At 38.9% G+C, this 86,069-nt stretch carries 70 protein-coding genes and 1 pseudogene; 14 read left to right on the forward strand and 57 right to left on the reverse strand.

Annotation, left to right across the window (positions count from 1 at the left end):
• The 4 genes from H5087_RS02300 to H5087_RS02315 all read left to right on the forward strand — a co-directional run.
• A partial coding sequence (locus tag H5087_RS02300; protein ID WP_182671018.1) for a cadherin domain-containing protein occupies nt 1-2,881 on the forward strand: 2,881 nt, incomplete at its 5' end.
• Between the two features lie 9 nt (nt 2,882-2,890).
• A complete protein-coding gene (locus H5087_RS02305) occupies nt 2,891-3,724 on the forward strand; it encodes an MBL fold metallo-hydrolase (RefSeq protein WP_182671019.1) in 834 nt (277 codons plus the stop codon).
• A gap of 20 nt (nt 3,725-3,744) precedes the next feature.
• Nucleotides 3,745-5,964 (forward strand): adenylate/guanylate cyclase domain-containing protein, encoded by a 2,220-nt coding sequence (locus H5087_RS20275; RefSeq protein WP_310736459.1) that lies wholly within the window; start codon nt 3,745-3,747, stop codon nt 5,962-5,964.
• On the forward strand, nt 5,936-7,597 hold the full coding sequence (locus tag H5087_RS02315; protein WP_182671020.1) for an HD family phosphohydrolase: 1,662 nt from the start codon (nt 5,936-5,938) through the stop codon (nt 7,595-7,597). The genes H5087_RS20275 and H5087_RS02315 overlap by 29 nt, the downstream gene beginning before the upstream one ends.
• A 289-nt stretch (nt 7,598-7,886) precedes the next feature.
• Here the strand turns inward: H5087_RS02315 and H5087_RS02320 are convergent, their stop codons facing one another.
• The 13 genes from H5087_RS02320 to H5087_RS02380 form a co-directional block, all read right to left on the reverse strand.
• The gene (locus tag H5087_RS02320; protein WP_182671021.1) at nt 7,887-9,314 is read right to left on the reverse strand and encodes an NAD-dependent succinate-semialdehyde dehydrogenase; all 1,428 of its coding nucleotides are present in this window, start codon (nt 9,312-9,314) and stop codon (nt 7,887-7,889) included.
• Between the two features lie 253 nt (nt 9,315-9,567).
• Nucleotides 9,568-9,906, reverse strand: a complete 339-nt coding sequence (gene fdx / locus H5087_RS02325) for an ISC system 2Fe-2S type ferredoxin (protein ID WP_002958430.1) — start codon at nt 9,904-9,906, stop codon at nt 9,568-9,570.
• Nucleotides 9,907-9,917: 11 nt separating this feature from the next.
• Complete coding sequence (gene hscA, locus H5087_RS02330) at nt 9,918-11,780, reverse strand: Fe-S protein assembly chaperone HscA (RefSeq protein WP_182671022.1); 1,863 nt, start codon at nt 11,778-11,780, stop codon at nt 9,918-9,920.
• 41 nt (nt 11,781-11,821) lie between these two features.
• Nucleotides 11,822-12,349, reverse strand: a complete 528-nt coding sequence (hscB, locus tag H5087_RS02335) for a co-chaperone HscB (protein WP_002958428.1) — start codon at nt 12,347-12,349, stop codon at nt 11,822-11,824.
• An 82-nt stretch (nt 12,350-12,431) separates the two neighbouring features.
• A complete protein-coding gene (gene iscA / locus H5087_RS02340; RefSeq protein WP_002958427.1) occupies nt 12,432-12,755 on the reverse strand; it encodes an iron-sulfur cluster assembly protein IscA in 324 nt (107 codons plus the stop codon).
• 12 nt (nt 12,756-12,767) lie between these two features.
• Complete coding sequence (iscU, locus tag H5087_RS02345; protein WP_002958426.1) at nt 12,768-13,151, reverse strand: Fe-S cluster assembly scaffold IscU; 384 nt, start codon at nt 13,149-13,151, stop codon at nt 12,768-12,770.
• Between the two features lie 41 nt (nt 13,152-13,192).
• Nucleotides 13,193-14,410, reverse strand: coding sequence for an IscS subfamily cysteine desulfurase (locus H5087_RS02350; protein ID WP_002958425.1), 1,218 nt, complete (start codon nt 14,408-14,410; stop codon nt 13,193-13,195).
• 24 nt (nt 14,411-14,434) lie between these two features.
• Nucleotides 14,435-14,926 (reverse strand): Fe-S cluster assembly transcriptional regulator IscR, encoded by a 492-nt coding sequence (gene iscR, locus H5087_RS02355; RefSeq protein WP_002958424.1) that lies wholly within the window; start codon nt 14,924-14,926, stop codon nt 14,435-14,437.
• A gap of 237 nt (nt 14,927-15,163) precedes the next feature.
• Nucleotides 15,164-15,889 (reverse strand): tRNA (cytosine(32)/uridine(32)-2'-O)-methyltransferase TrmJ, encoded by a 726-nt coding sequence (trmJ, locus tag H5087_RS02360; protein WP_002958423.1) that lies wholly within the window; start codon nt 15,887-15,889, stop codon nt 15,164-15,166.
• Between the two features lie 157 nt (nt 15,890-16,046).
• Nucleotides 16,047-16,802: a class I SAM-dependent methyltransferase gene (locus H5087_RS02365; protein WP_182671023.1), complete on the reverse strand. Its 756-nt coding sequence runs from the start codon at nt 16,800-16,802 to the stop codon at nt 16,047-16,049.
• 57 nt (nt 16,803-16,859) lie between these two features.
• The gene (locus tag H5087_RS02370; RefSeq protein WP_182671024.1) at nt 16,860-18,038 is read right to left on the reverse strand and encodes a response regulator transcription factor; all 1,179 of its coding nucleotides are present in this window, start codon (nt 18,036-18,038) and stop codon (nt 16,860-16,862) included.
• 140 nt (nt 18,039-18,178) lie between these two features.
• Complete coding sequence (prlC, locus tag H5087_RS02375) at nt 18,179-20,218, reverse strand: oligopeptidase A (RefSeq protein ID WP_182671025.1); 2,040 nt, start codon at nt 20,216-20,218, stop codon at nt 18,179-18,181.
• Nucleotides 20,219-20,308: 90 nt separating this feature from the next.
• Nucleotides 20,309-20,437 carry a DUF2461 family protein gene (locus H5087_RS02380; RefSeq protein WP_404936090.1) on the reverse strand — a complete coding sequence of 43 codons (129 nt, stop codon included), beginning with the start codon at nt 20,435-20,437 and terminating at the stop codon, nt 20,309-20,311.
• Between the two features lie 78 nt (nt 20,438-20,515).
• On the opposite strand from H5087_RS02380, the gene gorA reads away from it, so the two are divergent.
• The 3 genes from gorA to H5087_RS02395 all read left to right on the forward strand — a co-directional run bounded on the left by gorA (nt 20,516) and on the right by H5087_RS02395 (nt 23,719).
• A complete protein-coding gene (gorA, locus tag H5087_RS02385; RefSeq protein WP_182671026.1) occupies nt 20,516-21,877 on the forward strand; it encodes a glutathione-disulfide reductase in 1,362 nt (453 codons plus the stop codon).
• 264 nt (nt 21,878-22,141) lie between these two features.
• Nucleotides 22,142-22,774: a hypothetical protein gene (locus H5087_RS02390; protein ID WP_165742883.1), complete on the forward strand. Its 633-nt coding sequence runs from the start codon at nt 22,142-22,144 to the stop codon at nt 22,772-22,774.
• Nucleotides 22,775-22,882: 108 nt separating this feature from the next.
• Nucleotides 22,883-23,719 (forward strand): mechanosensitive ion channel family protein, encoded by an 837-nt coding sequence (locus tag H5087_RS02395; RefSeq protein WP_182671027.1) that lies wholly within the window; start codon nt 22,883-22,885, stop codon nt 23,717-23,719.
• A gap of 153 nt (nt 23,720-23,872) precedes the next feature.
• On the opposite strand, the gene tldD is transcribed toward H5087_RS02395, so the two are convergent.
• From tldD to H5087_RS02520, 25 genes are all read right to left on the reverse strand, one after another.
• Nucleotides 23,873-25,312, reverse strand: coding sequence for a metalloprotease TldD (gene tldD / locus H5087_RS02400; protein ID WP_024597409.1), 1,440 nt, complete (start codon nt 25,310-25,312; stop codon nt 23,873-23,875).
• The gene (locus H5087_RS02405; RefSeq protein ID WP_182671028.1) at nt 25,309-26,148 is read right to left on the reverse strand and encodes a carbon-nitrogen hydrolase family protein; all 840 of its coding nucleotides are present in this window, start codon (nt 26,146-26,148) and stop codon (nt 25,309-25,311) included. The genes tldD and H5087_RS02405 overlap by 4 nt, the downstream gene beginning before the upstream one ends.
• Complete coding sequence (locus tag H5087_RS02410) at nt 26,145-30,002, reverse strand: YhdP family protein (RefSeq protein WP_182671029.1); 3,858 nt, start codon at nt 30,000-30,002, stop codon at nt 26,145-26,147. The genes H5087_RS02405 and H5087_RS02410 overlap by 4 nt, the downstream gene beginning before the upstream one ends.
• Nucleotides 30,002-31,474 carry a ribonuclease G gene (gene rng, locus H5087_RS02415; protein WP_002958405.1) on the reverse strand — a complete coding sequence of 491 codons (1,473 nt, stop codon included), beginning with the start codon at nt 31,472-31,474 and terminating at the stop codon, nt 30,002-30,004. Before rng ends, H5087_RS02410 begins: the two co-directional genes overlap by 1 nt.
• Before the next feature lies 1 nt (nt 31,475).
• Nucleotides 31,476-32,045, reverse strand: coding sequence for a nucleoside triphosphate pyrophosphatase (locus H5087_RS02420; RefSeq protein WP_154904155.1), 570 nt, complete (start codon nt 32,043-32,045; stop codon nt 31,476-31,478).
• A complete protein-coding gene (gene mreD, locus H5087_RS02425; RefSeq protein ID WP_002958403.1) occupies nt 32,045-32,524 on the reverse strand; it encodes a rod shape-determining protein MreD in 480 nt (159 codons plus the stop codon). Before mreD ends, H5087_RS02420 begins: the two co-directional genes overlap by 1 nt.
• Nucleotides 32,517-33,359 (reverse strand): rod shape-determining protein MreC, encoded by an 843-nt coding sequence (gene mreC / locus H5087_RS02430; protein ID WP_173400216.1) that lies wholly within the window; start codon nt 33,357-33,359, stop codon nt 32,517-32,519. The genes mreD and mreC overlap by 8 nt, the downstream gene beginning before the upstream one ends.
• Nucleotides 33,359-34,402, reverse strand: coding sequence for a rod shape-determining protein (locus H5087_RS02435; RefSeq protein ID WP_002958401.1), 1,044 nt, complete (start codon nt 34,400-34,402; stop codon nt 33,359-33,361). Before H5087_RS02435 ends, mreC begins: the two co-directional genes overlap by 1 nt.
• Nucleotides 34,403-34,535: 133 nt before the next feature.
• Entirely contained in the window at nt 34,536-36,584 is a 2,049-nt protein-coding gene (locus tag H5087_RS02440; RefSeq protein ID WP_182671030.1) for a formylglycine-generating enzyme family protein, read from the reverse strand.
• A gap of 122 nt (nt 36,585-36,706) precedes the next feature.
• Nucleotides 36,707-40,447 carry an H-type lectin domain-containing protein gene (locus tag H5087_RS02445; RefSeq protein WP_182671031.1) on the reverse strand — a complete coding sequence of 1,247 codons (3,741 nt, stop codon included), beginning with the start codon at nt 40,445-40,447 and terminating at the stop codon, nt 36,707-36,709.
• Nucleotides 40,444-40,935: an agglutinin biogenesis protein MshP gene (locus tag H5087_RS02450; RefSeq protein WP_182671032.1), complete on the reverse strand. Its 492-nt coding sequence runs from the start codon at nt 40,933-40,935 to the stop codon at nt 40,444-40,446. The genes H5087_RS02445 and H5087_RS02450 overlap by 4 nt, the downstream gene beginning before the upstream one ends.
• The gene (locus H5087_RS02455) at nt 40,925-41,767 is read right to left on the reverse strand and encodes a type II secretion system protein J (protein ID WP_182671033.1); all 843 of its coding nucleotides are present in this window, start codon (nt 41,765-41,767) and stop codon (nt 40,925-40,927) included. Before H5087_RS02455 ends, H5087_RS02450 begins: the two co-directional genes overlap by 11 nt.
• The gene (locus tag H5087_RS02460) at nt 41,767-42,306 is read right to left on the reverse strand and encodes a prepilin-type N-terminal cleavage/methylation domain-containing protein (RefSeq protein ID WP_182671034.1); all 540 of its coding nucleotides are present in this window, start codon (nt 42,304-42,306) and stop codon (nt 41,767-41,769) included. The genes H5087_RS02455 and H5087_RS02460 overlap by 1 nt, the downstream gene beginning before the upstream one ends.
• Nucleotides 42,293-42,760: a type II secretion system protein gene (locus tag H5087_RS02465; RefSeq protein WP_223231635.1), complete on the reverse strand. Its 468-nt coding sequence runs from the start codon at nt 42,758-42,760 to the stop codon at nt 42,293-42,295. The genes H5087_RS02460 and H5087_RS02465 overlap by 14 nt, the downstream gene beginning before the upstream one ends.
• Nucleotides 42,761-42,790: 30 nt before the next feature.
• Nucleotides 42,791-43,321 (reverse strand): prepilin-type N-terminal cleavage/methylation domain-containing protein, encoded by a 531-nt coding sequence (locus tag H5087_RS20280; protein ID WP_182671036.1) that lies wholly within the window; start codon nt 43,319-43,321, stop codon nt 42,791-42,793.
• A gap of 22 nt (nt 43,322-43,343) precedes the next feature.
• Nucleotides 43,344-43,928 carry a Tfp pilus assembly protein FimT/FimU gene (locus H5087_RS02475; RefSeq protein ID WP_039485772.1) on the reverse strand — a complete coding sequence of 195 codons (585 nt, stop codon included), beginning with the start codon at nt 43,926-43,928 and terminating at the stop codon, nt 43,344-43,346.
• Nucleotide 43,929: 1 nt separating this feature from the next.
• Complete coding sequence (locus H5087_RS02480; protein ID WP_182671037.1) at nt 43,930-45,150, reverse strand: type II secretion system F family protein; 1,221 nt, start codon at nt 45,148-45,150, stop codon at nt 43,930-43,932.
• Entirely contained in the window at nt 45,137-46,864 is a 1,728-nt protein-coding gene (locus H5087_RS02485; protein ID WP_182671038.1) for a GspE/PulE family protein, read from the reverse strand. Before H5087_RS02485 ends, H5087_RS02480 begins: the two co-directional genes overlap by 14 nt.
• Nucleotides 46,861-48,003: a tetratricopeptide repeat protein gene (locus H5087_RS02490; RefSeq protein ID WP_182671039.1), complete on the reverse strand. Its 1,143-nt coding sequence runs from the start codon at nt 48,001-48,003 to the stop codon at nt 46,861-46,863. The genes H5087_RS02485 and H5087_RS02490 overlap by 4 nt, the downstream gene beginning before the upstream one ends.
• Entirely contained in the window at nt 48,000-48,902 is a 903-nt protein-coding gene (locus H5087_RS02495) for an ExeA family protein (protein ID WP_154904144.1), read from the reverse strand. Before H5087_RS02495 ends, H5087_RS02490 begins: the two co-directional genes overlap by 4 nt.
• Nucleotides 48,903-48,904: 2 nt before the next feature.
• Complete coding sequence (mshL, locus tag H5087_RS02500) at nt 48,905-50,563, reverse strand: pilus (MSHA type) biogenesis protein MshL (RefSeq protein WP_182671061.1); 1,659 nt, start codon at nt 50,561-50,563, stop codon at nt 48,905-48,907.
• Nucleotides 50,547-50,870: an agglutinin biogenesis protein MshK gene (locus H5087_RS02505; RefSeq protein ID WP_182671040.1), complete on the reverse strand. Its 324-nt coding sequence runs from the start codon at nt 50,868-50,870 to the stop codon at nt 50,547-50,549. Before H5087_RS02505 ends, mshL begins: the two co-directional genes overlap by 17 nt.
• Nucleotides 50,848-51,543 (reverse strand): agglutinin biogenesis protein MshJ, encoded by a 696-nt coding sequence (locus H5087_RS02510; RefSeq protein WP_154904142.1) that lies wholly within the window; start codon nt 51,541-51,543, stop codon nt 50,848-50,850. Before H5087_RS02510 ends, H5087_RS02505 begins: the two co-directional genes overlap by 23 nt.
• On the reverse strand, nt 51,540-52,139 hold the full coding sequence (locus H5087_RS02515; protein WP_223231636.1) for a PilN domain-containing protein: 600 nt from the start codon (nt 52,137-52,139) through the stop codon (nt 51,540-51,542). Before H5087_RS02515 ends, H5087_RS02510 begins: the two co-directional genes overlap by 4 nt.
• The gene (locus H5087_RS02520) at nt 52,136-53,059 is read right to left on the reverse strand and encodes an MSHA biogenesis protein MshI (RefSeq protein ID WP_101163202.1); all 924 of its coding nucleotides are present in this window, start codon (nt 53,057-53,059) and stop codon (nt 52,136-52,138) included. The genes H5087_RS02515 and H5087_RS02520 overlap by 4 nt, the downstream gene beginning before the upstream one ends.
• Nucleotides 53,060-53,136: 77 nt before the next feature.
• Here H5087_RS02520 and H5087_RS02525 point away from each other — a divergent pair, with 77 nt between their 5' ends.
• A complete protein-coding gene (locus H5087_RS02525) occupies nt 53,137-54,045 on the forward strand; it encodes a 1-aminocyclopropane-1-carboxylate deaminase/D-cysteine desulfhydrase (protein WP_182671041.1) in 909 nt (302 codons plus the stop codon).
• A 3-nt stretch (nt 54,046-54,048) separates the two neighbouring features.
• Here H5087_RS02525 and H5087_RS02530 read toward each other — a convergent pair whose 3' ends face one another.
• From H5087_RS02530 to H5087_RS02550, 5 genes and pseudogenes are all read right to left on the reverse strand, one after another.
• Entirely contained in the window at nt 54,049-55,737 is a 1,689-nt protein-coding gene (locus H5087_RS02530; protein WP_182671042.1) for an EAL domain-containing protein, read from the reverse strand.
• A gap of 180 nt (nt 55,738-55,917) precedes the next feature.
• Nucleotides 55,918-56,199 (reverse strand): annotated as a pseudogene (locus H5087_RS02535) (NADPH-dependent FMN reductase); the annotation flags it as partial.
• 182 nt (nt 56,200-56,381) lie between these two features.
• Complete coding sequence (locus H5087_RS02540) at nt 56,382-59,111, reverse strand: response regulator (protein ID WP_182671043.1); 2,730 nt, start codon at nt 59,109-59,111, stop codon at nt 56,382-56,384.
• A gap of 263 nt (nt 59,112-59,374) precedes the next feature.
• Entirely contained in the window at nt 59,375-60,100 is a 726-nt protein-coding gene (gene ssb, locus H5087_RS02545; protein ID WP_039485810.1) for a single-stranded DNA-binding protein, read from the reverse strand.
• Nucleotides 60,101-60,120: 20 nt separating this feature from the next.
• Nucleotides 60,121-61,488, reverse strand: coding sequence for an MFS transporter (locus H5087_RS02550; RefSeq protein WP_182671044.1), 1,368 nt, complete (start codon nt 61,486-61,488; stop codon nt 60,121-60,123).
• Nucleotides 61,489-61,650: 162 nt separating this feature from the next.
• Here H5087_RS02550 and uvrA point away from each other — a divergent pair, with 162 nt between their 5' ends.
• Nucleotides 61,651-64,476 carry an excinuclease ABC subunit UvrA gene (gene uvrA, locus H5087_RS02555; RefSeq protein WP_182671045.1) on the forward strand — a complete coding sequence of 942 codons (2,826 nt, stop codon included), beginning with the start codon at nt 61,651-61,653 and terminating at the stop codon, nt 64,474-64,476.
• Nucleotides 64,477-64,881: 405 nt separating this feature from the next.
• On the opposite strand, the gene H5087_RS02560 is transcribed toward uvrA, so the two are convergent.
• Nucleotides 64,882-67,023 (reverse strand): transcriptional regulator, encoded by a 2,142-nt coding sequence (locus H5087_RS02560; RefSeq protein ID WP_182671046.1) that lies wholly within the window; start codon nt 67,021-67,023, stop codon nt 64,882-64,884.
• Between the two features lie 282 nt (nt 67,024-67,305).
• On the opposite strand from H5087_RS02560, the gene H5087_RS02565 reads away from it, so the two are divergent.
• Both H5087_RS02565 and H5087_RS02570 read left to right on the forward strand, forming a co-directional pair.
• A complete protein-coding gene (locus H5087_RS02565) occupies nt 67,306-67,671 on the forward strand; it encodes a hypothetical protein (protein ID WP_182671047.1) in 366 nt (121 codons plus the stop codon).
• Nucleotides 67,672-67,707: 36 nt separating this feature from the next.
• Nucleotides 67,708-68,628, forward strand: coding sequence for a TraB/GumN family protein (locus H5087_RS02570; RefSeq protein WP_182671048.1), 921 nt, complete (start codon nt 67,708-67,710; stop codon nt 68,626-68,628).
• 115 nt (nt 68,629-68,743) lie between these two features.
• Here H5087_RS02570 and trpS read toward each other — a convergent pair whose 3' ends face one another.
• Genes trpS through rpe form a run of 3 tightly spaced genes read right to left on the reverse strand, consistent with a single transcriptional unit; the run spans nt 68,744 to nt 71,129 of the window.
• On the reverse strand, nt 68,744-69,748 hold the full coding sequence (gene trpS, locus H5087_RS02575) for a tryptophan--tRNA ligase (RefSeq protein WP_182671049.1): 1,005 nt from the start codon (nt 69,746-69,748) through the stop codon (nt 68,744-68,746).
• Nucleotides 69,749-69,780: 32 nt separating this feature from the next.
• The gene (locus tag H5087_RS02580) at nt 69,781-70,446 is read right to left on the reverse strand and encodes a phosphoglycolate phosphatase (protein WP_182671050.1); all 666 of its coding nucleotides are present in this window, start codon (nt 70,444-70,446) and stop codon (nt 69,781-69,783) included.
• The gene (gene rpe, locus H5087_RS02585) at nt 70,446-71,129 is read right to left on the reverse strand and encodes a ribulose-phosphate 3-epimerase (RefSeq protein WP_002958386.1); all 684 of its coding nucleotides are present in this window, start codon (nt 71,127-71,129) and stop codon (nt 70,446-70,448) included. Before rpe ends, H5087_RS02580 begins: the two co-directional genes overlap by 1 nt.
• A 161-nt stretch (nt 71,130-71,290) precedes the next feature.
• On the opposite strand from rpe, the gene H5087_RS02590 reads away from it, so the two are divergent.
• Both H5087_RS02590 and H5087_RS02595 read left to right on the forward strand, forming a co-directional pair.
• Nucleotides 71,291-71,587 (forward strand): hypothetical protein, encoded by a 297-nt coding sequence (locus H5087_RS02590; protein ID WP_182671051.1) that lies wholly within the window; start codon nt 71,291-71,293, stop codon nt 71,585-71,587.
• 3 nt (nt 71,588-71,590) lie between these two features.
• Nucleotides 71,591-71,776: a DUF2970 domain-containing protein gene (locus H5087_RS02595; RefSeq protein WP_002958384.1), complete on the forward strand. Its 186-nt coding sequence runs from the start codon at nt 71,591-71,593 to the stop codon at nt 71,774-71,776.
• Here the strand turns inward: H5087_RS02595 and H5087_RS02600 are convergent.
• From H5087_RS02600 to H5087_RS02640, 9 genes are all read right to left on the reverse strand, one after another.
• On the reverse strand, nt 71,733-72,590 hold the full coding sequence (locus tag H5087_RS02600) for a Dam family site-specific DNA-(adenine-N6)-methyltransferase (RefSeq protein ID WP_002958383.1): 858 nt from the start codon (nt 72,588-72,590) through the stop codon (nt 71,733-71,735). The two genes, H5087_RS02595 and H5087_RS02600, sit on opposite strands and share 44 nt — an antisense overlap.
• A gap of 53 nt (nt 72,591-72,643) precedes the next feature.
• Nucleotides 72,644-73,996 carry an SPOR domain-containing protein gene (locus tag H5087_RS02605; protein WP_182671052.1) on the reverse strand — a complete coding sequence of 451 codons (1,353 nt, stop codon included), beginning with the start codon at nt 73,994-73,996 and terminating at the stop codon, nt 72,644-72,646.
• Complete coding sequence (aroB, locus tag H5087_RS02610; RefSeq protein ID WP_024596026.1) at nt 73,997-75,067, reverse strand: 3-dehydroquinate synthase; 1,071 nt, start codon at nt 75,065-75,067, stop codon at nt 73,997-73,999.
• Nucleotides 75,068-75,094: 27 nt separating this feature from the next.
• Nucleotides 75,095-75,613, reverse strand: coding sequence for a shikimate kinase AroK (gene aroK, locus H5087_RS02615; protein WP_004589350.1), 519 nt, complete (start codon nt 75,611-75,613; stop codon nt 75,095-75,097).
• A gap of 184 nt (nt 75,614-75,797) precedes the next feature.
• The gene (locus tag H5087_RS02620) at nt 75,798-77,903 is read right to left on the reverse strand and encodes a type IV pilus secretin PilQ (RefSeq protein ID WP_039485840.1); all 2,106 of its coding nucleotides are present in this window, start codon (nt 77,901-77,903) and stop codon (nt 75,798-75,800) included.
• Nucleotides 77,890-78,429 (reverse strand): pilus assembly protein PilP, encoded by a 540-nt coding sequence (locus H5087_RS02625; RefSeq protein ID WP_182671053.1) that lies wholly within the window; start codon nt 78,427-78,429, stop codon nt 77,890-77,892. Before H5087_RS02625 ends, H5087_RS02620 begins: the two co-directional genes overlap by 14 nt.
• Nucleotides 78,426-79,031 (reverse strand): type 4a pilus biogenesis protein PilO, encoded by a 606-nt coding sequence (locus H5087_RS02630; RefSeq protein ID WP_024596028.1) that lies wholly within the window; start codon nt 79,029-79,031, stop codon nt 78,426-78,428. The genes H5087_RS02625 and H5087_RS02630 overlap by 4 nt, the downstream gene beginning before the upstream one ends.
• Nucleotides 79,021-79,593 (reverse strand): PilN domain-containing protein, encoded by a 573-nt coding sequence (locus H5087_RS02635; protein ID WP_002958376.1) that lies wholly within the window; start codon nt 79,591-79,593, stop codon nt 79,021-79,023. Before H5087_RS02635 ends, H5087_RS02630 begins: the two co-directional genes overlap by 11 nt.
• Complete coding sequence (locus tag H5087_RS02640; RefSeq protein WP_024596029.1) at nt 79,581-80,660, reverse strand: pilus assembly protein PilM; 1,080 nt, start codon at nt 80,658-80,660, stop codon at nt 79,581-79,583. The genes H5087_RS02635 and H5087_RS02640 overlap by 13 nt, the downstream gene beginning before the upstream one ends.
• 130 nt (nt 80,661-80,790) lie before the next feature.
• Here H5087_RS02640 and H5087_RS02645 point away from each other — a divergent pair, with 130 nt between their 5' ends.
• The gene (locus H5087_RS02645; protein ID WP_182671054.1) at nt 80,791-83,283 is read left to right on the forward strand and encodes a penicillin-binding protein 1A; all 2,493 of its coding nucleotides are present in this window, start codon (nt 80,791-80,793) and stop codon (nt 83,281-83,283) included.
• A gap of 63 nt (nt 83,284-83,346) precedes the next feature.
• Here H5087_RS02645 and metL read toward each other — a convergent pair whose 3' ends face one another.
• Nucleotides 83,347-85,692: a bifunctional aspartate kinase/homoserine dehydrogenase II gene (metL, locus tag H5087_RS02650; RefSeq protein WP_182671055.1), complete on the reverse strand. Its 2,346-nt coding sequence runs from the start codon at nt 85,690-85,692 to the stop codon at nt 83,347-83,349.
• Nucleotides 85,693-86,069 lie beyond the last annotated feature (377 nt).

The raw sequence follows: 86,069 nt of genomic DNA on the forward strand, positions 1-86,069 counted from the left end.
CAATCAAATTCAATATACCCCAGCTGCGAATACCAATGGACTTGCCACGGTAACTTATACTGTAAGTGATAATAATGGTGGAACCAATACAGCTACTGTCGCCGTTACGATAACTGCCGTGAATGATGCACCTGTAGCATCGGTTCAAAGTTTTAGTATTAGTGAAAATGCTACAGATGGCGACATCATTGGGACTGTTAGCGCGTCAGATATTGAAAACCAGACCTTAACTTATAGTTTAACTGGCGGTGACACTGCTTCATTTGAAATTAATAGTAGCTCTGGTGTTTTATCAACCGTAGGTGAAAGCCCATTTGATTTTGAAACAACTAATCAATATATCTTAAATGTCACTATAACTGATGATGGCACACCTAATGAAAGTTCAAACGTTAACATAACCGTTAATATTACTGATGAAGTTGAACTTCTTATTCCAACTGAAGATGTGACATTTGGCCGCCCAATTACAGGAGAGCTTGATCTTTCGAACATTTTTTCTGGTGGTGAGTTTAAAGACAGTATTGAGCTTAATGGCAACCTATATTTTGTTGGTTTTACCAACAATGCTGATAAAGACCTTCTTATTGTCTCTTACTCAAATAATGGTGATATGAATACTGCCTTTAATAACACCGGCACTAAAATACTCGATTTAGATCAAGATGAAGAAGCCACAGCTATTATTTCTGACGGTATAGATCTTTTCATTGCCTATTCGAGTTTTGATGGCACCCATAATGAAGCTTGTATACTTAAAATGGATCTCGCTGGCACGTTAAGCACTGGTTCGGATGACGATGATGATGACGACGACGGTGAAAGTGGCGCAGGTATTCAGTGTACAACGCTTAATAGTACTACCGTTATTAATGACCTTGAAATTGATGACAATAAAATACTGGCTGTAGGTAAATACTTTGACGGGACTCAAAACGATAGCCTATGGATACATTACAAAAAATCAGATCTAGATTTTGAGAACTCTACTCCAGCTATTGTCGATGTTAGCGGCGCTAATCGAGATGATGAAGGCTTTGCAATTAAGAACTTTGATAAATCCGACTACTTAGTTGTAGGGACTGTTACCAGTGCAGAGGGAACAAAAGACTCTCTAATTCGTTATTTAAAGTCTGATGGCGATAATGACAATAACTTTAATGGTGGCTCAGCACTAATAATTGATATATCAGATAATAATAAAGACGACGAACTTTTTGCTGTAGGCGGAGTTGTTGATTCTGAATTTACTGCCTTCGCAGGTGGTTACATAACTCGTAACAGTGGTGAAAAAGAAGCCGTGGTTTTGGCTATTGATAAAACAGGTACTCTTATAACGAGTTTTGGTGATGCAGGTACTGCTATTTACGATATTGATGGTAACGGTGGAAATGGTAATGGCGGCGCTAAAATTACAGGTATTAAACACGAGTCTAGTAACAATAGCATTAGTTTGTCAGGGACGACTGGCGTATCAGCCTCAGAAAAATTATTTTCAGCACGGATTAATAATGAAGGTACTTTAGATAGTGCTTATGGCACCTCTGGCATTAATATAATTGATGGTATAAGTGGTAAGCAATTTGCCAACAGTTTAGCTATCGACCTTAATGACACTATTTGGGTAGCTGGTGTTAATGATGATTCAAATACAAAACCGTTTATTGCTGCAATAGACAGTCAAGCCACATTATTTAGTAACTTTGAAACCAATGGTTACTTTACCCTTAATAATTTAGTAGATGCGACTAACGATGAGTCAATGCACGTTTTACAACTTAGCAATGGCCCTAATGTTGGTAAGTACATTCTTGCATCAACGGCTAAATCGGACTCAGTTACTAAGTTAGTATTAACACGCTTTACGAGTGCGGGTGATATCGATACTAGCTTTAGCGAAAGTGGCCATAAAGAAATCGCCATAGATTTGAGTAACTCGCGTGTTGCTTTAACCGAGCAAAGCGACGGCAATTTAGTTATTACAGGCTCTAAAAATAGTGAAAATGGTGAAGCGGGCTTTGTAGCTAAAGTTGATCAGTCTGGTAATTTAGACTCTTCATTTGCAACAGATGGTGTATATACAACTTCTGTCAGTGGCGCAGAATTGGTAAATCTGACAGATATTGCACTTGATAACAGCGGTAACATTATTACTGTTGGGTCAATAGTAACAAGTGGTACCCCTAACCCAATCGTTGTAATGTTGACGCCAGAAGGTACTCTAGAGCCTAACTTTGGCACTGGCGGAAGCATCATAGGCTCAGCTTTTGAGTACTATAACCGCGTACATACCGACAATGCAGATATTTTCATTGGTGGTAAGTCAGTATTAAGTGGCACTTCAAAGCTAATCGCATTGAAGTTAAGCTCAAACGGTACTGAAATATTTAAATATGTAGGTGAAGAAACTACAGATACCGACAATAAAATAGTGCAGATTTTAACTGACACAACGGGTAAGCTATATTTAATAGCAAACCTTATTGATTCGCCAAATAAAGCCAATGTTATTAGGTTGCTTGTTACGGGTACGCTTGATACAAGCTTTGCCGTAAACGGTGTCGGTGAATATACTTTGGCCTCAACCGGTAACACTGAGCTAAGTGGTGCAGCGCTAGATAGCAGCAATCAACTTATTTTAGCAGGCAAGGCTAACAATAAAGGAATGTTAGCGCGCATTTTAACTGATGGTACTTTAGATAATACGTTTGGAGCCAGTGGTGCCGGATTTTATGAAGCAAGCCAATGTGTCAGTACACATGTATTTACTTCAATTATCCTGCAAAATGATACCCAAGTTGTTGTAAGTAGCACTTGTAATGACACTAACTCTAACAATGTTAGTATTTCTAAATTCAATTTTGAAGCAGATGGAGTTTAGCCTTAAATTATGAAAGTTGAATTTTTTGGTGTTAGAGGCTCGATGCCTTCAGCTGGAAGTAATACAAACATTTTTGGGGGAAATACCTCATGTGTGTACATTGAACAAAATAACGGTAAAGATCTTATTTTAGACTCTGGTACCGGTATTGTAGAACTCGGTACACGCTTACTAGAAACACAAAGTCCTATCAATATTTTGCTAACGCATAATCATTGGGATCATATTCAAGGGTTTCCTTTTTTTAAACCTATCTACCAACCCAACCGCAATATAACCATTGTAGCTGGCAACGTTGATGATAAAAAAAGCCAAGATGCCATATTAAAGCAAATGAGTGGTTCGTACTTTCCTGTGTGTTATCAGGATTTACCTGCCAGCATTAAGCTTAATACTGATTTATCGTCTCAAAAGCAATTTACACTTAACGGTTTTTTAGTTTCGACTGCTCCACTGAATCACCCTGGTGGCGGTACTGCTTATTGCATTAAAGCAGATGAAAAAAAGATAGCCTACGTTACCGACAATGAGCTAAACCCACCAGACAAGCTAAACACAAGTATTTGCGAATGGGTCAATTTTATTGAAGGCGCTGATTTACTAATTCATGATGCTCAATTTATAGATGCAGACTTGCCTCTTAAACATGGTTGGGGCCATAGCACCATAGATCAGGTTGCTGAGCTTGCTATAAAAGCGAGTATTAAAAATGTAATTATTATTAGCCACGATCCATCAAGAACCGATGAACAGTTGTTGGCTATAGAAAAATATTTACACACGCAGTACGCTCAACAGGTAAAAATAGAATGCGGCCGAGAAGGACGAGTTTTTGATTTTTAGTCTATCAAGGAGCGTTACTCATTAGCTTCTTAAAACCCATTACCTCAAAGCACTTTTTTATTGGCGCTGTTATTACATTATTAATCGCATCAATAGAGTTATTTTCAACTGGGTCGCTTGCAAAGTTAGTTAACCGTGTAGAAGGTATAATATACGACTCTCGATTATTACTGACGCTTTCAGAGACGCCTAGACGCATCGATGAAACCGTTGTAATAATTGATATCGATGAAAAGAGCATGCAAGAACAAGGACGCTTTCCTTGGAGTCGCTCAAAATTAGCAGACCTTGTTACAAAGCTTAGTGATGCAGGTGTTATTGTTATTGCATTCGATATATTTTTTTCTGAACAGGAAGAAAACCCTGTTACAAAAATTATGTCTGAAATTCCTGATTTATCAAAAAAGTACACCATCCCCTTTGCTGAAATTACTAAACAAGTCGATGCAGACACAAAACTAGCAAGCGCATTATCTAAAAATGATACTGTTCTTGGTTTTTTACTAATTGATGAACAACTGACTAATCAAAACTTGCCAGCTAAAAACAGTGTTGTATGGGCAAGCGAAGAGCACACTAATTCACAAATAAACCAGTTTCCTGGTGCTATTGTAAATATTCCACAGTTACAAAATGCTGCAACGGGCACCGGCTTTATTAATGCACATAGTGACGAAGATGGTTTTATACGTAAAGCAGCTCTTATAAATCGGGTTGGCGATAAGCTTTATCCTTCTTTAGCACTTGAAGTTGCTCGACTTTATACCCTTGCTGAAAACATAGAAACCCGTTCCAATAGGTTAGATGGTATAACCTTATTCGAAGGTATAAAGTTTCAAGATAAGTGGATTCAAACTGATGAGTATGGGCAAATATTAATTCCTTACAAAGGGCGTGCGCATAGCTTCCCCTATTATTCGGCTACCGATATTTTGACAAAAAAAATTGGTTTAGAGGAATTAGAAGGCACAGTAGCCTTTATTGGTACTTCCGCCGTAGGGCTTGCTGATTTAAGATCAACACCTGTTGGTTTGCAATACCCTGGTGTGGAGGTTCATGCCAATATATTTGAAGGTTTAATGCACCCAGAGCTACTTCCCTCTAAACCTAATTGGTCACAGGGAGCAAGCTTACTCATCATTGCATTAACGGGTTGCGTACTGTCGTTTTTTAGCCACGCTAAGAGCGCACGTTCTATTATTGTTTTGTCTCTTACAGTCACAAGTGTCGTTATATTTTTAAACGTTTATTTATGGTCAGTACAAAAAATTAGTTTACCTTTATTAATGCCTCTTTTACTCATCATTATATTAGCGGGTTATTACATCATTGTAGGCTCTATCGCTGAAATGAAACACAGCCGAAAAATAAAATCTATGTTTGACCAATACGTTCCTCCTGAGCGTATAAATCAAATGATACTGCAAGGTAAAAGTTTATCTCAAAAAAGTGAGCGAAAAAATATGACGGTGTTGTTTGCCGACATTCGTAGTTTCACTTCACTATCAGAAAGTATGTCGCCTCATCAGTTAAGTGAATATTTAAACGAATATCTTACAGCTATTACCAAAATCATATTTGATCATCACGGAACTATTGATAAGTACGTAGGCGATATGGTGATGGCATTTTGGAATGCCCCACTGAAAGATGAAAACCACGCTCGCCATGGTGTTGAAGCCGCAATGTCTATGATCAACGGGTTAACGAAAATAAATCAGTTATTTGCAGAAAACAACCAGCCTGCAATAAAAATAGGTATCGGTTTAAGTACTGGCGACATGAATGTAGGTGATATGGGTTCGGTTTATCGTAAAGCCTATACAGTTCTTGGTGATACTGTTAATTTAGGTGCTAGAGTAGAAAGCTTGACCAAATTTTATGGCGTAGCTATTCTTGTTACAGAAGAGACGATGAAAAAATGCCCTCATATTTCATTTCGTTTAATAGATAAAGTGCAAGTTGTTGGTAAAACAGCCGCTGTACAGTTGTTTGAACCTATAAACTTTACAGATAAGCTCGATGAAGAGCAGTTAAATGAAGTTAAAAAGTCGCAGCAGGCCATGACGCTTTTTTATAATAAAAACTGGCCACAAGCACTTAGCTTATTTAAAGAACTACGCAGTACAACCGTATTTAGCCCCAACATTTATGCCATTTTTATTGAACGTATTAAGGGCACTGATTTGCAAACACTAGCTAAGGATTGGAATGGTGCCTTCAAACATACTAAAAAGTAGTAAACATATGCGACAGCACATTAAAGACAAAACAAACCTTCAGCATTTTATCGATATTAGTATTAGGCTAACAACAGAAAAAGACTCGTCTAAATTACTTGATGAAATACTGCAAGTTGTAATGTCGATAGCAAATTCTGATGCTGGCAGCATTTACTCTATTACCCCAAACAAACAACTCAAGTTTGAAACGGTAATAAACAAGTCATTAAATCTTTATTTAGGTGGCACGTTAGGTGGTCCTGTTGATTTTCCTAATATAGATCTTTTTATTGATGGCAAACCAAATGACACTGCTATTGTTGCGCATTCTGTTAATACAGGGGAAGTGATTAACATTCCTGACGTGTATGATGCCTTGCCTTTTGATATGAGCGCTGCACGCAAAATGGATGCACGCACGGGTTATCGTTCTGAGTCCATGCTAACAATTCCTTTAAAAGATCATGAAGATGACATTATTGGTGTTATCCAGCTTATAAATGTAAAAGATGCGCAAAATAAAAACATTCCTTTTAGTGAAGAGCTCGTCACTCTAATTCGATCTTTTGCCTCTTTAGGCGCTATTTCGCTAACTAACTCAACACTAATTAAGGGAATGGAAGATCTCTTTTCGACCTTTGCTGAAACAATTGCGATGGCAATAGATGAAAAGTCTCCTCATACCGGTGGCCATTGTAAACGAGTGCCAGCACTCACGTTAATGCTAGCTGATGCCGTTAATGATATAAATAAAGGTCCTTTGGCTTCATTTTCGATGACTGAAGCTGACCGACATGAGCTTGATATAGCTGGCTGGTTACACGACTGTGGGAAAATCGCGACCCCCGATCACATTATGGAAAAGTCGACAAAACTAGAAACGATTTTTGATCGAATAAAATATATAGATGCTAAGTTTGAAATAATTAGCCGAGATTTAAAAATAGCGTATCAGCAAAAGATCATCTGTGCGATGAAGCTGCAAAAGCCTATCGAAGTTCAACAATTTGAACGCCTACTTGATACCGAGCTTAAACAGTTGGCATTAGACCGTGCATTATTACAGCGTGTTAATGTAGGGGGCGAGTTTTTAGGTGATGCAGAACTTGAGCACATTGAACGCATTGCAAACAAATACCAACTCGTTATTAATGATATTAATACACCATTGCTCTCAGCTGATGAAGTTGAAAACTTAACAATACGAAGAGGCACGCTAACCGAAGCCGAACGTGAAGTAATGAAGCGTCATATGGATGTAACTAAAAATATTTTAGATGCCCTGCCGTTTCCTAAACACTTAAGCAATGTTACTGAATATGCTTTAGGTCATCATGAAAAACTTGATGGTACTGGTTACCCAAGAGGTTTAACCAAAGAGCAAATGTCGGTGCCTGCAAGGTTAATGGCTATTACAGATATTTTTGAAGCGCTATCTGCAGTAGACAGACCCTACAAAAAAGCAAAACCGGTCAGTGAGTGTTTATTTATTTTAGGGTCAATGGTTGCTAAAAACCATCTTGATGGTGATATTTTTGCTATTTTTATTGAGTCAGAGGTTTATAAAAATTATATCAACGAGTATGCAGATCCAGAGCAGTTAGATGAGATAGATTTTGATAATTTACCCGGTTACACACCTATAAGTTAGCACCTATAAGCCATGCCTTTATTCAAAATGCGCTTATTACAGTCTATAACTATTCAAACAAAAAAATGCCACCATACGGTGGCATTTACACACGGGGTTATTTCTACTTATAGAAATCCTTTTACTTTTTATTTGTTTTTTTATTTTGTTTTATTAACAAAAAATATGGCTACCAAAGGTAGCATTTAGTGCTTTATGTAGCAACAGTAAAAGATAAAGTTCATATATCAGCCATATTAACGTCATAAAAAAGCGCGAAGTAAATTCGCGCTCATAAACTTAACGGGCGTTATATTTTAATACACACGTACTTTTCTTCTAAGTACTCATCAAGCCCTTGGTGGCCGCCTTCTCGGCCTAAACCAGATTGCTTAACACCACCAAATGGCGCTACTGGGTTTGATATAACACCTTCATTAACGCCGACCATACCAAATTCAAGTCCTTCACTGATACGGTAAACTTGTTTTAAATTTTGGCTATAAAAATAGGCGGCTAAGCCATAGGGTACGTCGTTAGCAAGTGCAAGCACCTCTGCCTCTTCGTCAAAGGGTATTACTGTTAATACAGGGCCAAAGACCTCTTCGTGGTATATATCCATTTCTGTGGTGACATTGTTTACTATTAATGGATTTTGAAAGCTGCCACCTAAGTCACTATTATCGCCAATCAGCGTCGCGCCTTTATCGAGTGCGTCTTGTACTAACTGTTGTACTTTCTCTTTGGCTTTAGGGTAAATAAGCGGACCAATATCAACCCCGTCTTCAAAACCATTTGCCACTTTTAACGCTGCAACCTTAGGCGTGATTTTTGACAGTACTTTGTCGAGAATATTACGTTGTATAAAAATACGGTTTGCAGCAACACATGCCTGCCCACTATTTCTAAATTTAGCCGCCATTAGCCCTTCAATAGCTTCATCTAAGTCGGCATTATCAAAAATAACAAAAGGTGCATTACCGCCAAGCTCCATCGAGGTGCGTTTAATTGTGTCAGCACATTGCGATAGCAACTGCTTACCAACACCGGTAGAACCGGTAAATGTAAACTTACGCACGACTTCTGAGTCAGTCAGCATTTTACCTACTGTTTTGGCATCTTGAGAAACCAGTACATTAAATGCACCTTTAACAAAACCAGCTTGATCAGCTAAGTAAGCAAGTGCGATAGCACAAAGTGGCGTGTGTTCAGAAGGTTTAAGTATAAAGCTACAGCCCGCAGCGTAAGCTGGCGCTACTTTACGAGTAACCATAGCAATAGGAAAGTTCCACGGCGTTATACCAGCTACAACACCGACAGGCTGCTTAAAGCTAGTTAAACGATGCGAGTCATCTGTTGGCGGAATTACATCTCCGTAACTACGTTTGGCTTCTTCTGCAAACCATTTGATAAAACCTGCACCGTAATCAAGCTCACCAAGAGATTCTTTGAGTGGCTTGCCTTGCTCTTTGGTCATTAGCTCTGCAAGTGTTTGCTTGTGTTTTATTACTAGCTCATACCAGCGCATCAAGGTTTCGCTTCGCTCAGTGGCATTTGTCGTTTTTAACTTAACAAAAGCCCCTTGAGCTGCGGTTATTGCGCTATTTACACCCTGCTCGTCAATATCGCTTACTTCAACAATACTTTTTTCGGTAGCGGGATCGTTAACGCTAAAGCGCGTATCAGTTTTATAAAATTCGCCGTTAATAAATGAGTCAGAAAAAATAAGATTACTCAAAATAAACCTCCAAAATTACGTTTTAAGGTGTTAGCTTCTAATGCGTGACATAGAGCCAAGGCTAACATTTTAGGATCTTTGCTCACGTGAGAAGCCAGCTTCTATATTTATAACCTAGAGTTAAAACACATAACGCCAGCAAGCTTTGCTTGCCTGCAAAATAACTTACGAGTTTTGCTTGTCACGCCTACAATTCACAAACAAAAAAGCCGCTGTATCAAACAGCGGCTTTTAATATATACATCGTTAAAAACTAGTGCTCTTCATTAACGATATTGAGATTGTACTTAGGTATTTCAACCACTAGGTCTTCATCTCTTATAATTGCTTGGCAACCAAGGCGTGACTCAGGCTCTAAGCCCCATGCTTTATCTAGCATGTCGTCTTCTAGCTCATCACTTTCTTCAAGTGAGTCAAATCCTTCACGAATCACTAAGTGACACGTAGTACATGCACAAGACTTTTCACAAGCATGCGCAATGCTAATACCATTTTTAAGCGCAGCGTCGAGTACCGTTTGACCTGTAGGAGCTTCAATTGCAGCGCCGTCAGGACATAATTCAGGATGTGGAAGAAAAACAATTTGTGGCATTCTAATCTCTCTTAAATGTTGTCTACTGACTGCCCTGTAAGGGCCTTTTTAATTGATGCATCCATTCTACGCGATGCAAAGTCGCTACTCGCATTATCGACTTTTTCGATAGCTGCTTTAATTTCGCCAGGCTCTTGTGCATTTTCGCGCACTTTTACCAGTTCTGCAATTTCAGCGCGTAAGTTAGCTAGTTGCATATCGTCAAGTAATGCACCATCGGCTTCAAGTGATGCGTTAAGCGCTTCTATTACGCGCAACGCTTCTACTTGTTGCTCTTTAAGCATACGCGCTTGCATGTCGCCTTTAGCGTTGCTCATTGATTCTTTTAGCATGTTAGCTACTTGGTCATCAGATAAACCAAACGAAGGCTTAACCTGAATTTCAGCTTGTACACCTGTTGATTTTTCCATAGCTGAAACACTTAATAGGCCATCAGCATCAACTTTAAAGGTTACACGAATATGCGCAGCGCCTGCCGCCATTGGTGGAATACCTTTTAAGCTAAATTTAGCAAGTGAACGACAATCGTCAACCAGCTCACGCTCACCTTGTAATACATGCAAAGACATCGCCGTTTGGCCATCTTTAAACGTTGTAAATTCTTGAGCGCGCGCTACCGGAATGGTGGTGTTACGCGGAATAATTTTTTCAACCAAACCGCCCATGGTTTCAAGTCCAAGCGACAGTGGCAGTACATCTAGCAATAACATGTCTGAGTCTGGCTTATTGCCAATGAGCACATCGGCTTGAAGCGCTGCACCCAATGCAACAACCCGATCTGGGTCAATTGAAGTGAGCGGTTCTTTATCAAAAAAGCTATGTACTTGGCTACGTACCAGTGGCATACGCGTTGAACCGCCGACCATAATAACTTGTAAAACTTCTTCGTTTTCAATGCCAGCATCTTTTACAGCACGACGACACGAACGCAGCGTTTTTTTAACCAGCGGCATAGCCATTTCGTCAAATGTTTCGCGCGTTACTTCTACCGTGTGGTTTTGCCCGTCAAACTCAAGCCCTACATTTACTTTTGCGTACTGACTTAACGCTTCCTTACAGGCTTTTGCTTTATTAATAAATAAACGTAAAACTGAAGGTGATAAGGCCGACACACCCGTTTGCTGCTTAAAGTAATCAACCAGTAGTGAATCAAAATCATCACCCCCTAAGCTTGAATCGCCGCCCGTTGCCATTACTTCAAAAACACCCTGGTGTAAACGAAGAACAGAAATATCAAATGTACCACCGCCTAAGTCGTAAACTGCAATGATCCCTTCTTGGCCCGAGTCTAAGCCATAGGCAACAGCCGCCGCGGTTGGCTCATTTAACAAACGCAATACGTTAATACCAGCAAGTTCTGCTGCATCTTTGGTACTTTGACGCTGAGCGTCATCAAAGTACGCAGGTACTGTGATTACAGCCCCTAAAATTTCTTGGTTGCCAAAACTTTGCTCAGCTCGCGCTTTTAATGCAGCTAAAATATGGCTTGATGCTTTAATTGGACTAATTTTACCTGCCGCAGTTTCTATTGCTAGCGCACCGTTGTGCTCACAAAATTCATACGGTAGTTGCCCATAACTTTGCTCTATTTCAGCCTGAGTTTTACCTAAAAAACGCTTAACCGAAATAAGTGTGTTAGCAGGGTCTTGCGTTGCTGCTTGTGCAGCTTCTGCGCCAACAGTAATACCGCCAGCTTGATAACGAACAACCGACGGTAGCATAGCCGCGCCAAGATCATCAGTTAACGTGCGGGCTTCGCCGCTTTGCACTGTTGCAACTAATGAATTAGTTGTACCAAGGTCAATACCAATTGCTAGTTTATGTTCGTGTGGTGCCGCGCTTTGCCCCGGCTCAGCAATTTGCAATAATGCCATAATGCTCTTTAAACTCGTGTTGCTCGCTTTGCAGCAAGTAATTAATCGTCAAATAAACTGTCTTCGATACGCTCTAGTTCTTCACGTAACTTATAAACAAACTTCAGTTTACGAATATTATCTGCGGCAAGTTGATATTGCTGCTCATCATTACTTGCTAATTGCTCAGCAAGTTGTGCACTGTATTGCGCGTTTAATTGCTTAATTTGTTTTTCAAAATTTGCAATGGCGGTATCAGGATCGCTAGCTGATGTTAGCTCTTCAAGTTCTTCGCGAAGTTCCATTTGCTGCATTAAAAACATTGGATCTTGCAAGGTTTGCTGCTCTGCACGAATATCAACGCCTAGCTCGCTCAACATATATTCAGCACGTTTTACTGGGTGCTTTAATGTTTGTAGCGCATCGTTAATTTCGGCGGTGCTTTGCACAGCCATTAACTTATCGCGGCTGCTCGCATTCGCGTGGCGATCGGGATGTACAGTACGCTGTAATTCCAAGTAGTGCTTGTTAACCGTTGCTAAATCAATATTGTAATCAACGGGGACTGCAAATAATTCAAAGTAACGCATAACTTCAACCAATAATATTCAGAAATAACAAAGCCCTACATTAACTGGCAGGGCTTATTTATACTACAAAGATATTTAAAGCTTAAACGGTAAAGCTTTCGCCACAACCACACTCATCTGCTTGATTCGGGTTATTAAATTTAAACCCTTCATTTAAGCCTTCTTTAGTGTAGTCGAGCTCTGTGCCATCAATGTAAACTAAGCTTTTAGCGTCAACAATTAAGGTGACACCCTTAGCCGCAAAAGTTTCATCGTCTTCGTTTAAATCGTCAACAAACTCAAGTACATAAGCAAGACCTGAACAGCCCGTCGTTTTAATGCCAACGCGCAGGCCTAAACCTTTACCGCGGTTTGCTAAAAATGATTGTACGCGGTTTGCTGCCGCATCTGTCAATGTCACTGCCATGAGTTTCTCTTCTTACTTCGCTTGTTTGCTTTTGTAGTCTGCAATTGCTGCTTGAATTGCGTCTTCGGCTAAAATTGAACAGTGAATTTTCACTGGTGGCAACTCAAGCTCTGCACTGATATCAGTGTTTTTAATTGTCGCTGCTTCGTCTAGCGTTTTGCCTTTAACCCACTCTGTTACAAGTGAAGAAGAAGCAATTGCGCTACCACAACCGTAGGTTTTGAATTTTGCATCTTCAATAACGCCAGTGGCAGATACTTTAATTTGCAGTTTCATTACGTCACCACATGCTGGTGCGCCTACCATACCCGTTGCCACTGACGGATCGTTCTTATCTAGAGTACCTACGTTACGTGGGTTTTCTACGTGGTCGATTACTTTATCACTATAAGCCATTATTCTATCCTCATTACCTGCTAGGGTATGTGCTCACACTATTAGTGGTGAGCCCATTCAACTGAATCTAAATCAATACCTTCTTGATGCATCTCCCAAAGTGGAGACATCTCACGTAGGCGACCGATAGAGTTTTTCATTAATTCGACGGTGTAATCAATCTCTTCTTCGGTAGTAAAGCGACCAATACTAAAACGAATTGAGCTATGTGCTAATTCGTCGTTACGGCCAAGTGCACGTAATACATAAGAAGGCTCTAAGCTTGCAGATGTACAGGCTGAACCTGACGATACTGCAATGTCTTTTACTGCCATAAGTAACGACTCACCTTCAACAAAGTTAAAGCTGATGTTTACAATACCCGGTACTGATTGGTCTTGTGTGCCGTTAAAGTATACTTCGTCCATATCAGCCATAATGCCGTCGATTAAACGATTACGTAAGGCGCTGATGTGTGCGTGATCTTTTTCGAAATCTTGCTTAGCAATTTTAAACGCAGTACCCATACCCACTAATTGGTGAGTTGCTAGTGTACCAGAGCGCATACCGCGTTCATGTCCGCCACCGTGCATTTGCGCTTCAAGGCGAGCACGTGGTTTACGACGAACGTAAAGTGCACCAACACCTTTAGGGCCATACACTTTATGTGCAGAGAACGACATAAAATCAACTTTAAGCTGTTGCACGTCGATTAATACTTTGCCCGCGCTTTGCGCTGCATCTACGTGGAACATAATTTTACGTTCGCGACACATTTCGCCAATAGTCGCGATATCTTGAATTACACCTAGCTCGTTATTAACGTGCATGATGCTTACAAGTACTGTGTCGTCACGCATTGTGTCGGCAAGTTTTTGTAAATCAAGTAGGCCGTTTTCTTCAACGTCCATGTAAGTTACTTCAAAACCTTGGCGCTCAAGCTCACGACATGTGTCGATTACAGCTTTATGCTCAGTTTTAGCGGTAATAACGTGCTTACCTTTTTTCTTGTAAAACTGTGCTGCACCTTTAATAGCAAGGTTATTTGATTCTGTTGCACCCGATGTGAAAACAATTTCACGTGGGTCTGCATTAATTAAATCAGCAATATCTGTACGCGCTTGGTCAACAGCTTCTTCTGCTTGCCAACCAAAACGGTGTGAGCGTGACGCAGGATTACCAAACTTACCGTCCATTGTCAGGCACTGCATCATTTCTTTAGCAACACGTTCATCAACAGGCGTGGTCGCTGCGTAATCTAAATAAATCGGTAACTTCATTTCTCTCTCCGCTGCAGGTCAACCTTAAAGTTGACAGCTTACTTGAATGTTTTCCAACTGCTTAATTGCATTATTGATACTGTTATCTTGGCGCGATGCTATTTCTTTCACATCTGATTTTTCCACCAATTCAGCAAGGGTAATATTATTCAAAAATTCTTCTATGCGTGCGCTTAAGTCTGACCACAAATTATGTGTTAAACAACGCATACCACTCTGACAGCCGGTATCGGCACCTTGGCAACGTGTTGCATCGACCGATTCGTCTACGGCGCTAATAATATCGCCAACAGAGATAACGCCCGCTTCACGCCCTAGTAAATAACCACCACCAGGTCCACGAACAGAACTTACTAGGCCATTTTTACGTAAACGAGCAAATAATTGTTCAAGGTAAGACAAAGAAATTTCTTGTCTTTGTGAAATATCAGCAAGGGCTACAGGACCTACACCTGTGTGTAGTGCAACATCCAGCATAGCTGTAACGGCATATCTGCCTTTTGATGTTAACTTCATAACGCCCCCTGCACAAAAGAGTGCAAATTTTAATTACCAGAGTAAATTAGTCAAGTATTATCACTTGATAAAAATTTGATTTATAAACTCTTACTTTTTAAATTGTAGAGTTAACAAACTTTCAATACTTGACCTCTTTGGTCAAGTATTACAGCCATTGTAATTACCTGAGTATTTTAGTCAAGTATTAGCTAGTTATTTACCCATTGGTTTTTATAACTAATAGCTATACCTAAGTTACTTAGGGATAGACTTATTAATTGAGGTGAGAATACCGCGTAAAATATTCATTTCGGCATCTTCAGGGTGAGCTCGGTTAAATAAACGACGTAATTTAGTCATAACTAAACCAGGGTGCTGTTTGATAATAAAGCCTGTTTTGAAAAGCGTCTCTTCAAGGTGCTCATAAAACAGCTCTGTTTGTTTTGAGCTTGGGTAAACAGCATCGTCTTCTTCAACCTTTTTAGGTTGTTGATTTAAAAACGCCATACGTGTTTCGTAACTAAGTGTTTGTACGGCCATAGCTAAATTAAGCGAGCTGTACTCTGGATTAGCAGGAATACATACGTGGTAATTACAAAGCTGTAATTCTTCATTAGTTAAACCGCTGTTTTCACGACCAAATACTAGGGCTACAGGACCATTTACAGCTTCAGCAACGAGTTTTTCACCACATTCACGTGGTTCAACCATTGGCCACGAAAGCGTACGAGAACGCGCACTTGTGCCAATTGTTAATGTACAGTCAGCGATAGCTTCTTCAACAGTACCTACAATAACTGCATTACCTAAAACATCAGTTGCGCCTGCAGCTAAAGCACTTGCTTGGCTGTCTATTTCACAAGCAGGATCAACTAAATAAAGCTTTGATAAACCCATGGTTTTCATGGCGCGAGCCGCCGAACCAATATTGCCCGAATGTGACGTGTTAACTAAAACAATGCGAATATCATCTAAGATCATTACTGTGCTACTTTGCTATGCCAAAAAATTGCGCAAATTCTAACATGAAAATGTAATAAGATCCTAGATTCAAAAGGCTAGATCCTAAGATCCAAGCCAATATAACGATTCTTACATGGGTAAATTCTAGGGATATACCACCAATTTGTTTTGATGTTTAAACCATTGCCGCCTTTACATAAACATCAAAACGGTTCTTTTTGGTTTTAATTTGCATACTTGGGGTTTTTTCGTTTAAGAATGGCGCATAATCGGGGCGTTTTACAACGACACGCTTACTGGCAAGTGGATAGGCAAAATCAAGTAGGTCGTCTGCGTCGTTGTCTGCACCAACTAGCTCTTGAAATACGCGCATTTCTTTTTTAACTAATGCTGATTTTTCGCGATGCGGAAACATAGGATCTAAATAAACAACATCGGGCATGCTTTCGCACTGAGAGAGCAAGGTATGGCTTGAGCCAAATATTAGGCTCATGTTTTCTTTCATCCACACACCAATTTCAATATCGCTATAGGCTCGCTTTAACCCATCGTATAAAAGGGCTGCAACAACCGGATGACGTTCATGTAATATGACTTTGCACCCTAGCGAGGCAAGTACAAAGCCGTCTCGCCCAAGGCCTGCGGTAGCATCAAGCACAACAGGCGTTGCACCTTTATTTAAGCCAACTGCTTTGGCAATTGCTTGCCCTTTACCACCGCCAAACTTACGCCTATGGGCAGCAGCACCGGTTACAAAATCAACATTAATTGCACCTAGTTTAGGCTCGTCGGTTTTAAATAGGCTTAACCCTTTATCGTCATAATGTAAGCTAAAGCCACTGCAATTTTGCGCCCATTGGGCTAAACCAAAGCGTGTTTCTAATTCATTTAAATAAGGACGTAACTCTTTAAAAGCACACTGAATAACCACAATAAACTCCGACGTTAAAATACGCCTGTAGTATATCAACCGCTTTACTTTAAAGCACTAAAATAGCTCTATATCACTGTGATGATTAGTATTGACCTTTGCGGCTTCCGCTTTAGTGCGTAAATTAGATATAAGTTCATTGCGGCTTTCGGCAACTTGTTTAAGCTGATATTTGATAAAGGCTAAATCGCTATTAGCCGATACAAATAACTGCATTGTTTGATCTAATTGAGATATATATAAGGTGAGATCGGCAGGATTTGCTTGTGTTTGTTGTAGCTTAATGGCGCAGTCCAACTCATGTAGCTGCTCTATAAACACTTTAGTACTTTTGTTTTGCTCTATATTTTGTGTAGTTAACTGCTTAACAATATCTTGAAGGGCTGTACTTATTTGAGCTGCCTGCTCATAACTGCTTTCGCTTCTTTCCATGGTAATAACCTTCTCGTTAGTTACTTCTAATATATGCGGGAACAGATCTTTATAGCGCCCGTACAAAGCATCGTTATCAACTGGCATATTTTTTATTAAAAGGGATACTTTGGGGTAATTAATTATAGTACTACTACCAATATCAACAAATCGTTGAGCTTGTCTGTGTTGCTCCAGCAGCTCTTGCTCTAACGGGCAAACACCGCTTTGCTGGCTGTAAAAAACACCTGTTCCTTGATACCAAAACACAACCACAACATCTAAATTTAAAGGAGCAAAAAAGGTAAAAAAGTGTTCACTCAACGATTGAAAGTTATTAGCATGATAACTTTGTCCAACGTAGCGCATTATACGGCCCATATCGCCCGACTCTGTCATCGCTATTTCCGCTGTTTTATTCGCTTTTGCTATATCCAGTTTTAGTTTTGTGCATTTTTGCCTATATTCGTAAAGTACCTTTATCCGCGCTATTAACTCTTCTGCATTAAAAGGTTTTGTAATGTAATCAGATGCGCCAACGCTATAACCTTTTACACGATCGCTTAGCTCTATTTTAGATGAGAGAAACATAACGGGAATATCTTGAGTGCTTTCACTGTGCTTTATCGTTTTACATACGTCATAGCCTGACATACCTGGCATTTCAATATCGAGTAAAATAATATCAGGGTTATATTTATTGGTTAGCCTTAATCCTTCATCGCCATCTTTTGCATGAATTATTTTACAAAACCCTGCTAAAGACTCTTCAATTATATGATGAACATACTTGTCGTCATCAATTGCTAATACCAACTTTGCCATGCCTTAATCCATTTTAATAGGTGTGCTAAAAGCATAGTACGACAGGATGAAATTACTAAAAATTATTAGATAATAATTTACAAACAATAAAAAAGCGCCATTTAGGCGCTTTAATTTGGTTTGTGCTAAATATTAGCTTTTTAAGCTGCAATACCGCTGTGGCGTAATAACGCGTCAACGTTAGGCTCACGACCACGGAACTTTTTAAATAATTCCATTGGCTCTTCACTGCCGCCTTTTTCTAAAATATTTTGCATGAAGGCTTGTCCAGTTTGCGGGTTAAAAATACCTTCTTCTTCAAATTTAGAATAAGCATCAGCAGAGAGAACTTCAGCCCATTTATATGAGTAATAACCAGCGCTGTAACCGCCTGCAAAAATGTGGCTAAAGCCATGCTGAAAACGGTTAAATTCAGGTGGATTAACGACTGAGGTACGGCTGCGCACGTCGTTTAGTACGGCTTGAATTTGACACTCTTCACCCGCTTTATAATCATTGTGGATTTTAAAGTCGAATAACGAGAACTCAATTTGACGTAGCATTTGCATGCCTGAGTTATAGTTTTTAGCCGCTAGTAGCTTATCAAGTAGCTCTTTAGGTAACGGCTCGCCCGTTTCATAATGACCTGAAATAAAGCTCAATGCTTCTTCTTCATAACACCAGTTTTCTAAAAACTGACTAGGAAGCTCTACCGCATCCCACGCTACACCATTAATACCCGCAACAGGAGCAGCATCAACTTGTGTAAGCATATGGTGAATACCATGACCAAACTCGTGGAATAAGGTTGTCACCTCGTCATGAGTAAACAATGCAGGTTTATCGCCAACCGCTTTATTAAAGTTACACACTAAATAAGCCACTGGAGTTTGTAGTTCGCCGTTAGCACGTACTTTACGACCCATACAGTCGTCCATCCACGCCCCGCCGCGTTTACGGTCGCGTGCATATAAATCGAGATAAAAACGTCCGCGTAGAGTATTGCTACTATCTACAATTTCAAAAAAACGTACATCTTTGTGATAAGTATCAAAGTCAGTAACTTCTTTTACGCTAATACCAAATAAGCGGTTAACGGTTTCGAATAAGCCACTTAATACTTTATTTGCTGGGAAGTAAGGACGCAGTACTTCATCTGAAATAGCGTACTTTTCTTGCTTAAGTTTTTCGCTGTAGTAACCAAAATCCCATGCCTGTAATTCAGAAATACCATGTTTTTGCTCAGCATAGGCTTTTAACTCTGCCACTTCTTGCTCTGCTTGTGGTTTTGATTTAGCCGCTAAATCTTCTAAAAACGAGAATACTTGTGCCGGTGTTTCGGCCATTTTAGTTGCCAGTGACTTTTCAGCGTAGCTATTGAATCCTAGTAATTGTGCAAGTTCATGACGAAGCGCAAGCTCCTCACTCATAATGCCAGAGTTATCAAATTCACCAGCGTTAGGGCCTTGATCTGATGCGCGCGTAGAAAACGCGGTGTAAGTTTCTCTGCGCAATTCGCGGTTATCTGCATAAGTCATAATTGGTAAATACGATGGGAAATCAAGGGTAAATACCCAACCGTCTAACTCTTTACTTTTTGCAGTATCTGCTGCAAGCGCTAAAGCAGATTCTGGCAAGCCAGCTAAGTCGCTTTTATCAGTAATATGTTTGTGCCAAGCAAGTGTGGCATCCATTACATTGTTGCCAAATTTTGAGGCAAGTTCTGATAAACGCGCGCTAATCTCACCGTAGCGTTTTTGATCTTCTGCTGATAATGCAATACCCGATAATTTAAAGTCACGAAGCGCATTAGTAATTGTTTTTTGCTGTGCTGTAGTCAGCGTTTTAAATTCGTCACTGTTATAAAGCGTATTATACGCATTGTATAAACCTTGATGCTGACCTACAAATGTTGAATATTCAGATATTAACGGTAAGCACTGCTCGTAAGCTTCGCGTAATTCGTCGTTATTCATTACTGAATTTAAATGCGATACAGGGGAGAACATGCGCGATAATTTATCGTCAGCTTCTTCAAGGGGTAATACTAAGTCATCCCACGTATACAAGCCTTTAGCTAGCACGTCATCAATGGCTTTACGACAAAGCTCGATACCGTCTTTTAATGCTGGTACTACGTACTCAGGCTTTATTTTTGAAAATGGTGGTAAGCCTTCAAGGCCAATTAGTGGGTTGCTCATAAATACTCTCTTTGCGTTAATGCATTACGTTTTAAATTGGGTCTAAAAGTAAAAAAACAACTCTTATCTAATCGGTAAATGGCGCTTACTTTACCTAATGAAATCTAAAGCGGGCTCTCTTACGTATTCCTCATACTGTGATTTATGGTCGTTAAACCAGTCTCTATTATTGTTTTTATCAAGCTGAGCAAGAAATTCGAATGTTTTTTTACTAAACATAGGTCACCTAAACACTCTTTATTTTTAAAACTTAATGTTATGCTAATGCGCATAAAACTCAACGCCTAAGGACATAAAATGACACAACACTTTGATTATATTGCAATCGGTGGTGGCAGTGGTGGTATTGCCTCTGCAAATAGAGCGGCAATGCGTGGCGCTAAAGTAGCACTTATAGAAGCAAAACACATGGGCGGCACGTGTGTAAACGTGGGCTGTGTACCTAAAAAAGTAATGTGGCACGGTGCTCAGGTTGCTGAAGCAATTAATTTATATGCCCCAGATTACGGCTTTAATGTTGAAGTTAAAGGCTTTGATTGGAGCAAGTTAGTAGAAAGCCGTGAAGCCTACATAGGTCGAATTCATAAAGGTTATGACAGTGGCCTTGCTAGCAATGGCGTTACTGTAATTAAAGGCTTTGCTAAATTTGTAGATAATAAAACAGTTGAAGTAAACGGCAAGCACTACACAGCCGACCATATATTAATTGCAGTAGGTGGACGCCCAAGCATTCCGCATATTGAAGGTGCTGAACACGGTATCGATTCAAATGGCTTTTTTGAGCTAAAAGAGCAACCTAAGCGCGTTGCAGTAATAGGCGCAGGCTACATAGCCGTTGAGCTTGCTGGTGTATTACATGGTTTAGGTACTGAAACACATTTATTTGTTCGTAAGCATTCTCCACTTCGTAACTTTGACCCATACATAGTTGAAACACTTGTTGATGTTATGGCTGCTGAAGGCCCTACTCTTCATACAGAATCTGTACCTCATAAATTAGTTAAAGAAGATGATGGCTCTGTAACGCTACATTTAGATAATGGCAAAACTCATAACGTTGACCAAGTAATTTGGGCCATTGGCCGCCAGCCAACAACAGATGCAATTAATGTAGCCGCTGCCGGCGTAGAAGTTAACAGCGATGGTTTTGTTAAAGTTGATGAGTTTCAAAATACCACAGCTAAAAACGTTTATGCGGTTGGCGATATTATCGAAAACGGTATTGAACTTACGCCTGTAGCAGTTAAAGCAGGGCGTACTTTATCAGAACGCTTATTTAATAAAGAACTACCTGATGATTTAAAAATGGATTACAGCCTAGTTCCTACTGTTGTATTTAGTCACCCACCAATTGGTACTATTGGCCTTACTGAGCAAGAAGCTATCTCTCAGTATGGCGAAGAAAACGTTAAGATTTACCAATCTGGCTTTACGGCTATGTACACAGCGGTAACTAAACATCGCCAGCCTTGTAAAATGAAGCTTGTATGTGCCGGCCCAGACGAAAAAGTAGTTGGCCTACATGGTATTGGTTTTGCGGTTGATGAAATGATTCAAGGTTTTGCAGTTGCCATGAAAATGGGCGCTACTAAAGCTGATTTTGATGCCGTTGTTGCGATTCACCCAACAGGTTCTGAAGAGTTTGTTACTATGCGCTAGGCGCTAAACTCTAAGCGCTCAATTATAAAAAGCCCTTGTTAAGTAATTAGTAAGGGCTTTTTAATGCTTGTTATATTTTGCACAATAAACCACTTAAAACGTCACATTACAAACATCCATTCAACATTAAAAAAACAACTAAGCCATTATTTTAACAGCAAAAATTTTAGACCGATAAAAAGATTAAAAGTTTAAATTTTGTTTTGGCTTTAAAGCATTTTAACGATTAGAATCCCGCGCATTTATAGTTTCTCTTGGTTATTTATGTTTTTACTGCGATCTTTTATTTATTTATTATGCCTAGCGGGTGTTGCTCATTTAATTCAACTTGAAGGGTTTGAATTAAAACAGGATGCACTTTACAGTGAAGAAACTCTTACCGAACATATGCAAGATGTTTTAACTTTTTTAAGCTGTATTTTATTTTTTTACGCTTCGCGAATTAACTTTCAACTCAAAATACCGGCTGTATTACTAGCTGCATTATCGGCAATGATGTTTGTAAGAGAGTTTGATACCTACCTCGACTTATACTTTTTTGATGGCGCTTGGCAAAGTATCGTCTATTCAATTTTAGCTGGCGTGTTTGTTTATTTAATAACAAACAGAGGAAGTATTTTTAACGCTTTAAAAGCCTATAGCCTCACTCCTAGTTATGGAATTTGCTTATCAGGCATGGTTACTTTACTCGCATTTTCGCGAATGATGGGCAAAGGCGCATTTTGGCATTCAGTAATGGGTGATGACTATGTACGTGCGGTAAAAAACATTGTTGAAGAAGGTATAGAAACGCTTGGCTATACTTTGATTTTTATTTCAGCCATTGAGCTTGTACTCATATGCCGAAAAAGAATGGCTAAAAATCACAAGCATTGCACTGATCAAGTAACTCAATAACGTAGCTACATTTTTTATTGGTTACTTTTTTTACACTAAATTTGCTAATTGGTTTAATAAATCAATATACTGAGCCTGTTTTTATCAACTCACATTTAATTGGATACCATGACTAAAGATATATTGCTGCATCCGTTTCTTCTTTCAATTGTAATGATCACAATTGCATTTGTACTAAAAGTGCTTGTTGATAAGCTTGCTAAAAGTCGCGCAGAAAAAAAAGAAAAAGACATCCGTTACATCGCACACAATATTAAGCACTTTGTTAATTTTGTAATGATGATATCGCTGCTATTTGTGTGGTCTACTGAAATTCAAAACTTTGCACTTTCTATTGCTGCTTTTGCCGTGGCGATTGTACTTGCAACGCGTGAGTTTATTCAGTGTGTAATAGGCTTTTTTTACCTCGTAACAACTCGCCCGTTTAGAGTGGGTGATTGGATACAAGTAGGTGATTACTTTGGTGAAGTAGCTGAAACGGATTGGATAAAAACAACCATGCATGAAATTGATATACATACTTATCAATTTTCTAGAAAAACCATATACATACCTAATAATAAGCTGATTACCAGTTCTATTAAAAACTTAAACTTTGTAAAACGCTTTGTTACACATCATTTTATTATTGTCCGAAGAGAGAGCTTTAACCCGTACCCTATTCACGACACACTCACTGAGCAAGCTAAATTGTACTGCGAAGAGTTTCAAGAAGTAGCAAGCCGTTATAATTCGATGATTGAGCGTAAACTTGATGCAAAAATATCTGGCCCAGAACCAGTAATTCACTTTGGTACAACCGATTTAGGTGAATTTAAAGCAAGCTTTACCTTGTTTTGCCCGACAGAAAAAGCGCTTGAGATAGAGCACAAATTAACAGAGTGCTTTTTTGCGTTATGGTACAAAGAGGCTGAAAAAAATAAAGAAGGTGAAGGAGAGGCATAAACCTCGCCTACACAAAGTAAAAATACAAATCGTAGGTGCGAATTTATTTCGCGCTCTATTTCTCAGTCTGTATTTAAAAAGCGAGGTATAAAACCTCACCTACAATAAACATCAAGCATATAAGTGCGAATTCACTTCGCGCTTGAGTAATATTTAAGCTGTACCACCGACCGTTAACTGATCAATTTTAAGGCTTGGTTGGCCTACGCCTACCGGTACGCTTTGACCATCTTTACCACAAACACCAACACCTTTATCAAGTGCTAAGTCGTTACCAACCATAGATATTTGCTGCATTACTTCTGGTCCATTACCAATAAGCGTTGCGCCTTTAATTGGTTGGGTAATTTTACCATTTTCGATTAAATACGCTTCTGATGCGCTAAATACAAACTTACCTGAGGTTATATCGACTTGTCCGCCGCCAAAGTTAGGCGCGAATACCCCTTTTTTAACTGAGCTTATAATATCGGCTTGGCTGTGCTCACCACCTAACATGTAGGTATTAGTCATGCGAGGCATTGGTAAATGTGCATACGACTCACGACGTGCGTTACCGGTAGGATTTACACCCATTAAACGCGCGTTTAGCTTATCTTGCATATAGCCTTTTAAAATACCGTTTTCGATAAGTACGTTGTAAGCGGCTGGTGTGCCTTCATCATCAACATTAAGTGACCCACGGCGATCAGCCATGGTGCCATCATCAACAACAGTACACAGCTCAGATGCTACTTTTTGGCCCACTTTACCACTAAACGCAGACGCGCCTTTGCGGTTAAAGTCGCCTTCAAGTCCATGCCCTACTGCTTCGTGTAAAAGCACGCCAGGCCAACCATTACCAAGTACAACTTCCATCGTGCCTGCAGGTGCATCAATAGCTTCAAGGTTTACTTTAGCTTGGCGTACAGCTTCTTCAGCAAATTCCATCCAACGTGGTTTACCATCAACAAGCTCTTTAAAGTAACCATAATCTAAACGTGCACCACCACCTGCGCCACCGCGTTCACGGCGGCCATTTTTTTCAAGCAGCACTGAGCAGTTTAAACGAATAAGCGGGCGAATATCGGTGGCAAACGTACCATCACTTGCTGCGATTAATACTTCTTCGTATACCGCTGACATTGAGCTAATTACTTGCTCTGCATCGGGTGCTAGTTCACGAATATAGTTTTCAAGTTCGCGTAATAAACTCACCTTGTCGGTATCGCTCATACTCGAAATTGGCTGATGCGCTGCAAACTGCTCTTTAGCTTTAACATCACTAAATACTTTAATCGCTCTATCTTCGCCAGCATCTGCAATGCTACGAGCCGCTGTAGCCGCTTTATTAAGTGCTTCAAGATTTATTGCATCAGAGTAAGAAAAACCTGTTTTTTCGCCGCTTACAGCACGTACACCAACGCCACGTTCAACGTTATAAGAGCCTTCTTTAACTAAGCCGTCTTCAAGCACCCATGATTCGTGGTGGCTTGATTGAAAATATAAATCGGCGTAATCCACTTTATGCTGATGTATGTAAGCGAGCGTTTTTTCGAGCTCTTCTCTATTTAGCTGGCTGTCTTGTAGTAAATGCTGTTCAACCGAATTCATAATAAATGCTCTCTAAATCGTTGATGAGATTGCACGGGCATATCTCGTCTAATTTTTTGTAACTGGTCTAAATCTGCGTTGCAGCTTATAAAACCGGTGCCTGCTGGCAATTCACTCAGGGTATTGCCCCAAGGCGAAATAATAATACTGTGGCCATATGTTTGTCGGCCATTTTCATGTGTACCGTACTGAGCTGCTGCAACTACATAACATTGTGTTTCTATTGCGCGAGCTGCTAATAGCGGTTGCCAATGCGCTTGCCCTGTAGGGACTGTAAATGCACTGGGTACTAAAATAATATCGGCGCCTTGGCGTACTAGTTCGTTAAATAAGCCACTAAAGCGCAGATCATAACATACTGTTAAGCCAATTTTACCAAAGGGAGAATCAACAACCACTACATCGCGACCTGCTTGGGTAAAATCTGACTCTCGATAGCTACCTGTTTTATCATCTACGGTTACATCAAATAAATGTATTTTGTTATACGTTGCAACCAGCTCGCCTTGATTATTATATAAATGCGATGCTGCGTAATACTTATGTTCGTTAAATGGCTCAGGCATTGTGCCTGCATTTAACCAAATATTATGGTGTTGGCACAATTCACTAAGTTGTAATTTGTATTGCTCAACTTGCTTAGCAACACGTAACGTATCGTTACCTCTTTTACTAAACACTAAAAAAGCTTCTGGCAAGCAAACAAGTAATGGCCTTGTTGCTGGCAGAGTTTTAAGTGCGCGCTTTAAGCTTGCTATGTTGTCATCAGGGCTTAGCCCTGAACACATTTGTAGGGCAACTATTGTGGGTGTGCTTATATTTGCTGTTTTGTTCATTGCGTTACTGTTACTTGAGCATCTTTAAGTTTTAAATCGACTGATGCTTGTGGCTGATTTTGCGCAGCTTGAGGTAGTGTAACTTCACGACTTTTTCTGTCTAGTTCTTGAACAATAGGATCGTTCATTTTACCCGTTACTTTAAAATTGATCTCTGAGATGACGCGCGCAGAATGAATAACTTTATCAAGTGCTAAAGCAGCAAGTCCTGTTACTGGATTAACCATCCATGCCACTATAACCGGAATGCTTGAGGTTACTTGTGGCGCTACAGCAAGGTCGTAATCTATATCTAGCGTATTTAAATTTGCGTAGCCTTTAATAGTTAAATCGGCAGGCACACCATCCATTTTAGTATCTTTAGTGTAAGCGATACCGTTTTCTAACTGCATAGAGCCTTGCATGCTGTTATAAAAAAAGCCCTTTGAGAATACATCTCTAAAATCAAGTTTCAGTTTGCGTACGAGTGAATCAAGGCTCAACAGCGAAAATACGCGTGCACCACCATCACTTATTTCAGTTAAGTGACCTTCCCCTAAATCCCAAGTAACCTCACCACTTAAAGTTTTCACATCAAAATCATAAGGTGCTGCTTGCCAAGTAAGATCATAATTTAGATCAGCTTTAGAATCCTTAATTGCAGAGGTAATATCAAACTCGCCAAACAATGCGCCTATATCATCACTTTTAAGCTCACCACTTAGCGTTGTTAAACCATTTTGCCACTGCCCTTTAGTGCGCAGTACATGATCTCCTTTATCGATTACAAGTTCTGATATCGATAAGCGCTCGCCATCACCTAATAATGACGCACTCACTTTATCAAGCTGGTAGCGATCAATTTTGCAGTCACTACATTCAAACTCAATGGCAGGTATTTTAGTAAGCCAGCTCAAGTCTTCCTCAGGAAGTACATCTGTTATTTCAATTAATTGCTCGCTAGGCTGTGCAAAATTAAGCCTTAAGTAATCGGCATTAATTCGTATAGGCTGGCTAGGCTGTGATGTAGGAATAAAAACCCCAGCTCTAAGTTCTTTAGCATTTAGCTTTAGGTATAAATCGTCTTTTGATGGTGCTAAACGCATTTCAAAATCATTAAAGATGATGTTACTCGCATCAAGCATACCTATATTTGCGACCACCTCATTAAGCGGTGGCATAATCCCTTTTGATTTTTTATCTGGGTTTGATTTACCTGCTTTAATTATTTGATCTATCAGATCAAACCAAGGCACTAATTCACTCTGCTCAAGATTTATATTTACGCTTAAGTCTTTTTGGTTTAATCCTAAGTCTTGTTTTCCGAGCACAAAATGGACATTACTAAACTGTGATTTTCCATTTTCTAAAATAGCATTAAAGTAAAACTGTTGATTAGCGTTTGCTGTAATGAGATTAGAAATATCATCACCTTGAACTACTGCATCAAGCGCCCACATTTGTTCGCTATTTTTATTATAAGGTGCGGGTAAGTTACTCGTTAAGCCAAGTAGTTCTGAGTTTACCTGTGCACGGTAATTAAAGCCTTGTTCGGTAAAATTAAGTACTAAACCAATATCAACATCGCTTTGCCCGCTTAAATAATTTTTTAATATACCTTGTCCACTGTCAATTAATGTATCAGCGTCAATTTTGGCGTTTATATCTATGTTTGCTTGGTAATTTTTAGCATCACTTTTGCTGCTGTAATTAATATTTAGCGGCATGCCCAACCACTTCGCAGTCGCATTTTTAAGTGTGATGTTGTCGTTTTTAAAATTAAGCTCGCCAGTTAAGTTTTTAAGCTCAATACCTGGCGTTGCTATAAATACTGGCAAGTCATTTAAATTAACTTTGCCGCTAACACTGGCTCCGCCTTTAAACTTAGAGCCTACTAAAAGCTCAATACTGGCATCGGCTTCGCCTTTGCCCTGTACAACTTTAAAAATTTCAGCAAGAGGTTTGGCAATAGGTGTCGCTGCAAAAAAGTCATGTAACTTTTCCATCTCTGCTTTTTTATCAATTTGCACAATAAGTTCATCAGCATTCATTAAATCTGCAATGCTCACCTGTACACTATTACCAATATCTAAATTAACCAACTTGCCTTGCTGGCTATATATGTCCATCCGCTCATTAGCAAAATGTAGCTGTACATCAGCATTAGTGACCGCAGGCCAATCAGGGTCAAACTCATAGGTTGCATTGTCTATTTGTGCTAATACATCAAACTGACCACTACCATCAGTAAATGGGAAACCAGACAAAGGCCCTGCAAATAAGACCTGTGCTTTAGATACTTCTCCGCCTTTAATTGCACCATTTAAATAGCTAACAAGTTCAGGGCTCATCGCTTTTAATGGGAAGTAATGACCTGCAATATTGGCATCTGGAGCGAATGCTTCAGCGTAAAGATCTAATCGAGGATCATCTGTTAGGCTAATTTGTAATTCTGCAGCAAGAGTGACTTCATCATTATCAAACCAGATATTGTCACTACTTATATGCCAGCCATCATCTCGCTTAGCTAAATCTAGCTCTACATTTAGCTGATTATAATTTATGTCGTTACTAAAGCTTTCGCCTGTAACTAATGTGCCATTTTCACCAAATAAATTTATTCGACCACTACTTTGGGTAAGTAAACCATTTACTCTAAGTCCTTGCGCTGCTGGTACCGATCTTAATTCTTGCCAGCCAATATTGTTAGCCTCAAACCATAATTGCCATTGCTGTGCATTAGAAAAACTTAAATAAGCTTGATCTATTTGCCCACTAGGTTGGCGTTCTAAAAATGGTTCAAGTGCATTAAAATTACTTAGCCCGGCTAGGTTACTCAGTAATTCAAAATCAACTTGATGCAGCCACACTTTATTTTGCAGCCCTAGTTGGGCTTCAAACTCTAAACTTGGCCATGCTTTATCGTTACTATTAAATGTTAAACCGGTGCTTTTTAAGTGCCAGCTATTTTGTTCTGGATATAGATGGAATCCACCTTCACTCAAACTAACTTGGTGGCTTTGCTCTTCTCGCTGCCAGCGTACAAAGCTTGGTAACCACTGCATTTTCACATCGCTTACAAAACCTTTATCTAGTTTTAGCCATGCTTGTAAATTAATATCGCTATGCAGTTGTTGTTTTTGCGTATTTATATATTGCGCTAACCAGTTAGATACATCGACCTTATTAGCCTGTACATAAATGTCGCCCGCAACCTGCTCTAGAATATCCCCGGTAAGTGCTATGCGCGCGTCAAAGTCTCCGACCGAAATACCCGGCAGTGCCAGGCTTCCACTACCAAGGTGCTGCTCATCTTCATTTTGCCAAACAATGTTTTGAAGTAGTAATTTACGTTCTTTACCATCTTCTAAAATAAAGTTAATACTGGAATTTTCTATTGCAAAATGACCCGTTTTACCCAAAAACAGTTCTTCAATTAGCTCTTTTTGCTCAAAAGAAACTTCGTCGTTGTCACCGGTTTTAAATAAGTTGGTGATATTTACACTGGTATGAAAACCATTAATAACAAAATAATTAGATCTAAGTTGCAGTGCTTTTAAGCTTTCCCATAGGTTTAGCTCTAAGCTGGTTTTAGCAATGGTGAGTGATATTGGTGCGGTTTCGTTATCTTTAAACGATAAATTTTCTAGCACTAATGCAGGACCACTGCCCTGCCAACTAGCTGATATTTCACCGATAGATAAGCTTATTTCAAACTTTTCGTGTAAATAGCTTTCTATGTCACCTTTGTATTCGTTTGCATACGGGAGGGTATATTTTAAAATTGAAACAATAACGGCCAGTAATACCAAAATTATGGCGCAGGTCTGCCATAACTTTCTAAAACAAAAAAAACAGACCGCTTTTGCTTTCATTACATCATTACCACATCAAACTGTTCTTGGCTGTATAAGCTCTCTGTTTGAATATTGACTTGCTTACCAATAAATAGTTCAAGCTCAGCAAGGTTATGGTACTCATCGTTTAGTAGGGCCTCACTTACAGCAGGCGCTGCATACACCATAAACTTGTCCGCTGCGTATGCTCGGTTAACACGCACTATTTCACGTAGTATTTCGTAGCAAACCGTTTCAACTGTTTTTTGTGAACCACGACCGGAACATGCTGGGCATACATCACATAAAATATGCTCTAAGCTTTCGCGTGTACGTTTACGCGTCATTTCAACAAGGCCAAGCGCTGAAAGCCCATTAATATTCGTTTTAGTGCGATCTTTTGCAAGGGCTGATTCAAGTGAATGAAGCACCCGCCTTTTATGATCCTCACTTACCATATCGATAAAGTCGATAATGATAATACCGCCTAAGTTACGCAGCCTGAGCTGGCGGGCAATTGCAGAGGTTGCTTCTACGTTGGTATTAAAAATCGTTTCTTCTAAATTACGATGTCCTACAAATGCACCTGTATTAACATCAACAGTCGTCATTGCTTCTGTTTGGTCAATAATTATATAACCACCCGATTTTAGCGTAACTTTACGATGTAGTGCTTTTTGAATTTCGTTTTCAACATCAAACAAATCAAATATAGGTCGCTCGCCTGGGTAGTATTCAAGTACTTGAGAAAGCTGTGGAACAAATTCTTCTGTAAATAGCTTTAGTTCTTCATAGCTGAGTTTAGAGTCAACGCGAATGCGCTCCATATCTTCGCCTACGTAGTCACGCAGGGTTCTAAAGGCAAGCGTTAAATCTTCGTGTAGGATACTGGCTTTACTCGTTTTTCTACGACGTGATGTTATTTTTTCCCATAATTTTCTTAAAAAGCCAGCATCGTGTCGTAATTCAGCTTCGCTAGCACCTTCAGCAGCTGTACGTACGATAAAGCTGCCATTTTCATCGCCATATTCTGCGACTATTTTTTTAAGACGTGAGCGCTCTTCTTCAGTTTCTATACGCTGACTAACCCCTACATGGGTCGCATCAGGCATAAACACTAAATAGCGAGAAGGAATAGTTATATCAGTGGTGAGCCTTGCGCCTTTAGTGCCTAGCGGATCTTTTACCACTTGCACCATAATGTATTGGCCTTGACGAACTAACTCCCTAATATCTTGTACTTTTTTTATTGGTACGTCGTCTACGCCTTCAACAATAGAGGCACTATTTACAATATCGGATGCATGCAAAAATGCAGCCTTTTCAAGGCCGATATCAACAAAAGCAGCCTGCATACCAGGAAGTACGCGGCTTATTTTTCCTAAGTAAATATTGCCTACAATACCTAGGTTACCAATTCGCTCTAGCTGTATTTCTTGCAGTACACCGTTTTCTATTAGGGCAACACGGCTTTCGCTCGGTGTGACATTGATCAGTAATTCTGTACTCATGTTACCTTCTTAAGAATGTTTTTAATAATTGTTCGGTTTCATATAAAGGTAAGCCTACAACAGAAAAATAGCTACCTGCAATGTGTGTTACAAAGCGGCCGCCTAAACCTTGGATACCGTAGCCACCGGCTTTATCTTGTGGCTCACCTGACTCCCAATAAGCATTAATTTCTTCATCTGTTAAAGTTTTAAAAGTAACATCTGTGCTTACAACACAGCTAAGTACATCACTTTGCGTCGCAAATGCAACTGCTGTGAGCACTTGATGCGTGTTACCCGATAGGCGTTTTAACGTATGTGTAAAATCGTTTTTATCGCGAGGTTTACCCAATGATTCGTTATCGATAACAACCACAGTATCACTACCAAGTACAGGGCGATCGGTATATCCAAGCTCTACACCGCTTTGGGCTTTTAAGCGCGCTAAACGCTCAACAAGTGCTCTAGGTTGCTCGTTTGGAAGTGGGCTTTCATCTGCATCAACACTAAATTGTGTAAATTCGACACCTAATTGGCTTAATAACTCTTTACGACGGGGAGAGGCTGATGCCAAATATACTGCGGTAGTCATTACCTGATCCTAAAATGTCTGCGATATTTACGAAGTAGTAAAAAGACCCAAAACCAGCTAACCATTCCGGTTGCTACTGGCCATAAATACTGTGGATTAAAATAAACCCCTAACAAAAAGTGATTTAGCCAAAACTGCATTAAGTGATACAGCGTTAAAAATAAACCAATTAGTAGGCTTTGTTGCCAAAGCGAAAAGTTACGAATTTTTTGAAAGTTACTCGCGGTTACAAAAATACATACCGAGAATGTAAGCGAGTTCACGCCCAGCGGTGAGCCAGACGCTAAATCTATTAATAAACCAACAACCCAAGCAGTACCAATATTTAAACGATGCGGTACTGCTAGCGACCAATACATAAGTACAAGTAAAACCCAGTCAGGTCTAAATGGTTCAAACGAAAATGGAAGTGGCATTAGTGCCATTATTAACGCAAAAAAGATGCTTAGCGCAATTAACAATGAATAACGGTTAATCATCGCTGATTTGCTCCTGTTGATTACGCCATAAAATAACCAGTAAGCGAATGCGATCTAGTTGCGCAATAGGTTCTGCAAAAACTTGTGCAAACGGTCGCCCTTCATCACGATTTATTTCGGTTACTACTGCCACCGGGTACCCTTCAGGAAATGTCCCCCCTAAACCCGATGTAACAAGTACATCGCCAATTCGCACATCTAAACTGTGTGGAACGTGAGAGAGCTTAACGACGTTAATTTTACCTATGCCTTCAACAACCGTTCGTACATCGTTACGAAGTATACGTACAGGTGTGGCATGTGTGGTGTCGGTCATTAGTAGCACGCGTGAAGTTGTTGAACCAACCTTTGTAAGCTGCCCTACTACACCCATTTCATCAATTACAGCTTGGCCTTCACTAAGCCCGTCAGTTGTACCACGGTTAATAACAACCTGATGACTATACGGGTTTGAATGTACAGAAAGTACCTGAGCAATAATTTTACGATTTGATTGCTTTGCAGATGAGCCTAATAAGGCGCGCAGTTTTTGATTTTCTCTGGCTAGAAATTGATACTGCTGAAGTTGCTCGCTTTGTAGCATTTGCTTTTTTTTCAGCGCTTCGTTTTCAGTAAGAAGTTGATCCCGCGTATGCAGGCTTTTAGCACTTAAGCTAAATAATTCGTAGGGTAAATTAGCTACATAGATTAGTGGGCTAACTAGAGTATTAAGGCTGGTACGAACAACGGTACCACCTTGCGTATATCTGTCTCCAACTATGAGTACGATACTCAAAAGCACTGCGACAAAAAGTCGCAGTTGCAAAGAGACTGTGCGTCCAAACATTAATTTCATTAGTCGTAACTAAAAACGTCACCACCATGAACATCGATCATTTCTAATGCTTTACCACCACCACGCGCAACACACGTAAGTGGATCATCAGCTACAACAACCGGAATACCCGTTTCTTCCATTAATAAACGGTCTAAATCTTTTAACAATGCACCACCGCCAGTAAGTACCATGCCGTGCGCAGAGATATCTGATGCCAGCTCAGGTGGTGATTGCTCAAGTGCAACCATTACTGCACTCACAATACCCATTAACGGCTCTTGTAGAGCTTCTAGGATTTCGTGTGAGTTAAGCGTGAATGAACGCGGAACACCTTCGGCAAGGTTACGACCGCGCACTTCAATTTCGATTGGCTCATCAGTTTTGAACGCAGAGCCAATTTGATGCTTAATATTTTCAGCTGTCGCTTCACCAATTAAGCTACCAAAGTTACGACGTACATAATTAATAATAGCTTCGTCAAACTTATCGCCACCAATACGAACAGATGATGAGTAAACAACACCGTTAAGTGAAATAATAGCCACTTCAGTTGTACCACCACCAATATCAACAACCATAGAACCTGTTGCTTCTGATACTGGTAAACCTGCGCCAATAGCTGCTGCCATTGGTTCTTCAATTAAGTAAACTTCACGAGCACCAGCACCCATTGCAGATTCACGTATTGCACGTTTTTCTACTTGAGTAGCACCACACGGCACACAAATTAGTACACGCGGACTTGGGCGCATAAAGTTATTGTTATGCACTTGCTTAATGAAGTGTTGTAACATTTTTTCAGTTACATAAAAATCAGCAATTACACCGTCTTTCATTGGACGGATTGCTTTAATATTTCCCGGTGTACGGCCTAGCATTTGTTTTGCTTCTGTACCTACAGATGCAACACTTTTAGGTCCACCAGCGCGTTCTTGGCGAATAGCAACAACAGAAGGTTCGTTTAATACAATACCTTCTTCTTTTACATAAATTAGGGTATTGGCTGTACCCAAGTCGATCGATAGATCGTTAGAAAAAATACCACGGAGTTTTTTAAACATGAGGCTGGATGACCTTTGAAATACGTTCTTATATTAGCTGCCTCACTTTAACATGCTCAACTATATGAGCAATATAAAGCGCAGCGCCTTTGTGAATTTGTGAAAAAAGGAAGCAAAGCTTCCTTAATTGAGTTTATCGTTCGCGAACTAAGCGAAAACCAATGTAGTTAGATCTAAAATCAGGCGCTAAAATTAAACGCGTAGATGCACGAGCAAGGCTTGGTGCAAAGTTCCACGCTCCGCCTCTTACTGCTACATCAGACTCACCTGATTCTTTATCGGTCCATTCCCATACATTGCCTACGGTATCGTATAATCCAAATGCATTTGGAGAAAAAGAACCTACTGGTGATGCACGTCTATTTGACCATTCACTACCACACCAACCACAGTTAGCTAGGTTTTTACCAATTTCGTTACCCCAAGGGTATTCTGTTTCGGTTCCTGCACGTGCTGCGTATTCCCACTCAACTTCGTTAGGTAAACGAAATTGCTGTCCTGTTTGACCCGATAACCACTCAGCGTAAGCTTTTGCATCGTTATAAGTTAAACATACAGCAGGAAAGTCACTGCCTTGCTCAAAACCAGGATTACGCCAATTTAAATTTGCTTCCCATACTGGTTCGCCATTTAAATAATACGCACATCCTTTATTTTTTTCCGCTTGAGTTTTATAACCTGTATTTGCTACAAACTTTTCGTAGGCACCCACGGTTACTTCTTTACTTTGCATAGCGAAAGAATTTGCTATTACTTTTTCAATTACTGGACGTTCATTAGCTAAACCATTGCCATTGATATCGCCCATTTTAAATTTGCCTGCAGGAATAACGACAACCGGCGTTTCAACGTTTGCATTTAATACATTAACGTTTTCACTAACCTGGCGTGTTGTTACTTCTGGTTGCTCTCGAGTATAGGTCGGTGCAGCAATCGACTTAGGCTTTTTTACCAAATTTGCATTAATTGTTTGTGCTTTATTCAAATCAACACGAACTTGATAAGGCTTATAACCAAGTTTACGTATTTCAATGTTGTGAATACCCGGCGGTAAACGTGTGATCAAGCGTGTTGAGCCAAAGCTTACACCATCGATAAACACTTCATCGTCGTATACGTTTGATCGTAATGTCAGCTCTATTGATTGATCCTTCTTCTTATTAAGGATAGAAGGGTAATCTTTTTTCGCCGATGCAGGTTTAACTGAATAATCACGTACTGGCTGCTTTTCTAAACGAGAAACCGACACCGTGTTGCTATTATCCGCGCTATTACTGAATGTTAACTGACTATCAGTAAATGTATTGTTATACGCGGGTTGATAAGCAGCAGTAAGTGGCGTGCCGTACTCAGAACAATAACGGTTATCAATGCTTAATAAGCTACATAAACGGCTACTGTTTACTTCACCGCGCATGGTTACGCTTAAGTTGACGTTGTAGTTACCTTGGCCGCTAAATGCACTGTTAACTACATGGCTACTTAATATTTGTACTTGAGCGCCCGCCAAATTACGTTTTGGCTCAACAATACGCTCTTCTGTTAAGTTTGCAAATATTTGATCTACAAAGCGTTTAGTTGCTTTTTGTAGCCCCATTTGCTGACCGCGTTGCTCACACGCTGCTAGCGTTTCTGTTCGCTTACAGTTAATCGTATGGTTAACTTCAAGCGTGCCTTCACGTGTAAACTCGTTACGTAAACGCTCTACTCTGGCTGTAGTTAACTGCTCTTTTAAGCTCTCTAAAGTATTTAAAAGCGTATGTTTAGCAACACGAATTTGCTCTATATCTTTACGGTGGGATGCAATTGCCGCCAACTGCATAGAAATATCATCTTTGTTTTGCTTATGATCAATCACCGCTTTTTGATAGCGTGATTGAGCCGCACTAATATTAATAGTGGGATCGTCAATTAAACGACGGTACATTTCGTTCATCGCATCGAGCGCTTGGTTTTTTTCTTTATCTAGCTCTGTAGAACGAGAACGAAGTAGCTCTAGTTGATTTTGTAACTGACTTTCTTCTTTAAGATGTTTTTCAAGTATTCTTGTCGAGTTATCGTATTCTGTCTGTTTAACACTAATCTCTGACTCAATTCCAGTTACTGTAGCTGTGTCTTGTGCAAATGCACTACTAGCTAACAAACTAGCTGAAATTAACAGAGATAAAGGAGTAATTCGCATATATTCCAGTCCCAAAAAGCGGCAATTATTTGGTCGTTATTATTTTTTTATAATTAAAGCCTTATGCTATGTACTTGCAGCACAAAACACAAGCTTTGTTCAATTATTATCTTAGTTTACAACTATTCGCGTGTTTCACGCCAGTAAATAACCCGATCATTTCCTCTAAAGCGTCCAAATTGTAAAATAGTACGAGGATTAAGCTGTGTTTCATCCCCCTGCCAATCCCACTTTAACCAATCATAAGTATTATATTCTAAGGTAAATTCACCCAAACCATTTGGCTGTGCATAAATACCATTGTTTGCCGGATACACTCCCGCCTCTAACTGGCCAGATACACCCGCTCCATATTCGTAGGCTAATTGCGGGCTGTTAGGTGATATTTGAGTGATTTGGGTATGATCAAATACACTACAGTTATCTTCTGCGTTATTTACAAATCCACTGCCGTTGTAATACTGAGCCTGCATAGGAATAAGTAAAGGGTCGAGATCGGAGCCTGCGTTATTACCAAGTACTAAACGTCCAAATCTAAACTCTATTGGTAATGTATTTAGTCGTACACTATTACAGCTACCCGAACATGCTGTTTGTGTATTAGGTTTATCATTTGCATCAATGAGCGTTGCTCCTTCTATGTTAGAAAGCGTTGCCATTAAACTGACCATAGCGAACGGTCCGTCTGCTTGCCCTACACCTAATCTTTGAAGTGTGGTGTTTATTTGACTCATTTGCCATTGGCCGTCGCTTATATCTCCCCAGTTATTATTCCCTAGGTTTACTAAGCGGCTAGCAAAATTAGTTGCGGGTACATAGTTAGCTACTTCATTATTTTCGGCATTAATGACTACACTCGATTTATCAAAGCCCTCTTTATAATTAGCCATTAGCTCACCATTTTGATTTAGTGCTTGTACTGTAAAGCCGAGTTCAAAAGGTTGATCAAGGTAAGTTAAATTACTGCCGTATTGCGTGCATTGTGCGGCAGCTTGAACCCCCACTACCTGAAACTGCGAAGGTGCAAAACGACCAATATTATATAATTCACCTTTTACATCTCCCGCGCCAAAGTAATCGGCATCTTGCAGACCTGCTGTTAAATCAATTATGCCAACTTGGTCGTAATTATACTGCGATATAGATTCACTCAAACTGCCTGTGTCACTAAAGGCAACAGTGCTCATCGCTTCAAGCGTACCTTGAACGCCTGGCGTAGGCGCTTTAAGTAATGCCTCTACAAGTGGTTGCTCTGTAATAAAGTGCTTGGCAATGGTGTTATTTGTTATATTGCTGTAGTTATCTGGGTAACCATCGTTGTTAGTGTCTTGCCCTGTTTGCCATTGCACCGCATTCATCTTTAAATCAAATGCTTCGCCAGTTAATCTAAATAAACTTCCATCAGCGTCTGTTGCATAACCATCACTTGCAACTTCCATCGCTAATCCAAATGGCTTTACAACATACTCATTTGAACTCCCCGTTAAATTTACTGATAAATTAGTGACTGGGTCTAAAATTAAATTGGTATTTACATTTAAACTCAACTTTCCTGCATCGGGATAATTTATAACAATCGGAGCTTTAGACTCACTATCAAAGTTTAGTATGAACGATTTAGAAGCTTGCTCTACCGCAAAGGTATTATTGTTATTACTAAGTGAAACCGTATCAGAGCAACTTGCACCCGCGCTGCATGTATACGATAAATCTAAGCTCACATCACCACCAGCGGGAAATGCAGCTTCGCATACGCCCGTAGTGGTATTAGTTTTTACCGCCTGGATAGATAACGCTTTTGCATTAAATCCAGTATTTGAAGGCTTTGCTGATAACTGAGTTGGAATGGTAGTATTTCCATCTGTATCATTATTAAAAATAAATCCAGCATCAGAAAACGTAACTTTACAGCCGCTTAATCCAACATTATTACCTGCAATATAACAACGAAGAGGTGCAGAAGGCTCTGCAGTGTTGTATCCAAATGTAACACTGCCTGTGGTGCGTTTAGCAAATTCGACAACCGCTGATCCTGTAAAATTAATATTCTCCCCCGTAACCCAACTTTGCTGACCACTATTATCTGGAGAAAGGTTTAAACTAGACGGCTCAGCAAATAATAAATCGCAGGCATCATTAGCGCAGGCTGTGAGTGTCATTTCTTTAGCTTCACACGTTAGACCTTTGTTATCGCTTATTGTTAAACGATAATGATCTAGGGTTTCTGGTATATAAATGCCACAAAAACCAGGGATACTTTCGGGTACTGGTAGAGCGTCAAACGTTGAGCTCCCTTCGGTAATAATTTGAGTAGCCGATGTAATTGACCCCTGATACGTTACATTTTGTGCGATTCTTACCTCACCAGTGGCAACAATATAGGCCGCAATATTGGCATCGGCTGCAATAGCAATCGCACCATCCACATAAATAGCCAAGTACGCGCCGGTTTCGACCACTATACTTGTTTTACCTATATTCAAAAATGAAGTTGATAATAGTGAGGTTGTGTCTTTTAAAAATATACGTGTAGGCGCTGTTACTCTGTACTCTGTTTCCAGCATACTTAACTGCAACTCGTCGTAGTAATAATCGCCAGCTAAAGAAGTAGGTACGGGCCCTGTTGAGCTACCATCATTTGTAACCGTTGGCACCTGCGCCGCTTGATTTGGTTCTAAAGAGTTATAACCACCAGCAACACACGCCTGACCATTACACAAAGGAGGGCTCGTCAGCGCTGTAGAAATTAAGTTTGTAGTGGTGACAAACTGCGCATTACCATCTGTTATTTCTACTCCCTGAACTAACTGCACCTCACCATTGTTATAAGTAGAAATAGCGCCTGGGAATAACGTATCACAATCTAAAATATCACCGTTAAACACAAAGGTACTGGTCATGGCGAGTATTGATGCTTCCTCGTTTACGTGACGGCGCTCGTTATCGCCATCACGATCTTCGTCAACAACAAGTCCTAGCCTGTCAGTCCTTAGGTTACAGCTGCGTAGCCACCCGCCATCATCTTCTTGGCGTGAGTTTTTACTCGCTACAACTAACGGAGCCACACTAAAATTATTAGTAAAACTAAAGTAATTACAGCCATTGCTCCAGCCGTCAACTTCAAAGCCGGTAAAAAAGGTTTCCCATGATACCTCAACGCCATTATCGTCAGAAAATGTGCGATTACTTCCAGGCTCTACAGCCATATAAGCAACAGTTTCGGTTTTTATAACCCCAAGTGCTGTTTCAGATGCTTCTAAAGCAATATTAACGCCGCTGGCAGATAGAGAATTACTTTCTACTGCAACTGTTAAAAATGGTATTAATGCTTGCGTTGGTGGATTGCTGTCTATGCTATTGAGTGTTTGTAATGAATGGAAAAAGTTTGGCCTTTGAGTAAATGGCTGAGCAAATGTCAGTGATTTATATCCCTTAGGTGTTAGTGGAGCAAAGCCAGACTTAGAGCCATACTGTAATTCGAGTAATAAGTCTGTACTACCCACTTCCATAATTGTCCCATCAGGAAATTGATGCACACCATACTCAACAGCTAAATAGTGCGCCCCCATACTAATATGCCCACCATCCTCTCCTGAAGGTTCAAGCGGTAAGGCCTCAAAGCTAGTTGTGGTTATATTACGTATTCTTATTATTGCAGGGTTACCGCCTTGGTTTGTTGAGAGCATAAAAACAGCAGGAGGCGTTATATATTGCTGTTGAAAATTAACTTTTGTCCAAACAGGCGATGTATATGTATCTTGCAGCTCTATATAACGGCCTTCGATTTTTGGAGGCACTGCATTTGCGTAATTACAAAGTAACACGCAGCTAAAAAATATAATGACCAATACATTTTTCATCATGGTAAGGTTTTAGCCTCCACACTGAGCGTTCTTTGTGTTTGCCAATAATCTTTTCTGCAGCTACTCCCTGTAGGGCAATCAATTGCGGCGCACGTTGCACTGCTTTGTAAGTAATATATATTTACAAGCCCGTTTGTTGTACTGCTATCTGGTAGGTCTATATATTCATTGCAACTTACCACTACTTTACAATTAGCTAAATATGCAGTTTGGAAGGTTAAATCAGTAGTAACTGATGTACAGCTTTTAACTGAGCTATTTATTGGAAATAGTTGTGTTAAGCCACTTTCTAATCCACTTTGCGCCGCCATAAAAGCGCGAGCGCCGTAATACTCAATGGTATTTTGTTGAGATGCACCAGAAAGCACTTTAACTAATGCTAATCCTAGTGCTAATAAAGCAACAATAATGACTAAAGAAACTATTATTAAGTTTCCTTTTTGCTTACTGGGTAAGGCTTTTCCGTGAAGGTTTTTTTTAAGGTACATTAGGAATATGTACCTCATGGTTAAAGCTCATTACTTCAGTATTGTTAAATTGCATTTGCGCATTCACATTAAGCACTGCGTTTCTTTGTAAGGAGAGTGCATCAAGAGTAAAAAATGAATCGCTCGCTAAATTGTTAGCAATATAAATACCTAATAAATCACGTTTAACACCACTGCTTATTTGTAAGCTCACGGCATCTAATTGATTAACTGTAAAACCGTAATCGGTGTACCTATATAAATACTGCCCTTCAACGCAAAAACTTACAGGTTGAGAGAGTAAATAAAGGCGCTTACTTGGCGACTCTTGGGCAAACGCTTTACTAAATTGCCACTCATCAATTGCACTAGTGGTGGAGCTATTAAATGCTGATATTTTTAAGCGCTTATTATTATTCTCATCGTATATATCAGCGCTGCTTAACGGGTAAATTGTTGCCCAATCTCCAGCTTGCGGCTGCGTTAAATTATTAAGTTCAAAATCGACAGCGCTAACATTAAAAGGCGCTACGGTTGGTAAATAATTTGTATAGTGAGTCGCCGATAGAAACGGCGTAAACTCTAAGCACTGCTGAGTACCACATGCTCCGCTAGTACTGTTATCGCAAGAAAGTCTTAATGAATTTGGTGTAGCGTGGCGTAACTCTTTACTAAATCGCGTTATTAAGAAGCGGGCCTGGGCTACAGCTTCTTGGCGTTCAACCCCTTGCGAATAAATACTGACTCCGGCACCAATAAACGAAAATGCACTTACGGCTAAAATACCAATAATCACCATAACAAGTAATAGCTCTATAAGGGTAAATGCATTTTGATATTTGGCTCTTTGCATTAGTAATTCCCTTTATATGCACTAAATCCGTAAACTTCGCCTAAGGGTGATGTTACTTCTATAGTAATACGCTTAAAGGTTGTGCCATCGTTAATGGTCAATTCGTTAAAGTCGCTATCGTACTGGACTGTAATAACTAAGTTAAAGTCACTGTATTGGCTTAACACCTCACCTAAGCTATTAGTAATAGGCTGGTTAGACAGTGCAATATAGTCATCTACATCGTTATAACTGGTTCTGGTTTCTGAGTTATCTACTCCGAAGTCAGCAGGTGCGGTACAAGCCTCAGCACCTATAGATATTTCGCCACACCGCTTAAAAGGAGAGCTTCTGTCGCTGTGTTCATCAAATGATTTACTTTGAATTTCGTTCATTAGTGATTGGCCAAATTCAGAGGCTCTTAAAGCCACAATAGGCTCTGCACTTTTTTTGGCTTGTGGGGCAATTAAAGCTGTAATAATGCTCAATGCAATCGCAAACATAACTATGCCAATAATAAGCTCAATTAAGGTAAAACCTTTTACTTTAGGGGCACGCATATATTAGCCCTTCTCCACTTATGCATACACCAGCTAATCCAACATCGATTCGACATTGCGTAGTGCAGGTTTGATTTGATTTGCCTAAAGCATCAAAACTAATTTGGGTAAAAATGTTCGCGTTACTATCTAAAGCACTAAATGTTATATCACTTCTTTGTGTGTCTATTTGCACCACTAAATGATCGGTGTTGTTTACATCAGCGCCACCGTTACATGTATCAGGTGTGGGGGGAGCAATAAGTGTGGAGGTTATATAAAGGGTATGGCAACTTGTTGTTGCTGTATTTTGCATTGCACGTAGCTGCACTGTCCTAAGTGCATTTAAAGTACGGTCTCGATACGAATAGGCGTCTTCTGTTGAGCTGCCCAGAAATTTGGGAACTGCCGTTACCGACAGTATTCCCAATATCACTAGAGTAATAATTAACTCAATGAGTGTGAAGCCACGCAATCGTTGCCTACTACTGCTTATCATTTAATATTAACAATCGCTAACATCGATAGCGACTGTTGCTGGAGTATCTTTGTTTAAAGCTGGAGTATAAGTAACTTTACAAGAATCTGTGACTAGGTAGCTATTTGGAAAAATAATGACTGGAGTTGTAGCATCATCCCCTCCTGACAAATTGAAGTCAGTACTATCAGCGATAGTAGGATCACCGGTTACATCTGCAAAATCTATATCTAAAAATGCCTCAAATGCATCAATAGTCCCTACTGGGTAGCCAAATCGGATTGCTACGCCTTCTACAATAGGTGTTGGAGTATCTGTTTCTGCTTTATTTTGTATATTAGCAATAAGTGCTTTACCATTCACAATATTCATACCACTGCGAATAGAGCCCTGTAAGCCTTCAAGTGTTGAAGCATTGGCATCACCTTGCAAGTTTAAAAAGCGAGGTGCTGCGGTAACAGCTAAAATGCCTAAAATAACAATTACGATGATCAATTCAACAAGTGTAAAACCTGCTTGTTTATTCATTGGTAAACTTTTTAACGATTGCGTTTTCATAAATAAGCCTCTTTTTAATTACTTAATTTTTAAATATTTTTACTTTGCCTGTTTTAGCAAAGTATGAAAAACCTGTTAGACCTGATATTTCCCCCGTATTGGTAGGTATACTTTTAACATCAATGGTGTGAGTTAAATAATAGACGCATTGCGTATTTTCTGCATTGTACCTAACTAAAAAACTTACACTTTTTATTATCGATAATTCATTACTTAACGTACTACTGGGTGCATCTTGTAAAATTATATTTAAAACTTGGCGGCATTTATTCGCATTTATAACTTCTGCACGAGTATCTTTTTTTTCTGTTTCATCGCTTGTTGGTGTACCTAACGTCCCATCAACACCAACTATTACCCCTGCATAGTTAACAAATGTTTTGTTTGACCTGCTGTTTGGCCTACCTTCTAACTCCCATTGACCTCTAACCATGCCAACAGCTGATGAAAAACTACCTGCTATAGCGTCAACGCTTGCATTATGCGCTTGATTTTTAATACCTATATATTGAGGTATAGCAAAGCTCAAAATGACTGCCAGTAAAATAACAACAATAACTAACTCAAATAATGAGAAACCTTTTGAGAAAGTTATTGTTGTGTTCACTTTAATTCCCTTTGATTGCCGACATCATGTTCCACATAGGCATAAAAATACCCAATGCTAAAATCAGCACCATAATGGCAACAAACACAGTTAAAATAGGTTCTATTTTTGCGGTTAAACTTCGTAAGTCATAATCAACTTCACGCTCATAATAATCAGCAGCTTCTTGAAGTAGCTCATCAACCCGGCCCGTTTCTTCACCTACCGCTACCATCTGTAATACAAGCTGAGAAAACAGCTGAGAACTTTTTGAGGCCCTAAGCAAACTATCGCCCTTTTCTATATCTTGGCGCATAGTAATGATCGCTTTTTCCATATAGCTGTTATCTACGGCATGCGCTGTTAGTGATAAACCAGTGGTCATAGGCACACCGGAGCGCAATACCATAGCTAAACTTTGACTGTAGCGCGCAAGCAATGTCCGTTTTAAAATATCCCCAATAAATGGAATTTTTAATTTATATTGATCCCACTTAAAGCGTCCAGGCTCTGTATTTAAATAACGCCTCCAAGCAAAAACAGAACCAATACCCATTACCAACAAAAACCACCAGTAGTTAACAAAAAAGCTGCTAGTGCCAATTAATATTTGCGTCATTAATGGCAATTCGGCATCAAACTTTTCGAACATACTGGCAAAGGTAGGAATAACAAAAATATTCAAAATAATCATAGCCGCTACTAGAGCCAAAATAACAAAAGTAGGGTAGCGCATAGCTGCTTTTATACGCTTTCGGGTTTCTTGTTCTTTCTCAAAATAAATAGCGAGTTGATAAAACGCATCTTCTAATCGTCCAGAGCCTTCACCAACCATTACCATTGATACTGTTAAACGGCTAAATACCTCGTTATGTATCGCCATTGCACTGGATAAGTCGCGGCCTTGTTCGAGCTGCTTGGTAACTTCTATTAGTACATTTTTAAATTTTTTATTTTGTGTTGTATCTGCCAACCCAACCATTGCTCGTATAATTGGTATACCTGCTTTTAATAGCGAATACATTTGCCTAGAAAACATAATCATGTCGTCTAGCGTTATTTTTTCGACAAATAAATTATCAAAAATTTTGATGTTATTTTTTGTTTCAACTAAAGAGATTGATATTGGTATAAATTGACGCTTCATTAAACTATCAGCTACGCCAGCTTGGTTACTCGCTTCTAATTGCCCTTTAACCAACATACCTTTGCTGTCTTTAGCTTTGTAGCTATATAGTTGCATCAATATCCCCTACTATTTCTGGGATATATTCAGCCACTTTAAATACTTCATCTAAAGAGGTAACACCTTGCTTGGCGTAGTTTAATGCCATTGTTGAGAGCGGCGAAAAATTCGCGCTATTTTTAGCGGCTTTTGCAAAACCTTGCGTGTCGTTAACTCGTAATGCATCCATCATTGCATCATCCATTTCGAGCAACTCAAAAATACCTACACGCCCTTTATAACCACTATGGTTACATGCTGTGCAACCTTGCCCTTTAGAGAATTGAGCTTCAGTAACATCTTCGCCTAAATATTTTAGCCAGCTTATTTCTTGATGATCTGGCAAGTACGGTACTCTACAGTCATTACATATTCGTCTTACTAATCGTTGGGCAATAATAGCGCGCAGTGAACTTGCCACTAAGTAAGCCGGTGCCCCCATATCAATTAGCCGCATAGCACTAGTGATTGCATCATTAGTATGTAGCGTTGATAACACAAGATGACCTGTTAAAGCGGCTCTTAACCCAATATCTACGGTTTCTTGGTCCCGCATTTCGCCAACCATTATAATGTCAGGATCTTGCCTTAAAGCGGTCCGTAAAATACTGGCAAAGCTCAGCCCTATTTTATTATTTATTTGTACCTGGTTAATACGACCGATACGATACTCAACAGGATCCTCTACTGTAATAATTTTACTTTCTTGTTGATTCAGCTCACTTAGTGCACCGTATAGTGTGGTTGTTTTACCCGAACCTGTTGGCCCGGTAACTAAAACCATGCCATGTGGACGTTTTATAATGCTGCGCACACGTTTTAATATGTGTACAGGCATACCCGTTTCATCTAACGATAGTAATCCTGCGGATTGGTCAAGCAGGCGCATTACAACTGACTCACCATGCTGAACCGGCATGGTAGATAAACGCACATCAATACTATGGCTGCGTACTTTTATATTAAACCGGCCATCTTGAGGGAGGCGTTTTTCAGATATATCTAATCCCGACATAAGCTTTAAACGTAACACTAATGCCGATGCTATTTTTACTTGGTTAAGAGTGTGCTCTTGTAATATGCCATCTACACGTTGACGAATGCGAAGCAAACCTTCATCTGGCTCAATGTGAATATCGGATGCACGAACTTGCACTGCATCCTCAAATATTGATTGCAGTAACTTTACAACGGTTGCATCTGATGTCTCATCACCTAAAGAATTTAAATCAAACTCTTCTACGTCTTGATATTCTTCATGAAGTTGTGCTGCAAAATTGGTAATTTCATCTGTACGGCGATACACGTTGTCAAACGCAGCCATAATTTGGCTTTCTTGAACAACAGCTAAATCTATTCGTTTAGGAGCAAGCATAGTCGCAAGTTGATCAAGGCTCCTTAAATCAGCAGGATCGCTCATCGCGAGCAAAACAGAGTCACCATTATCTTCAATTACTAATGCTCTGTAACGACGCGCATATACTTCAGATAAAAGCTTAGATACATCATGTGATATTTTTCGCTGTGATATATCTAAAAAAGGTACCTGTAATTGCTGCGCTAAAAAGCGTAATAGTTGTGGCTCACTAATAAGCTCAAGGCTAATAAGTGTCGAACCTAATTTACGACCTGTCGCTGCTTGAACATTTAATGCTTCACTTAGTTGCGCTTCGGTGATCATGTGTTCATGAACAAGTAAATCGCCTAAGCGCATTTTTAAACTAGGTCTCATACGGCCTCCTTTAGCGCAACTAAACGTTGTAATGCATGCTGAGTCATAACAGTATTTAATCCACCTAAATCTAGAGCTACTTTGTAAAGTTGTTTAGCATCCAGATATTCTCCCAGTGCATCTTTTGAGGTTGCAAGTGCAAGCCACCACTTGGCTTGACTAGGCTGAAGCTTTGTAAGATGTTTAAAGCTTTCAAGTGCTTTATGGTGCTTACTTGCACTTTGCGCGGCAGTCCCTTGCAGCACCCAAAAATCAAGATTCGCTTGAGGCTCAAATTCATCACTTAAAAGCAGCAATACCTCTTCATACTGTTGTTGCATAATAAGTATTTTGCTTAGCATTACACGCCATTCAAGCACACTAGGATTTTGGCGAATACCCGCTTGCAAAACCTGCTGTGCAGAATTTATATCTTGTTGTTTAAAGTAAGTTGCAGCCAGTAAGTTTCGAGCCTCAACATGTAAAGGCGATTGCGCTAAAATCACGTTTAAATCACTTATAGCTTCGTTGTATAAGCCAAACTGTATTGCCTGCTTAGCTGCCGCTAATTGCTCAACCAATAAAGCCTGTGGCGACTTAGCTTCTGCCACGCTTTTAAACATAGTATTTTGAGGCTTAGCTTTAGTCACTGGCGTAATTTTTGGCTTACTCACAGTAACTTCACTAGCGGTTAACTCTTTATTATTAGCTAGTGCAGAGCTTTGTTTAACCTCGGCAATTACAACCGGCTCAACTATTGGCTGAGAAACTAATAATGTAGCTTCACTCAACTTGGGTTCAGCTAAATCATTCACTTTTGGCTTTATTTGCTCAATAGGCATAACTGCCTTTACAGCTTCTTGCTCAACCATAGGTTCTGCAGGACTGTTTTCATCTTGGGAGTCAGATAAATTAGAGGTTATAACCGCGACCATTTTTTGCTTTGGTAACACAGCCTCACGTTGGGTCTCTTTTTTGTCGGCGATAGGTAAATACAGGTATGCTAAAAAAATGACACTTAGCATAATAAGTAAAATTACGGCTTTAAATACAATGTTTCTTACATCATATATTGGCTTTACGCTTACACCTTCTTGAATACTTACTTGCTTAGCTTCACGTTGCTCAATATTTTTAAGCATATTATTTATAACGCTCATAACCACTGCCTCCAAACCCATATGGCAGCAACAACTAAAACACTAAACATTAACGCGCTGTAACTCCAATATTGGCCTGTCCGGTATTTTGCGCAGTCTTCAGTATCTTTTATGGCAAGCTGAATATGGCGATTTGTTATTGTATTTAATCCTTCACCGTACGCTTGTAATAGTGCTTTGTGGCATAAAATATTAACTAATCTAGGAATACCACGGCTTGCTCTGGCAATCTTAAGCCCCATACTATTATTAAATAAAGGAGGCCGATTAAACCCTGCAATTTGTAAGCGATGATTAATATAATAAACAACCTCTGCGCCAGTCATCGCCCTTAATTTATACGAAAAACTGATACGCTGGCGTAACTGCCTTACTTTATTATTTGCCAGTTTTTCATCAAGTTCTGGTTGTCCAAATAGCACTACTTGAATCAGCTTTTCGCTTTCTGTTTCTAAGTTTGTAAATAATCTAAGCGCTTCTAGAGTCTCCCAGCTCAAGCATTGCGCTTCATCTATCAAAAGTACTACGCGCTCATTGTCTTCTTGTAAGTCGAGTAAATGATGATTTATAAGCTGCCCTAGTGCTTGTTGGTCCAATGCTTTATCTACATCCATGCCCAGCTCAATTGCAATCGCCCATCTAAGCTCTTCTGGGCTTAAATAAGAGTTAGGTAAATAGGCCACAATGTAATCTGGCTCAAGTTGATTTAATAGTTTTCTACAAAGCAACGTTTTACCTGTCCCAACTTCACCGGTAACCTTAATAAACCCCTCCCCCATTTCAATGGCTGTTGTTAGCACTTGCATCGCTTCGTGGTGCGGCTCAAGTGCACAAAAAAATTGTGTGTTAGGGGTTAACGTGAAAGGCATTTCACTTAAATTAAAAAAGCTTAAATACATAGTTAGTTTTCATACCATGTTTTTAAAAGCTGACGGCTTTCACCTTGTTGTTTTTTCCAAGTGTCGGGCATAACAACGGTTGGTTTAATTAAGATAATCAGTTCTTTTTTCTCTTGGCGTTTACGAATACTTTTGAATAAATTGCCAAATAGCGGGATATCACCCAGCACCGGTGTTTTAGATTCTTCATCCTGAGTTGACGTTTGCATCAAGCCACCAATAACCACTATTTCGCCACTTTGAGCGCGAATAACGGTATCTGACTCTCGAATGTTGCTTTGCGCTAGAGGTAACTCAAAACGTTGATCGTCCAAAGTAATTACCTTTAGTTGCTCCTCTGTCTCAGTTACTGAAGGATGAACATGTAAAATGACTGAGCCATACTTATCAATCTGCGGCGTTACATCAAGCGCAATACCAGAAAAGAACGGTGTTAAATCTATCTCAGGCGAGGTGGTTGTAGCAGTACCTGTTACCGTTGTACTTGATACGTTAGTAACAAAATATTCGTCCTGCCCTACTTTTATAACTGCTTTTTGATTGTTTGTAGCCGTAACGCGAGGGTTAGATAACATTTGCACATCGCCTTGGGTTTCTAGCAAATTAATAACCCCATTAAAGTCACCTTTTTGAATGGTTAGCGATGACGCTCCGCCAATTGCAGCCGAAATACTATTACTAATTGTAGAACCCGCTGTTGTAGCAAACGAAATCCCACCTTCTAAACCACTGGCTATACGCTCCCAGTTAACTCCTTGTTGATACTCATCTTTTAAAGTTACTTCTATTATTTTTGCTTCTAAAATAACTTGGCGTTGCAGGTTTTCTTGGCTTTGACGTAAAAACTCTTTGAGCTGACTAATTTCACTGGGCAATGCATTTACTGTAACCAAACTAGCTTGTGGGCTTGCAACAACATAGCGCCCATCGCCTGCGCCAATTAAGGACTTAAGAGCAACTTCTAATTCTTGCCAAAAATCATTTTTATTAATTGTTTGGATTCGAGAACCATTTAAATCTAAGCTTTGGTTGTCACCACCAGAGCTACTATTTTGTTGGTTACCACTGCCTGAATTTGAACTACTCGATCCATTACCACTTTGTGCAAACTGACTAACCCCACCAGCAACAACACTCACTGTAGATTGACCATGACGTTGCATCATCAAATAATTTACAGGTATCGTTTCTGTGCGCATTTTGGCTGGTAATACTTGTACAATTCGCCCTTCATTTACAATATCTAAAGGGTACATACGCTTAATAACAGCAATGACTTCGTTAAACGTAACGCTTTTTAGGTTTAAACTAATTGTGCCATTTACTTCTGGGTGTACAGCAACACTAAAAGGAGTATCGTCTGTTAAGCCTGCAAAAAAAGCGCCTATTTCAACATCATTTGCAGCAACATCAAAACGCTTGATAGATAAATCATCACTTATCGTTTGCTCATTATTTATAGATGACAATAAGCTTTGTGTAAGTTCGCTTGGCATTTGTAGAGGCGCAATGACTTTAGGCTTTGTTGGTTTTTCTGCTAACTCTTGCTCTATATGAGTTTTAATCTCTTTACCTGGTTTAAAGCTATGGCAAGCCGTTAAAAACGTAGGCAACAAAAAGAGAACAAGCCACGGGTGAGATAAATTATTTTTTAATTTCATAGTCATATAATTCTAATTTTATTTGTTTATCATCATTTGCTAGCACAACGTGTTTTGAGTTAATGCTTAGCACCCGAAAATCATCTACAGCATCACCAACTCGATAAATATGGCCTGAAATAATGGCCTTAAATGCTGTACTGTTTTTAATAATAGATTGCAATTTAAGTTCTGTACTTTGCTTAACTGGACTATTGTTACTCACAAACATATTTGGCTGAGTCGGATCGCGAAGTTGCGCAAGCGCACTCGGCGCAATAATGTAAAGAGCCAAAGTACAAATACTATAACGCGATAAATTTTTCATTAGCGCTCACTGTAGCTATATGTAGGACGAGTTCAGCTTGAGGGTACTCTAGTACCTGATAACTAAACTCTTGTATTAATAACTTATTTTGATTGTTTTTTAATGCGGCTAAATATTTTTGTAAGCTAAAGTAGCTACCTTGCAAAGTAACTACCATCTGATGCTCAAAAAATAATGTTTGCGTATCATGTTCACCTAGTTTTTCTACATCGATAGCCCGTGCTGGTTTTACATTAAAGCTACTCACTTTTACGTCGCTACTATCTACAAGCAAATCTTTTAAAACGGCAGGTACATTTTTAGCAGCTACAAAGCCTTGGCTAAAACTATTAAGTTGATTATTTATTTCGGCTAATTCATCTCTGGTTTGTGCAATTTGGCCGCGTAAAACCTTAGTGTAGTCGTAGTTTAGTGCTTGGTTTAACATGGAGAGTTGCGCATTTATCTGCTGTAACTCTTGCAGCGTTGTATTGTGCTTTGAACGTATGTTGGCAACTTCATCTTGCTGTGGAAAAATAACGAACCAAAGACCGAGGTAAATCACTATAAACAAACCAACAAATAAGGTGGAATACTTCTCACGTTTTTGCAGCGATGCAAACTGAGCTTGGTATTTGACCCATAATGGCCAACCTTTATTTTTATTATTCTGGCTACTTGTTGTTTGGCTCATGGTTTATCGCCCTCATCACTAAGGTCTGTCGCTACATTAAATTCACTCACACCTGCTTGCGTAGATAACTCTAAAACTGAAAACTCTTTATCAATAAAAAATGGCGACTGTTTTAAATTATCAAACCAAATTGGTAAGAATTTTGATTGCGATGTTTGACCTTGAAGCGTCACACTTTGCCCTACAAACTTAATGTGGGTCAGCCAAATATTAGGTTCATGATACTTAGCTAAATCGTGCATTACCTGAGCGTAGTCGGTTGCAGACTGCTCTGAACTTTGCTCTAAATAGCTAAATATTTGCTGCTTGTGCAAAACCTCTTGCTGAAGTGTTTTTAGCTCATTAATAAAGAGTGTTTTATTTTGTTTCTCTGCTAACTGCTGTTTTACAACTTCTAACTGAGCTTTTCCTTGTTTGAGGTATTGCCTATTTTGTTCTAAATCAAGCTCACTAGAATATGTTTTATAACTGTAAAAAGCCCACGTGATTGCAATAATTAATAGCGCACCTAACCACAACGTGATCATTCCAGACAAAGGGACTGGGTCTCGCCGTACGCGTAAGGTTTTTTGATAAAAGTTAATCCGGGTTTTCATAGCACAGACTCAGGATCTGTTAATTGATAGGCTGCCCCAAGCGCATAATAAAAATTTGGCTCTAATTGCTGCGCTAATTCTAAGTTAGGCTCAAAATCTACAACTTTTACTTGTAAAAACTCTGCAAGCCCTGCTCTAAGAGTTAATGAAGATAAATCATCGCACTGTAACTGAATGCTGCGAATTGGTGGTTGCTTGAGCTGGCTTTCAAAAAAGTCCATAGAACGCTGAATTTCTAATCCTAACGCTTCTACCAATTCTTGATTTTGATCTTTATCAGAAATGCCTAAAAAACCATTTAATCGCCTAGCTAATACTAATTGCCCATCACGAATAATTAAGATTCGAGGTTCATGATTAGCATGTTGCACAATCAGCATATGCGCCTCTTTGTATGAGCCAAACAAGGTAACTAAAACCATTTCTTCAGAGGTCATTGCACGCAAAACAGGTTTAGTTTGTTCAAAACTGTCTATAAACGGAAGTAGTTGCAGCTTATTCGTAATAAACACATTCATTTTGCTGCTTTGCATCGGTAATGTTATTGGATAATCGATAAAGTCAGCCACAATATTTTCAGGCGCTATATCAACTAAATCTTTTGTAGTCCAAGGGAGTGACTGAATGATTTCTTCATCACTAAGGTTTGGTTTATCCATTTGCACTATTTGATAAAAGTAGTGCGGTATGACTAAATTAACGGCACAAATATCAGTAGAAACCTCATTTGTACAAGCAACAATTGCAGCGGTATAATCGGTTTGCTCAGACACATTTACACTGTGAGAACTGTGAACCATCCATTGGTCGCGTTGTTTTTTTAAACATACTGCGTTAACAGTATCTGCATACGTTGCAACACCAATAGCTGTATTAGGATCTAAACTACGATTTAACCAAGAAAACAGCTTTTCTTTCATATAGCTACTATTGTTAATTATGTATTAACCAAGTGTCGTACATTTTAATTATTTTGCCAAGTTGAAAACTAATAAATATGCATAAATCATTCAAAATAAAAGAAAATAACCATATTCAACAAATAGATACAACGTTTCTAAAAAAGAGAAATATTTATTTAGGTGTAAAACGTGATGATTTGCTTCATCCGTTAATAAGTGGCAATAAATGGCGTAAATTAAAATATAATTTAGCGTACATGCAAAAGATAAATAAGACAGAACTTCTGACTTTTGGTGGTGCATTTTCAAACCATATTCACGCCTGCGCAGCTGCGGGAAAAGAATTTAATATAACAACTCATGCAATTATCCGCGGGCCAGAACTTGATAACAACAATCCGACAATTCAGTTTGCAAAACATTGTGGTATGAACCTACATGTTGTTAATCGTATAGAGTATCGAAAACGTCACGAGACTGAATACCTTAATGCTCTGCAAGAGCGTTTTCCAAACGCTTATATCATCCCTGAAGGTGGCACAAATGAACATGCTTTATTAGGGTGTCAAGAGTTAGTACAAAGCTTACCCGAACATAACTACTTAGTTTGTCCTACAGGTAGTGGTGGCACGCTTGCTGGACTAATAGAAGGCAGTGCTTCAACAACACAAGTTATTGGTATAGCGGTATTAAAACAAGCTGAATATTTAAATGAAGAAATAAAAAAGCTGAGCGCTAAAGCTAATAACCAAACTAACTGGCAGTTACTCACAGAGTTTCATGATGGTGGCTATGGTAAGTTTTCACCTGAGTTATGGCAGTTTTGCCAAGACATGAGTCACACTTATAATCTGCCACTTGAGCCTATTTATAGCGGAAAAATGATGTATGCATTGTGGCAGCTTATTGAGCAAGATTATTTCCCATCTGGGAGTGAAATTATTGCTGTTCATACCGGCGGGCTTCAAGGCTTAAATGGGCTTAAATATAGAGGGTTAATTTAGACCTTAATTAAATACCGCTTGCGTAAACTCTTGAAGCGGCTCTGAAAAGTAAAAACCTTGAGCCCCTACCACTCCCAATTTGGTAAGCGTAAGTAGCTCTTTTTGAGTCTCTACGCCCACCGCGTATACGGGTAGATTTAAAAGACTAGCGGCTTCGACTATCTTTTTTATTTTCTTTTGATTTTGAGTTTTTTCATTTAATAAATGAACCAGTTCGTATGATAACTTAAGCCCACATACTTGGTTATAATCAACTAGCATGGCTACTTTCTCACTGCTTTTTACATTATCAATCACAATATGTGAATGCCCTTTTTTAATAACATTAAGCGCATTAGTTATCGACTCCCTATAAGTAAAAAATTCTGCCTCACTTATTTCAAATTGTAATTTAGTATTTAACTTAAGCTCTGCCATTTGATTGGCTAACCACTCCCAAAATACAGTATTAAACCAATTTTTAGGGTGTAGATTTACACTAACTGTTAAAGCCGAAGACTCACTGTGCATTAGCTTTTTGACTTGTGTTATTACAGTTTTATCTAATATTAAAGCGTCTTGATCACTATAAACCTGTTTAATAAAATAACGAGCGGCCAGTAAACCAAGTTGGCTATGCCTAACCCGAATAAGAGCTTCATGCTGCAGGATATCTCCACTAGAGAGTTCAAATACAGGCTGAAAGAATAATATAAATTTATTCTTTTTAATGTTTTCTATAACCTGTTTGCTAGAGAGGTGTTTTTCTTGGCAGTTATTTAACGTTAAACGGTGGCAATGCTGCAATAGGCTGCTTTGTGATAGTACGAGTGCTGATTTTGCTAACTTATAAACCGCCACTTGATCAGCGCCTAATTGATAATCACACGCACCTATTTTAATATTTTTATGAGTAATATTTTGTTGATGATTTTGACATATAAAAAACACATTTTTATGAAGCTTTTCAACGTAGCTATTCAACTCGCTAATAGAAATGTTTGGTAAGGTAACCGCTAAGTAATTAGAGTTTAGTATTTTTACCGACACACCTTTAAGTTCGGCTAATTTTTTAGTAATTAAGACTTTAAAATTGGCTTCTATATCCGTTTTTTTATTAAAGCTACAATCACACTTAATAAGTAAAAATAAGTTATGTGATGCAGTATTAACTCCATACAAAGAACTTAAATCACATTTTTTTGTCTGTGCGATTAGTTGAGTATTTTTATGCCTTTGTTGAATAATTTTAGTCGGCTGTATAACTGTATTTTTAAGCATTACTTTACGGTTTACTTTTAACAGGCTCCACCAGCGATAAGACCAATTAGCAGCGCCTAATATAATCAAATTTAAAAATATAAATAAGTAGCTTTGTGTTACCCACACTGGATAGTGATAAAGGCTCAAACTTAACGTTTTAAAAGTAAAAACTTCGCGTTCTAAATTGATTAAGTTCCTAAAGTGATCTGAAGAATTTTGCACCTCTAACTTAAAGCCTTCATTTTTAGCTAATGCGACCAACACTTCATTATTTATAGAGGGGGATAAATTTAATTCGTAAACACGCTTAACAAACTGCTGCCCAGAAACATGTGCTTTTTGATGTAATGCATCATTTAAAATGAAATTAAAACTAATAAGTATCACCAGAAACAGAACAAAAGAGATACCTTTGAAGTACTTTAAAAGCCAGAGTTTACTCTTTTGCATAGCCTGCCACTCGTTATATTAATAACTAAAGTGTTGTTCAATATCTATAGAAGCACAAGGTTGCAAACAAAGTTTAAACTTTTATTAATAGCACCAAACAAAAAACACTCAAATAAACGAGAGCTTACAAAAATAAACAGCTATGCCCTTTATTCTGTAAATAGATGAAAGCCATCGACAAAGCATTAAATCTCGTAACTCTTGTACTTTAGGGTGTGATTCATCTTCACTATCAGTTTGAGGTAAACCTTCAGGATTAAAAATTTTAACCTCAGCACCAAAATACGTTAATAAACGTGCACTCTCCTCTATTACCAACTTGCTATAAGAACGCGCTCTTAATGATCCATATAACAATAAAATTTTAGGTTTGTGCTCAGAAAAACTAACATTAAAATTTTTAGTGTATGGAACAACACTGTGTGTTTTATTTGTATTTGGTAACCCATTAACTTCTAACATTTATAACTCAATCTTTGCCAAGTGAATATACGAAAAATCGAATATATGAAATTCCACATACAAACACGTTAGTCAAATTCTATTTTATAAATTTTTTTAAGTTATTAAAAAATCGGCTCAAGCCAATGGAAGAGATTGCGGTAGGTATTTGATAAAAATATTAAATTATTTGTATAGCGCAACTATTTATTTAAATAGCGAATTATAGTTTCACGTAGTTTTTGCGTTTTAATGGGTTTTGCAACATGGGCATTCATGCCAATGGATAAGTATCGTGTAATATCATCTTTCATAACATTAGCTGTTAAGGCAATTATTGGAATATTTGCGATAGTTTCATCACTATCATTACGAATAATTTGAGTCGCCTCAACACCGTCCATGATAGGCATATGAATATCCATTAAAATTATATCAAACGGCTCTAATTTTACTGTTTGGATACACTCTAATCCATTATCAACTAAGTAAACCTGAGCGCCGCTATTTTCTAGTATGTTGGTAACTATGAGTCGATTGATTGAATTGTCTTCCACAACTAATACTCTAATACCCGCCAGCGACTGTTCACTCACAGCATTTACTTTAGGCACTTCATGAAAAGAGCCGACTACTCTACTTTTCACCTCCTCATACAAGACACTCGAATGAACAGGTTTTTGCAAAATTGTGTTTATATTTATTTTGTTAGCCACATCATTAAGTAAAACCTCATGATCCCTTGTAAGTACAATTATATTATTGCAAAGCTGGGGATTAATATTATAAATACGCGTTAAAAATGTTTCACTACTCATCGCTGGCATTATCCAATCGACAATAATGACTTTAAATTTTTCTTTATTCTGTTCAATAATATCAATAGCTTGCTTAGCAGACGAGCACGCAGTACATGCTAAACCCATAGCTGTAAGCTGATTTTCAATTACTTTAAGGTCCTCTTCATTATCATCTATAATTAATACATCAAACGGATCAGTAAAGATTAGGTTAGGCGTATCATCAATCAACGCTTGGTTGTTCAATTTAACTTCCACCGAAGCAACAAACTCACTACCCACACCTTGAGTGCTGTGTACCGTTATATCACCACCCATCAATTGGCATAAACGCTTACTAATTGTTAAACCTAACCCTGTACCACCAAACTTCCTAGTTGTAGAACTATCTGCCTGAGTAAATGATTCAAATAAATTGCTAAGATTATCCTCAGCAATGCCAATACCTGAGTCTTTAACTGTAAAATATAAGCAAACACTTTGCGGATCGTCTAATAACTTTCTTGACTCAATTAAAACCGATACAGTGCCGTGAGGGGTGAATTTAATTGCGTTAGAGCATAAATTTAACAGCACCTGATTTATTCGCACTACATCGCCGATTAAGTCCAGCTTAACTGTCTCATCAATGACAATATCAAATGTGACTCCTTTACTTTGGGCCAATTCATTGAAGGTTGCTTTGATATAATCAACAACCGAATTTACAGAAAAAGGAAATTCTTCAAGGTTAATGTTTCCAGACTCAATTTTTGAAAAGTCTAAAATATCGTTAATAACCACCAGAAGTTGATCTGAGGAGTATTTAATTTTATCTAAATAATACTCATACTCACCAGGTAAACCTTTTTCGAGCAAAATATTAGTCAAACCAATAATCCCACTCATAGGGGTTCTAATTTCATGACTCATATTTGCTAAAAACTCAGACTTAGCGGATGTCAGATGCTCAGCTTCCTCCTTGGCGTGCAAAAGCTCTTCAGTGCGCTCTTCAACGCGCGACTCTAATCTTTGCTTTTCTTCATCAAGCTCTTTTAAAAGTTGAATGCGGCGTTGGTTTAAAAACAAAACAAAAACTAAAAAACTGCTAAGAATAAAAATAATTACAGTAGCGCTGTAAATTAATATTTTATTTTTCTCAAAGTAAGTTGGCTCGTAATAAGAGATAATTGACTCTTTTGGCAAGCTCTGCGGAGCAATATTAAACTTACTTAATTGTCGCCAATCATATGAGTATGTACTAAGCCCTTCACCACCAATTTCATTTAACGCTTTATTTTCATTATAAAAAACTATTGAATCGGCAATACGTTTACCTATTTTTTCACCCGACAATACATACCCACCAACAACACCTGAGCCTAATAGTACTTCCCAATAGCTAAACACTGGCGCCGGACTTTCTTCAGTTAATCGCTCTACTAGCTGATAAGGACTAAGTGATTTATTATCGTAACGCCTAAAAATGGGGGTAAATAAAATAATCGAATCCGCTGGGGCATTTCTTACTCTGGTGAGTAATTCTGGTAATGGAAGATCAAACCACTTTTCTACATTTAAATACGAAAAATCACGGTTAATAACCGAAAATAGTCCTCGATGAAAGCTCATACCAATATCGTTTTTTGTATCTAAAATTACGATCAATTTTTTAGGTTTCATTAAATTAACAGCATTTGCTGTTGCTTGCGCATAATCTAATTTAGCTTGGATCACAGCTCCGCTGGTCTTTTTTGGTAGATTAAACTGGGCGCCTGGCTCTAAGTATATTCGTGGAGCATTTATAAAAAAATCGTCTAATTGAGATAGTAACGTCGCTGCAGAAGGCGACTGAGTAACGATGATATCGATGTGCTTATTTTTATATTTTTGTTTGAGGTAGTCTTTCATTAACTGCTTTTGATTAACTTCATCAAAGCGATTTACATCCATATTTTCGACAAATAGTTCATAACTAAAAGAACGTTTTTTAAGCTCTGTACGCAGTCCAAGCTCAACACTTTTATACCAAGGCATATCTTGATTTGTTGAATTTATAAATAAAATATGAGTAACGTCTGAAGGAGTTTGAGCGTGTGAACTAGGGCTCAAGAATTGAAAAACAAGAAATAAAAATAAGATATTAGTTTTCATGTTTCTCATTGTGTAATCAGGGGAAAGTAGTTTAATGGTAAGTATTAACGATATATATATCAATTAAATACAAGATAAAACTTACTGCAATTTAACATTACCAACAATACTATTTCACTTTACAGCCTAATGAGGTCTTATATTGATAGTTTTTGGATTATCATCACAGCGCAATACGCATAAAAAACCCAGTACGAATACTGGGTTTAGTGTAAAAGGTGTAAGTAATCTATTTATTCTTACAATCTTAGTTTAACTGTGTGCTAGAACGGGATATCGTCATCAAAATCAATGGTTGGTTCCATTGGGTTTGATGCACCACCTTGCGGAGCACTTTGTGGTTTAGGAGCGAAACCACCTTGCTGCTGCGGTGCACTATTTTGTTGTGGTGCAAAGCCGCCTTGCGGTTGTTGGTATTGATTATTTTGTTGTGGTGCAGGCGCTGACTGAGGTTGCGCTGCAGGTGCTGCTTGCTGTTGTGGAGCATAACCACCTTGTTGCTGGTTATTTTGGCCTTGATTATTTTGACCGTAACCACCGCTTTGTTGAGCACTTTGCGCTTGATTACCTTGGTAACCACCACCTTGTTGCCCACCTTGTGATTGATTACCTTGGTAACCACCACTTTGTTGATCGCCACCACGTGCGCCTAACATTTGCATTTGACCAGTAAAGCCATCTACAACTATTTCTGTAGTGTACTTTTCTTGGCCTTGTTGATCGGTCCACTTACGTGTTTGAAGTTTACCTTCAACATAAATTTGTGAACCTTTACGACAATATTCACCAACAATTTCAGCTAACTTGCCAAAAAATACAACACGGTGCCACTCAGTTTTATCAACCATTTGGCCAGTGTTCTTATCTTTATAGCTATCCGAAGTTGCTAGGGTAATATTTGCTACACCGTTGCCGTTAGGCATATAACGAACTTCAGGATCTTGCCCTAAATTACCAACCAAAATTACTTTGTTCACACCGCGTGCCATGGAACCATCTCCTATAAATGTTAGATTAAACCAGCGACTTTACGCGCTTGGTCTAGGTCAAATTCTTTATCATTAATCTTTAAATAGCTGCGACTTTCATCGCGAACTACAGTTGCTTCTATTACACCTGGTAAAGCAACTAACTGAGAAGCAAGTACTTGAGCATGCTCTTCAGAATCTAATTTGGTCATTAAACTAATAACTTTACTTTTGGGTGGGACTTGCATTTTCCACGCAATAATAAGCCATATTAACCCAACAAGTGCCGCTGCCGCAAACACAGCTTGCGTCGTTGTAGTTTGTGCTACATAGCCACCTAACATACCGCCTAAAAAGGCGCCTAAAAACTGACTAGATGAGTAGCCTCCCATTGCTGAACCTTTTTGGCTTGCAGGTGCTATTCGCGATACAAGCGCAGGCATAGTGGCTTCTAAAAAGTTAAACGCCACAAAATAAAGCAGCATACACACAGCAATGCCTACTACACTATTAACCCATACCGACATTGCTAACATACTAATAGTTAACAAGGCTACCGAGCCAATAAATGCTTGTTTTTCTTTCTCTTTTTTAATGGCCATAATCATTATTGGTACCATTAATAAAAATGCTAAAAATAGCACTGGAATATACAAATACCAGTGATGGTCGGCAACCAAGCCATCTTTAATTAATTGACTCGGCAGTACCACAAAAATTGTGGTTAGCGTTAAATGCAATAACAATACACCTGCATTTAATCGTGCTAACTGAGGGTGTTTAATTAATTTTTTAATGTCGCTGAAGCTTGCTAATGTATCGCCTTTGGGCGCTTTATTTACCGCATTTGGCACTAGCATGGTCACTATAAATATACCAAAGACAGCTAAAATAGCAGTCAACCAAAATACACCTGCAATACCCCATGAAGCTGCAACAATTGGCCCAAGTAGCATAGCAAAGGCAAAGCTCATTCCTATGCTCATACCAATAACGGCCATTACCTTTGGTCGTTGCTCATCGCGGCTTAAATCTGAAGCAAACGCGAGTAGTGCACTGGCTATTGCGCCCATACCTTGTAAAGCACGGCCTACGGTAACCATTTGGATAGAGTCAGCTAATGCAGCAACTACAGAGCCAATAGCAAATACAACTAAGCCACCAACAATAACCTTTTTACGACCAATCTTATCGGATAATCGACCCATAGGTATTTGTAATACAGCTTGCGTTAAACCATACGCACCAATGGCAAAACCAATCCAAATAGGCGAAAAACCTTCAAGCGATTGTCCATAAATAGCCAATACAGGCATCAGCATAAACAAGCCGAGCATTCTAAATGCAAACACACTCGCTAGTGATACAGCGGCGCGTTTTTCTCGTGAATTAAGTGAAGATGCGGTCATTATCTGCGTGATCTTACTCTATGAAAAATTGAGGTTGGGATTCTACCATAAGCTTGGCAATAATTAATCGCCTATAAGTAAGGATTTTTCATTGATCAAGGATTAATATTGCTTCGTATTATGCGATACTGAGTAAATAATTTTGGCAATAAACGAGATAGCATGGAAAACATTGAAGTCCGAGGCGCCCGCACGCACAATTTAAAAGACATCAGCCTAACCATTCCACGTGATAAATTAATAGTTATTACTGGTCTATCTGGTTCGGGGAAGTCATCACTTGCATTTGATACACTTTATGCAGAAGGGCAACGCCGGTATGTTGAATCACTCTCTGCGTACGCAAGACAATTTTTATCGCTCATGGAAAAGCCTGATGTGGATCACATCGAAGGCCTCTCTCCTGCCATTTCTATTGAGCAAAAGTCAACGTCTCACAACCCGCGTTCAACCGTAGGTACTATTACCGAAATTTACGATTATTTACGACTTATGTTCGCCCGCGTTGGCGAACCACGATGTCCTACACATGATTTACCACTTGCTGCGCAAACCGTTAGCCAAATGGTAGATACTGTTTTGGCTCTACCTGAGGGTAGTAAATTAATGCTGCTTGCGCCAATAGTAAAAGAGCGTAAAGGTGAGCATGTTAAGTTATTAGAACAGCTATCTAGCCAAGGTTATATTCGCGCCCGTATAGACGGTGAAGTATGTGACTTGTCTGATCCACCAACACTTGAGCTTCATAAAAAACATACAATAGAAGTTGTTGTAGACAGATTTAAAGTAAAAGATGGCTTACAACAACGCTTAGCAGAATCATTCGAAACTGCACTTGAAATGTCTAATGGCGTTGCACATGTAGCATACATGGACGATAGCAGCGCTGAAGAAATTCTATTTTCAGCAAATTTTGCCTGCCCTACTTGTGGCTATGCAATGACTGAACTTGAGCCGCGTTTGTTTTCGTTTAATAACCCAGCTGGTGCTTGTCAAACCTGTGATGGCTTAGGTATACGCCAATATTTTGATCCTAATCGCGTAGTGCATAACCCAGAGTTAAGCCTTGCTGGCGGTGCAATTAAAGGCTGGGATAAACGCAGCTTTTATTACTATCAAATGCTGCAAGCGGTTGCAGATCATTACAATTTTGATTTAGACGTGCCTTATCAAGATTTAGACAGCGAATCGAAAAAAATTATTTTAGATGGCTCTGGTAGCACTAAAATTGCGTTTAATTACCGTAACGACCGTGGCGATTTGATTACGCGTAACCATGAGTTTGAAGGCGTTTTAAATAACATGAATCGCCGCTACCGCGAGACCGAGTCAAACTCTGTACGCGAAGAACTTGCTAAATACCAAACAAGCCAAGCGTGTCCTAGCTGTCATGGCTCACGCTTACGCGAAGAATCTCGAAATGTATTTATTGGACAAACCAACTTACCTGCAATCACATGCATGAGTATTGGTGAAGCCATGGAATTTTTTGAAGGTTTAGAGTTAACCGGACAAAAAGGCCAAATAGCTGAAAAAATATTAAAAGAAATTCGCGACCGCTTATCGTTTTTAATTAACGTTGGCCTAAATTATTTATCACTTGAACGTAGCGCCGATACATTATCAGGTGGTGAGGCTCAACGTATCCGCTTAGCCAGTCAAATTGGTGCCGGTCTTGTAGGTGTAATGTACGTACTAGATGAGCCATCTATTGGGCTGCATCAACGCGATAACGACCGCTTACTACAAACACTAATCCATTTACGCGACTTAGGTAACACCGTTATTGTGGTAGAGCACGATGAAGATGCAATTCGAGCCGCTGATCATATTATTGATATTGGTCCAGGTGCGGGTGTTCATGGTGGGCATATTATTGCACAAGGTACGCGCGACGATATTTTAGCAAGCAAAGAGTCTGTTACGGGCCAATTTTTATCAGGCGTACGTAAAATAGAAATACCAAAAGAGCGTCACCCAACGAACGACAAATGGCTAGAGCTATTTGGCGCAACGGGTAATAACCTTAAAAATGTGGATTTAAAAATCCCATTTGGTTTAATGACCTGTGTGACAGGTGTATCGGGCTCAGGTAAATCAACGCTAATAAACGATACTTTATTTAAACTTGCTCATACAGAGCTAAATGGCGCAACCACTGCCGAAGCGGCACCGTATAAATCAATTAGCGGTTTAGATCATTTTGATAAAGTGATCGATATTGATCAAAGCCCAATTGGTCGTACTCCTCGTTCAAATCCGGCAACCTACACAGGTATATTTACCGGCATTCGTGAATTATTTGCAGGTACACAAGAAGCGCGCTCACGTGGCTACAAAGTAGGTCGCTTTAGCTTTAACGTTAAAGGCGGACGCTGTGAAGCGTGCCAAGGTGACGGCTTAATTAAAGTTGAAATGCACTTTTTACCTGATGTGTATGTACCGTGTGATGTGTGTAAGAGCAAACGCTATAACCGTGAAACGCTCGAAGTCCAATACAAAGGTAAAAACATACACCAAGTACTTGAGATGACTGTTGAAGACGCGCATGAGTATTTTGACAAAATACCGGCTATTGCCCGCAAGCTTAAAACCCTAATGGACGTTGGTTTATCGTATGTCCGCTTAGGTCAAGCCGCTACCACGCTTTCAGGTGGTGAAGCTCAGCGTGTAAAACTTGCACGTGAGCTTTCTAAACGAGATACAGGTAAAACACTCTACATATTAGATGAGCCCACAACCGGCCTACACTTTGCTGATATTGAACAGCTGCTTGTTGTACTTCATCGCTTGCGCGATCACGGCAATACAATTGTCGTTATTGAGCACAACCTCGATGTTATTAAAACAGCAGATTGGGTTATTGATTTAGGACCTGAAGGCGGTGCTGGCGGTGGTGAAATACTCATTGCAGGTACGCCAGAAGAAGTAGCTGAGTGTGAGCATTCACATACTGGGCATTACTTAAAACCTCTATTAAATAAATAGAGGTTCGGTTGTTACAAATCAATCGGCACTAAAGTTATTTAACCCTAGAGATTACACTTAATTAAAAATGGCGAGAAGATTCACTTCTCGCTATTTTTTGGCTCTAATTTTTCTTTTATCAACATAATACCAATCCGCAATAATACTTAATCATTTTGCGGGGCTAAACGTGTCGCTACCTGTGTTAAAAAATTCTCATTTACGACTGCATGGATGCAGAAGGTAGAGCAATGCAGGAGCTATTGCCGAGAACAACTAAATAGCGAACTTTTTGCCTAGCTACCAACACGTTTTTCCATCCTCAAAATAGCTTATTTAATTAAGCGAATTGGTATAACAATCGAAAATGTTATTAAAGAAAAACAACACACTGCTGCAAATTTAACCTTGAAAGCTCAACAGACCCTAGTTATTCCAACTTATCTGTATTATTTGCATGTCTTTATATTTTGATTCTGTAAAGAAAATTTGATTGTTATCACTAATAAAAAATGCGATGGGTTTAAAATCCACGTGCACATCTTTTACTGTTTTATCTTCTAAATTAAGCCGAGCAACTCTTGAAATCGCATCAGAGTAGTAAAGGTAATTATCATTAATAGCAAAAAGTTGTGCTTGTCGCGCGTCTTTGGGTAATTCCCAACTCTGTTTATTTGATAGTTTAATTAACTGATTATTAGTAATTGCATAATTAGTACCGTCAGCGCCTGAAATTAATTTATTGGCTTTAACATCCTCTAATATAGTTGTGTCTCGCGTTAATAAATTAAACTGAGCAAATAGGTTTTCTGAACCACTTCGCTCTAAATAAATTATACTTTCATTATCTTTAGACCATACATAGTTTAGTATTTTTCGCCCTTTAAACTCAGCTATGGTATAGAGTTTGTTCGACATAACGTCAAAAAATGCAATATCGCTATTAACTCTTAATAAAACACGATCTTGCTTACTCGATACTCTTAGCCCGCCAATAGCAAAGGTAGATTTCCCTTCATAAGTAAAGTTACTAAGTTGCTTTGTAAGTCCATTTTGAGATAACCACAACTGACTGCTGCCAGAGCGCTCGGATACAAAAATATGCGCTGGCCCTTTCTCATTAATGACTTCTACAATGTGGTAGTCGTCTTCATCACTTTTGTAGAGTGCTTCATACTCAGAAACATCGCTAAAAAGATTAGTCGCTTTAATTAACGAAAATGCTTGTGTTTTATTTGCTGAGTAAAAGAGGCTATTAGCAGATTGAACTGCAATATAATAAGGTGAAATTGCTGGGGTAACCGTTAGTGTGCGTTTAATAATATTATTTTCATCAAACACAATGGTTGAAAGGTCAGAGTCTTCAAAAACAATCACGCCTTTATCGTCTGCAAGCCAGTCAAACGCGAAGCTAATTATACTTTTGTTTGCTTTAAATAACCGCTTAGTCTCACGCGTAGAAAAGTCGTAGCTGAACACCGAAAAAGGCTGACCTTTTTGACTAAGTATATATGCTATTTTATTACCTGAAGAAGATAAGCGCGGCATTATTACGCCATACATTACACCTGGTGGTGGAATAACAATGGACTCTTTTAGTAACTCTAAATCAAATTTATATAAACCTGAGCCATCTTGCTCATTTTTATATTCAGTGTAATAAATATATTCACTATTTTCGTCTACTTGTGCGTAGCCGGTGTATCTAAGGTCACACTTTTTAATTAATGTAGCCTCACCAACAATAGGAAACTGGCTTAAATCAACCAGTACCATTTCGCACTGCTGTTGTTTTAAGTTTGTAGCTTGTATAAGCACTGCGTGCTGATTTAACTGCCACGATAAAATAGATACTTGAAAGCCAGGATAGGTAATTTCAACCTCCCTTTGATCAGATAGTCGCTTTACAAATGCATGCATTATGTCATTTTCAGGTTCAACATTTGTATAAGCTAAATATTGTTTATCTGAGGACATCTCAGGGTGAACCTCACTGCCTATATTCCACGTGCTTGCTACTTTATTAACCGTGATCTGTTTAATCTTTTCACTAGAAGGTGCATTAATAAAAAACAACCCAAACCATACTAAAGAGCACAGGCAAATAATGACGAGTAAAGAATAAATCAAAAACTTTTTACTGTTCTTTTTTTGAACTGGTTGAGAAGTAGTTGCAGTAGCTATCTCTTCATTTTTGGCAGAAATACCTGGTGAGTCAGGCAGAATGTTTGCAGGCTCTTTCAAAATGTTTGCTTGCGTTAAACGCTCAGGTATTACTGTTAGGCTATATCCTTTACGGTAATGCGTTTTTAAAAGCGGCGCTTTTTCAATTGGATGGGCAAGCTGCTTTCTTAACTCTGAGATTGCACGGTTAATCGCATTATCATCAACAAAGCTCTGTTGCCACACACTCTCAATAAGCTCTTGGCGGGAAACAATTTGTTGAGGCTTGTCTATAAAGTGAAGTAATAGCTTTACTAAAAGTGGATCTAATTCCCTTTCTAAATGGTTTGAAGTAATCACACAGCGATTACTAATAAATTGCCAAGGTCCGATTTGATAATTCATAGTCTTTACGTATTTTTATTTTTATAAACCGTATCACATCTACACTTTCTTTTATAGAAAAAGCATTTTAAACCTTATATTAGCATTATAAGGTTTAAGGCTAACCCTCTAAATTAAAACAATTATTTAATTTAAAAACCTTATCTATTAATTGCTCATAACTAGATAAGCGACTCTCAATAAATTCAGCGATATTCTTTAAACCGTCATCAACAAGCAGCTTAGTAAAAAAACATTTGTGATTCTAAATTGGCTGCAATTAAAAATATAAAAGGTTTAATTATGAATAGCACAATGAAAAAAGTACTACCGGCTTTACTACTAGCAACTGCTTTTAATACAACTTCAGTTATTGCAGCTGACGCTAAACAACACACCGTTCAAAGTAATTTTAATCAATGCATAATTGGTGAAAGCGTAGAGGCGATTAACCCAGCTAATAAAAAGCAGCAAGAAACAAACAACATAGACGCCACTGAGTCTTTAAAAAGTAATGTTGATACACAAACGTTACTTTCTTCGATAGATGAAAAAATATCAGCTGAGCTTGACTCTTCAATGAGCAAAATAAACTCGCAAATTGATAAAAACCTTTCAAAGGTAACATCCTCAATCACTGCATATTTCAGCACTGTGTTATCGAACTAAAAACAATAAAATTAAAAGTTACATAAAGGAATTATCATGAAAAAATTCACAAAAAAATTAGTACCTGCCAGCGTATTACTTAGTTGTAGTCTTTTAGCAAATACAGCACAGGCCCAAAGCTCTGTATGGCAAGTAAGCAATGGTAATGACTCACTATTTATTGGCGGTACAGTTCACATACTACCTAAAGCTGAAATGCCACTACCCGCTGAGTTTAACCATGCTTATGAACAAGCGGATACAATTATTTTAGAAGCACAGTTACCTGACCCAGCCGACACCAATGCACAAATGCAAATGTTAGGCGCACTATCGTATACAAATAACGAAACGTTAAGTCAAAAACTTGAACCCGAGATTAAGGCATCACTTGAAAATAAGCTTAGCGAGTTTGGCGCTAACCTCGCTAAGTTAGATGGTTTTCGCCCTGCTATGGTTGGTATTGTTTTAATGTCGATGGAGCTTCAAAAGCAAAATTTAATGGGTGAAGGGGTTGATGCTTACTTTACTAAAAAAGCGACTGAAGATAACAAAACGAAAAATTACTTAGAAACAATCGAATTTCAGTTAGAGCTTTTTAAAACAATGGGTCAAGGCAACGAAAACGATTTCATTAAACGTAACTTAGCCGAGCTTCACAACTATGGCGATATGTTTAAAGGACTTTTAGCTGCCTGGCGCAAAGGTGATACAGACACCCTAAATAAAGTAGCACTTGAAGATATGCAGCAAAATGATCCGAATAGCTACAAACAAATCATTACAGATAGAAATAATGATTGGTTACCAAAAGTAGAAGCCATGTTTAACAACGACAAAAATGAGTTTGTACTTGTTGGAGTTGCCCATCTTGCAGGACAAGATAGTTTACTTACCTTACTTGAAAATAAGGGCTATAAAGTTTCTTTAGTTGATATTAATAGCACGGCAGATATAAAAGTAAGAGGGGCTGAATAATGGATAAAACAGACAAACTAGCTATATCGCTACTGTTTCTATTTGGGTCCATCATGTTGATATGTGCTATATAAAAAATGCCGCTAACAAGCGGCATTTTTTTATTTTAATAAACTTACCCGCGAGGAATAAAACCAAGCGCATCGTATACCGATTTCAATGTTTTCTCAGCGCGTACACTTGCTTTTTCAGCACCTGACTTCATTATGCCATCAAGTAGGTTTTGATCTTCTCTGATCTCTTTAAAGCGTGCTTGAATTGGCTCAATCATATTTACAACTGCATCTGCTGTATCTTTCTTTAAATGGCCATACATTTTATCTTCATACTCAGGAACTAGGTCTTCAATTGAGCGCTTAGTTACAACACTCAATAAAGTAAGCAAGTTTGATACGCCAGGCTTTTCTGTGCGATCAAAATAAATACGTGCTTGTTCATCTGAATCAGTTACTGCTTTTTTAAGCTTTTTCACAATTTGCTTAGGCTCATCTAATAACATGATGTAACCATTTGGGTTTTCGTCAGACTTAGACATTTTTTTAAGTGGATCTTGCAAGCTCATTACGCGTGCACCAAACTCAGGGATGTACGGCTCTGGTAATTTAAATACGTCGCCATATAAATTATTAAAGCGTGTGGCTATATCGCGAGTCAGCTCTAAGTGTTGCTTTTGATCATCCCCTACTGGTACTTGATCAGCTTGGTATAATAAAATATCTGCAGCTTGCAATACCGGATATGAAAATAAGCCCACGTTTACGTTATTTGCGTGCTTAGATGACTTGTCTTTAAACTGAGTCATTCGATTAAGCTCACCCATTTGCGCGTAACAATTTAATACCCACGCTAATTGTGCATGCTCAGGTACTTGCGATTGTACAAATAACGCAGATTTTTCAGGATCAATGCCACATGCCGCATAAAGAGCAATACCATCTAACACTCGAGAGCGCAGTAATTCAGGCTCTTGGCGAACCGTAATAGCGTGTAAGTCTACTAACATAAAGAAACTTTCGTGGTCTTCCTGTAACTTTAGCCACTGGTTAATAGCGCCAACATAGTTGCCTATTGTCATACCACCGGTTGGCTGAATGCCGCTTAAAACTACTGGTTTACTCATGATTTTCCTTTATTTTGCTTAATGAATAATATTTAACGCTGCGTTAGAACAGGTATTATATCTAAGAAGTTATCGCATAGGTACTGCGGATTATAATCCTCAAGACTTTCACCTTGGTTATAGCCATAACTAAGTGCAATTACGTCTATATTAGCGGCTTTAGCTGCAAGTATATCGCTTTTAGAATCACCTATCATTATTGCTTTATTAGGCTCCGCATTTAGTTTTTTGCAGGCAAATAGCAATGGTTCTGGCGATGGTTTTTTTGCCATGTCGTCACCGCATACAACCACATCAAAATGACTCGTTAGTGCCAATTTTTCGAGTAGTTTCTCTGTAAAAATTCGAGACTTATTAGTGATTAATGCTTTAGGCATACCGCGAAGTGCTGCAAGCCCTGTTTCTACATGTTGGTACAAAACACTATACTCACCAACTTGCTGTTCATAATACTTATAGAACTGTAATATTGCTTTGCCACTAAGTGACTCATCTAAATTTTCACTCACTTGCATATCGCCACTCAAAGCGCGTTTTACAAGGACTTCAACACCATTACCAACCCAACTTTCAACCAAGCGTTGACTAACAATAGGAAAAGCAAAATCGCTCAAGGTTAAATTAATAGCGATATACAAGTCGTAAACGCTATCAACCAAAGTACCATCTAAATCAAATAAGGCGACATCGTACTTCATTACTTAACACTTCCAAGCTGCTCACGCATTTGATCAATCACCACTTTGTAATCTGGTTGATTAAAAATAGCTGAGCCTGCAACAAACATATCAGCACCCGCTCGAGCCGCTGCTGCAATATTATCGACTTTAATACCACCATCAACCTCTAAGCGAATATCTCGGCCTGATTCAATAATACGCTGTTTTGCTTGGCGTAATTTTTCAAGCGTATGAGGGATAAAGCTTTGCCCGCCAAACCCAGGATTTACCGACATTAGTAAAATAGTATCTAGCTTATCAATAACATGGTCTAAATAACTTAGGCTTGTTGCTGGGTTAAACACTAAGCCTGCTTTACAACCGTGATCTTTAATTAACTGTATTGTACGATCGACGTGCTCGCTGGCTTCAGGATGAAAAGTAATAATAGAAGCACCAGCCTCAGCAAATAAAGGTATTATGCTATCTACAGGCTTAACCATTAAATGTACGTCGATAGGTGCTGTAATACCGTAATCTCTTAGTGCTTTACACACCATAGGACCAATTGTGAGATTAGGTACATAGTGATTATCCATTACATCAAAGTGAACCACATCAGCACCCGCTTCGAGAACTTTATCAACATCTTCGCCTAGCTTTGCAAAATCAGCAGACAAAATAGAAGGGGCTATTAAATATTTTTGCTCTGGGTTAAACATGATTAACTCCATCAATAAATAGTGTATTGCGTTAATGTAACTTAATTGAAGATGTTACCCAAGTAATATGGCGTAATAGCCCCCATTTTAGGTAACTTTAAGTTTGATATTTAACCAGTATTTGCTATGATTAAAAAAGTAACAAATTATTGGATTTCATCATGCGTGCTTTTAAAATTGGGATATTAATTGCGTCGGCATTACTGCTTATCGGGGCGTTTAGTTTTGGTTCAAGCTCTGAGCAAGAATTAAGCTCAGTGAGTAATTGTCATAATAAACAAGTGGTAAGTGCTCAAAACACTTTAACTGCGTGTATTAAAGCTGAAGAAGAGTCATCATGGTTTTCGTGGTTAACTGGCGATAGCCGTAGTGCTCAGTTTCATTACCTTGATTTACTGGAACTACTTACTAGTTCTGAAGATTCTAAAAACGCTCCTTCTTTAAAACCTTTATTTTAAATAATGCTACAATTTTTTAGCGCGTTGCAAAGTGTGCTAGCTGCATTTTTTGGTGTTCAGTCTGAAAATAAACGCCAAGTCGATTTTAAACAACACTCCCCTTTATCCATCATTTTAATTGCGATTGTACTATTTGTTGCTTTTGTTATCGCAATTTACGCAGTGGTTGCTTGGGTGCTAAATACATAGCCATCAACTCGTCAACTTTATTTCTAGAGCCACCTTTGGGGCTAATAGTGCGCTTTACTTGAATTTGTTCAAGCGATGCTTGGCTATAAATTTTACGCGTCCACACGGTATCGTGGTTTGAAATAAGCACAGGTGTGTTATTTTCAAATGCGGCTTGTTCTGCCAAATTAGCTAAGTTCGCCTGATCATCTAAATTAAACCCCCCTTTTGCGTAAGACGTAAAAGAAGCCGTTTTACTTAATGGTACATAAGGTGGGTCGCAATAAATAACAGCATTGTTAGGCACTAACTTAAAAACGTCATCGTAATCTAAACAAGTGAACGTTGCTTTTTGTGCTTTTTCAGCAAAAAAATACATTTCTTTTTCAGGAAAGTAAGGCTTTTTATACTTACCAAAAGGCACATTAAAAATGCCTTTTAAATTATACCTACACAGTCCGTTGTAACCATGGCGGTTCATGTATAAAAACAAGATTGAACGTTCGTATACATCACGGCTTTGATTAAACTGCACACGATATTCGTAATACGCATCTGCGTGATTATTCAAATCAACAAATAGCTTTTTAGCGTCGCTAATAAGCTCATCTGGAGAGCTTTTAAGCTCTTTATATAAGTTAATTAAGTCTGCATTGATATCGTTGAGGATATAGTGCTTAAAGTCACTATTTAAAAACACAGAGCCTGCACCAACAAAAGGTTCAACCAAAGTATCAGCATGCTTGCTAGCTTGGTTTAATCGCGCATTAATGTTTTCAACTAGGCTGTATTTTCCGCCGGCCCATTTAAGGAAGGCTCTACTTTTTTGCTGCATTGGCTCTTTACTTCAATCTGGTGTTGCGCGATTTTACACTAAAGCAGTGTGTTTTACTGATCAACGACTGCTATTTCTTGCTTTATTTTACTAATTTTTTTATAGAAAGGTTTATTTTTTCTAACCCCAGGGGGTAAAGTACCCATTGCTGATTTTGCCTCGTTTATACTCTCAAAGCTGCCAAATGTGACAACCCACCATATTTGATTATTTCGCTTCGTTTGGTAAGTATGAGTTTGCTGCTGTAGATTGAATTGAGCAATGAAATTATCGCGAACTTCCTGCTGAGTTACCGCTAATAATTGAATAACACTATTTGTATCTGCTTGCTGCATGTACCAAATATTATCTTGGCTGATCTGAGTTTGCTCTGCTGTATTTACTTTCTCTACTTTTAGAGCTTTAGATACAACGTCACCTGCTTCACTGCTTTTGTTTTTAGCGCTATTATCAATAGCATTGTCTAATACCTTAACGGTATTTGCAGGTTCAGTAAGACTTTGCATGATAGCAGGCACATCATTAATGTGTACGCTCTTTGGCTCAATATCTGGCTCAACTACTTCAGGGTCATTTAACGTAACTACTAAGTCATTTTGCTTTATAACCGGCTCACTTACTTGCTCTACAGATATTGCTGTATTTAGGACTTGTGCTTCTTCCTGCTGATAATATTGTTGCCACCACTGCGTCATATCAGACTTATAAAGCAGACCAATAATTAAAAGCATAATTAACAACATCAAAATCAATAAGTGCAATCGCCAAGATACTTTATCTTTAACGATAATATCGGCTATGTGCTCGCTAGGTTGCCAAGCAAGCAATAAACTGGGGTTACCATGAGCCTCAGCTAAAAAAGTACTAAAAACAGGGTCTTCATCATAAGGCAAATCAGTAAAGTACCACTGCAATAACATCTTGCTTTCTCGAAGCGTCAGTGGCTCCAAGTAAATTTCGACAGCGTCATTTAAAGCAAGTTTAGACTGTGATGCAATTATGATATATAACGTATTAGGGCTATTTTTAGAAAGTAACTCAAGCTCAATTAGTATCTCTTCAGATAATTGCCTACCGCCATCAAGCACCCATAAACAAGGTCCACACTGCTGTTGCTCAAGTAGCTGGTAATAATTTTCAGGTAAACTTAAATTATGATCAACCAAAGGGGAATTAAAGCTTTGCTCTAATAAATCGCTCATTAGCTGAGCGTCAGTCATTTGTGCACTTACTTGCACAAACGCTTTATTAAAGTCATTGTATTTATCTGTAATGAAGGTTTCGAGCATATAACTTTTACCAAGCCCAGATGTGCCAAGTAAAACTATTAAATTTTGTCCGTACTCAAATTGCAGTGCGATTCTATCCACCAAAGCCGCACGGCTTGGTAAAATTTGTGACTGCATTTACTGCTCGATTAAGTCTCTAACCTGGTCATCAGAAACATCATCAACTAATGCACACTGGCCAAATTGGGTAGGTAGAATAAAGCGTATAGTGCCTCTTTTATTCTTTTTGTCTTTACGCATATGCGTTAGGAACTGCTCGCTAGTCATTTGCTTTGGAATTTCTGTTGGTAAATTATATAGCTCAAGCAGCTTAATAATTCGATCAACTTCACTTGCGCTTAAATCTTGGCGTGTCTTGGCAAGTTTAGCTGCTAATACCATGCCTGTTGCAACAGCTTCGCCATGAAGCCAAACGCCGTAGCCCATTTCTGCCTCAATTGCATGGGCAAATGTATGACCTAAGTTTAATAAAGCACGTAAACCATGTTCTTTTTCATCTTGCGCAACTATAAGTGCTTTTATTTCACAACATCTAAAAATAATATGCTGTAAACATGTTTCATCTAGTTGCTGCAAATTAGCTACGTTTCGCTCTAAGTATGCAAATAATTCGGTATCGTAAATCAGACCATACTTAATTACTTCAGCCATACCTGCTGCAAACTCTCTTGCTGGTAAGGTGTGTAATGTTTGTGTATCAATAAAAACCGCTTGAGGCTGATAAAATGCCCCTATCATATTTTTACCTAAAGGATGATTTACTGCCGTTTTACCACCTACCGATGAGTCAACCTGTGAAAGCACTGTCGTTGGTATTTGAATAAATGGTACGCCGCGCTGATAACACGCCGCTACAAAACCAGTTAGATCACCTATAACACCGCCACCTAACGCAATTAAGCACGTATCTCGGCCACAGTTATTTTGGAGTAAAAATGCTGATATTTTTTCAAACCATTCAAGTGATTTATATTGTTCACCGTCAGGAATAATAAAAGATAGCGGATTTTGATCTGCTAATGAGTCAAGTAACGCTTGTAAATATAAAGGCGCTATTGTGTCATTAGTAATGATGATAGGCCGACAATCACCAATGTGGTGAACCAGGCGGCCATTATCTTGAAGTGCAGATTGCCCAATATAAATAGGATAACTTCGCTCGTCCAAATTAACTGTTAATTTAAGCATGCTTAGTTATTTCCTTATTATTGGTTTTTAAAAATCTAATTTCTCGATGATTTGGTTAGCAACAACTTTAGCGCTTTGCTCATCGGTACGTACAACAAAATCGGCAACTTCTTTGTATAGGGGCTCGCGTTCTTCTGCTAAGCGCTCTAGTACGTTACGAGGTGCTTCTTCAGTTTGCAGTAATGGGCGACGCTTGTCGCGTTGCGTGCGTGCAACTTGCTTTTCTATAGGTGTCTCTAGGTATACAACGATACCTCGAGCCGAAAGCTTGTTTCGAACTTCTTTGCTCATTACTGAACCACCACCGGTAGCAAGTACAATACCTTGCATCTCGGTTAAATCGCCAATAACAGACTCTTCTCGAAGTCTAAAGCCTTCTTCACCTTCAAGATCGAATACCCATGCAATATCTGCACCTGTGCGGCGTTCGATTTCTTGATCAGAATCAACAAATTCAAGGTGTAATTGGTCAGCGATGTGACGACCAATCGTGCTTTTGCCAGCCCCCATGGGGCCAACTAGAAATATATTACGTTTCTCAGCCATATCTTTTAGTACAAACAAACTCTAAAATTTGAAATAAAACCCCGCCTAACGACCTGGCCCCAAAATTAAGGAGGGGATTATCTCAGTAATTGCAGGGGTATTTCAAGTCAATTAGAATAAAAAGCCATATAACGAGCAATTAATCTAAATAATCACCCGTTGGTTAACATAAAACCACTGTATTTTAATCAATTTGTATTTTCGGTGTCACGAAAATAAGTAATTCACGCTTTTCATTAAACTCACTTGTGGTTTTAAATAGTCTTCCTACGTAAGGAATGTCACCTAAAATTGGCACTTTACTCGTAGTATTAATGATCTGCTGTTGGAAAATACCACCGAGTACTACGGTTTGGCCATTCTCGACTAACACTTGTGTTTGAATTTCTTGAGTATCAATAGACACCGCTTCACCTGTACCTGTTTGTACAGTATCACCACGTGTATCTTGAGTAATAATTAAATCTAGAATTACTTTATTATCAGGTGTGATATGAGGTGTAACTTCTAAGCTCAGTACCGCTTTTTTAAAGCTTACGGTAGTAGCACCACTTGAAGCTGACTCAGTATAAGGAATTTCAGTACCTTGCTCTATTCGGGCTTTTTGCTGATTAGCCGCTATGATACGTGGACTAGCAATAATCTCGCCTTTATTCTCTTCCTCAAGCGCACTTAGTTCTAAATCAATCAGCGTACCGTTAGCCAGTTTTGCTATGTGTAAGCCAATGCTAGCCGCAGGGTTAGTGATAGGTAAATTTACATTTAATCGGTCTGAAATACTTGGTGCATTTGAAGTAGATGTCGCATTATAAATACCTTCTGCGCCTTCAAGAGAGCCTGAAATACCAACACTACTGCCTTGGTCACTAAAGCCCCAACGTACGCCTAAGTCTTCGGTAACGTTATCGCGTACCGTTACCATTCGAGATTCTATTACAACCTGCTGCACTGGAATATCGAGCGTTTCAATCATGCGACGAATATTTTCTATACTCTTAACAGTATCTTTTACTAACAAAGTATTTGTACGTTGATCAACAGATACACTACCACGGGCAGTTATAATACTGTTTGTATCTGTTTTTAATAAGTCAGCAAAATTTTCGGCTTTAGCATAGTTTAATCGGATGTATTCACTATATAGAGGCTCTAAGTCTTCAACTTGCTGTTTAGCTTTTAAATCTTTGGCTTCACGTGCTGCAAGTTCTTCTGCAGGCGCTACCATTAATATAGAGCCATCCATGCGCTTATCTAGCCCTTTAATACGTAGTACTACGTCAAGCGCTTGATCCCACGGTACACCATCTAGGCGCAGCGTTATATTGCCCGTTACTGAATCACTGGTTACTAAGTTAAAGTCGTTGTAACCCGCGATAATTTGCAGTGCTGCACGCACAGAGATATCTTGAAAATTTAAGGTCATAGGGCGACCTTGATACTCAACCCCACCATCTAAGTACGCATTTTGCGTTTCATCTTTTTCTACTGTCAACGTTAAAATATTATCTATTTGCTGATACGTAAACGTGAACTGAGCATTAGGTTCGATAACAACACGACTTAAACCATCTTCTTTAAAAGTCTCGATATTACTTACAACAGTTCCAAAATCTAATACATCTAATTCATAAAGTAGATCGTCTAAAATATCGGTGTGATGAAAGTCAGCGTAAATTTTCCCGCCACTTTCATGGACTTCAATTGCAGCTTGAGTGTCTTGTAAAAATACAAGTACTTTTGCTTCACCCTTCTCACCACGTCTAAAATCAATTGACTGGATACGGTTAATGTAATTTCCACTTACATCACCTGAGTCCATCACTACATCTTCATTTTCAGATTCTGTAAGAGGGTTATCAGAGACACGTATCGATACTAAATTGTTATGAACTTCAGTCTCATAAATTTTTAATCTATCTAAGTTTACCGTTACCTTTAAACCACTGTTAGTTAAAACATTAGTAACACTGCTAATTCCAGCTTGATTAACTTCAACATCATTTAAACCAACTTCTAACTCTGCAGTATCAAAAAACATTTCGATTCGGGCTGGGCTATTAAACACTTGAACTTTTGGTTCAAAGGTTAACTCTTCATCAAAAACAAGCTGTAATTCAGTTTCGCCTTTAAGTAATGGATTATAACGAACATCATAAAGCAATGGCCCAGCTATGGCTGAGTTTACAGTGACTAAAGCAACAGCAGCCAGTAATGTCCGTGAAATACGATGAAGCCAAAGTACATCCTTATGCATCCTATTTTTACCTTTTTTATTATTAATTTGCGCCATCTGTTGCCGCCTCTAACATTTCTAATTTCGTCAGGCGCTCTTTCCAACAGCCAGACCCATCAGGGATTAATTCCACTAATTCTATATAGTCGTTGCTTACTCTTTTTACTTTGCCATCATAACTTCCAAGATAATTCCCTACCGTTACGCGGTGCAAAGTGTCATCTGTTGCTGTTATTAATGCCCATATTTGTCCACTAGAGCCAATTGTGCCTTTCATTGCTAAGTTATCTAGCGGGTATTTTTCTAACGGTTCGCGGCGACGCTCTTGATCTGGGTGCAAACAGTTTTTTACTTGCGTTAATTTATTTTGGATTATCTCAGGCTGAGGTGCTACAAACGGACTACGTAGCTGGCCAGCGCTATACTCAAATATTTCAAACTTTGTCAGCTCAGGAATCGACTCAACCCTTGGTGTGGTGCTTGCTTTTACCTGATCAATAAACTCTTTTTGCTCAGAAGTGTCATCATTACAACCAGCTAAAAAAAACGCTATAGCTAAAGGTACTACGCGAAGGAGTTTCATTTTTTAACCCCTTCTTCATAACGATATGTTTTTGCAACAACGCTGAATGTTAACTGTTTATCGCCCGATGATAAAATAGAAAAGTCATGTAAGCTTACAATTCGGGGTAACTGGGCCACTTTACCTACAAACTCACCAAACTCATGGTAGCTACCTATTACTTCGATTTTAATCGGCAGCTCGGTATAAAATTCTTTCTCAACTTCTGGCAGCCAACCTATTTTTAAAAAAGTCAGACCACTCGTTGTCCCAACATATGATAAATCATCAAGTAAACCAGGAGTTTCGTTCGAAGTGGGTAGACGCTTTAATAGCTGTGAAAACTTATCTTCCATTTCAATCATTTGTTGACGATATATTTCAAGCTTGCTCGCTACTGCATACTTAGTTCGATAAGTTGTTCGTAGTTCAACTTCTTTTGCCACGGCACTATGGTAGCTGTCAATTTCATCAGAAACTAATAGGCTATAACTAAAAAACAATACAAGGCCCGCAACAAATGTGCAGCAAATTGCTTTAACAGCAATTGGCCAATCACCAATGTTATCAAGCTCTATTTCATTCCAATCAATTTCACTCAGTGCTTTAAAATCAAGGTTCATCGCTAACCTCACCAATTTTATCAAATGGTTTTACATAAAATTCCATATTAAAATCACTAAGTAAACGCGAAGATTGGTCGCCTGCAACAATGCCCTGCATTGAAGGATTCTCTAGTAAATATGAGCTTTGTACTTGGCGGAGCATTGTTGATAGGCGGTTATTAGATTCACTACGTCCTAAAACATGTATTTGGCTGCCTTTGCGCTCCAATTTTGTTAAATAAACACCGCCAGGTACTATTTTGGCAACTTCATCCATTATTTGCGTACCCAAATTACGGCTGCTTTGCAATTCTTCAATGAGCCTCATACGCTGTTGTAAATTTTCCTTTCTTTTATCTAAGCTTCGTATTTCACTTATTTTTTTATCTAGCATGCTAATTTCTGAGCTTAAATAATTATTCTTTAAGTTTTGACCGTCTTTTAAAGCACTATAAAAAGAGCTTAATAAATACATACTTGCAAAACAAAGTATAACGACACCAACAAGTATAGTTACAAATTTCTTTTTCGATTCTTCGCGTTGTGATTCACGCCAAGGCAGTAGATTTATATGTGGCATGTTGAAAAACTCCTTAATGCCAACCCTGTTGCAATTGCAAACTGCGTTTTGTGACGCTGCATTATATTACGGTCTACCTTTGGGGAAATTTCCATATTTACAAAAGGCTCTGCAACAACTGAGTGGATACCGAGTTCTTCAATAAGCAATCGGTCGATACCTTTTATCATCGATGTACCGCCCGTTAATACAATATAATCTATTTGCTCTTTACCGCTGGTTGTTAAAAACATTTGCACAGCTCTGCGAACTTGTTGAAGTAACGAAGTTTGAAAAGGGGCTAATACTTCAAAGGTATAGTTTGGCGGTAAATCACCTGATGTTTTGCCTATTTCGGCTTCATCAAAGCCTTTATTATAATAAGCAACAATACTATTTGTATATTGATCGCCACCAAAAACTTGGTCACGGGTATAAATGGTTTCCCCAGCTTGCACAACACTCACAAGCATTAAAACTGCGCCAATATCGACCACAGCCACACACTTATTAAATGCATCGCTAGGTAATTGTTGATAGTAAACGTCCATAGCACGGCTCAATGCGTAGCTTTCTACATCTACTATTTTGGCTTCTAAATTTGCGGCTTCTAAAGCGCCCACCCGTGCTTCAACACTCTCAGTACGAGCAGCCGAAAGCAAAACATTCATTTTGCTAGGATCGGCCTCATTCGTCGAAAGCTTCTCAAAATCGAGGCTCACTTCATCAAGTGGGTAAGGGATTAAACTATCAGCTTCAATTTCAATTTGCGATTCAAGTTCAGCATCTGTTAACGATACATCCATGAAGATCACTTTTGTAATAACTGTTTGGCCAGAAACAGCCACTGCAGCAGATTTTAACGACTTCGGTAATTTTTTTCTTAATTTTGTAATAACGTTACCAATCGCTTCAATATCTTGGATTGTGCGCTCACTCATCGCACCTTTTGGCATCGGCTCAATTGCAAGTGCTTCTAGTCGAAATCCAGTTTCAATTTCACGTAAAAGCACCGCTTTGATAGAGTGCGATCCAATATCAATTCCTACCATCATCGGGGACGGTTTTTGAAATAGTTGACTTAGCATGTTTCAACTTGGCCTTTGTTTTAATAATAAACAAGTTATAATTTTTATCTGAAAAAATATTATTCATTTTTTAATCAATATATACTAGCAGTCAAAACCCGCAATTGGGAGTCCATTTAGGGAAATATAAGTGATTTTATTAAAACGAACTTTACAATTTTTTATCATTTGTGTGTTAATTGGTCTGATCACTTTGGTCAGTCTTTATTACTACGTTAAACCTGATATCCCCAGTGTGCAAGTTTTAAAAGACGTGCAATTACAAACTCCTATGCAAGTATTCACAAAAGATGGGCTTTTAATCAATCAATTTGGTGAAAAGCGTCGTATTCCAGTGACTATTGATGAAATTCCTCAAACACTCATTAATGCATTTTTAGCGACAGAAGATAATCGATTTTACGATCATATAGGCATAGATCCTATAGGTATTGTACGTTCGGCTATTGTTCTTATATCTACCGGCGAGAAAAAACAAGGCGCAAGTACTATTACTATGCAGCTTGCTCGTAATTTCTTTTTAACTCGCGAAAAAGCATATATTCGTAAAGTTAAAGAAATATTTATAGCGCTACATATTGAAGGTGTATTAACAAAAGACGAAATTTTAGAGCTTTACCTTAATAAAATAGAATTAGGTAATCGCGCTTTTGGTATTGGTGCTGCAGCACAAGTTTATTACGGTAAGGAGTTAAAAGATTTAACACTTGCACAAATGGCGATGATTGCAGGTTTACCGAAGGCCCCTTCAGCTTTAAACCCAATTCGTAACCCAACGCGTGCAAAAGCACGCCGAAATGTTGTTTTAGGGCGCTTATTAACTGAAAATTATATTACTCAAGAAGAATATAACGAAGCAACGAGCCAACCTATCACCGCTTATTTTCATGGTGCTGAAATAAATTTATACGCCCCGTATATTTCTGAAATGGTGCGCGCTGAAATGGTCTCGCGTTATGGAATAGATAAAGCTTACAACTCAGGTTTTAAAATTTTCACCTCGGTAGAGTCTAAAGTTCAAAAAGCAGCGCAAAACGCACTTGTAAACAACTTACATAATTATGATATGCGCCATGGTTTTAGAGGACCAACAGATGTTTTATGGGACCCTGAAACACAACCTGCTTTAACTGAGCAACAAATACTCAATAAATTACAGAGCGTAAATGAGTTGGGTACTTTGAAAGCAGCAGCCGTGCTTAGTGTTAATGATAAAACAGCGTCGGTATTACTTAAAAGTGGCGAGCGCACAACTCTTACTTGGGATAACTTAAAATGGGCGCGTAAATATATTACTCGTTACCGCCAAAGTTTTGCTCCAAAAGCAGCTACAGATATTTTAACGCCAGGAATGCAAATATGGGTGCGTAAAAATGAAGATGACAGCTACTTACTAAGCCAAATACCAGAAGCATCAAGTGCTATTGTGTCACTCGACCCACAAGATGGAAGAATTAAAGCTATTGTAGGTGGTTACAGCTTTGAGCAAAGTCAATATAACCGAGCGGTACAAGCAAAGCGTCAAGTAGGTTCTAATATAAAACCTTTTATATATTCAGCAGCACTTGAAAAAGGTTACACGCTTGCGTCTATATTAAACGATGCTCCTATAAACCAATGGGATAAAAGCCAAGGCGTAGCATGGCGTCCTAAAAACAGCCCTGCTGTATATAATGGTCCGATAAGAATTCGCCGTGCCTTAGCACAGTCTAAAAACGTTATTTCGGTGCGCTTACTACGCGGCGTTGGATTACAACGTACAGCTGATCATTTATTAAAGTTTGGCTTTAAAGATTCAGACATTAATCGCAGTGAATCACTAGCACTGGGTAGTGCTTCCATTACTCCACTTGAACTTGCCCGTGGCATGAGTGCATTTGCCAATGGTGGCCACTTAATTGAACCTTACTTTATTTCAGAAATTCAAGATGCTTACGGTAATGTATTGTTCAAAGCAAACCCTGCCCTTGCCTGTGACGAAGAGTCTTTACCAACACATAATGAATTCTCACTTCATAATAGTAGTGATGAAGTGGAGCCAACAAAAAAATGTGCACCGAGAATTATTTCTAAGCAGAATGCTTTTTTAATTGCTGATGCAATGCACAGTGGTATTTGGGGCGGCGGTAGTTGGGCCCATAAAACGGGTTGGAGTGGTACAGGTTGGCGCGCACAAGCCTTAGAACGTCGTGATCTTTCGGGTAAAACAGGTACAACTAACGATTCTGTAGACACCTGGTTTAGTGGTTTTAACAGTAAAGTAATGACTTCTGTGTGGGTGGGCTTTGATAACCCAGGTAACGCTCTTGGTCGTTCTACGTACAATAACAACTTAGATAGCAGCCAAATATCTGGTGCTGAATCGGGGGCTAAAACAGCACAGCCTGCATGGATTGAATTTATGAAAGCCGTACTTGAGGGAACACCTGAAGCGCCAATTGAGCCACCTGAGGGGCTTGTTTCGATTCGTATTGATTTAGCCACTGGTTTGCTAAGTCACAAAAATGACTACACCAGCCGCTTTGAATACTTCGAAAAAGGCACTGCACCGACAAAGTATGTGCTATCTCAGCCAAACGATATATTTGAAGAAGACACAAAAACCGAAGAAGAGCTATTTTAATAATATCTATGTAATACAAAAACGGCAGCTTATTTAAGCTGCCGTTTAAATTTAAATAATGGCTTATTTTAAGTTTTGAACAAGCCAATATAAGTCAGAGTGTACACCCGCAGCGGTTACTTCTTTCCCAGCCCCAGGCCCCTGAATCACAAGCGCGTTATCACTATACCATTTGCTATTAATTACAAAAATATTATCGCCAGGTGTAAGGTTTGCTAACGCATTCCCATTGGGCACATACGTAACTCCTACTTTAGCGATAACTTCAGTTTTTGTTATATCTAATAGGCCTGTGTATCTCAGTACTGAGTTATTAGCTTTTGCTGTATCAGCATGCTCTTCAATGAACGCATCTAGCTGGGCTTTATTGTTTAGAAAGTCTTCCCAACTTCCTAGCGCAAGCTCACCGGGCATTAATGCCGATAAGCTAATATCATCAAGCTCAAGCTCTATACCTAACTCTCGGGCTAAAATAAGTAACTTACGCTGCATATCTCGTCCAGATAAATCCTCGCGAGGGTCAGGCTCTGTGAACCCCATTTTCTGTGCTTCTAATACCAACTCAGAAAAAGCAGTGGTACCATCATACTTACTACATAACCACGAAAGTGTACCCGAGAACACGCCTTCAATACGCGTAATTTTATCACCACTATTTTGCAAATCAGCCAAAGCAAAATTGATAGGTAAGCCTGCACCTACACTTGTATTATATCGCCAATGTAAATTACGTTCGCCAAGGTTACTACGAAGTGCTTTATACCAAGAAGTAGGTGCTGTACCTGCATATTTGTTAGCACTAATTAAATGACAATCTCGGTCTACAAAATCTGTATATAAAAAGCTAAACTGCTCACTTGCAGTAATATCAATTAACACTTTATGTTCGTAGTCAAGCTCGCTTATCGCATTAAGTAAATCCGCAGCTTCATAGCTATTCGCCTCATGCTGCCATTGAGTTTTCCATTGCGATATATTTATGCCACTTGCATTAAATAACATATGTTTAGAGCGAACCAGCGCTACCAATTTAATACTAAAGTCGTCTGATAAACGCTCAAATTGTGCCGATAATTGCTCAATAAAAGCATCGCCTACATTGCCAAGGCCCGCAACTATAACGGCTATTTCTTGGCCTTTATTGATTAGCTTATCGTGTAAGGCGCTTTGTATATCGCTATCTATAAATTGGTCTGTTAGTAATAAAACATAACCATTATCTTGATGCACAAAACGCGGTTTTATAGTCTGCTCAGCTAATACTTCTAAAGCTTGCAGTTTTAATACGCTAACGTCTTGCTCAGGGGCAATAATTGCACAGCCATTTAAATTTGACTCACTAATATTAGCTCTACCAGCAAAGTAATTAATAACTTGATATGTTTGTGCAGCCGGTACTACTAAATACACTTCACCATTATGGTTAAAATGATGAAGGCTATGCTGAATAAGCTGACTAACGCTTGCGACCTCACCTTCACTTAATCCTTCAACCATTAACAAATCAACATTTTGCAGCGTGGTTATAAAGCGCTTTTTCTTTGCTGAACCTTCTTTTACTATATCTGTTGGGCTTGCTTGCACATCAAAACTACTACGAACAGCTAGCTTAATATCTGTGTTTTTAAGTGGCGATAGTGTTTTTGCATGTAATACAGGGTTACCCAAACGAGCTAATAAATTAGCTTGCCCGCGACAAATTTTGCCGTACTTAATCGCCTTTTTTACCTTTCGAGGATCAGTGCTAAACACACCCTGTGTATCGGTCCAAATACATACTTGCTTAGCATTACAGTAATTTGCAAGTAGTGTTGCACTATAATCGCTACCGTTGCGTCCAAGTGTTACGGTCTCACCTTTCGTATCGGCGGCAATAAACCCAGTAACAACATTTATCTTATTAGGTAAAATTGACTGTCGACATTGCTGCGCATTTTGCGCATGCATTAATTCACCATCGTTTAAGGTAAAAAGACTACGGGCATCTTGAGCACACGCCTCAATATTTAGCTGCTGTAAATAAGTAGCGAGTAAACGTGCTGACCACAGTTCCCCATGCGCAAGTAACGCAGCCTCTTTTAGCTGCTCAGCTTGAGCAAGTTCTGCAATATTACTAAGCTCGGTATTTAGTGTTCTAAGTGCGCAGCGCTTTAAATTAGCTTGTAATAACTGCTCAATTAAATCGCTTTGATGGTTATTTAACTGCAGTAAAATATCAGCGACAGCTTGCGTGTCTTGCAGCTGATAACTTTGCCACAACGACACAAGTGTATCTGTAGTTTTACCTGCAGCAGACACCACAACACAGTCGCCCGGCTGAGTATGCCCAATAATTATTTTAGCTACGCTTTGATAGCGCTCACTAGAGCTTAAGCTTGAACCACCAAATTTATGTACACAATTGACCATATTTATACCAATTCGCTTAATTAAGTTGTCTATTTTGAGGTAAGAAAACCGTATCGATAACAAGGCAAAAATTTCGTTATTTAGTTGTTCTATATTAGGAATTTTTAACGATTTTATCGTGCGGTTTAATCCCTCAAATTGATTAGGGCGTGTTGATCTTTGTGGATTGAAATTTGTTCAATCTAGGGGCGATTAAATCGCGGCGCGAGGTTTGTAACCTAGTGGGCTAAGTAAAAACCGAGCAACAAAGAGTTAATCGTCCCTAGAAAGAACCCAAAGGGCAGCGCATGTTTGGTATTTATGCTGCGTTATCGCCTATTCATGGGGAATAACCACACTACATAGGCTCCGCCTTGCCTAAAAACCAAACATACTGC

The sequence above is a fragment of the Pseudoalteromonas sp. SR43-7 genome, assembly GCF_014163785.1.
GTDB classification, from domain to species: domain Bacteria; phylum Pseudomonadota; class Gammaproteobacteria; order Enterobacterales; family Alteromonadaceae; genus Pseudoalteromonas; species Pseudoalteromonas distincta.

Excerpts from the sequence above, each read along its gene's own strand:
- H5087_RS02530 (WP_182671042.1), bottom strand. The coding sequence starts at position 55,737 with ATGCAAAAGAGTAAACTCTGGCTTTTAAAGTACTTCAAAGGTATCTCT.
- H5087_RS02520 (WP_101163202.1), bottom strand. The coding sequence starts at position 53,059 with ATGAAAGAAAAGCTGTTTTCTTGGTTAAATCGTAGTTTAGATCCTAAT.
- uvrA (WP_182671045.1), top strand. The coding sequence starts at position 61,651 with ATGGAAAACATTGAAGTCCGAGGCGCCCGCACGCACAATTTAAAAGAC.
- iscU (WP_002958426.1), bottom strand. The coding sequence starts at position 13,151 with ATGGCTTATAGTGATAAAGTAATCGACCACGTAGAAAACCCACGTAAC.
- H5087_RS02625 (WP_182671053.1), bottom strand. The coding sequence starts at position 78,429 with ATGAAACTCCTTCGCGTAGTACCTTTAGCTATAGCGTTTTTTTTAGCT.
- H5087_RS02305 (WP_182671019.1), top strand. The coding sequence starts at position 2,891 with ATGAAAGTTGAATTTTTTGGTGTTAGAGGCTCGATGCCTTCAGCTGGA.
- tldD (WP_024597409.1), bottom strand. The coding sequence starts at position 25,312 with ATGAATTCGGTTGAACAGCATTTACTACAAGACAGCCAGCTAAATAGA.
- H5087_RS02600 (WP_002958383.1), bottom strand. The coding sequence starts at position 72,590 with ATGCAGCAAAAAAGTAGAGCCTTCCTTAAATGGGCCGGCGGAAAATAC.
- H5087_RS02550 (WP_182671044.1), bottom strand. The coding sequence starts at position 61,488 with ATGACCGCATCTTCACTTAATTCACGAGAAAAACGCGCCGCTGTATCA.
- fdx (WP_002958430.1), bottom strand. The coding sequence starts at position 9,906 with ATGCCACAAATTGTTTTTCTTCCACATCCTGAATTATGTCCTGACGGC.
- H5087_RS02380 (WP_404936090.1), bottom strand. The coding sequence starts at position 20,437 with ATGTTTAGTAAAAAAACATTCGAATTTCTTGCTCAGCTTGATAAAAAC.
- H5087_RS02605 (WP_182671052.1), bottom strand. The coding sequence starts at position 73,996 with ATGCAGTCACAAATTTTACCAAGCCGTGCGGCTTTGGTGGATAGAATC.
- H5087_RS02525 (WP_182671041.1), top strand. The coding sequence starts at position 53,137 with ATGCATAAATCATTCAAAATAAAAGAAAATAACCATATTCAACAAATA.
- H5087_RS02490 (WP_182671039.1), bottom strand. The coding sequence starts at position 48,003 with ATGAGCGTTATAAATAATATGCTTAAAAATATTGAGCAACGTGAAGCT.
- H5087_RS02565 (WP_182671047.1), top strand. The coding sequence starts at position 67,306 with ATGAATAGCACAATGAAAAAAGTACTACCGGCTTTACTACTAGCAACT.
- ssb (WP_039485810.1), bottom strand. The coding sequence starts at position 60,100 with ATGGCACGCGGTGTGAACAAAGTAATTTTGGTTGGTAATTTAGGGCAA.
- H5087_RS20280 (WP_182671036.1), bottom strand. The coding sequence starts at position 43,321 with ATGAAAACGCAATCGTTAAAAAGTTTACCAATGAATAAACAAGCAGGT.
- H5087_RS02420 (WP_154904155.1), bottom strand. The coding sequence starts at position 32,045 with ATGACTACCGCAGTATATTTGGCATCAGCCTCTCCCCGTCGTAAAGAG.
- iscR (WP_002958424.1), bottom strand. The coding sequence starts at position 14,926 with ATGAAGTTAACATCAAAAGGCAGATATGCCGTTACAGCTATGCTGGAT.
- trmJ (WP_002958423.1), bottom strand. The coding sequence starts at position 15,889 with ATGATCTTAGATGATATTCGCATTGTTTTAGTTAACACGTCACATTCG.
- H5087_RS02560 (WP_182671046.1), bottom strand. The coding sequence starts at position 67,023 with ATGAATTATCAAATCGGACCTTGGCAATTTATTAGTAATCGCTGTGTG.
- rpe (WP_002958386.1), bottom strand. The coding sequence starts at position 71,129 with ATGTTTAACCCAGAGCAAAAATATTTAATAGCCCCTTCTATTTTGTCT.
- iscA (WP_002958427.1), bottom strand. The coding sequence starts at position 12,755 with ATGGCAGTGACATTGACAGATGCGGCAGCAAACCGCGTACAATCATTT.
- H5087_RS02495 (WP_154904144.1), bottom strand. The coding sequence starts at position 48,902 with ATGTATTTAAGCTTTTTTAATTTAAGTGAAATGCCTTTCACGTTAACC.
- hscA (WP_182671022.1), bottom strand. The coding sequence starts at position 11,780 with ATGGCATTATTGCAAATTGCTGAGCCGGGGCAAAGCGCGGCACCACAC.
- H5087_RS02460 (WP_182671034.1), bottom strand. The coding sequence starts at position 42,306 with ATGCGTGCCCCTAAAGTAAAAGGTTTTACCTTAATTGAGCTTATTATT.
- rng (WP_002958405.1), bottom strand. The coding sequence starts at position 31,474 with ATGAGTACAGAATTACTGATCAATGTCACACCGAGCGAAAGCCGTGTT.
- H5087_RS02590 (WP_182671051.1), top strand. The coding sequence starts at position 71,291 with ATGCGTGCTTTTAAAATTGGGATATTAATTGCGTCGGCATTACTGCTT.
- gorA (WP_182671026.1), top strand. The coding sequence starts at position 20,516 with ATGACACAACACTTTGATTATATTGCAATCGGTGGTGGCAGTGGTGGT.
- H5087_RS02580 (WP_182671050.1), bottom strand. The coding sequence starts at position 70,446 with ATGAAGTACGATGTCGCCTTATTTGATTTAGATGGTACTTTGGTTGAT.
- H5087_RS02515 (WP_223231636.1), bottom strand. The coding sequence starts at position 52,139 with ATGAAAACCCGGATTAACTTTTATCAAAAAACCTTACGCGTACGGCGA.
- aroB (WP_024596026.1), bottom strand. The coding sequence starts at position 75,067 with ATGCTTAAATTAACAGTTAATTTGGACGAGCGAAGTTATCCTATTTAT.
- H5087_RS02435 (WP_002958401.1), bottom strand. The coding sequence starts at position 34,402 with ATGTTTAAAAAACTCCGTGGTATTTTTTCTAACGATCTATCGATCGAC.
- H5087_RS02485 (WP_182671038.1), bottom strand. The coding sequence starts at position 46,864 with ATGAGACCTAGTTTAAAAATGCGCTTAGGCGATTTACTTGTTCATGAA.
- hscB (WP_002958428.1), bottom strand. The coding sequence starts at position 12,349 with ATGCGTTACTTTGAATTATTTGCAGTCCCCGTTGATTACAATATTGAT.
- H5087_RS02410 (WP_182671029.1), bottom strand. The coding sequence starts at position 30,002 with ATGAAAGCAAAAGCGGTCTGTTTTTTTTGTTTTAGAAAGTTATGGCAG.
- H5087_RS02405 (WP_182671028.1), bottom strand. The coding sequence starts at position 26,148 with ATGAACAAAACAGCAAATATAAGCACACCCACAATAGTTGCCCTACAA.
- H5087_RS02640 (WP_024596029.1), bottom strand. The coding sequence starts at position 80,660 with ATGCTAAGTCAACTATTTCAAAAACCGTCCCCGATGATGGTAGGAATT.
- prlC (WP_182671025.1), bottom strand. The coding sequence starts at position 20,218 with ATGAGCAACCCACTAATTGGCCTTGAAGGCTTACCACCATTTTCAAAA.
- H5087_RS02570 (WP_182671048.1), top strand. The coding sequence starts at position 67,708 with ATGAAAAAATTCACAAAAAAATTAGTACCTGCCAGCGTATTACTTAGT.
- metL (WP_182671055.1), bottom strand. The coding sequence starts at position 85,692 with ATGGTCAATTGTGTACATAAATTTGGTGGTTCAAGCTTAAGCTCTAGT.
- H5087_RS02595 (WP_002958384.1), top strand. The coding sequence starts at position 71,591 with ATGCTACAATTTTTTAGCGCGTTGCAAAGTGTGCTAGCTGCATTTTTT.
- H5087_RS02630 (WP_024596028.1), bottom strand. The coding sequence starts at position 79,031 with ATGAACCTTGATTTTAAAGCACTGAGTGAAATTGATTGGAATGAAATA.
- H5087_RS02390 (WP_165742883.1), top strand. The coding sequence starts at position 22,142 with ATGTTTTTACTGCGATCTTTTATTTATTTATTATGCCTAGCGGGTGTT.
- H5087_RS02440 (WP_182671030.1), bottom strand. The coding sequence starts at position 36,584 with ATGCGAATTACTCCTTTATCTCTGTTAATTTCAGCTAGTTTGTTAGCT.
- trpS (WP_182671049.1), bottom strand. The coding sequence starts at position 69,748 with ATGAGTAAACCAGTAGTTTTAAGCGGCATTCAGCCAACCGGTGGTATG.
- H5087_RS02455 (WP_182671033.1), bottom strand. The coding sequence starts at position 41,767 with ATGCAAAGAGCCAAATATCAAAATGCATTTACCCTTATAGAGCTATTA.
- H5087_RS02315 (WP_182671020.1), top strand. The coding sequence starts at position 5,936 with ATGGTGCCTTCAAACATACTAAAAAGTAGTAAACATATGCGACAGCAC.
- H5087_RS02395 (WP_182671027.1), top strand. The coding sequence starts at position 22,883 with ATGACTAAAGATATATTGCTGCATCCGTTTCTTCTTTCAATTGTAATG.
- H5087_RS02620 (WP_039485840.1), bottom strand. The coding sequence starts at position 77,903 with ATGGCGCAAATTAATAATAAAAAAGGTAAAAATAGGATGCATAAGGAT.
- H5087_RS02505 (WP_182671040.1), bottom strand. The coding sequence starts at position 50,870 with ATGAAAAATTTATCGCGTTATAGTATTTGTACTTTGGCTCTTTACATT.
- mreD (WP_002958403.1), bottom strand. The coding sequence starts at position 32,524 with ATGATTAACCGTTATTCATTGTTAATTGCGCTAAGCATCTTTTTTGCG.
- mshL (WP_182671061.1), bottom strand. The coding sequence starts at position 50,563 with ATGAAATTAAAAAATAATTTATCTCACCCGTGGCTTGTTCTCTTTTTG.
- mreC (WP_173400216.1), bottom strand. The coding sequence starts at position 33,359 with ATGAAATTAATGTTTGGACGCACAGTCTCTTTGCAACTGCGACTTTTT.
- aroK (WP_004589350.1), bottom strand. The coding sequence starts at position 75,613 with ATGGCTGAGAAACGTAATATATTTCTAGTTGGCCCCATGGGGGCTGGC.
- H5087_RS02480 (WP_182671037.1), bottom strand. The coding sequence starts at position 45,150 with ATGCAACTATATAGCTACAAAGCTAAAGACAGCAAAGGTATGTTGGTT.
- H5087_RS02635 (WP_002958376.1), bottom strand. The coding sequence starts at position 79,593 with ATGCCACATATAAATCTACTGCCTTGGCGTGAATCACAACGCGAAGAA.
- H5087_RS02510 (WP_154904142.1), bottom strand. The coding sequence starts at position 51,543 with ATGAGCCAAACAACAAGTAGCCAGAATAATAAAAATAAAGGTTGGCCA.
- H5087_RS02350 (WP_002958425.1), bottom strand. The coding sequence starts at position 14,410 with ATGAAGTTACCGATTTATTTAGATTACGCAGCGACCACGCCTGTTGAT.
- H5087_RS02445 (WP_182671031.1), bottom strand. The coding sequence starts at position 40,447 with ATGATGAAAAATGTATTGGTCATTATATTTTTTAGCTGCGTGTTACTT.
- H5087_RS02450 (WP_182671032.1), bottom strand. The coding sequence starts at position 40,935 with ATGTACCTTAAAAAAAACCTTCACGGAAAAGCCTTACCCAGTAAGCAA.
- H5087_RS02540 (WP_182671043.1), bottom strand. The coding sequence starts at position 59,111 with ATGAAAACTAATATCTTATTTTTATTTCTTGTTTTTCAATTCTTGAGC.
- H5087_RS02370 (WP_182671024.1), bottom strand. The coding sequence starts at position 18,038 with ATGGCAAAGTTGGTATTAGCAATTGATGACGACAAGTATGTTCATCAT.